Raw genomic sequence first — 115343 nt, forward strand, 5'->3', positions numbered from 1 at the left:
ATGCTGATGGGCTTTCTTGCCGCCATTCTGTCATCCATTATGAATAATATGCCGACAGTGATGATTGATGCCCTTGCGATTGCGGATACACAAACGACTGGCACAATGAAAGACGCGTTGATATATGCGAACGTGATCGGTAGTGACCTTGGTCCGAAAATCACTCCGATTGGATCGCTGGCGACACTATTATGGTTGCATGTTTTGAAAACAAAAGGCGTGTATATCTCTTGGGGATATTATTTCAAAGTCGGCATCATCCTGACGATACCGACCTTGTTTATAACACTTGCCGGTTTGTATATCACAATGCTGATGTTTTAAGGAGGGGGTTCTATGACGCATAAACCGATTATATATTTTTTGTGCACTGGAAATTCTTGTCGAAGCCAGATGGCAGAAGGATTTGGCAAAAAATATCTTGGGGAAGAGTGGGACGTGAGAAGTGCCGGGATTGAGGCACACGGTTTAAATCCGAAAGCCGTTAAGGTCATGGCTGAGAAGGATGTGGATATATCTCGTCAAGCATCGTCTGTTATCCATCCGGATATTTTACAGCAGGTAGAGCTTGTCGTAACCTTATGCGGCGACGCAAAAGACAACTGTCCAATGACACCGCCACATGTCAACAAAGCGCACTGGGGGTTTCCGGACCCTGCCAAAGCCACAGGCACAGAGGCTGAAAAATGGTGTGCTTTCCAAGACGTCCGAGATCAAATTGAAGCACGCATCAAAGCATTTGCAATGTCATAATCCCAGTTTTAATAAAGAAATCAAAGAAAAAGGAACCGAGTGTGTTTGCACTGGTTCCTTTTGTGTGTGCCAGGCATGCGCACACTCTATAGGGTTAAAGTCCCGAATCGTGAAGGCAGTAGTAGCGATTAGCCAAGGACAAGGGTGTCCAGAGAAATCTGGAATCTGAAGGAAGTCTGCGGCAAATCTCCGCCCGAGGAACACGAACTTCATAAGGCTAGATGTACTTGGACGAGGCTGCACAACAAGCCAAAACCCATACTGCCAAAGGGTGCATAAAGTAGATGAAGCGGGGACATGGGGAGGAAGGGTGTGTGCTTACCCTGGGAGGTCTGGCAGAAATGCACAACCCATTGTGTAACTGAGTACGTAAGTACTCACTGAACTGTCAGAAGTCAGCAGACGCCATAGTAATGGGGATATCTAGAGTTCCCATGAAGGGCTGAATCATTTAAGGAGAATTGTCGCTTCGCGTACGCAACACTTGATGAAGCAGAAACATATATCCTTCCTAATGGAGGAAACGGTGAATTCCGTGGGGGACATTAGAAGGGCTGAAAGTGATTGCCACACAAGAGGAGAGAACAATTCACGCAGGAGTTGGATATCATGTTGGATCGAATTCTATCACGGGAAAACTTAATAAACGCACTAAAACGCGTTGAACGTAATAAAGGCAGTCATGGTGTAGATGGAATGCCCGTACAAAACCTACGAGCGCATGTCATGAAACATTGGACAAGCCTGCGAAAAGAAATCCAAGAGGGGTCTTATCGTCCTCAACCTGTCCGTCGTGTCGAAATCCCGAAACCAAACGGCGGGAAGAGGAAGTTAGGCATCCCAACCGTGTTGGATAGATTCATCCAACAAGCAATTGCACAAGTTCTCACTGAAGAATACGACTCAACGTTCTCGAAACACAGTTATGGATTTAGACCAAACAAGCGAGGACATGATGCCGTAAGAGAAGCAAGGCAATACATGAAAGAAGGCTACCGTTGGGTCGTTGACATGGACCTAGAGAAATTCTTCGATAAAGTCAACCACGATCGTTTGATGCGCACATTGAACAAACGTATTGAGGACCCACATCTATTGAAGCTGATTCGAAGATACCTGCAGGCAGGTATTATGGAAGAGGGTTTAGTGCGTCCTAATACAGAAGGAGCTCCGCAAGGTGGTCCGCTCAGTCCACTACTTTCCAATATCGTCTTAGATGAGTTGGACAAGGAATTGGAGAAAAGAGGACTCCGTTTCGTCCGCTATGCGGACGACTGTAATATATACGTCAAATCAAGACGTGCAGGGTTGCGTGTAATGGAAAATATTACACAATTTATTGAAAGTAAACTCAAGCTGAAGGTCAACGTAGAGAAAAGTGCGGTGGATCGCCCATGGAGACGTAAATTTCTGGGGTTTTCCTTCACGTTTCACAAAGATCACCCGAAAATCCGGATACCCAAAGAGAGTATCAAACGCTTCAAACAACGTGTCCGGGCTCTTACATCCAGAAGAAAATCCATGAATATGACAGATAGAATCGAGAAACTCAATCGATATTTGGTGGGCTGGCTTGGTTATTATCAACTGGCAGAAACGCCAACCACATTCAACAAACTGGATGCCTGGATTCGAAGAAGACTGCGAATGATTAGGTGGAAAGAATGGAAGCTAGTCAAAACGAAGTACAAGAATCTTGTGAAATACGGCGTGAAGAAAGAGAAAGCGTGGGAATGGGCCAACACAAGAAAGGCTTATTGGCGGATTGCCAAAAGCCCCATCTTGCATAAAGCCCTTGGTGACCAATACTGGTCAATCCAAGGGCTTAAGAGTCTGCTTAAACGATATCAAACGTTGCGTTGGACTTATATGAAACCGCCGTATACGGAACCGTACGTACGGTGGTGTGAGAGGTCGGGGGTTAGTCACCCCCTCCTACTCGATCATACCAATTAACTTACTGTCCTGCTACGTCGCGTTTCGTGAAAAACGTCCAAGACAATGCCAGGAAGATGACGTAATAGACGAGGAGCACCGTGATTGAAAAGCCAAGCGACATGCCTTCAAAGGGAATGTGGCCGCCTTTTTCATAGATTTCCAGGTTTGTATTGGCAAACAGGATATATTTTGCCCAGTTGTAATCAGACAGGAACATAACCAGTGTGTTCCCGGAAAACATGAGAAAGACTGCTGTTCCAATCGCAAGCGCACTGTTTCTGAATACAGAGGAGATCATAAAAGCGAACGTGCCCATCATCACGAGATTAATCAGCTTGAAGCCGTAACCTGATAAAATACTGGTAAACACATTAATCTCTTTAAACTCTGAATCCATTGCCATGATATCAACAGGGACTACAATTTCGGGGCTCAGCCCGTTTAGGCCAAATAAGACAGCACCGACCAGGAATGAAAATACGAGCACAAATATCAGAGTGAAAAATGCGAATAACAGAACCGAGGCGTATTTTGATAATAAAACCTGGCTGCGTGAGATCGGCCTGATCAGTAAGAGTTTAATCGTTCCCCACCTGAATTCATTCGCCACAATTCCTGCTGCTACGATAATCGTTAACAAGCTTACAAGAGAGGACAGCGCTTTGTTCTCAAGCACGAACTGCATCGCCCCGTACCCTTCCGGCTGAACATCGTTCTCAAGGTGATAGTTATTCTTGGCGACCCGGCTCATATCCGGACCGATAATAAAGGCATCTTCATTTTCTTCTAATTTTTTCTGGTATTCTTCGTTTTCCTTATGAAGTTGTTCATTTTCTTCCTGCATCACTTGCCGCCAGTCGTCACCAGTGTATTCTGTATCCAGATCAGCAAAAACTTTCGTTATGACCCCAGATGCGAGGATGATGAGTGCAAGTAAGATATACATCACCCAAGTGGATTTACGTATGTATATTTTGAATTCTTCATTGAACATCATTTTAAAAAATCTACTCAATCGTATTCTCCCCAATCAAATCAAAGAATTTATCTTCCAGTGACCCGTTTGACATGTTCACCTGGTAGATATCGATGTCGTTTGCTACAAGCTTTTTTATGATTACGGGCATCCGGTCTTTCTCGCAATTGAAGGAGAGTAAGCCATCTTTTACGTTTGTCTCCAGTTCCAAATCCGTTCTCAACAGTTCCAACGCTTGTTCAGTGGGAAGAACCTCAAGAGAAAACGTCTTCTGTGCGTTTTCTTCCTCACCCTGAACATATTGTGTTGTAATCATTTCACCATTTTTAATGATGCCGATGCGATCACACATGAGTTCAATTTCCGATAGCAGGTGACTGGAAATAATAACAGCAACCTCTTCTTCCTCTGCCAGCCTTCTGATGTATTTACGAATCTCGCGTATACCAGCCGGGTCAAGTCCATTTGTTGGTTCATCGAGAATCAAGATGGATGGTTTATGCAATAGTGCCTGGGCTATCCCGAGTCGTTGTCGCATCCCCAGTGAGTAGCGTCCGACCTTTTCTTTAATCGGCTTTTCCATGCCCAGCAGCCGCACAACGTCCATAATTCTTTCATCTGTAATGCCTGGGATCATACGGGCGAAATGTTTTAGATTTTGCCAGCCGCTCATAAACGGGTAAAGTTCAGGATTTTCGACAATCGCACCAACTTCACGGATGGCTTCCTTAAAATTTGTTTTAATGCTTTTTCCAAGGATTCGCACGTCACCTTCAGAAATTTTCATTAACCCGACCATCATACGGATTGTCGTTGTTTTGCCAGCACCGTTTGGGCCGATAAAACCAAATACTTCCCCTTTGTTGATTGTAAAAGACAGATCTTTAATAATGTGTTTGCTGCCGATGGTTTTGTTGACCTTCATTAATTCCATCGCTGTTTGTGTCATCTTTGCTCCCCCATTTCTGTATCGCTTACCTTCTACGGATTACATTCAAATTAGTTTCAATAATGTAGAACTATGACCAGATCATAACACAAAAAACACCACTCCATCACCTGGAGTGGTGTACTTAAGTGGGTCATATGTGCTTATCTGTTTTCACTTTTGGCATCTTTAACACGTTCGCGCCGGTAGCCTGCTGCGATGTCCGCATGCTTAAACTCTCGTGCGTAGTGGACTTCCTGTGCGTCTGAAAGTTGTTTGTTTTTTGTAGGTTGATATTGTGCTTTAGCCATAATCTCACCCGCTTTTAAATAGAATAGGTTATATATAGGTGTTCCACTTAAAGAGATACGCTAAACATGTTATTTAAAATTCATTTCACTCCATGTATACTAATAGGTAATAAAGAGAGGGGTGGATCGTGATGCGGGAAGTTGTAATTATAGATGGATGCCGGACACCTGTTGCGAAACGGAAAGGTGCCCTTGCGGATTGGCGGCCGGATGACTTGGCTGCATTGATTTTAAAAGAACTTATAAAACGGACAGGTGTGGGCAAACAAGATGTAGAAGATGTCATTATGGGTTGTGTGACACAAATAGGAGAACAAGGCGGCAATATTGCCAGAGCAGCGTCTTTAATCGCTGGCTTCCCCGTACATGTGCCTGGCGTAACAATTGACAGGCAGTGCGGTTCCAGTCAGCAAGCTGTCCACTTTGCCGCACAGGCAATTGCTTCAGGTGATATGGACATCGTGATCGCAGGTGGTGTAGAAAGTATGACACGCAGTTCAATGGGGTCAAACCTGGCAAAGTCGAGTCCCTTGCTAACAGATCAATATGAGATCGTCAATCAGGGTATTTCGGCAGAGAAAATTGCTGACAAGTGGAACCTTTCCAGGACAGAACTTGATGCCTATGCCTATTCAAGTCATGAACGGGCGCTCAACGCCATGAAAGCAGGATATTTCAATGGTGAAATGGTCGGTGTGAATGACTTCAGTGCGGATGAAGGTCCAAGAAATGACACATCTTTAGCTGCGCTTGGAAATTTACGGCCTGTTTTTAAAGAAGACGGTAAAATCACAGCTGGCAATGCCAGTCAAATGAGTGATGGGGCCAGTGCAGTTCTTGTCATGTCCCGTGAAAAAGCGGATGAATTGGGCTTAACGCCTAAAGCGCGCATTGTCGCTCGAACAGTTGTCGGTTCTGACCCAACGCTTATGCTGACAGGTCCAATAGCTGCGACAGAGCAGGTGCTCAAACGTACGGGACTCGACATTGAAGATATCGACCTGTATGAGGTGAATGAAGCTTTTGCTTCTGTTCCGCTTGCATGGCTGGCTGACACAGGAGCAGATCCGGCCAAATTAAATGTCAATGGCGGTGCGATTGCGCTCGGCCATCCGCTGGGTGCTACTGGTACAAAATTGCTTGTCTCGTTATTGTATGAATTAGAGCGAAGAGGTGGGCGTTACGGGCTTCTCGCCATCTGTGAAGGCATGGGAACTGCCAATGCGACCATTATAGAACGCTTATAACAAAGATGACGAGACCTGGGTTAAAAGAAACGTTTTTTCAAACGACACGTCTAATGGGCATAAAGAACATCAAAGAGAGGTCTCGTGATTATGTATAAAAAGTATGGCTACAATTGGCTGGCATTTTAATTGTTGTTTTGCTTCTGGCTGCTTGCTCTGAGACGGAAGAAGCAGACCCGCCCAAGGAGAATGCACAAGGTGAACAAGGCTCTTCTGGGAAGAAAGATCCTAGCAACATACCGTCGGAATCTCAGCCGGAGCCTGATGAGCCGGATAAAATTGAAACAGAAATAACACTTTCAGCAGTAGGTGATATGCTCATTCATAAAAGGGTCTACGATGATGCACGGGCAACCAAAGGGTTTGATTTTATGCCGATGCTGGAAAACGTAAAACCCTTCTTAGGTGATGCAACGATCACTTTTGCCAATCAGGAAACAATGATTGGTGGCGAAAAATTGGGCTTGTCAACATATCCCCGGTTCAATACCCCACAAGCATTCGGTGATACATTAAAAGAAGTGGGTGTGGACGTTGTATCAATTGCAAATAATCATACCTTGGATCGAGGGGAAGAAGCCATTCAAAGCGCCATCCAGCACTGGGAAACCATCGATATGATGTACACAGGCGCTTATAAAGATGAATCTGACAGCGAGCAATTGCGTATTATGGAAACCGATGCCGGCATTTCGATTGCATTTTTAGCCTACACCTATGGCACAAATGGCATTCCGACTCCAGGTGGAAAGGATTATCTGGTAAACGTGATCGACCAAGAGGCTATTGCAAAAGACACCGCGAGAGCCAAAGAGCAGGCGGATGTTGTCGTATTAAGTCTGCATTTCGGCAATGAATATGAACGTATGCCGAGTGACAGCCAGAAACAACTGGTTCAGTTTGCAGCGGATCAAGGGGTGGATATCGTTCTGGGCCATCACCCACATGTTCTGCAGCCAATGGAGTGGGTGACAGGGGAAAATGGAGAGAAAACACTAGCTGTCTATTCCCTTGGTAACTTCTTATCCGGCCAGTATGACCTTTACCAGCGCATTGGCGGAATCGCCCAAATGACGATTAAAAAAACAGTTGAAGGTGAGCAAGAAACGATCGAAGTGACCAATCCTGCTTTTATGCCTACGTTTGTAAAGTTTAAAAATGATAATGACTATGAAGTGACCCCGATGTATCAGCTTACAGAAGCTGATCTTGCTGGTGCAGAAGATCATTATAAAGCCATCAAACAGCACATGTCACAATGGCTTCCTGAGCTTGAATTTATTGAGGGATCGTGACTAGTTTAAAAGTCAGTATAAAAGAATGGTTTTTTTTGATATGATATTCTTATGTTTTTGATCTAACGATGTTGAAGGAGTTTATTGTCTATGGAATGGAAGAATATATACCGGGGCATTTTGATGGGAGCAAGTGACCTTGTGCCAGGGGTCAGTGGCGGAACAATAGCATTACTCTTGGGATTTATGACCGGCTGATCGCTGCAATCAATGGTTTTTTAAGTAAGGACTGGAAGAAACAGCTAGGTTTCCTGATTCCTCTGGGGATCGGGGTTGCAGGTGCGGTTTTACTGTTAAGTAAAGTGATCCATTGGCTTTTGGAGCATTATCCGGGACCGCTGCATTTCTTTTTTCTGGGACTTATTTTGGGCGTTATCCCCTTCTTGCTGCAGCAATCGGATGCCCGCCATACATTCAAAAGCCGTCATGTTTTGCTTTTGATTATTGGAGCAGTTGCGATCGGCTCAATTGAATTTTTGGACACGACAGAAGGTGCACCTTTGGACGTGGGGACAACGGGCTCGTATATTTACTTGTTTATGGCAGGTTTCATAGCCAGTGCTGCGATGATTCTTCCGGGGATCAGCGGTTCAATGATCCTTCTTGTTATAGGTGCCTATTCGACTGTGATTACCGGACTCAAAGACTTTCAATTAGATGTTTTATTTGCAACAGGGATTGGAGTGGCTATCGGCATTGTCGTTATGAGCCGGCTGATTCGTTTCTTTTTAGAGCGTTACCGGACAGGGACATTCGCACTGGTGATCGGTTTTGTCATCGGCTCCCTAGTGATTGTCTTTCCTGGGTGGGCAGATGATGTGTCATTAATGGTGGCAAGTATTGCGGCTTTTGCGATTGGTCTTTTGGGAGCCTTCTTGTTAGGTAGGCTGGAATATAAAGCTGAAGGATAAATGGCAGAGGATAAGCATCTATAACGACATCCAGGTAAAACTTCGATACAATGAGGGTATCATAACTAAAGAGGTGTTTTACATGGAACATATTCAAACACGGGAACAATTTGATGAGATCATCCAATCGGATAAACCGGTTATTATAAAATTCTTCGCTGACTGGTGCCCTGATTGCAAGCGCATGGACATGTTCATCGATGATGTCATGAGTGAATTTAAGCAGTATGACTGGTATGAAGTGAATACAGATGAGGTTAAAGGTCTGGCGGAAGAATATGAAGTGATGGGGATTCCGAGTATGCTCATATTCCAAAATGGAGAAAAGAAAGCCCACCAGCATAGCGCGCACACAAAAACGCCCGAATCCGTAACCGAATTCCTGCATCAGCAGCTTGGATGAAAAATTGAGATAGGTTGATAACAATCTCGAGCATACACAAACCGATGGTGACCACGCGCTTGTGAGGCCGCTCCGGGAAAGCACTGCGCTTTAACTTTATCACAGCTCAAGTGCGACATCTGTTCAAGAAGTTCACTTTCACAGTGTCTTCTTTGCCGCGGGCCTGCTGAGACTCGGGCCCGCAGGATGTGGGTCATGAAGGCGTTGCGACAGGACGTCGCGGTTTTAGCCTTCCTTCCCCTATACCGCGCTCCGGGGTCTGACCGAGGCTTGTCCTCCCGCTGGAGTCTCCGTGTTTTCCCTCCGCTAAATCATAAAACCCGAACAAATATCCATAGAAAATGGATTTGTTCGGGTTTTATGTTTAATTAATTTGTTTTGTCCCAGCCTCTCTATGACTTCTAAAGTTCTAGACAAGGTCAAATGTCAACTGGCCGTCTTGGGGGAAATACAGCTTTGTGTTGGCCAGTGGCAAATGGTTGTATAATTTACGTGGCTTGAGGTTGTAAATGCGTGCGAATGTGTCTTTGTCAAACCACCCCATATTGATTTTCGTAATGGCTTGTGGATTTAACAGGCTTGTGGATGCCTGATAATCAGCAGGTGACCCCCATTCAATGAGAAAAGGCAGCATTTCCTTTGTGTAATCATATTCAGGGAAGAGCATGCGCCATTTGAGCATACTGCCATCCGGTTTCTCACGTTCCCCTGAGAAAGGCCCTTGATAAGGAATGTTTTGCTTCTCAAAGTGATCGATTAATTTATCCATTTGTTTGGTTCTGAGGGCGACTTGAAATGGACCGGGACGATCATGATCCAGCATATGAACAAGGTGCTGTATCAATGGATTGTCTGATGCTCTTGCTGTTTCTTTATCTTGAATACCCAGCCACTCCATATAACTCGTATTGGCAAAAAATGAAAGGTAATTGTATGTGCCCCAATTTGTATGCTCGCCGCCTTTTATGGCTTTAATGGAAAATTGATTGCCATAGCGCGAGCTTGCGTCTTCCGCATTCTTTCCTGCGATGACGATATGATCCAATGCTAACATCAACATCACTCCCCGATTTTAAGTGAAAGATCTGCTCGTTTTTTTTTCGTGATGTACTGACAAACTCTTATTATGAACAAAGACTGGCAATGATTGCAACTTCTTTGATTGACAGGTACCACTTTTGGGCTGTCTTTTGGTATAGTAACATTAAACGATATTGAAAGTAAGCAGGTGTTGTTATGGGGAAGGCCCAGATATTAATAGTGGAAGACGAACGAAAGCTCAGCCGTTTGCTGCAGCTTGAATTGGACTATGAAAACTATGAAACGACAGTGGTGGATAATGGGAAGGACGCATTGAGGCAGGTGGAGGAAGGTCAATGGGATCTCGTTCTTCTGGACATTATGCTGCCAGAGCTGAGCGGCCTTGAAGTGCTGCGCCGGGTGCGCCGCACAGATGAAGCGACACCTATTATCCTCCTGACAGCCCGTGACCAGGTTCATGATAAAGTGAGCGGACTTGATCACGGAGCCAATGATTATATCACTAAGCCATTTCAAATTGAAGAACTGCTGGCACGAATTCGTGTTCACTTGCGTCAGCCTGTGAAAGAAGCTATTACCCAGGGGAATGTGATTAAGGTTTGTGACATGGAAATTAATTTGGATGCGCATGAAGTTCAGCGGGCAGGCCAGGCTATTCAGCTGACGCCGCGTGAATTTGATCTGCTGGCATGTCTGGCCCAAAATAAAAACATTGTCTTGACACGTGAACAGTTGATTGAACATGTGTGGGGGTATGATTATTTCGGCGATACAAATGTCGTTGATGTCTATATCCGATATTTACGCCAAAAGATTGACAATGGTTTTGACTATCCATGCATTCAAACTGTCCGTGGCGTCGGCTATTCCATAAAGGATCATGCTTAATGAAGCTGCGAACGAAGATCCAACTGTTCTCAAGTCTTTTCATGCTCATATTGCTTTTATTGATTAATACATCGGTTTATTATTTATTTTACAAAATCACTGCTGAAAGTGAACTGGATGAGCTTGTGGAACAAACCAATACGATTGTCAGACGGCTGAATGACGACCCGAATATTTCTGAAAAAAAGTTGCTCCGTGCCTATTTGCCTCAGGACGGTATGATTCGGGTTGTGCAAGAAGATGAATCCCTCCTATTGGGGTCGCTTACACGTGAAAGCGAGTACACCGATATCCCTCCTGAATTTAGCCGGGGAGAGAAGCATTATGTGACTTCAAGAGGGAACGGTCTTTATACGGCTACCGTTGCCAAACCAATTATTTGGACAAACGGTGATATTGTAACTCTAGAGGTGACACGGCACTTAAACGCGCTAAAAGAAAATATGAACACATTGCTATACGTGCTGATTGCTGCCTCACTGCTCATGCTAATCCCGACGTATGTGGCCGGGCTCATGCTCGCACGTTTTCTGCTTAGCCCAATCAGAGCTCTGACAAGAACAATGCAGACGAACAGTAAGGAATCCGAGTGGCAAAAGATTGAAGTGAACAACCGTTCCAAAGATGAACTTTTCGAAATGGAAGCTACATTCAATCAAATGATTGAACACCTGAAAGCGAACTTTGAAAAGCAGGAAATGTTTGTTTCGGATGCGTCCCATGAGTTAAAAACACCAATTTCCATTATCAAGAGCTATGCTCAGATGGTGCGACGCCGCGGGTATGATGACAGGGATGTGCTAATCGAGTCGATCGAGACAATTGAATCTGAAGCAGATCGCATGCAAAAGCTGGTTGAACAGATGTTGGAACTAGCCAAAAATAAAGGCACCCACGAACTTGAGAATGTCAATTTGTCCAGTCTCGTCACTGAGACAGCCGAAACGTTCGAAAGAGCATACAATCGTGACGTTATCTTAAACGAACAAGATGACCATGTATTGGTAAAAGGCTCACACGATCAGCTGCAGCAAATCTTCTACATTTTGATTGACAACGCCTTTAAATACAGTGATGGTGATATCCATGTTACAGTAAGAACAGAGCACAACTTGGCTTGTGTGGATATTGCCGATGAAGGTCCAGGCATTCCAGAAAAGGCACAACCCGATGTTTTCAACCGCTTTTATCGGATTGATAAGGCGAGAAGCAGGGAAACTGGCGGGACTGGTCTTGGTCTGGCTATAGCCAAGACGATTGCCCAGACGCATGATGGCGATCTCACGTTAACAAGCATAGTTGGTAAAGGGACAACATTTACGTTGGAACTTCCAGCCCTTATTGAAAAGTGACCTTCTTTCTCAGCAAATTCTAATGTGATACTCAGCGTTTTATCATAATTGATGGGTATGATGGGTATACAAGGCCAAATAAGGAGGTTTTAACGATGAAAAAGAAAATGGTTATGGCAGGCAGTGCCGTCGCCGCAGCAGCCATTCTGGGATTGGGACTTTATCATTCTGATGCTTCACAAGCAGATACGCTGTCTACAACCGATATTAAGCAAATGGTACAGGATCAATATCCTGGCACCATTACCGAAATAGAACTGGATAAGTCCACTAATAAATCCGTATATGAAGTGGAAATAGAAGGTGAAAATAAATCATATGACCTGACACTGAATGCTGAAACAGGCGAGGTATTAAGTCTTGAAGAAAAAACTGTCTTCACAAATAAAAAGGCAGATAAAGAAGAGGATAATAAACTTGTAGTAAAAGAAAAAGAAGATGCTGATCAGGCAGCTGAAAACAAGCAAGACACAAAGAAGAATGTTAAAAAACAAGAAGCTCAATCCTCCTCCAAGGAACAGTCTGCTAAAAAAGAACAGCCAAAACAAAGCAATCAGGACAAGGGCATGATTGGCGGCAAAGAAGCTTCGCGAATCGCCTTGAATGAAATAGATTTTCCCGGGACTGTCGTGTCCGTTGAATTGGATGAAGACGATGGACGCATGATTTATGAAGTGGAAATAGAAGGTGAAAACGGGGAAGCAGATGTTGAAATCGATGCCTACACAGGGAAGATTATCGTCCTCGAAGTTGACCTTGATGATTATGACGATGACAACGACGACAGCAACGACAACAATGACAGTGATTAATCTCACGGGACCTGCGCAAACGTGTCCGATTTATTCGGGCACGTTGTTTGTATTTGAAACCAAACCCCAGTATTGAACGTATGTTATAAAGGAAGCGGATTGAGAAAGGGGGCGTGGCTGTGAAAGCTCTTGAGGCCGTTAATGTCAGTATGCATGTTAAGGAAGCGCGTTTAATTGAAAATGTGTCGTTTACGCTCAAAAAAGGTACGGTGCTTGGCCTGGTTGGTCACAATGGCGCTGGCAAGTCCACATTAATCAAAACAATTATGGGGGTCCTCGAGAAAACCACCGGATCAATCGTTGTTAATGAAACGTTTGATCAAGACGCTCACCTGCTGGAATATAAACAATGTCTGTCATACATACCTGAAGAACCATTGCTTTTAACTGAGTTGACTGTCATGCAGCACTTTCAACTCTACGGACAAAGTTACGGTTTGGCTGAAAAGGAGCTTAACGCGCGTGTGGATCCTTATATAAGCGGATTCGAGCTCAAGGATAAACTAAATGAATATCCGGATGCATTATCTAAGGGCATGCGTCAGAAAGTCCAGACCATTTGTGCCCTCTTGCCTGACACCTCCATTCTGATTATAGATGAGCCTTTTATGGGACTTGACGTCTATGCAATGGAATATTTGGTTGATCTGATTCGTGAGAAAGTATCAAACGGTACAAGCGTTATTCTGTCCACCCACCAGCTTGAACGGGTTAAGGACATCGCTGATTCCTATTTGATGCTCCAGGAAGGACAAGTTCAAGAAGAAGGGCCGATCAGCGCGTTTGATATTATTCAAAGGCGGACTGAAATATGAATCATGCATCTCTCCTGCGTACCTACTTTTTTATCCGTCGGAAACGCAGGGCCAAAAAACGTCGTATTCGTAAAATGGCTTTTGGTGTTATGGTTGATAAAACAACCGCTGTCTATTTGCTGATTTTGGCAGCATATGCATTTGCGAGCATTTTCATTCTAAGTGATGTACTGGACTCTGTAGCTGAATGGTTTACGGTTGTTGAGGAAATAGGGAGGGAGCGATTCTGGTTCATCCTCACGATTTTGCCTATTCGTTATGTGAACCAGGCATTCACCAAACCGGGGGTCACGTTTTCAAGTTCAGAATTCCAGCTGTCTTTACTGCCTTATAAACGCAAAAGCATTTGGCTAATGAGCGCACTGTTACAATGGGGCAGGCAACTCGTCATACTGGGTGTCACTGCTGTCGCCATTATTTATCTGACCGGATTATCTTTTCAGCTGGTTTTTAGTTATGCAGGCTTGCTGATGTTTTATAACGTCATCATGACGATTCCGCAATGGAAGCTGTTCCAAATGCATATTGTCTGGAAAATCGGGACAGTTGTTTTACTTATTATAGTGAACGGGGTCGGCGTCTTAACCCATCCGGCTGTAACAGGGGTTCTTCTTTTAGGAGTCATCTTAGGTCTTAATATTCTCTGGACAGAACGCCTTTTTAAGAACATCGATTGGAAGAGGGTAACTGAATCAAGTGACTTCGCAATCTGGAGTATGATGATTGTTGACCGGGCAAGTGGTGTGAAAATGAAACAGAATAGGTTGTACAATATATTCGATAAAGTAAAGTTGTTGAAACGGCCTTTGGATTATAAGGGGCTCAGTATCTGCAGGCGCATTTGGCTGTTATACCTCGGAAAAAATTATCAGCTTCTTCTGCAATTAATCGGTGCGTTGCTTGTTTTAATGTTTTTTACATTATATTTGGGAAAAGTCTATTTTCATATCGGAGCAGCGTTGGCGATATATATGTATACGCAATCTGCAAGAGCACTTTTCATAGACCGGTTTCACCATGATATTGTACAAATATTACCTTGGCCTGTTAAGTATTATAAAAAGGCATTTTTGGAATGGATGCTATATCTGAGTATTCCGTTTGTCTTGCCAATCAGTCTGTATGCCATGCTTTATGGGTCGTTATGGTTACCGGTGACACTGCTCCTGTATGGCACTGTATTTGTACTGTCTTTTGAAATCACACTTAAGAAAGCCATCTCGATTGTGGCAAAGCACCGGACCGACCACAGGGGTGAGGAATTTGTGATGGCACTTGGCCTGATATGCGTTGGCGCAACAGGCTACTTGCCGATTTTATCATTGAGTTTTATGCTGTTTGGCTGGCTGCTGCACAGTAGATATACCAAGGTTGTAGCAACATAATCTTATGGATCAACCTCTCCGTCATGCTCCGGAGAGGTTTTTTCTTTAAAATGTAATCTAATTTACATATTTGTGTTTAACCTGTAACAAAACGGGAATAGAATGGTGAAATAATTTAACTGTGCGTTAGGCATATAAGGGGGTAACACCATGAATCATAAAGACATCGTTGTATATGTAAGCAACAATTGCAGCTCAAGTGAAACAGTCATTAACCAGCTGGAGAGATGGAATGTTGATTATAAAGCAAAAAACGTTTCAAAGGATCAGGAAATTATGAGTGAACTGCAGGAACAGGGCATATTTGGGACTCCTGCAACGTTTGTTGGAAATGAACCGATATTAGGTCCGCAGCTTAGCAAGCTTAAACGAAAAATAGGCGTCTAGATCAAATATACGCACATGAATGAACTTCAAGCGTATACTATCTTATCAACGAATTTGTTACACATCCGCGAAGCAATATATTCCACAATATAACACCACTATGTGTGACCGCTTTGAGTCATACTAAGAATAAGCATTTGGGATTCTCCCAAATGCTCTACGAATAAGAATGGAGCGACAATAATGGCTGGTTGTTTGATTATCCACGGATATACAGGCGGCCCTTTTGAAGTGGAACCATTGGCGACGTATTTGCGCCAGTCTTTGAATTGGGATATTAGAATGCCAACTCTGCCGGGGCATGGGGAAACGATTGCGATAGAAGACATGTCTCATAAAAAATGGATTCAAGCTTCTGAGGATACACTGAAACAATTGCTAAAACAGCATGACGACGTGTATGTGATTGGCTTTTCAATGGGGGGATGATTGCAGGTTATCTGGCAGCAAAGTATCCTGTCAAAAAACTTGTCCTCCTTGCACCATCCAGGAGATTTCTGTCCTTTAAACAGATCACCCGGGACATTGGGAATGTTGTTTATGACGGTATTCGAGGAAGATTGCGTGAGAATCAGATTTATGCGCACTACAGCAAGAAATTAAGATCTGTTCCGGTTAAAGCGAATATTGAGTTTTTAAAGCTTATCCGGCATACCCGCTCATACGTTCATCAGATCAAAGCTCCGGTATTGATCGCACAGGGACAGCAAGACAATATGGTCCCCTACAAGACTGCCCTGCATCTCGACAAGGAGATTGCTTCAGAACAAAAAGAAATCGTTCTCTTCGAAAAATCCCGCCATCTGTTATGCCTCGGGAGCGACGGTGAATCGCTAAATAAAATCGTATTGGACTTTTTGAACACATAAAAACGATATGAGACACGCTCATATCGTTTTTTTATCTGTTTATCGTTTGTCCCCAAAGAAAGAGATAACGAGGGCACCTTCTCCTGCGTAAGTGGAGATCAGAGGGCCGGTCTCTGTCAGCAGGCCTTCTTTGAATGGGTACGTTGCCATGATATCGGCAAGTACCTGTTTGCCTTTTGCTTCGTCGTTTGTGTGAGTCATAGAGATGATTTTGTTTTCAAATTGCTTTGTGTGGTCCCCGATCTGGTCAACAAAGCGACGAATGGAGCGTTTATCTCCGCGGACCTTTTCGGTCACTTCGATCGTGCCGTCATCCTCTGTTGCTTTCATGAGCAATTTGATATTGAGCGTTTTGGCGATCTTGCCTTTCACTTTATCGAGGCGACCGCCCCGGACCAGGTTTTCCAGTGTCTTCAGGACAAATAAGGTTTTGGTTTGTTCGATCCGTTCATATAAGTGAGTGACAAGGTCATCAAATAATATCCCTTCTTCCATCTTGCGGTTTGCTTCGTGTAATAGAAGTGCAAGCCCGCATGAAGCTGTTTTGGAATTGATCACAGCGATTTGCCGGTCGGGTTCCTCTTCAAGGAGCATGTCCTTTCCACTTACGGCATTATCATAAGTGCTGGAAAGCCCTTTAGTGAGACTGAGCATCAGAATGGCTTTGTTTGGATCAATTTGTTTATAGGCTTCGTAAAAATCGTTTGGACTGGGGCAGAGGATAGTGGCAATTCATCTGCTGTTCTCATTTTATTGTGAAACTCCGCTGTTGTCATATCAATGCCTGTCCGGTATTGTTCATTTGAGAAATGCAGATAAAGCGGTACGACAGTGACGTTTAACTTTTTTTCAAGCTGCTGAGGCAGATCTGCCCCACCATCTGTCATCAGTTGAATGGTCATATACTCACCCGTTTCTAACGTTTGTTTAAGTATAACAGGAAATAAGCCTATGGGACATTGCTTTTTTACAACTGTTCTTTTTTCGACAAAGTTACTTTGCGCTTCCGGGTTGTCGCCAGAATAAACAAGAACAGCCCAAATATGACGATGGAACCACCAAGAAGCTGTGCCCCTGTTATAACCTCTCCCAATATGAGGTATGCCAGAATGCTCGCTCCCACAGGCTCAAATACGATTGCCATTGAGATGGTGGAAGTGCTAAGCCATTTTAAGGCCCAATTAAACAGTGTGTGACCAAAAAACGTTGGTACAATTGCCAATGCCAGAAAAATGGCCCAGTGGTCAAGCGGATAACCTGTAAAAGCTTCACCAAGGACGATGTTGTAAATAATGAGTGTGATAGAGCTTATGCCGTAGACCACGAATGTATACGTCATTAAAGACAGACGTTTCCTGACTTGCTGCCCCATCAGGAAGTATCCGGTGATGAGCACTGCTCCGCCAAGTGCCAGCATATCGCCAAACAGTGCCATGCCGCTGATCTGAAAGTCGCCCCAGCTGATAATAAAGCTGCCCAGAATCGCAATCAGCATACTGAAAACAGCCCCTGCGGAAAAACGTTCTTTAAAAAATAAAAACGTACCAAGAAAGGCAAAGATCGGCTGCAATGTGACGAGCACAACAGAACTTGCAACGGACGTATAATTCAATGATTCAAACCAAACAATAAAATGAAACGCCAAGAAAACACCGGCAAGAATAGAAAGCAGCCAATCTTTTTTATGGATTAGCCTGAACTCATGAGTGCGTTTCAAAAGAATATATGGCAGCATAATGATGACTGCCAATAACAATCGGTAATTCGCTATGATAGATGCCGGTGCTTGGTCAGCCAGTTTTACAAGAACAGCGGATAGCGACACCGATATGACACCTATTACAATTGCTGCATATGGGTTAAACGGAGGAAGCCGCATCGTAAAACCCCCTTCAATTAGTCGGTAAATAAGTCATGAATGTATTTTACCATGTGCGCTCAAAAAATCATATAAATTAACAAGTGGATAAATCACCTTGGTTTGTGTTATGATGAAGTGACGGTTTCAGGGTGTATCATAGATATGACCAGCGACAATTCTAGTTAAAAAAAGGAGTAGACAAGTACGGTGACAACTTTTAATGAATTAAATATATCCACGCCTATTATGAAGGCATTGGAGAAGATGGGGTTTGAAGAAGCAACACCGATTCAATCCGAGACCATTCCACATGCCATGCAAGGCAAGGATGTAATAGGACAAGCACAGACAGGAACCGGTAAAACAGCCGCGTTCGGTATTCCGATGATTGAACACATCAATCCAAAAGACCGCAATATTCAAGGTCTGGTCGTCGCACCGACACGTGAACTGGCCATACAGGTCGCCGAAGAACTGAACAGACTGGGACGCATCAAAGGTGTGCGTTCGCTGCCAATTTATGGCGGATCACACATGGGCAGACAAATCCGAGCGCTTAAGGACGGACAACATATTGTTGTGGCTACACCTGGCCGCTTACTCGACCATATGCGCCGAAAAACCATTCGTACAAGCGATGTGCAATATATTGTACTGGATGAAGCAGATGAAATGCTAAACATGGGCTTTATTGATGACATTCGTGATATTTTGAAGAATGTGCCTGAACAACGTCAGACATTGCTTTTCTCGGCAACCATGCCAAAAGAAATTCGCGATATTGCCACCAATATGATGAACAGCCCGGAAGAAATCAAGGTAAAATCCAAAGAAATGACGGTTGAGAATATCGATCAATATTTCGTGGAGATTCCGGAACGATTCAAATTTGATACACTTTCCAATCACTTGGATGTTAATGATCCCGATCTGGCTATTGTGTTTAGCCGCACGAAAAAACGGGTTGATGAGATTGCGGAAGGCTTGCAAGCAAGAGGCTTTCGAGCTGAAGGCATCCACGGTGATTTGACGCAGCGCAGCCGGACAAGTGTGTTGAACAAGTTTAAAAACAACCGGGTAGACGTGCTCGTTGCGACAGACGTTGCAGCACGCGGCTTGGATATTTCCGGTGTGACTCATGTGTATAACTTTGATATTCCGCAGGACCCGGAGAGTTATGTACACCGCATTGGACGTACAGGACGGGCAGGACGTACAGGGGAAGCCATTTCGTTTGTAACCCCGCGTGAAATTCCGCATCTGCGTCTGATCGAAAAAGTCACAAAGAGTAAGATGAAACGCATGAATGCCCCTACCAATCAGGAAGCAAAGCGTGGTCAGCAGCAAATCACGGCTGACAAAGTGCTGGACATGATTGAAAAAGGTGAGTTAGAGGGCTATCATGAAACAGCGAATGAACTGCTGCGGGATCATGATTCCATCACTGTCATTGCAGCGGCTCTTAAAATGCTGACGAAAGAACGCCGGGATGTGCCGGTCAAGCTGACTTCCATTGCACCAGTCAGTGTAAAAAAAGCACACCACGGCAGCGGGAAAAATAACCAACGTCGCAATAACAACAATAAGCGTTTTTATGGCAAACGTGATAACAAACGCAATTATGGCGGTAGTCGCAACCGCAAAGGGAATTTCCAAAAACGCCGAAACCGTGACTGATTAGTTTCTGGTATCACATGAAAAGCTCCTTATATATTGAGGAGCTTTTGTTATGTTCTAAGATGGAAGCGCTTAATCGAAACTTTCATTTAGTTCAAACGTAGACAAAGATATGTATAAATCTCGGAACAAGGAGGCACGGCTTCATGAGATTACCACCAAAACAAACCATTTCCACTGATGCCATTAAAGCCTGGAGGATAACTGCATCTTTATATATATTGATTGTGTGGGCACTGATTATCGCTAACGGCATCTTTGTATTTATGTTTGATTATTCCAAGTGGGCACTTTGGGGCGGACTAGCCTTTGGGGTCTTGCTTACATATTTGTTTGTCCTTAAAATACCTTCTCTCAGATGGCGCAGATGGCGTTATGAGGTGTTTGACCAGGAGATTTATATCCAACACGGTATTTTGATTGTCACCCGCACCCTGATCCCAATGATTCGGGTGCAACATGTCGATACAAAACAAGGCCCAATATTAAAAAGGTATCAACTCGCCAGCATAACAATTTCTACAGCAGCCACAACTCATGAAATTCCAGCATTGGATGATGAGGACGCATCTAATTTACGTGACCGAATCTCGGCACTGGCGAGGGTGGATGAAGACGATGTCTGAACCAAAACGACTGCATCCAGTGGCGGTTATCTTTAATATGATCAAAACATTGAAGGAATGGATTTTTGGGGCAGTAGGTATCGTAGCTTTAGCCCTTAAAGAGGGAGAACTTTTAATACTTGGTATTGCGTCTGGTGTCATGCTGATGCTTATTTTGCTTGTCAGTTTTTTGAAATGGCTGAGGTATACTTATGCAGTGGAAGGCGATGAACTTCGGATCGAACAAGGGATTTTCATCCGGAAGAAGCGGTATATTTCCAAAAACCGTATTCAAGCCATAGATTTAACGCAAAGTGTAATTCATCGCTTGACAGGGCTTGTGCGAGTCGAGATAGAAACTGCAGGAAGTGGCAGTGATACGGAAGCCTCTCTGAAAGCTGTTGCATATGAGGAAGGTGTTTGGCTTCGTGAACAGCTTAAATATGCAGTGGGACATGATGAAAATGCTGAGGACGAGATGCTGAATACACCAAACGAAATTGTCAAAAAGCAGATTACATTTGAACGCCTGTTTATTGCCGGGAGTACTTCCGGGAGTTTAGGTGTGCTGGCAGCGCTTGCCGGGGTGTTGTTTACGCAGCTGGAGCAAGTGATTCCAGCGCATGTATATGACGATGCATGGGCATGGGTTGTTGATCAAAGCTTGATCATCCTGGGGATCTTTGGCGTGATCGGAGCCCTGTTACTCTGGATGCTAGGTATTGCCGGTACGATGATTAAATACGGGCATTTTACCATTACAAGACAGGGGGATGAACTCTTCATACAAAGAGGTTTGCTTGAGAAGAAACAAATTACGGTCCCGCTTAAACGCATTCAAGCAATTGGTTTCAGGCAGAGCGTGCTTCGTCAACCATTCGGATTTGGGACACTGTATGCAGAAATTGCAGGGGCTCTTTGGAAGAAAACAGTGACTTTTCCACTGTGCTGTTTCCGATTATGAGAAAAGGTGAAGTGAATGGGTTTCTGGAAACACTTCTTCCGGAAACAGTCGTGCCTTCTGAGCATCTTAATCCAGCTCCAGCTCGTGCGCGTAAGTTTTACATGCTCACTGCACTTTGGCCTTTCTTTATCACACTTATTCTGACATTGATTTTTGCCCCTTCATTTGTTTGGCTCCCGGGCTTGCTTGCGGTTGCGGCGGCGACTTTGGGCTGGATGCAGCACCGTGACGCTGGGGTGTTAGCAGGGGAGGAGTGGATCCATCTTCGCTGGCGCCGATTCGGGTTAACACAAGTTGTGATCCATCACAGGCGGCTTCAGGCCTTTGAAAAGAAACAAGATTTCATCCAAAAGTTTCAAAAGTTATCCACGATGGAAGTATCCATCATCGGTATGGCTGGTACAGGAACGCACTATACCATCAGAAGCCTGGATACCAATTCTGTTGACCATTTGGCAGAATGGTTTTCCTATCGCAGAGGCATCAATAAAACCACTGAAAAAGCATGACTTTCAGTGGTTTTATCTTTGCTTAGCATATTATAAAATATCCGAGCTGCTAATAAACATTGCTAAGCGCCGCGTCAGCTCCAACGCCTACCCCTCGAGTCATAAGCAAGAACGTGTAGTGGCAAAGACCGCCACTACACGTTCTTGCTTATGATATTCGTGGGTGACCAAGGCGTTTCCGCTTTTGTTCTAAGGAAATTCCATTATAATATATTAATCCGACTCAGGAGTCCGATTAAAACAAGCGCGCCTAAAGCAATCCATAAAAAAGTTGTGATTCTTTTCTTGCGCTTGGCCTTCTTCTTCCAGCGGTTTGGATCAAACTGGATTCCTTCTTTATCAGAACGGCGCGTGCGCTGCGTGCGCCATGGTGACCACGCTTGAACACCAATTAGAATCAGAGGCGCAAGCGCGAGACCGCCGACAAATCCGAAGACGTGAGCGGAAATGTTAATGTTAGGTCTCAGAAACGTCATGACCATTCCGATAATAAAGATGACCATGATGATCTGGGTGCTTCCCTGATCGATGAGATCCTTCCGCATGGCAATCATATAGATATAGATCCCGAATATGCCATAGATAGCGCCAGATGCGCCAAGGTGTGCTGTTGGAGAGTCGGGATTCATGATATAGGTGCCAACGTTGCCGGCGATGCCCATCAGGAGATAGGCAAGACTGAATTTGAATCTACCCAGCATCTGTTCCAATGCCGGACCGAATAAGACAAGTGAAAACGAGTTGAACAGCATATGCATAAGCCCTGCGTGAAAGAAGATTGGGGTGATCAGACGCCAGTACTCACCTGCGCTCACAGCGGGGTTAAAACCGATGCCCCAGTTCAACAGGTCATATGCAAAGGGCAACTGTAAAATATCGATCATTACATAAAGAACAATGTGAATGGCAACAAGGATCGACACAATCGGGTAAAGCTGAACGAACTCCTTGATGCTTCTTTCATTTCGAATAAACATAATTCCGCCTCCCATCGTCATGCGGTGTTTTACACACCCGGTATCGGCGGGTATGATAGGAATAGAGATTCATGACCAGTGTATTCCAATAGTAAAATAATCATACTAAAAAGATCAGATGACATGCAATACAGAGCCCTCGACCACCACATTATCGAAAGGGATGCGAAATTTTATGATTAAAGGCATAGGCACGGATTTGATTGAATTAAATCGGATTATAAAACAGATGGATAAGGGCGAACGCCTTGCAGAACGAGTATTGACGGAACAGGAACGTGATATCTATCATGCCCTGCCAAATCAAACCCGCAAAGCTGAATATCTTGGCGGGCGTTTTGCTGCTAAAGAAGCGTTTGCTAAGGCAGCAGGAAAAGGCATTGGAGAACATTATAGTTTTAAAGATATTGAGATCCTAAACAATGAAATAGGTGCGCCTGTCATGACAGTTAAGAAAATGGGCACTGTGAACATTTTCGTCTCGATCAGCCATGCAAAGGCTTATGCTCAGGCATTTGTGGTGATCGAACAGCCAGTTTAACTTAAGGACATGTCAGGGTTGTCTGCATATTGCTCAAGGTTGTCTCATATATTTTAGTGCGGGTAGGAGGGACCCCATTGTTTATTGTGACCGCGAAAGAAATGTACGATATGGATCATTACACAATGCATGACATCGGACTCGGATCAATGTTGATGGAGAATGCCGGCAGAGCCATCAGTGACAAACTTACAGCAAAAATCACACTGGAAAGCAGAATAGTTGTACTTGCTGGCGGCGGCCATAATGGTGGAGACGGTTTTGTTGTTGCCCGGACACTTCATAATCTTGATTATGATGTAACGGTTTTACAAGTGGTTCCGGATGAGAAACTGTCCTATACAACCGCCGGACAAAAGGAAATATTCCAGAGGTGCGATGGGGAAGTGGCATGCATTGAAGGGGACAGCATAAAGAAGGAACTGTCCAGAGCCACAGTGATTGTTGATGGCATGACAGGTTTAGGCATTAAAGGCCGTCTGCGATCACCGCTTGCGGAGGTTGTCGAGGAAGTTAATCACAGCAAAGCCTTCGTTTGTGCAATTGACATTCCTTCAGGCTTACCGGCGGATGAGGGAGCTGGCGACTTTACTGCGGTGAGAGCAGATATGACAGTCATCGTCGGTGCCGTTAAAGAAAGCGCCTTTCTTCAAAGGACAGCGCCCTATTACGGGGCGTGGGTGCTCGTTCATATTGGACATCCTGCCAAAGCTTTTCCACAAAAGGAGCAGCGGTTTGTTATGGATGAAGGCGTTTTTAAACGGACCATGCCACACCGCATAAGTGACGCTCATAAAGGCAGCCATGGCAAAGGCCTGCTCATTGGGGGGAGCGACCTGATGCCAGGCTCTGCAGTGCTCGCAGGAAAAGCAGCTCTTAAAACGGGTGCCGGCCTTTTGACAGTAGCTTCGACGGAACGCGTCATCCATCATGTGGCCAGCCACTGTCCAGAAGCGACTTACATGGCCTTGCCTCACGATCATGGTGAGATCGTTCCGAATCATGATTTGAAGTTGGCGGGCTTTGACGCGGTAGCCATAGGGGTTGGGCTTGGAAGACGTGAGCAGACAGGCGCCTTTCTTCAGATGGTGTTAGAAAAAGCGCGATGCCCTTTGATTATTGATGCGGATGGCATTTATCACTTAAAAACCTGTCTTAAAGCTGCTAAACAGCGTACCGAGCCAACCATTATCACACCACATCCGGGAGAAATGGCGAGACTGATGGATATTGACGTAAAAACCCTTTTGGCTCAACCATTTTATTATGCACGGCAGCTTGCTGAAATCTATGACATATATGTCGTTTTAAAAGGGAAAGTCACGATCATTACCACTCCTTATGGCGAGCAAGCTGTAGATCTGACAGGCAATCCTGGTCTGGCAAAAGGCGGCACCGGAGATGTGTTAACAGGTATCACGCTGGCAATGGTGATGCAGGATCAAAGCATTTTCCAGGCATTGTGCAATGCATGCTTCGTGCACGGCATGTCTGCGGATATTCAAGTGGAACAACGTCATTCAATGTATGATTTAATGGCTTCAGATGTCATCACTGGAATTCCCGCAGTCTATCGCACATTTCGTTCTTAGCTGTCAACCCGCAATAAACAATGATCCCTTTGTCCGAATATGACTCATAATGAGAGACAAGGGAGATATGTCCATGAGTAAAAACAAAGGTCTTTTTGTAGCGGTACTTGCCGTTATGATGATCGTTCTTGCAGCTTGTGGCGGCAAATCCCAGGAGGATGTCGTCGGTAAACTTGAAAAAAAGCTTGAATCCATGAACGGTTATAAGGTGAAAGCAGACATGCTTATGAATACCGGGCAGGAAGAACAGAACTTTGATATCGATGTTCTGCACAAGAAAGATGCCTATTACCGTGTTCAGCTTAACAATGATCAGGACGAACACGGCAGTCAGATCATCCTGAAAAATGACGATGGCGTATTTGTCCTTACACCCGAGCTTGAGAAAAGCTTCAAATTCCAAAGCGACTGGCCGGAAAACAGCAGCCAGCCTTACCTGTATCAATCACTTGTCAATGATATATTGAAAGATGAAGAAGCTGAGTTTCATGAAACAGAACAGCACTTCACTTTTAAAACTAAAACAAACTATCAAAGCAACAACAACCTGCCATACCAGGAGATCTATTTTGACAAGAAAACATACACACCTGTTCTGGTAAAAGTGCTGGATAAAGATCAAAAAGCTTTGGTAGAAGTTAAGTTTTCCAAGTTTGAAATGGATCCGGAGTTCTCAGACAAAGACTTTGTTCTGGAAGAAAATATGGAAACAGAGGATAAAGACAAAGATGTCGCAACATCAGCTGACCAAGAACTGGATACATTCACAGTTATGTTTCCGCTGTTTATGGCAGGTTCTGAGCTGATGGAGAAGAAAGAGATCAACCTTGATGACGGCAAGCGTGTCATTATGACGTTTGGCGGGGAGAAGCACTTCACATTGATTGAAGAGAAAAGAAAAAGCATGGAAGCTTCAGCTGCTCCAAAAGAAGTCAAGGGCGACATTGTAAATATTGGTCATTCAATTGGAGCGCTTGCTGATGGAGTTATTGAATGGACCAAAGACGGCGTTGATTTCTACCTGACCAGTGAGGAACTGACTAAAGAAGAACTTATTGAAGTTGCCAAATCGGTCCAGGGCAAAGAAGTGAAATAAATGATTCATATGAAAGCAGACACTCCTATAGAGAGGGGGTCTGCTTTTTCGTCGCTTATGCTTTTCGGGGGTGACCAAGGCGTTTCCGCTTTTGTTCGTCCAGCTCCAACGCCTACCCCCTCGAGTCATAAGCAATAACGTTTCGTGGCAAAACCCGCCACTACACGTTCTTGCTTATGCTTTTCGGGGGTGACCAAGGCGTTTCCGCTTTTGTTCTGTTTGTTATTCAGTTGACAGGAGGTTCTCGACGGGAAATAATAAGAAGACAATCAGATATACTGGGGGGAGTTGAGATGAAAGCTTTGTACCGTCCGACATGGGCAAACATAAATTTGGAAGCGATTGGTTATAATATTAACCAGATCAGGAAAAGAATCCCCGCTAAGACCGGTATCATGGCGGTTGTCAAAGCAGATGGTTACGGCCATGGTGCTGTTGAAGTCGGCCGGAAAGCTTTAGCATCAGGCGCTGAATGGCTTGCCGTTGCCCTTTTGGAAGAGGCGCTTTCTCTGCGTAAGGCAGGCATTAACGCACCGATTCTCGTGTTTGGCTGGGTTTCACCGGAAGATGTTCACATAGCTGCACAGGAACAAGTAACACTGACCTTTTTCCAAAAAGAGTGGCTTGAAGCGGTCAATAAACAGGAATTGGATAAGCCGCTGCAGGTTCATATGAAATGGGATACAGGGATGGGGCGAGTCGGTATTCGTTCAGCAGATGAGCTTGACGCAATCGTTGAAGTGTTGCGCCAAAGTCCAAAAGTCTCTTTGACGGGAATTTATACGCATTTTGCAACAGCAGACGAGGCTGATCTGACTCTGTTCAATGAACAGCAGGAACGTTTTCAAACACTTAAATCCATGTTTGAATTCATGTGGCCGGACCGCGTAAATTACCACACCGGAAACAGCGCGGCCGCAAGTAGATTTCCTGACCATATGTACGACTATATCCGGTTCGGCATCGCCATGTATGGCCTTTATCCGTCCGCTGTAACAAAAAAAGAGCACCCGATCGATCTTAAGCCTGCTCTATCCCTGCACAGCCGGCTGACTCATGTGAAAGAAGTCTATAAAGGCGCGACCATCAGCTATGGGGCCACTTATCATGCGAACAGCACCGAATGGGTTGGGACCATCCCTATCGGTTATGCGGATGGCTGGATCAGGAAATTACAAGGTGTAGAAGTGCTTGTTGAAGGAAAACGTATGCCCGTGGTCGGGCGTATCTGTATGGATCGGACAATGATTAAACTCGATCAATCCTATCCAATTGGCACCCGGGTCACGTTAATTGGCTGCCAGGGAGAAGATGAGGTTACAGCAGATGACATTGCAGAAAAACTCGACACGATTAATTATGAAGTCGCATGTATGATTTCAGAGCGCGTGCCGCGGCTGTATGGAGTGGATTTTTAAGTTATTCATATAAGGCATAAAACACGGCACAGACTAATATATATACCACGTAGGCCTCTGATTAAAACAGAAAAACCGCGTTTTATGTAAAAAAATGCCCAAAACCCCTTTGCAAAGCACTGAAATCGATGGTATGATAAAAGTTGAATTCATACAGATTGTTCAACAGTTGGCGGAGGTGTATGGTTTTGTCGGAGAGCTTGCAAGAAATTATGGTAAGACTTCCTAAAAATCTGGTACATGAGGTGAATGGATTGGTACAATATGAAAACAATGATTTGAGCGACTTCATTTGCCAGGCAACACGCAATTATCTCGAACACAAGAAACATGAACATGTACAGCAATTCCAAGCGTCCATGCAGAAGGGTTACCAGGAAATGGCACGCATTAATTTAAGCATTGCTTCTGAAGCTTTCCAGGCAGAGGAAGAAGCAGAAGATACTTTAGAGCGTTCCGTGATCGGGGTGTAGCCTCTTGATCGTTCAACGAGGCGAAGTGTATTTCGCCGATTTATCCCCTGTTGTTGGATCAGAACAGGGTGGCATTCGGCCAGTATTGATCCTGCAAAATAATATCGGTAACAGATTCAGCCCGACCGTCATTGTCGCAGCCATAACGGCACAAATCCAAAAGGCCAAGCTGCCCACACATGTGGAAATAGATGCAAAGCGTTATGGGTTTGACCGGGACTCAGTCATACTGCTCGAACAAATCCGCACACTGGACAAGACGCGGCTGACAGACCGTATAACCAGGCTTGACAAAGAAATGATGGATAAGATCGACTACGCATTGGAAATCAGTCTTGGACTAAAAGATATGTATCATAATAAGGATCAATAGAAAACTCTTGTTTTGAGAAACAAGGGTTTTTTTATGTCGATAGCACTAGATGCGCATATTGCCTTGTAAATCCAGAATATGCCATGGCATGTTCGTTGCAAAAATTTACATTACGTGACACAATAGAAAAAAACTCTGTCAAATTTGGAGGGGCGAAATGGACACTAAATTCAAAAAAATAGTACTTGAAAATAGTGACACAATTGTTGACAATTGGTTAGAGGAGATTGCATCACTAAAAGACGGAAATTACACATCAAGTATTTCAGAAGAATTGTTTGATAGTACCAACCGTGAATTTGTTAATGTGATTTTCACAAGCATCCAGCATAAAGGCTCAATTGATATTGTGGATGACTTTTCGGAAAAACTGATCAACCTGGGTTGGCCGCTTAGTTATATTACTGATGGACTGCAGGTATTCCGGCGTGTGACGATCGACTTTATTCTATCTCGGGCAGAACAAGTTGATTCTCAGTATATCTCTGAGTTAATCAGAAGTGTTGATATGTGGACGGAACCATTAATCAGAAAGCTTGTTAATGAATATTCAGGTAGCTGGGAACATGTTGTATCTTTGCAGCGGGTTGCACTTCAGGAATTGTCAGCACCGCTCATCCCTGTAATGGATAACATTACAATTATGCCACTCGTTGGCACAATTGATACTGAAAGAGCGAAACTCATCATGGAAAATCTGTTGGACGGTGTGATTCGACATAACTCTGAAGTTGTCCTAATGGATATAACCGGTGTCCCTGTTGTTGATACAATGGTTGCCCACCACATTATCCAAGCAGCAGAAGCTGTTCGGCTTGTTGGTTCCACCTGTATATTGGTTGGCATTCGTCCGGAAATCGCCCAGACGATCGTTAACCTTGGTATTAATCTTGATAAGTTTCCAACGAAAAGCTCACTTAAGAAGGGCTTCAGTGCAGCACTTAGTCTAACTGGAAGAGAAGTTATTGATGGCGAATCGAATCATACACAAATCAATTCTATAATCGATTCATTATACAAGGAGTGATCTTATGAAGAAAATTCCTATTCTGAAGTTACATCAATATCTGCTTGTGTCAATTCAAGTGGAAATAGATGACCAAACCGCTATGCAATTTCAAGAGGATCTGCTTCAGAAAATTCATAGTACAGGAGCATCAGGGATTGTAATCGACTTAACATCAGTGGAAATGATTGATTCATTTATTGCTAAAGTATTAGGCGACGTTGTAACGATGTCAGATTTAATGGGGGCGAAAGTTGTCCTGACAGGTATTCAGCCTGCTGTAGCTATGACCTTGATCGATCTTGGCATTCATATGCAAGATGTTCCGACCTCTTTGGACATTGAACAAGGGCTGGTCAAGCTTCACCAGGAATTGGGGGGTAACCTATGAATAAATCCTGTGTGAACATTAGGCAAGAAATAGATATTGTTGCAGCACGCCAGCTTGGCCGTGATCTTGCAAAAGAGGTAGGATTCAGCGCAGTTGACCAGGCAAGGTTTACAACTGCTGTATCTGAAATTGCCAGAAACATATACTTATATGCAAACGAAGGTAAAATTTGTTTCGATATCACTCAAAACATGAACCATACAGGGCTTCGGTTGACGGCGACAGATTCAGGTCCCGGGATTAAAGACATAAGCAAAGCTATGGAAGATGGTTATACAACATCCGGCGGTCTTGGAGCAGGTTTGCCCGGTGTAAAAAGGCTGATGGATGAATTTGACATTTCTTCAGAGGAGAATGTCGGTACAAAAATAATGGTTATAAAGTGGAAACGCTGAATTAACACCATACCAAAAGGGGAATGCATCCCCTTTTTGTATAGAGATTAGGCTGGGGAGGGGGATTGCGAAGGTGGATGTCGCGAAACTTGATTTAGACAGTTATAAAGACCTATTAAAGAAATACATCAAACAACAAGACGAAACATCCCTTTATGGAGCGGAGCAGATGAGTAAGTCATTCATCAAAAATAATATTCCGCCTGAGGAAATCGTGAATCTCCACATTCAAGCTTTAGCTAAGTTGTATCCCAATATATCAGAAGATATCCAGAGCTCCATGAATTTTCTGCTGGAAACAATGATATACTACGGATTAGCCCATCAGGAATTTCAGTCCTTAAGAGAGAAGCAACTGGCATTGCAATCTGAAATCGCTGTTGCGGCCAATGTTCAGGATACACTTTTAGCCACGGCAAAGCCGGATATTGAAGGACTTGATATTGGTGTGATCAGTGTACCGGCACACCAAATGAATGGGGATTATCATCACTTTATTAAAGGAAAAGACGGTTCGTTAGGCATAGCAATGGCAGATGTCGTCGGTAAAGGGGTGCCAGCTGCTTTATGCATGTCCATGATTAAATACTCCATGGATATTTTGGAAGAGGAAAAAATGATCCCTGCCAAGATCCTGAAATACTTAAATCGGGTTGTAGAAAGAAATGTGGATACAGGAATGTTCATTACCATGTTTTATGCACAGTATTTGCCAACAACGCAAATGCTGCATTATGCATCAGCAGGCCACGAGCCAGGTTTTATATACAATGCGGAAACAGATGACTTTTCAGAAATAGAAACAGCAGGACTTGTACTTGGTGTGATGGCAGACAGCGAATACCCCAGCTATAAGCAGCCTGTGAACATAGGGGATATGATTATATTATTGACCGATGGTGTGACAGAATGCCGTCGCGGGGAAGAGTTTATCAGCCGTGAAGAAATTTTGGATGTCATTCGGGAGTATATGCATCTTCCTGCACAGGAAATTGTTGATCGTGTCTATAAATACTTTGAACGGTTGCAGGATTTCCAGTTGCGAGATGATTTTACTTTGTTAATCATGAAGCGAGAGGTTTAACTTTTCATTTAGTCGGGTATATAGAATTAATGTGCCGTCTAACCTTACATACAATTAATGGTGAAAGATGACACAAACGACTTGAACATAGTGGGGAGGAATCATCTTGAATCTGACAATAGATATTTTAAATGAACCGGATAAAACCGTCGCAGTTCTTTCGGGGGAAGTAGACGTATATACAGCGCCTCAATTAAAAGAAGCACTGCTCGACCTTGTTAAACACGACAATGCTATGGTTGTGGTCGATATGGCAGATGTTGGCTACATGGACAGCACAGGTCTGTCTGTGTTTATCAGTGCGTTGAAGGCCGGAAAAGAGCATGACAGCCATTTGAAGCTGATTAACCTGCAAGACAGTGTCACCAGACTATTTGATATCACAGGACTGGATAAGGTCATTGACATCAATGCATCTATTCGAGGAGGAAGTTGACTATGGCTGAAACATTTGACTTTATTGAGATGAAAATACCGGCTAAAGCTGAATACGTCGGTGTCATACGTCTAAGTATGTCAGGGATCGCCAACCGGATGGGCTTCAATTATGAAGATATTGAGGATTTGAAAGTGGCGGTTTCAGAAGCGATTACTAACGCTGTTACACATGCCTATAATGAGGAGAATGAGGGCGAGGTGACAATCGGATTTGGTGTTTATGAGGATCGTCTGGAAGTGATGGTGGCTGACCATGGCGGCAGTTTTAACCTGAGCGAAGTAAAAGGCAAAATCGGACCTTATGAACAAAACGAATCTATTGAATCATTGCGCGAAGGTGGCTTTGGTCTATTCATTATTGATGCCCTTGTGGACAAAGTGGAAATTAATAATGAGTACGGGGTGATTGTCCTAATGACCAAATACCTTCAAGAAACCGGGGTGGAGCTTGATGGTAACGAACTCTCAACAAGATAATGCAAATCGGGATAACGTCTATGATTGGATTGAAAAACTGCGGGAAAATCCCGAGGACCAGGAAACACAAGAAAAAATAGTGATGGCCTACTCAGATCTTGTGGAATCCATTGCCAGAAAGTATTCTCGGAACAGCAGCATCCATGAAGATCTGACTCAAGTTGGGATGATCGGTCTCCTGGGAGCGATCAGACGGTATGATCCTGAGGTTGGACGTTCATTTGAATCTTTTGCCGTTCCAACAATCATTGGGGAAATCAAGCGTTTTATCCGTGATAAAACCTGGAGTGTGCATGTGCCCCGGCGTATAAAAGAACTTGGTCCGAAAATCAAAAAGGCTGTGGACGAGCTGACGATAGCAGACCAGCAGTCTCCTAGTATTAAGGATATTGCGCATTATCTCGATGTGTCTGAAGAAGACGTGCTGGAAACAATGGAGATGGGTAAAAGCTACAAGGCCCTATCTGTAGATCGCAAAATTGAAGCAGACTCTGATGGCAGTACAGTTTCACTCTTGGATCTTGTCGGCAACGATGACAAAAGCTTTGAAACGGTTGATCAGCGTATGCTTCTCGAACGTATTTTTCCCGCATTGTCAGAGCGGGAGCAGCAAATCCTGAAATGCACGTATTTTGAGAACATGAGCCAGAAAGAAACGGGCGAATTGCTTGGAATTTCTCAGATGCATGTTTCAAGGTTGCAGCGACGTTCATTGCGAAAACTGCGCGAAATCATTGAGTCAGAGAGTGCGGAGGTTTTAGAGTAGTATGACACGAACTGATGTGAGTGTGTTTCAAAAGCCTAAAAATGGCAACTATTACTGTGGTGACAGTTATTTTTACGAAGAAACAGACACAGGTTTTATTTGTGTACTTGCAGATGGATTGGGAAGTGGTGAGCATGCAAAAGACTCATCACAGGTCGTTATTGATGTTGTTGAAAATAACAGAAAAGCCACTGTTAAAGAACTTATTAAGCTGAGTAATAAAGCGCTTACGGGTAAACGCGGTGTGGTACTTGGTTTATTGAAAATTAATTTTGATGACAAGACCTACAGTTTTTCTTCGATAGGCAATATAGGTGTTGTAACGATCACAAGCAGGAGCAAGAAAAAGAGAAACATTCCTAATTCCGGGTATTTGGGCGGCTATGAACGCCCTTTTAAAGTGGAAACAGGGAAGCTTGAACCAGACTTGATATTCGTTGTGTTTTCCGACGGTGTGGAAGATACTGACCTCTCCAAACCCTTCATGCTGAACAAAAATGTTCATGCACTCACTGAAAGCTTTGCTAACTACAAAACAGACCCTCCCAGAGACGATGTTACATTAATCGCTATCAAATATAATGGTTAAAGCTATAGAAATCATACAACCAGGACTGGCAGCAGCGCCGGTCTTTTTTTATTGCTTAGGAAATTATAAAATATCCGCGATTTAATAAACATTGCCAAAGGCCACGTCCAGCTCCAACGCCTCTTACGGAGATTGGTTCTATCCTTATGTTGAGCATATGGCATGAAGTTTGGTAGAATGAACAGGTAAACAAAGGAGGAACAGACTTGGTAGATAAGACATTTGACGAAACAACGATTATGAAATGGGTTGCCAAAGAAACACAAATTAAGCAATCTACTGTAGAAATCGTTTTATCCTTAATCAAAGAAGGCAACACGGTGCCGTTCATTGCCCGTTACCGTAAAGAAGCAACAGGAGCATTGGACGAGGTCCAGATCAAAGATATTCATGACAAATGGCAATACAGAACGAATCTGGAAGAACGGAAGGAAGAGGTCCTCCGTCTAATAGATGAGCAAGGCAAATTAACTGAAACACTTAAAGCCGATATTGTACAAGCAACTCAATTGCAACGAGTAGAGGATTTGTACCGGCCTTATAAACAAAAACGACGCACCCGCGCGACGGTGGCAAAGGAAAAAGGACTGGAGCCTCTTGCTGAAAAAATCTGGGCTCAGGATATCGCCAACATTCAGTACGAGGCTGAAAAGTTTATCTCTGAGGAAGACGAATTACATACGATTGACGATGTTCTCACAGGTGTAAACGATATTCTGGCAGAGTGGATTTCAGACGAACCAGCATACAGGGAATCGATTAGAGACATGACCTTTAAACACGGTCAGATCCGTTCGGAAGCTAAAAAACCTGAACTCGATGAGAAGAAAGTTTTCCAGATGTATTATGATTATCATGAAGCCGTGCGCTCGCTTGTCTCTCATCGGATTTTAGCTTTGAACAGAGGCGAGAAGGAAGAAGTGCTGAAAGTAGCGATTGAGCCGCCTGCTGAGAGAATTATTGCTTATTTAACCAAGAAAGTAATCCAAAAAGACTCAGATGGAGAGGCGTGGGAATTGCTGGAAGAGGCGATTGCAGACAGTTACAAACGTTTGATTCAGCCGTCCATTGAGAGAGAGATCCGTAACACGCTTTCCGAAGGCGCGGAAGAACAGGCCATTGAGGTCTTTTCAGAAAATCTCAAGAACCTGCTTCTGCAGCCACCGTTGAAAGGCAGGACCATGCTTGGTGTGGACCCAGCCTTTAGAACGGGCTGTAAGCTTGTGGTCATTGATGAAACCGGCAAAGTCCAAGAAGTCGATGTGATGTATCCGACCGCACCGCGAAAAGATGTTGCAGGCTCTGAGAAAAAGGTGCTGAAGCTTATTCAAAAATACGGGGCTGAGCTTATAGCGATTGGTAACGGCACAGCCTCGCGGGAAACAGAGCAGTTTATTTCAGATGTAATCACCAACAATCAGCTTGATGTCCCCTATATTATTGTCAATGAAGCTGGGGCAAGTGTTTATTCAGCCTCTGCGCTCGCTCGTGAAGAATTCCCTGATCTGCAGGTTGAGGAACGCAGCGCTGTGTCGATTGCACGGAGGGTTCAGGACCCGCTCGCTGAACTTGTTAAAATTGATCCCAAATCAATCGGGGTAGGACAATACCAACATGACGTCAGTCAGAAGAAACTGAACGCCTCTCTCGGATTTGTAGTCGAGACAGCAGTTAACCAAGTGGGGGTGAACGTCAATACAGCATCCCCGTCATTGCTGCAGTATGTATCAGGACTGAGCAAAACGGTCGCCAATAACGTGATAAAAAAGCGTGAGGAACTGGGTAAGTTCACAAACCGTGCTGAGCTAAAGGATATTCCGCGCCTTGGTGCCAAGACTTATGAACAAAGTATCGGATTTTTGCGGATTATTGATGGGGATCACCCGCTTGACCGCACACCGATTCACCCTGAAACCTACAAACAAACGGAAGCTTTACTGGAAATGCTTGGGTTCAAGGCTGAGGACATCGGGTCGGATAAGCTTCAGGAACAATTAAAGACTTTAAATCAGACTGAAACCGCGGCCCAACTTGATATCGGTATTCCGACGCTCGCAGATATTATTGATGCCCTAAGCCGGCCAGAAAGAGATCCGCGGGATGAATTTCCACAGCCGCTTTTGAAACAAAACGTGCTTTCAATGGAAGATCTCGAGCAAGGGATGGAAATGCAGGGAACCGTCCGTAATGTCGTTGACTTTGGTGTTTTTGTTGACATCGGGGTGAAACAGGATGGACTCGTTCATATTTCCAAGATGGCAAATAAATTTGTCAAGCACCCTATGGATGTAGCGTCTGTTGGCGATGTCGTCACAGTATGGATAGAAGATGTGGATCAGGAAAGAGGTCGTATAGCCTTATCAATGGTCCAGGGAAAGCAGTGAATATTAAAAAGCCCGGACGACTTTTAATCGTCCGGGCTTTTTACATCCAACTCCAACGCCAACCTCCTAGAATCATAAGCAAAAAATTTTCACGGCAAAGACCGCCATTATACGTTTTTGTTTATGATATTCGGGGGTGAGCAAGGTGTTTCCGCTATTGTGCCTTTAATTACTTCAAATCACTCGCTGCTTCAACATCGCTCATGGCAATACCTAATGCACTGGCAACTCCCTCGCCATAGGCTGGATCTGCTCTATAGCAATTGCTGATGTGACGAATTTTAATGTGTTTTTCAACACCTTCCATGTCTCGAGCTGTGTTCTCAAACAAAGCTTGCTTTTGGTCATCATCCATTAAATTGAACAGTTTACCGGGCTGTTCGTAATATTGATCATCATCTTCACGGAAGTCCCAGCGATCGCCGTTACCTTGAATCGGCAGACCTGGTTCTTTATATTCGGGCTGATCGTGCCACTCACCATAACTGTTTGGGCCATATCCAATACGGCTGCCTTGATTTCCGTCTACTCGCATTTGACCATCGCGATGGTAACTGTGGAACGGACATTTTGGCGTGTTAACCGGAATTTGGTGATGATTCACACCCAGGCGGTAACGCTGTGCATCACCATAAGAGAATAGGCGTCCCTGAAGCATTTTATCAGGAGAGAAACTGATGCCAGGCACAACATTAGCAGGAGTAAATGCAGCTTGTTCTACGTCCTGGAAATAGTTCTCGGGATTTCGGTTTAATTCAAATTCTCCTACCTCAATAAGTGGGAAGTCTTCTTTATACCATACTTTCGTAAGGTCAAATGGATTGTATGGCATATTGTATGCTTCCTCTTCAGTCATAACTTGAATATACATTTTCCATTTGGGGAAGTTCTTAATTTCGATAGAATTATACAAATCACGCTGGTGACTCTCTCTATCTTTACCGACTGTTTGTTCAGCTTCATGGTCAGAGAGATTCTCAATGCCCTGTTGTGAACGAAGATGGAACTTCACCCATACGCGCTCATTATCGGCATTGATCATGGAAAATGTGTGACTGCCAAAACCATGCATGGTACGATACGATTTTGGAATACCCCTGTCACTCATGACAATGGTCACTTGATGAAGTGCTTCAGGTAATGAAGACCAAAAATCCCACTTGTTGTTTGGCTCCGGCATGTTTGTCCGTGGATCCCGTTTGACCGCATGATTCAAGTCAGGAAAAAGCAGGGGATCTCTTAAGAAGAAAACCGGCGTGTTATTGCCGACAAGGTCCCAATTTCCTTCTTCTGTGTAGAATCTAAGTGCAAATCCACGGATATCTCGCTCGGCGTCTGCTGCTCCTCGCTCTCCAGCCACGGTTGAAAAACGGGCGAACATTTCCGTTTGTTTGCCAACTTCAGAGAAAATTTTAGCACTTGTATATTTCGAAATGTCATTGGTAACCGTGAATGTTCCAAAGGCACCTGACCCTTTAGCATGCATCCGCCGTTCTGGGATAACTTCTCTGTCAAAGTGGGCTAATTTCTCCAAGAACCAAACGTCCTGTAGAAGCATAGGTCCTCTTGGCCCGGCTGTCATTGAGTTTTGGTAATCAGTAACCGGGGCACCGGCTGCAGTTGTAAGTCTTTTTTTATCTTGTTGCTCATTGTTACGCATATTGATATGCACCTCCGCTTATTTATAATAATTATAATATCATACTTTATATCAAATGACTACATTTTTAACTTGAGAAGGGTGAGATTATATTTTTATAGGGTTGGTACCCGTAATATATATATGATAGTTTTCAATTTGTATGCTAAAATAATAGTTTGAGCAAGATGATTGGAGGGCTTGTGTGCGGATGGAATTGTTAAAAGAGAAAGAACTGCATAAACTGGTTGATGACTTGTCTCGAACTTTCTTCGACAAACCGTTTAAACATGAGGTGCGGTATAATACGCGATTACGCACAACAGGTGGACGATATATCCCTTCTTTGAGAATAATCGAACTTAATCCGAAGTATGTAAAGGAAATGGCAGAGGAGGTAGAAGGAATTATCAAGCACGAGCTCTGTCATTATCACCTTCATATAGAGGGAAAAGGATACAAGCATGGAGACCCGGAATTTAAAGCTCTACTGAAAGCAACAGGCTCCCCGAGACATTGTCAGCCATTGCCTTCCAGTGCATATCAATTCAAATACAGTTACACTTGTATGCGGTGTGGCCATATTTATAAAAGGAAACGCCGTGTTGATGTAAAGAAATTCAGATGCGGAAAGTGTCGAGGACAACTATCACTTAGCCATGAATAATGGAACTGAAAGGTTTTTTTGAATGAGTATTGACGAATCCTTGAGAGCATGTTAAATTATATAAGCCCATTAACGGGAGTCATGAAGGCAAATAATTTTTATATGAGTTATTGACAAACGGTTCCTGCTGTTGTATGATATTCTTCGTTGCCGACAAAAAGTGATTTCAACTTCACTTTTCGTCAAAAACTGTTGGCGCATGAGTACGAAATGTGATATAATGTACTCTGCTTCACGAAAACATGACATAATGAGTGCAGGAATTAATCACTCTATATGATCAACCTCATGAATAAGCATTACAGATCACTTAACTTTATTCCACAGTAGCTCAGTGGTAGAGCAATCGGCTGTTAACCGATCGGTCGCAGGTTCGAATCCTGCCTGTGGAGCCAAGTGGAGAAGTACTCAAGTGGCTGAAGAGGTGCCCCTGCTAAGGGCATAGGTCGCGTTAGCGGCGCGAGGGTTCAAATCCCTCCTTCTCCGCCATTTCATATGGCCCGTTGGTCAAGCGGTTAAGACACCGCCCTTTCACGGCGGTAACACGGGTTCGAATCCCGTACGGGTCATCTTTTTATTGCAATTAAATAGGTTGGGTCTGGTAGTTCAGCTGGTTAGAATGCCTGCCTGTCACGCAGGAGGTCGCGGGTTCGAGTCCCGTCCAGACCGCCACTTCTTGGGCTATAGCCAAGCGGTAAGGCAACGGGTTTTGGTCCCGTCATTCCCAGGTTCGAATCCTGGTAGCCCAGCTATTTTTATTGTGATTGAAAGTCTGTTAAAATAGACAATATAAAGAGAGTTCCAGTTAAAATAACAGAGAACGTCTTATAAATATAAGAGCCATTAGCTCAGTCGGTAGAGCATCTGACTTTTAATCAGAGGGTCGGAGGTTCGAATCCTCCATGGCTCACCACTTGCGGATGTGGCGGAACTGGCAGACGCGCTAGACCCAGGATCTAGTGTCTTCGGACGTGGGGGTTCGACTCCCTCCATCCGCACCATTTTAATTAAATATTTCATTATATGCGGTCGTGGCGGAATCGGCAGACGCGCTAGGTTGAGGGCCTAGTGGGAGTTAATCCCGTGGAGGTTCAAGTCCTCTCGGCCGCACTTTCATTTCTAATAATGCTGTACTGAGCGATACTCAGCACATGCGCCCGTAGCTCAATTGGATAGAGCGTTTGACTACGGATCAAGAGGTTAGGGGTTCGACTCCTCTCGGGCGCGCCATTTATACGGGAAGTAGCTCAGCTTGGTAGAGCACTTGGTTTGGGACCAAGGGGTCGCAGGTTCGAATCCTGTCTTCCCGACCATTCGATTTTGAAACTGTTTATATGCGGGTGTAGTTTAGTGGTAAAACCTCAGCCTTCCAAGCTGATGTCGAGGGTTCAATTCCCTTCACCCGCTCCATTTTAAAATGGGCCTGTAGCTCAGTTGGTCAGAGCGCACGCCTGATAAGCGTGAGGTCGGTGGTTCAAGTCCTCCCAGGCCCACTCTTCTTAAAAAAAGAAGAAAAAAAGCATTGACTTTAAATGCTGAAGGTATTATATTTATAAAGTCGCTTTTGAAGAGCGCACAGCAATTTTGTTCCTTGAAAACTGAACAAACAACGAAGCAGATGTCTGTAAAACAGATGTCAGAGGTAAGAAGTTTTAAACTTCAAACCCTGAATCAATTTTTTAAGAAGCTAAGACCGTTCATCGATTGGTGTCGATGAACATCCAAACTTTTATGGAGAGTTTGATCTTGGCTCAGGACGAACGCTGGCGGCGTGCCTAATACATGCAAGTCGAGCGCGTGAAGCAGGCAATTGCCCTTCGGGGCATGCGCCTGTGGATCGAGCGGCGGACGGGTGAGTAACACGTGGGCAACCTGCCTGTAAGACTGGGATAACTCCGGGAAACCGGAGCTAATACCGGATAACACCTTTCATCGCATGGTGAGAGGATAAAAGATGGCCTTTGGCTATCACTTACAGATGGGCCCGCGGCGCATTAGCTAGTTGGTGGGGTAAGAGCCTACCAAGGCGACGATGCGTAGCCGACCTGAGAGGGTGATCGGCCACACTGGGACTGAGACACGGCCCAGACTCCTACGGGAGGCAGCAGTAGGGAATCTTCCGCAATGGACGAAAGTCTGACGGAGCAACGCCGCGTGAGTGATGAAGGTTTTCGGATCGTAAAGCTCTGTTGTCAGGGAAGAACAAGTGTCGTTCGAATAGGGCGGCGCCTTGACGGTACCTGACCAGAAAGCCCCGGCTAACTACGTGCCAGCAGCCGCGGTAATACGTAGGGGGCAAGCGTTGTCCGGAATTATTGGGCGTAAAGCGCGCGCAGGCGGTCCTTTAAGTCTGATGTGAAATCTTGCGGCTTAACCGTGAGCGGTCATTGGAAACTGGAGGGCTTGAGTGCAGAAGAGGAGAGTGGAATTCCACGTGTAGCGGTGAAATGCGTAGAGATGTGGAGGAACACCAGTGGCGAAGGCGACTCTCTGGTCTGTAACTGACGCTGAGGTGCGAAAGCGTGGGTAGCAAACAGGATTAGATACCCTGGTAGTCCACGCCGTAAACGATGAGTGCTAGGTGTCAGGGGGTTTCCGCCCTTGGTGCTGAAGTTAACGCATTAAGCACTCCGCCTGGGGAGTACGGCCGCAAGGCTGAAACTCAAAAGAATTGACGGGGGCCCGCACAAGCGGTGGAGCATGTGGTTTAATTCGACGCAACGCGAAGAACCTTACCAGGTCTTGACATCCTCTGCCAGCGCTGGAGACAGCGTGTTCCCTTCGGGGACAGAGTGACAGGTGGTGCATGGTTGTCGTCAGCTCGTGTCGTGAGATGTTGGGTTAAGTCCCGCAACGAGCGCAACCCTTAACCTTAGTTGCCAGCATTCAGTTGGGCACTCTAAGGTGACTGCCGGTGACAAACCGGAGGAAGGTGGGGATGACGTCAAATCATCATGCCCCTTATGACCTGGGCTACACACGTGCTACAATGGATGGAACAAAGGGCAGCGAAGCCGCGAGGTGTAGCAAATCCCATAAAACCATTCCCAGTTCGGATTGCAGGCTGCAACTCGCCTGCATGAAGCAGGAATCGCTAGTAATCGTGGATCAGCATGCCACGGTGAATACGTTCCCGGGCCTTGTACACACCGCCCGTCACACCACGAGAGTTGGCAACACCCGAAGTCGGTGGGGTAACCTTTATGGAGCCAGCCGCCGAAGGTGGGGCCAATGATTGGGGTGAAGTCGTAACAAGGTAGCCGTATCGGAAGGTGCGGCTGGATCACCTCCTTTCTAAGGATATCTAGCATAGATGCCCGTCAAACGGCATCACAGCTAAATTAACGGAAAGACATCACTTCGTTTGTTTGTTCAGTTTTGAGGGAGCAAATCTCTCAAAACTTTGCACCTTGAAAATCAAATAAGAGCAATCAAGACATCAAATAAATCGTATGTTTATTCATTGAAATAAAACACGCCAGTTAAGTGAATAAGGGCGCACGGTGGATGCCTTGGTACCAGGAGCCGAAGAAGGACGGGACTAACACCGATATGCCTCGGGGAGCTGTAAGTAAGCTTTGAACCGGGGATTTCCGAATGGGGGAACCCACTGTTCGTAATGGAGCAGTACGCACATCTGAATACATAGGATGTGTGAGGCAGACCCGGGGAACTGAAACATCTCAGTACCCGGAGGAAGAGAAAGCAAAAGCGATTTCCCAAGTAGCGGCGAGCGAAACGGAATCAGCCCAAACCGGCAGGCTTGCCTGTCGGGGTTGTAGGACACACCATATGGAGTTACAAAGCTGTTTGTTAGACGAATCGATCTGGAAAGATCAGCCAAAGACGGTAACAGCCCGGTAGTCGAAAAGAAGCAGCCTCCGGTGTGGATCCTGAGTACGGCGGAACACGAGGAATTCCGTCGGAATCCGGGAGGACCATCTCCCAAGGCTAAATACTCCCTGGTAACCGATAGTGAACCAGTACCGTGAGGGAAAGGTGAAAAGCACCCCGGAAGGGGAGTGAAAGAGAACCTGAAACCGTGTGCCTACAAGTAGTCGGAGCCCGTTAATGGGTGACGGCGTACCTTTTGTAGAATGGACCGGCGAGTTACGATTGCATGCAAGGTTAAGTGGTAGACACGGAGCCGCAGCGAAAGCGAGTCTGAATAGGGCGTATGAGTATGTAGTCGTAGACCCGAAACCGTGTGATCTACCCATGTCCAGGGTGAAGGTCAGGTAACACTGACAGGAGGCCCGAACCCACGTATGTTGAAAAATGCGGGGATGAGGTGTGGGTAGGGGTGAAATGCCAATCGAACACGGAGATAGCTGGTTCTCTCCGAAATAGCTTTAGGGCTAGCCTCAAGATCAGAGTACCGGAGGTAGAGCACTGATTGGACTAGGGGCCCTCATCGGGTTACCGAATTCAGTCAAACTCCGAATGCCGGATACTTATGCTTGGGAGTCAGACTATGGGTGATAAGGTTCATAGTCGAAAGGGAAACAGCCCAGACCGCCAGCTAAGGTCCCAAAGTATACGTTAAGTGGAAAAGGATGTGGCGTTGCACAGACAACCAGGATGTTGGCTTAGAAGCAGCCACCATTTAAAGAGTGCGTAATAGCTCACTGGTCGAGTGACACTGCGCCGAAAATGTACCGGGGCTAAACGTATCACCGAAGCTGCGGATTGTTCTTCGAACAATGGTAGGAGAGCGTTCTAAGTGCTGTGAAGTCAGACCGTGAGGACTGGTGGAGCGCTTAGAAGTGAGAATGCCGGTATGAGTAGCGAAAAAAGAGTGAGAATCTCTTTCACCGAAAGCCCAAGGTTTCCTGAGGAAGGCTCGTCCTCTCAGGGTTAGTCGGGACCTAAGCCGAGGCCGAAAGGCGTAGGCGATGGCCAACAGGTTGATATTCCTGTACCACCTCGTGACCGTTTGAGCGATGGGGGACGCAGGAGGATAGGACAAGCGCACCGATGGACGTGTGCGCCCAAGCAGCGAGGGAGTTGGATAGGTAAATCCGTCCAACAATCCCAATCTGTGATGGGGAGGGAAATTGAGTACCGAAGTGTCTGAATCCACACTGCCAAGAAAAGCCTCTAGCAAGGTCACAGGTGCCCGTACCGCAAACCGACACAGGTAGGCGCGGAGAGAATCCGAAGGTGAGCGGGAGAACTCTCGTTAAGGAACTCGGCAAAATGACCCCGTAACTTCGGGAGAAGGGGTGCTCCTTTAAGGAGGAGCCGCAGTGAATAGGCCCAAGCGACTGTTTAGCAAAAACACAGGTCTCTGCGAAGCCGAAAGGCGAAGTATAGGGGCTGACACCTGCCCGGTGCTGGAAGGTTAAGGGGACGCGTTAGAGCCTACGGGCTCGAAGCGTAGAACTGAAGCCCCAGTAAACGGCGGCCGTAACTATAACGGTCCTAAGGTAGCGAAATTCCTTGTCGGGTAAGTTCCGACCCGCACGAAAGGTGCAACGACTTGGGCACTGTCTCAACGAGAGACCCGGTGAAATTATACTATGCGTGAAGATGCGCATTACCCGCGACAGGACGGAAAGACCCCGTGGAGCTTTACTGTAGCCTGATATTGAATGTTTGTACAGCTTGTACAGGATAGGTGGGAGCCTTGGAAGCGTGAGCGCCAGCTTACGTGGAGGCACCGGTGGGATACCACCCTGGCTGTACGACCATTCTAACCCAGGGCCGTGATCCGGTCCGGAGACAGTGTCAGGCAGGCAGTTTGACTGGGGCGGTCGCCTCCCAAAAGGTAACGGAGGCGCCCAAAGGTTCCCTCAGAATGGTTGGAAATCATTCGCAGAGTGCAAAGGCAGAAGGGAGCTTGACTGCGAGACCTACAAGTCGAGCAGGGACGAAAGTCGGGCTTAGTGATCCGGTGGTTCCGCATGGAAGGGCCATCGCTCAACGGATAAAAGCTACCCCGGGGATAACAGGCTTATCTCCCCCAAGAGTTCACATCGACGGGGAGGTTTGGCACCTCGATGTCGGCTCATCGCATCCTGGGGCTGTAGTCGGTCCCAAGGGTTGGGCTGTTCGCCCATTAAAGCGGTACGCGAGCTGGGTTCAGAACGTCGTGAGACAGTTCGGTCCCTATCCGTCGTGGGCGCAGGAAGTTTGAGAGGAGCTGTCCTTAGTACGAGAGGACCGGGATGGACACACCGCTGGTGTACCAGTTGTTCCGCCAGGAGCATAGCTGGGTAGCTACGTGTGGTAAGGATAAGTGCTGAAAGCATCTAAGCATGAAGCCCCCTCAAGATGAGACTTCCCATCACTTCGAGTGAGTAAGATCCCTCAGAGACGATGAGGTTGATAGGTCTGGTGTGGAAGCGTGGTGACACGTGGAGCTGACAGATACTAATCGATCGAGGACTTAACTAGCGTAAAGTACGATGATGACTTGACCTCTTATTTGATTTTGAAGGTATAAATCATGTGGTTAGTATTTGGCCGCATAGTTTAGGACTTTCCTGTTCATACTATATAAAGTAAAGTCTATAGTATAATATTTATCTATATCGCGGGGTGGAGCAGTCTGGTAGCTCGTCGGGCTCATAACCCGAAGGTCGCAAGTTCAAATCTTGCCCCCGCAACCAAATTATTTTAACTGGTGAGATCAGTTAAAAACTAGTAGTACTTTAATGCAACCTAATTGGTCCGGTAGTTCAGTTGGTTAGAATGCCTGCCTGTCACGCAGGAGGTCGCGGGTTCGAGTCCCGTCCGGACCGCCACTAACTTAATTGTTATAAGATTGATATATAAAAACACACGATTCCCTTCGTGTGTTTTTTTAATATAGTGGAATAATGGAATATTCTATCTGAAAGTGGGTCTAAGGTACATATGACTTAAAACCAAACCAATAAGATATTATTCGTTTGGGAAAAATATTGCGTTGGTACTAACAGTGTTCTTTTGCATATATCGGCGCTCGCACGCATATATCAGCGCTCACACGCATATATCGGCGTTCCTGCGTATATATCAGCGCTCACACGCATATATCGGCGTTCGTGCGCATATATCAGCGCTCGCGTGAATATATCGGCGTTCGTGCGCATATATCAGCGCTCGCGAGGAAATATCGGCGTTCGTGCGCATATATCGGCGCTCGCGAGGAAATATCGGCGTTCGTGCGCATATATCGGCGCTCACGAGAATATATCGGCGTTCATGCGCATATATCAGTGCTCACACGCATATATCGGCGGTTGCGCGCAAATATCAGGGCTCGCGTGCAAATATCAGCGCCCCCGCGCATATATCGGCGCTCACAGGCACATATCGGCGCCCCCGATACAGCACCATCAAACAAATACGGCGACTCAACACAGAAATTCCTTTCCCATAAAAGCCAGACCACCTTAGCTTTTCCAATTTGTTTTTGCTTCTGCTATCATGAATGTAGACTTAATCTTAAGGTGATGGAGTATGGAAGAATTTACGTTTATTGAATCCATTAAGCAATCTTTTTATAGGCAGTCTTCTCTGGTCAGAGGGGTGGGCGATGATGCAGCTGTGTTTCGGCAAACCAGTCAGGATATTGTAACAGCGATGGATACTTTTGTTGAAGGGGTTCACTTTACTAAAGACACCATGTCACCCTCGGAAATTGGCTGGCGTGTACTGGCAGCTAATTTAAGCGATTTGGCTGCTATGGGAGCAGCACCTGCGTTTTATCTGGTGTCTGTTGTAATACCTGAAACCTGGTCGGAAGAAGAGCTTCGTGGCATTTTTGAAGGCATGAAGCATTTGGCCAGCCGCTATAATGCTGATTTGATTGGCGGAGATACAGTATCAGGTGCAGAGTTTTCCGTAACGGTTACGGTTATAGGATATGCTGATCGCGACAAAGTACGTTACAGAAGTGCAGCAAAAGCGGGTGATGTTGTTTTTGTAACAGGCAACTTGGGTGACTCGGCAGCTGGGCTTCATATGCTTCAAAACCCTGATGAATATGAGTATGCTGATTACTTTAAAGAACGGCATGTGAGACCTGAAGCTCGTATCGATTTTGCTCAGGAGCTAAAGGGAATTAAGCGGGTGGCTTTAAATGACGTCAGTGATGGCATCGCCAACGAAGCTTCGGAAATTGCCTATGCCTCACAGGTGAGTATCCATTTACTGCATGATGCGGTCCCCCGTCATCCAGGATTAGCACAATTCATAAGGTCACAGATAGATCAATGGGTCTATTTTGGTGGTGAGGATTTTGAGCTGCTTGGAACGGTATCACGAACAGAATGGCCAGATGTTCAAAAGGCTGGGAAGGCAACAGGTCTTGCCGTGACTGAAATTGGTTATGTGCGCGAGGAACAGCCTGGTTCTGTATTCCTCAGGGAACAAGGGCATGTTAGAGTATTAAAAAAAGACGGCTACCAACATATGAAGTAGGTGTTAATATGAGAAAACGTGTTATCAAAACTGAAGCGGAAACAGCAACAAAACAACTAGCAGAAAAGCTGGCCATGTATTTGCGACCTTCTGATGTCATTACACTTACAGGTGAGCTTGGAACGGGGAAGACCACTTTTACTAAAGGTATAGCAAATGGACTAGGTGTCAAGCGCACTGTCAATAGTCCAACTTATACAATCGTTAAAGAGTATGCGGGGGAGTTGCCGCTTTACCATATGGATGTTTACCGGCTTGAGGATTCTGAGGAGGATATTGGCTTTGAAGAATACTTTAGCGGTGACGGTATTTGTGTCGTAGAATGGCCCCAGTTTATTGAGCCTTACTTGCCTGCTGAACGATTGGATGTTCAGATGAAACATATTGATGCGTACACGAGAGAATTAACTTTTATACCGAGAGGCCAGCATTTTGAATCAGTCATTCTGAGTTTAATGGGTTAAAGTGGCTATAGTGATATGTTTTATAAAATGAAGGAGTCAACATGATGAAAATTCTTGCGATGGATACATCGAACAAAGCACTCAGTGTGGCGATCACTGCGGAGGATCAGATTATAGCAGAAGTAACAACCAATGTTACCAAAAATCATTCAGTCCGCCTGATGCCAGCTGTTCAGTATGTGATGAAAGAAGCCGGCATGAAGCCTGAAGAACTTGATCGAATAGCAGTCGCCAAAGGGCCTGGCTCTTACACAGGCGTGAGAATCGGCTTGGCAACTGCCAAATCGCTCGCCTGGGCGCTTAATATTCCTGTGGTAGGTGTATCAAGTCTAGAAGTGGCAGCGTATCAAGGTCACCTTTCCAAGGGCATTATTGTACCGTTCTTTGACGCCCGCCGCGGTCTTGTATTTACCGGTGCATATCAATGGGATCAGAACCAACTGTCTTTAGTTGCTGAAGAAAGAAATCAAGATATGCAAGCATGGCTGACTGAATTGAACCAGTGGGATAGCCAAATTGTATTTTTAAGCCCTGATATGGGTGCATTTCAATCCCTTATTACAGAACAGCTGGGAAAAAAAGCTGTGATCCCTAAGGGGCCGAGTCATATTGCACGTGCCGCACACTTAGCTGTGATTGCAAAACAGCGAACACCAGACCATACACACGGGCTCACCCCGAACTATTTGCGTCTGGCAGAAGCAGAGGCGAAATGGCTGGAAGCACAAAAGGATCGTCCTTCACATGGATAATGATCATTTTAACATCAGACAGATGATCAGGAGTGACCTGTCCAGCATCATGGCAATTGATCAAAAGGTCTACACAAGCCCTTGGACTGAAAAGGTTTATGAACAAGAAATCAATCACAATCCACATGCTTATTATGCTGTTGTAGAAATAGATAATGTGGTGGCAGGATACGCTGGGGCTTGGATCGTAATGGAAGATGCTCAGATCACTAATATTGTCGTTGACCCCGATTACAGAGGGCGTAAACTGGGAAAATCATTGTTCAAACATATGCTTCAAGTGGCCATGCTTCATGGGGCAGAGAGATTGTCACTCGAAGTGCGTGCATCAAATCAAGTTGCCCAGAATATGTACCGGCAATTTGGGCTGGTCCCTGGTGGAATACGAAAAAACTATTATCAAGACAACCACGAAGATGCGGTTGTAATGTGGGTGAATTTAAGATGACAAAAGACACGTATATATTAGGTATAGAAACAAGTTGTGATGAGACGGCGGTTGCCATCGTAAAAAACGGACACACCATTATTGTTAATGTTGTGGCATCCCAAATCGAGAGTCACAAGAGATTTGGCGGGGTAGTCCCTGAGATTGCTTCACGTCATCATGTGGAGCAAATGACAGTTGTGCTTGAAGAAGCCTTTCGAAAATCAGAACTTAGCTGGAGCGATATCACAGCCATTGCTGTAACAGAGGGGCCAGGGCTTGTCGGAGCACTTCTTGTAGGTGTCAATACGGCCAAAGCACTTGCCTTTGCAAAGCAGAAACCGCTAGTGCCTGTTCATCACATTGCTGGACATATTTATGCCAACCAGCTTGTTGAATCACTTAAGTTTCCTTTACTTGCATTAATTGTTTCGGGAGGACATACAGAGCTCGTCATCATGAAAGCACATGGTCAATATGAAGTTATCGGTGAAACACGTGATGATGCTGCAGGCGAGGCCTATGACAAAGTGGCCAGGATGCTTGGTCTGGCTTATCCAGGTGGTCCGAAAGTGGATCAGTTGGCGCATGAGGGCAGTGAAACGATTGATTTTCCGAGAGCCTGGCTTGAACCGGGGAGTTACGATTTTAGTTTCAGTGGCTTGAAGTCAGCAGTTATCAATACGGTCCACAATGCGAAACAACGTGGTGAAGACCTTAAACCCGCGGATATTGCTGCAAGCTTTCAAGCAAGTGTGGTTGATGTTCTGACACAAAAGACTCGTCAGGCAGCTCTGCAATACAATGTCTCTCAGGTAATTGTAGCTGGTGGCGTCGCAGCCAATAAAGGACTGAGAACAAGCTTAAAAGCAGCTTTTGCTGATACAAGCATCCCGCTGCTTATCCCGCCCATCGAACTGTGCACAGACAATGCTGCGATGATTGCTGCTGCCGGAACGATTGCATATGAACAGGGGAGACGTGCAGACCTTGATCTGAATGCCAATCCGTCATTGATACTAGGCATATAAAAAGTTGTCCACCAACAGTGTGGACAACTTTTTTGTTTTCCCAGTTTAACAGTATTCCTTTTGTGGGCAAATACTGTGGATAACTACAGGTTAAGCTGTGTATAATGTGCATAACCTGAATTAAAAGGCGTACGAATACACTTTAACTGTGCATAAGCCTGTGGATGGTCTGGATAAGTGCGTGTGTTCGTCGTTCTATACACAAGATGTTAACTTTCCTGTAAATTTGTCCATTCCTCCAGCAACGCTTCAATTTTAGTTTCAGTTTCACTCGTTTTGGCCGCGACTTCTTGTGCTTTTTCGTGATCTTGATACACTTCTGGTTTTGCGGCTTCATTTTGATAATGTTCAAGGTCTGTTTCAAACTGCTCGATCTGACTTTCCAGCTCAGCAATGCGACGTTCTTTCTTTCGTTCTTCACGTTGACGTTTTTTCTCTTCTTCAAAATTCAGCCTGTTTACGCTGGCTGGGGTTTTTGATTTTTCTTCGGAGGCTTCCAGTGCTTCTATTTCCGCCTCTTCTTGTTTCTTTTCAAGATAATAATCATAATCGCCCAGATATACAGTGGCTTCCTCCTTCGTCATCTCCACGATTCGATCTGTAATCTTGTTGATAAAATACCGATCATGAGACACAAATATAATTGTGCCAGGGAAGTCAGTCAGCGCAGCTTCAAGCACTTCTTTACTGTCAATGTCAAGATGGTTGGTCGGCTCGTCCAGGATTAACAGATTGGCCTTCTGCATCATTAACTTAGCGAGTGCTAGGCGGGCTTTCTCACCACCACTTAAATCGTACACAAGTTTAAGCACATCGTCTCCGGAAAATAAAAAGTTTCCGAGCACGGTACGGATATCTTTCTCATTCACAAGCGGATGTTCATCCCATAATTCCTGCAGTACGCTTTTATTAGAATTGAGGGTGGCCTGTTCCTGATCGTAGTAACCGATTTGTACATTTGTGCCCAGCTGAATGGAACCGCTGGAAGGAGATAGTGACCCAAGGATAACCTTCAGCAGCGTGGACTTGCCCACGCCATTTGGACCGATCAATGCGATGCGTTCGCCGCGTGAAACGTCCAAATGAAACCCGGTGAATAAAGCTTGTGCTTCATCTTCATACTTAAAACTGAGCGCGTTGATTTTCAGAACGTCATTTCCACTTTGCCGATTGACAGTAAATGAAAATGATGCCGAATTCTCCTCTCCCAACGGACGGTCAAGCTTGTCCATTTTGGCGAGTTCCTTACGCCTGCTTTGCGCCCGCTTAGTTGTAGAAGCCCGGGCGATGTTCCGCTGTATAAAGTCTTCCATTTGTTTCATTTCTGATTGCTGCTTTTCAAATGCTTTCAGGTCACGCTCATAATCCAATGCTTTTTGTTCAAGAAATTTACTGTACGTACCGACGTATCGTTTAGAATGATGGCGGCTGATTTCGTATACAATGTTCACTGTTTTGTCGAGAAAATAACGGTCGTGTGACACGATGACGACAGCACCTTCATATTTGTTTAAGTAGTCCTCAAGCCAGCCGAGTGTGTCGATATCCAAATGGTTGGTCGGCTCATCGAGAATAAGAAGATTGGGCTGTTCCAGGAGCAGTTTCCCCAGGGCAAGGCGAGTCTTTTGACCGCCGCTCAATTCCTGAATAGGCGTTGAATAATCAAACCCCTCAAAGTTCAGTCCGGATAGAACTGCCTTAATGTCTGCTTCGTAACTGTACCCCCCGCTTTTTCAAAGGCGTGCTGGAGTGTGTCATAATCATGCAGCAGCTTTTGATAGTCTCCATCATTCAATTCATCAGGTCTTCCCATCTGCTGTTCCATTCGTCGAAGCTGTTGTTCCTGTGTTCTAAAATGGCTAAAAACGGACAGCATCTCTTCCCAAATGGATTGGTCGGACTCTAAGCCTGTATGCTGGGATAAATAACCGGTTGAAACATCTTTCGGTTTAATAACTTCACCCTCATCAGTATCTAACATGCCGTTCATAATCTTAAGAACCGTTGATTTACCAGCCCCGTTACGGCCAACGATGGCAATCCGGTCTTTATCTTTTACTTCAAGTTTAATATTTTCAACAATCGTCTCGGCGCCAAACGATTTGCTGACCCCGTTCAGTTGCATCATAATCATATTGTTCACCTCATCTCCATAAGTGTATCGTATTCAGGGAGAAAGAGGCAATGATATTGTGAACTAACTCACGACTTATTGCTGATTTTCTGCTAAAATAGAGGAGAGCACACATATGGAGATGATATTATGTCCGAGTTTACACATTTTAACGAACAAGGGAGGGCACGGATGGTTGATATCGGGGATAAGTCGGCAACAGAACGCACTGCTGCAGCCCGGACGAGCATCCTTGTCGACCAAACTATATATGAAAAAATTACCGCTGGTGAAGTTGATAAAGGGGACGTGCTAAGCGTTGCCCAGGTTGCGGGTATTATGGCAGCCAAGCAAACATCCAGCTGGATTCCGATGTGTCATCCATTATCATTAAAAGCTGTGGATATTTCGTTTGAGTGGAATCTTGATGGTGACGAGTATGAATTGGAGATAGAAGCTTTTGTCAAAACAAAAGGGGCAACAGGTGTGGAAATGGAAGCACTCACGGCTGCCAGCGCCACAGCCTTGACAGTTTACGACATGGCAAAGGCCCTTGATAAAGGTATGATCATCGGGCCAACTTACCTGTTTACGAAAACCGGGGGCAAATCAGGTGACTTCAAGAGAGGAGGGGATTCGAATGGCGCAAAGTAAAATACCTCAGGCAACAGCGAAACGCTTGCCGCTTTATTATCGCTATCTGAATAACCTGCAGTCACAAGGCAAGAATCGTGTATCTTCCAAAGAACTGAGTGAAGCGGTGAAAGTTGATTCCGCAACGATTCGCAGGGACTTTTCCTATTTCGGAGCCCTTGGCAAAAAAGGCTATGGGTACAATGTAGAATACTTGCTCGGCTTTTTCCGAAAAACACTTGATCAAGATGAATTAAGTGAAGTAGCCCTTGTGGGGGTAGGGAACCTCGGTGCAGCTTTTCTGCATTATAACTTTGTAAAAAACAACAACACAAAAATCATTATGGCTTTCGATTCTGATCCGGATAAAATCGGAACGACCATTGCAGATGTGCCGGTTTATGATATTGCTGAACTGGAGGACAGATTGGGAGATATCAAAGTGGCGATCCTGACAGTTCCAGCAGATGCGGCAGACGCGACCACAGAGCGGCTCGCAAACTTGGGTATAGAAGGTATTCTAAATTTCACACCTGCCCGGCTCAATGCACCATCACACATTCGGGTACATCACATTGACTTATCGGTCGAACTGCAGGCACTTGTTTATTTCCTAAAACATTACCCCTTAGTTTAACTTTGATGAATACCGGTTAAATAAAACTGATACAAAAGAGCTGTATAAAACAACGTCAGCTCTTTTTAGTGTAATTTGCAGGAGGTTATACATATGGCACGCCTTCCGTCGAAATGGCTTGTCGTCATTTCGATCTTGTTTGGGACATTCACCGTTATTTTAAACAACAGCATGCTCAATCCGATTCTGCCTCATTTTATGGAGATATTTGATCGTGACGCTGTGGCTGTAGGCTGGGTACTGACCATATTCATGGTGTCGATGGGCATGACGATGCCGCTCACCGGCTATCTTGGAGATCGCTTTGGCAAAAAACGAGTCTATATATCTGGTCTTGTTTTGTTTATGGTCGGTTCCATTTCAGGAGCATTATCGTCGACATTGTCCATGATCATCATTTCAAGAGCCATTCAGGGCGCAGCTGGCGGTTTAATGATGCCGATTGCAATGGCGCTCATTTTCAATGCGTTCCCGCGGAATGAACGCGGTCTTGCAGTGGGGATTTACGGAATTGCTGCCATGGTAGCCCCAGCAATCGGTCCAACTGTGGGCGGATTGGTGATTGAGTATTTTACTTGGCCGTTCTTATTCGTATTTAACCTGCCATTTGCACTGACAGGCGTCTTTTTTTGCATCAAATATTTAAAGCCGACAGAAAAAGACCCCGCTTTAAAGTTTGACTTGATCGGATTCATTCTTGTGACTACTGGTGTGGGTGGAATATTGTTAGCGCTTGGCAGGGGATCGACATTGGAGCTGTTGCTCTCACCTCTAAACATTGCAATTATCGCAGGCGGAATCATTTTGCTTGTGATATTCGTAAAATATGAATTCAGACAAGAACAGCCCCTGCTGAATCTATCAATCTTTAAAATTCCGACGTACTCTGTATCGATTGTTGTTACCGCAACTGCTTCTATTGGGTTATTTTCCGGTATATTTCTGCTTCCGCTGCTGATTCAAGATGTTTACGGATTATCAGAAATACAGACCGGTCTGCTGTTTCTGCCGGCCGCATTGATGAGTGGCGTGTTCATGTCACTCGGAGGCAAAATTCTCGATGTCAAAGGGCCGAGGTATGTTGTGCCTGTAGGCCTTGTCATTTTGGGCAGTTTTACCCTAATGCTTGGATTTAATACGTTGCAGACGTCTTACTGGTTTATTTTGATCATTAATATACTGCGCAGTGCCGGGCTTGGGATGTGCAACATGCCGGCTACCACCGCAGGCATGAATGCTATTCCTGATGCAGAAGTGGCCCAGGGATCGGCCATGAATAACGTTTTCCGGCAGATTTTTTCTTCATTTGGGATCGTCTTCTTTTCGATTTACTTTGAAGTCAGACGAGGAATACTGCACACGGCAGACGGTGGCCTTGAAATGCAACAAGCAACCTTGCAGGCCTTGAATGAAGCATTTATGGTTGCAGGTGTGTTTATACTGTTGATTGTTCCGGTTTCTTTTGTTCTGAAAGGTCATCAGAATGAACGAAATCAAGCAAAATAAAAAGTGAGCCCGTATGTAACGGGCTCACTTTTTATTTTTGTTTTTATTGTGAAAATGGGCGCGAAGAAATCGTATTCCAAGACCAATATCAATTGCTGCCACGACGACAAGCGCAATTGACATAAGATTAAATCGATCGCCTGGAACACCAAGCGCCAGCCAAAAGAAAACGCCTCCGAGAATAAAATAAATTATCGCATTTGTTAAAGCAGACATTCGCATCGTGTGTCATCAGCCTCCAAAGATCATTTGCAAAGTTTCCATTTGCTCCATTTGTTTCTCCAGTTTTTCCAGTACACCGGAAGTTTGCAAAATAACGGAAATCGAGTTCAGGGACATGTGAACGATAATAGGGACAATAAGTCGTTTGGTTCTGACATATACAAACGCAAACACAAGCCCCATGCCACTGTATATCAAAATATGTTCAGGCTCTCCGTGAATAATGCCAAATATCCCCGCAGAAATGATTGCTGCAATAAAGAAATTGAATCGCTTATATAGCGAGCCGAAGATAATTTTACGGAATATAATTTCCTCGAGAATTGGAGCAGTTATTGTCGGTACTATGAAGAAAATCGGAAGAACCTTAATCATATCCATGATCATCATTGTGTTTTCAGATCCTGATTCAATTCCCAGCAGATACATTTCAATTGAAGCTGCAATGGCATTGGCGAAATAGGCCATAAATACCCCAAGAATCGACCATAAAACGATTTCCCCTTTTGTGGCCGCGTTTCTGACAGGCGGTTCCTTCATATAAGGTTTCATAATAAATAAAATCACAACAAGTCCAATAACAAAACTGATAAAGCTCCAATAAACAATAGCTTGATTTTCTGTCATTGGTAAGGTGAAAAAAAGCAGGGGAACAAATAACAACCCCGAAACTTGCATGATGACATAAGTGACAATGACACCCCAATAACGTCCGGTCAACATCAACGACTCCTTTAATTCAAGATCTATTACAGTTTATGCATGTACAACAGTTTCAAGTATTTTATGTCCATAGAAAATATTTTAGCACAATCCGTGTATTTATTATAATAGTAAGGGGCGTCCAGTAATGAAATAAAAATATAAAAGTTTATTGCTTGCATTTTTTTGGGAGATTAATTAATATATTAATTGGAATTAGCACTCAGTGACTTCGAGTGCTAACACATCAAAAATCAGAAGAGGAACTAAGGAGGTTTCGACATGATTAAACCACTAGGAGATCGTGTTGTCATCGAGCTTGTTGAACAAGAAGAAAAGACTGCAAGTGGCATCGTGCTTCCAGATTCAGCACAAGAAAAGCCACAGGAAGGCAATGTTGTTGCAGTAGGTTCCGGCCGTGTAACAGACAGCGGAAAAACAGTTACACCAGAAGTAAAAGAAGGCGAACGCATCATTTTCTCGAAATTCGCTGGCACGGAAGTTAAATACGAAGGAAAAGAATACTTGATTCTGCGCGAAAACGATATTTTAGCCGTCATCGGTTAATATGTATGTGATGAAAAAACAGGATACTTAATTCATTCAAGGAGGGCATTTTAACTATGGCTAAAGACATTAAATTTAGTGAAGAAGGCCGCCGCGCGATGATGCGCGGAGTAGATACATTGGCAGACGCTGTTAAAGTAACATTGGGACCAAAAGGCCGCAATGTTGTGCTTGATAAAAAATTCGGTTCCCCACTCATTACAAATGACGGTGTAACCATTGCTAAAGAAATTGAACTGGAAGATGCATTTGAAAACATGGGTGCGCAGCTCGTTTCTGAAGTAGCTTCCAAAACAAACGACGTTGCCGGTGACGGTACAACAACTGCAACTGTACTGGCTCAAGCTATGATCAGTGAAGGTCTGAAAAACGTTGCATCAGGTGCAAATCCTGTTGGCGTACGCCGCGGGATTGAAAAAGCAGTTGAGACTGCTATTAAAGAATTACAAGCGATCTCAAGCCCGATCGAAAGCAAAGAATCCATTGCCCAAGTTGCATCAATTTCCTCAGATAATGATGAAGTTGGTCAGTTGATTGCTGAAGCGATGGAACGCGTCGGTAATGATGGTGTCATCACAATCGAAGAATCAAAAGGCTTCAATACAGAGCTTGAAGTTGTTGAAGGTATGCAATTCGACCGTGGTTATGCATCACCATACATGGTATCTGACCAGGATAAAATGGTTGCAGAACTGGAAGATCCATATATCCTGATCACAGATAAGAAAATCGGAAACATTCAAGAAGTACTGCCACTGCTCGAGCAGGTCGTACAGCAAAACAGACCAATCCTGATTATTGCTGAAGATGTTGAAGGTGAAGCACTCGCTACACTTGTAGTCAACAAAATCCGTGGCACGTTCAACGCTGTTGCTGTTAAAGCACCAGGATTTGGCGACCGTCGGAAAGCTATGCTTGAAGACATTGCTGCACTAACAGGCGGCGAAGTTATTACGGAAGATCTTGGACTCGACCTTAAGAGTGCCAGCATCGATCAGCTCGGTCGTGCTTCCAAAGTTGTGGTTACAAAAGAAAACACAACAATCGTTGAAGGTGCCGGCAATCCGGAAAACATTTCTTCCCGCGTCGCACAACTGCGTGCACAAGCAGAAGAAACAACATCAGACTTTGATAAAGAAAAACTACAAGAACGCCTTGCCAAACTTGCCGGCGGTGTAGCGGTTATCAAAGTTGGTGCTGCAACTGAAACTGAATTGAAAGAGCGTAAACTGCGCATTGAGGATGCACTTAACTCAACACGTGCAGCAGTCGAAGAGGGTATTGTATCCGGTGGTGGTACAGCCTTGATCAACATCTATAACAAAGTGGCAGAACTCACTCTTGAAGATGATGAAGCAACTGGTGCCAGCATCGTACTCCGTGCGCTTGAAGAGCCAGTACGCCAGATTGCCCACAACGCCGGTCTCGAAGGTTCTGTCGTTGTCGAACGCTTGAAAGGTGAAAAAATCGGTGTTGGCTTTGACGCCGCAACAGGCAACTGGGTTGATATGGTTGAAGCAGGTATTGTAGACCCTACCAAAGTAACACGCTCAGCCCTGCAAAATGCAGCCTCTGTTGCCGCTATGTTCTTGACAACAGAAGCCGTCGTAGCAGACAGACCAGAAGAAGATGCCGGTGGCGGCATGCCTGACATGAGTGGCATGGGCGGAATGGGCGGCATGATGTAAATCATCGCCCGTAAACCTTGATTTGAGAGTGTTTATAAGAGGTTTTAAGCCTTTGTAACATTAAAAATGTCACAAGAAAGTAACATTTAATTGAATTTTATTTTGGAAAGGGCGTTTTCGTATAAGTTGCTAACTTTTACGGAAGCGTCCTTTTTCATCTTTTTGGTTACATGTGTGTAGATTTTCAAAGTCGTTTGTGGGTCATCGTGTCCAACCCTTTCCATAACCGTCGCAAGGTCAACACCAGCTTCAGCCATCATGCTTATGTGGGTGTGTCTGAAGATATGGGGCGTCGCCTTTTTTTCAATGTTGGTATATTCCATCAGCCTAGCCATCCTCATCACAATATTTTTTTGTATATAAGGATAACCATTCGCTCGGCAAAAAACGAAATTACCGTCATGTTCCACTTCATAACGATATTTCATTTTGATCTTTTTCTGACGTTTGTAATGTGATTTAATAAGCTGCATAATTTCAGAATCCACTTCAATCGACCGTATTGACCCATTCGTTTTTGGCGGCGTTAATTCAAATTTGCGCATGTTGTTATCTTCGTTATAGAGTGTTTTTGTAATTCGAACAGTGTTAGTGCTAAAGTTAATGTCAGACCATTTTAATGCACATAACTCTCCGGAGCGCATGCCTGAAAAGGCTAACAGATAGAAACGCTCGATATCTAATTCCTGGCCATTGTCTAAAGTGGCATTTAAAAACTCGTTCAATTCTTCGTTCGTTAAATATTTTTGTTCAATAGGTGCTATCTCAATTTCTTCAACTGTTTTTCGTTTTTTAGGTATAATAACATCGCGATTTGGACTTTCTTTAATAAGCCTATCCTTTATTGCATGCTGAAAAATCATGCCAGCTGATGTGTTCACTCCTTGGACTGTAGTCCGGGCATAGTTTGGCGAAATGTCATTAATGAATTTTTGAAACATGGAATACGTAATCTTTCCAATTGGGCTTTTTGCCATGTAACGGTTTAGTATAGCGACTTCTTTTTCCCGGATCCGTACTGTGCTCCTTTTAACGCCTGTTTGTTTGTATACTTCCAACCAAGCAGCCGCAACTTGATCAAATGTGACGCGTTTTCCTGAATTCTCGTCAATTTTATCTTCTTGAGTTGACCGGACAGCTTTTTTTACACGCTCTTTGGCTTCTCGTTGTGTCTTTGCACGTCGTTTTATTTGTTTGCGCTTTCCTGTTGCAGGATCAGGATCTCCATCGGCAATACACTCCCATTTAACTTGTCCAGATTTAGTTTTGAATTTTTGACAGTACATGATTCATGCCCTCCCTCTCACTAGCGTCGCATTAATATAAACGAAATATTCAGATTAACACCTTCGGTGTAAAACGAAAAAAGTTAAAACACCGAATTAAAGGTAGTAAACATCCATTTTTTTACTATGGCTAACGGCAGAAACAACAAGGACAAAGACGTTTTACGGGATACCTTTCCCTTCGATTTTTTTCAACCATATATAAGCTGGCTTCCACAGGGATGCTTTTAAATAGCGACTTATCTGCAAGTAGCTTCGATGGCTGCCTGTGTACAATTGAACCAATACGTTCAAGCAATACACAATCATTGCGATATAGACCTGGTTGTGGACAGCTTGTTCACTGTATCCGTAAAACTTTTTGATGCTCAAATGCTGCTTCATCCATTTGAAGAATAGTTCAATGGCCCATCTTGATCGATAGATGTCGGCGATTTCATCGGCATCCAAATCAAAGCGGTTCGTCAGTAGTGTAAGCTCATTGCCTTTTGTGTCAAACAATTTTAGTCTGCGAAACACGTTTTCCGAACGGTTTTGGGGTGATCCAATGACAACCATTTCATCCGATAACACATTCGATTCCTCTGGTAGTGAAAACGTCTCAAGTACACGTACGACGGCATTCTTACGCAAGCGAGAAACAAAGAAAAAGCCTTCGTCAGTCATACGATCGAAACGTTCATAATCCAGGTAACCGCGGTCAAATACGTACATGCAGGCCTTGTCGTCGACAAGAACTTCCAGTTGCCCACGATCATGGTGGACCGCATTGGTGATTACAGCTTGATCTGGATAAGAATGCCCTTCTTCCATAAACACCAGCCGTAAGTGAAGTTTGACACCTGACTTTGTTTGCCGGAATTCAGCCCAGTTATGGTTCGTCAGATTAAGCGGCAATGTGCTAGAATCAATGATTTTTAACGGCGTTGTAACTTGTCTTCGCTGTTGAAACTGTGTTTTCGCATGGATTTGGGAAATCAAATCCAGAAAAATGGTTTGAAAGAAAGCCGTAGGCACTTGGTTAAGCCGGCGACCCAGTTGTGAAAAACTGATTGTGTCCAAACCTGCCGATCGTTGAAGTTCTTCTGAGAAAACAGCGTCGCTCAGAGCCCGTAAACTCTCTATTTCATGGAGTTGGGCGTACAACAGTAATGACATAAACGAATCCATGTAGAGCTTTTTCGTATAATGGTCCAGTCGATGCAGACTTACTTGTTCTTCAAATAAAGCTTGATTAATTGGTGCTAACCATTGTTTGAATGATGTTTTTCGTGTAGACTTATCCATGTGTATGTCCTTTGTAATGGATTTGGATAGGTTACTACCACACCAACCATTATAAAGGATTTTTTTATGTCCGTACACGGATTCAAGAAGATTCCGTTTTTTGAATGACATTGTTGCATTTTAATGCGACGCTAGTGCCTCCCTCTATATAATTAAAATATCTCTAAAATGCTCTTACTTTCTTAGAATTACTCAAACACTTCATTGACATATTGAATGCGGGTTGAGTATCAGGTGTTGATTTCGGAAATTTCGGACGTAGTCTATGCCATCCTAACGCCCAAATTGTGAACATTTGGTGACAAGAGACGTGATAACCGTGCTGAAAATCTCCACACAACTTATGGTCGCTCACCCTCCCATGTATCACGGGATTATTATCCATACATTCCTTCGTCCTGCGTATCCACAAGGTGGAGGTCGGAAATGCTCCTTAGCTGGGTCTATTGCCCGAATGGGTTAAATAAGCTCCGACTCTGCACTATTGGTGTTTGTTCAATCCTAAGGCCATCAGATGCATTTGTTGAAACATCCCAAATGAATTAAAAAGGTTTATTAATCGCTCATTCAGAACCACTTATCTACGTGGAGTAGTTAACATCAATATTCATGCCACCTGACTTGTTTGTAATTCAGGTAGTCCTTGTAGTAGTTTACTTCCATCAAATTCACACTGCTTCGTGCCAATGGCGAATAAGACACGTATCAACTTACCGCACAAAGCGATCAGAGATTGTTGCTTTTTCAAAGGACGATCGGGACGCGTGGTGTAATAATGATGCAATGTCTTGAACGTCGAATTATGTGCTACCAGTGGGCGCACAGCTAAATAGATCGCTCTTCTCAATCGCTTGCGTCCACGCTTGTCTATTCGTGTTTGCCCTTTGAATTTACCCGAGCTGTGTTCTTTTAAGGATAGACCAGCCATACTTACAATTTGCTGGGGATGACTGTAGTTGGAGAGGTCTCCGACCTCGGCGAAAAACGTGGCCACTGTCGTGGGACCAATGCCTTTAATAGCCATCATTTCTTTAGCTCCAGGTAGATCTGTTATAAGTGTTTCGATCTCTTTATCCAATGACACAAGTTGTTGGTTGTACAATTCATATTGATCAAGCAGAGTCTGTAATTCCTGCCTGGCAAAGCGCAAACCTATCTGAACACCAATGCTTTTCTGGGCAGCTTGGACAAGCTGATTGGCACGTTTGATGCCCACACCACTTTTAACGACTGTTTTCCACGTTGAAAGCACGTCTTCAGGGGTCATATCCTGAATATCAGATGGGAATGGGAATTCACGCAGTGTACAAATAGCTGTCTTACCATTCCAGTCATTAAACACATCATCAAACTCCGGAAAATACCGTTGTATGGCGTTTTGGATGCGTCCTTCGACAATCATCAGCTGTTTGGTGAGTTGATCTCGTAATTTAATCCCTTCCCTTAACTCGGCATAAACACCGTCAAGAAGGTTCGGTACAGAGTATCGACCATCCTTAACCATCTGTGCAATAACACGTGCGTCTTTCGTATCATTTTTTGTGGGCGAATTGTCGTCCAGCTCTTTGCTTTTTTTAACATGCATCGGGTTAACTAACACAAAGTCATAACCTTTGGCGTTCAGGTAGTAGGCTAGACTCTTCCAAAAGTGGCCAGTCGGTTCAACGCCAAACATGACATGTGTCTTTTGGTTTTCCTCTTGAAGCCTAGCTACCCAATCAAGCAGCTTTTGATAACCGTGTATTCGATTTTCAAAGATCAATCGTTTGCCAAATTCAATACCTCGATAATCTTGTGCGCGAGCTACGTGTTTGTCTTTTGCGATGTCAATCCCCACGATCAATGTGGATTCTGTGATTTGCGCGATTTTGTGATTTTGGTTATAATTCATTGCGAGTCCTCCTTGGTATTTATTTAATTCGGGGTCATGATCATGACACCCTGTACTATACCAAGAGGGCTCTTTTCTGTTCAAACCTCAAATTTCTTCATTACAGGAATGCTCCTTATATAGTTTGTTTTGATACATTTCTAATCGTCTAACAGCGAAATCATATTCAACGTTAAATAAATTCATAATGGTGTCTATCGAGATATAGTCTGTTTTATGTAACATAAAAGTTGGTACGCAGAAATGGTAAGCAAAATGATTGGCTTGCCATTCCTGCATGTCTAAAAACAAACGATGCAAAGTTAGATGATTTCCACAATGCCTCAAATAATGACCAACTTCGTGACCAAATAACTGCCATTCTCGCTGCTTTGTCGATTTTTGTATTACTAAATCATTTCCGAAACGGAGACTGAATTTGCCGTAATAAATATTTAAATTAAGCCTCTTAGCAATATTATCAATTATTAATTGTTCTGGTCTATTGATGCGGAGAAACTTGTACAAATTCTGTATATAGTCTTCAAGATGAGTATTAATATAACAACCCTCCACAAGAACATATGTTCTAATTAAATATAAAAATAAAGGTATACAATTATATGTACACCATGTGATTTCCGATTTTCCTAAATTCGCTTATCTTCAGTTACTATAGTCTCCGTATTTGGCTGTAGAATTACTTTTTTCCTTTTTTCCTTTTAAAATGGAGATATTCAATTGTATCAAGCACTTCTCTTCTTTCTTCATCAGACATGTTTTTCCAATTGTTGAACATTAAGTCAGTTTGTGGATCATTTAATAATTCTTTTAGTTCCTCATCAACCCCCTTGATAGGATCGTCTGTTCTTCCATGAAGATAGTCCGTATCAATATCGAATAAATCAGCAATTTGATTAATGATGTCCAGAGGTGGTGTTTTAGTACCACGTTCATAAGCTGTATAGGTGACTCTAGCCACCCCTATTTTCTCAGCAACATATTGTTGGGTCCATTTTTTGTCAGTTTTCTTTAGTTCTTCTCTATAATTTTTTAGACGTTCAGAAAGGACACTCATATATTATCACTACTTTCCACCTACTACCTACATTATAAAGGTTTCTTTCAGTAACTTCATCCTTTGTTCCTAAAAGTATAACAAAAATTATAATTATTGTTGGCAAGTTCCTTTTAGTAACATAATATTATAAGTATAATGTTTCCTTAGGGAACATAAAGGAGGTGCGAAATGAGATTTTGGCTTAAAGAAATTCGGGGTAAAAGGGGATACACCCAAAATGAAGTTTCTTGTTTATCTGAGATTTCAAGAAGTCATTACACTCGTATAGAACGAGGAACAAAAAAGCCCTCTGTTGATACAGCGAAAAATATTGCTAATTCATTGAGGTTTAACTGGGTAAAATTTTTTATTAATGATTGTCCCAGATAGGAACAAAACGAGTGATGTTATTTGAATTAAAAACTTACATTTTAAGGATGGTGACGAGAATGCCAAGCACAACATTCAGCTCGGAAGAAATACAAACGTTCGTAAACGAAATCAAAAAACAATTGGTGCCGATCCTCGTTGAAGAATTAAAGGAATCAGAATTGCCACCATTGCTAACAAGAAAACAATTCATGGATATTACAGGGGTTGGTCCTACTAAGTGTAATGAGTTATTCAACCGTGGAGATTTCCCAGTCACGAGGGAGTTAGGTCATCCTAAAGTGCCTACAAAGATGTTTTTCGATTGGTTATACGCATCAGCACAGAATGTACAAGAAGTGCGTATGAAGTATCCATACAGCGCCATTTAAAATATATTAAGTAAAGAAACATGTCCCAAACAGGTAAGGAGAGATAGTAATGCAAGATCTGAAATGGATTAAATTAGATATATCTATGTTTGAGGATGAAAAAATTAAATTGATAGAACAAATGCCAGAAGCAGATACCATTCTGATTATTTGGGTGAAATTATTGGCACAAGCAGGGAAAACCAATGCAAATGGATATATTTATTTAAATGAAAATATTCCATACACAGAAGAAATGCTCGCTACGATATTCGGTAGACCAGTTAATACTGTAAGGCTTGCATTAAATGCTCTACGTGAATTTGGAATGATTCACATTGATGAAGATTCTTTTATACACATTACAAATTGGAAAAAACACCAGAATGTTGAAGGGATGGAAAGGGTAAGGCAACAGAATAAATTGAGAAAACAAAAGCAAAGGGAACGCCCCCTCTGTTAGGATAGTTGTCGTACGAGGCAAGCGTGGTATGATTAACTAAATAACACGGAGGTCATCGTAATGACAAATAATGGGATACGTTATTCAGAAGAACGAAAGGCTGCGATAGTGAAGCGGATGATGCCACCACAAAATGAATCCGTAAAGGCATTAAGTGAGGAAGTAGGTATTTCCGACGCAACGTTGTATAAATGGCGGAAAGAGGCCAGGGAGTCAGGTGCGGCAACACCTGGAAACGGACAAAACAGCGACCGTTGGTGCAGTGAAGATAAGTTTTTGATTGTTATGGAAACATATGCCATGAATGAGGAGGAGATAGCGGAGTATTGCCGCAAGAAAGGCTTGTACCGTGAACAGATTAATGCTTGGCAACAAGTTTGCCTTCAGGCAAACGGCAATGCTTTTAACCAAGCCAAAGCGTTAACTGGACAACTAAAAGAGGAAAAACAGCGATCCAAAACATTGGAAAAGGATCTTCAAAAAAAGGAGAAGGCGCTGGCAGAAGCTGCCGCATTGTTACTCCTAAGAAAAAAGGCCCGAGCGATTTGGGGGGACCAAGAGGACGAATGATAGGCCCACCAGATCGCGCACGTGCCGTGGAATTGATTCAAGAAGCTAATCGAAATGGCGCACGTCTTTCAAAGGCATGTGAAGAATTGCATATTCATGTGCGGACCTATCAGCGGTGGGTGTCTGAAGGCGATGTCAAAGTCGATCAACGCCCGCATGCCAAACGGCCCACGCCTAAAAATAAACTATCGGAAGAAGAAAGGGCAGAAATTTTAGAAGTTGTGAACCGAGAAGAATATGCCGATTTACCTCCTACTCAGATTGTGCCGCAACTGGCCGATCAGGAGAAGTATATCGCATCTGAATCGACCTTCTATCGCGTACTGCGTGAAGAAGAAATGCAGAATCATCGTGGCCGCAGTCAGAAGCCCAAAAGACGGGTTCCTGAAAGCCATCTAGCAACTGCGCCGAACCAAGTTTGGACATGGGATATCACATGGCTTGGGGGGCCTGTGAAAGGACTGTTCTACCGACTGTATTTGATTCTTGACCTGTTCAGTCGCAAAGCTGTGGGTTGGGAAGTATGGGAATCAGAGGAGGCCCAATACGCTGAGAAACTCGTAAAGAAAGCTGTGCTTAAAGAGGGGATAAAAGGCAGCCCTTTGGTACTACACTCTGATAATGGCAGCCCTATGAAGGCCGCGACATCCCTTGGGTTACTTGAGACCTTGGGCATTCAAAGCTCGTTCTCTAGGCCGCGCGTAAGCAATGACAATCCATTTTCGGAGGCAATGTTCCGCACACTTAAGTACCGTCCTGAGTTCCCTCATAAAGGGTTTGCTTCCTTGGAGGATGCGAGAAAGTGGGCAGGACAGTTTATTAAGTGGTACAACGAGGTTCATTTACACAGCGGTTTAAATTTCGTGACCCCTGCACAATGCCATAGTGGAGAATTTAAAGATATATTGGCAAAAAGGCATGACGTATATGAACAAGCAAAGCAACATCATCCAGAACGCTGGGGCGCAAGAAACACAAGGGATTGGTCACCTCATGAAGAGGTTGCATTGAATCCTATGCGTGAAGAGACTTTATTGGCTATAGGAGATTAATAGAATGGGTTTTTTATCACCTGATGATTTGAAATGAAAGAATGGTTTTCCCTTTCATTTCAAATCATCAGGGCAGCAAGCAAAGCGCGGTAGCTATGGTCATATGGCGTGAAATTTAAAGAAGCTAAACTGCTTCATGCGACAACTATGTTGACAAACACCGACATCAAGTGTCATAGACCCAAGCCGGCTTATCGAACTTATCTCAAAAAGAAAAACGGGAAGCTTAGACCTCTAGGAATACCGACCATGAAAGATAGAATTTATCAAAACATTGCTAAGTTAGCCCTTGAACCACAGTGGGAAGCAAAATTTGAACCAACTTCTTACGGTTTTAGACCTAAAAGAAATTGTCATGATGCAATCCAAAGAATTCACACCACTGTTGGTAATAAGAAGGTGTGGATATTTGAAGGCGACTTTAAAGGTTGTTTCGATAACTTAAACCATGACTATATCCTTGAACAAATTAAAGGGTTTCCAGCCTTTAATGTAATAGCGAAGTGGCTAAAAGCAGGTTTTGTAGATAACAATGTATTCCATGAATCAGAAGATGGAACTCCTCAAGGTGGCATTATTTCACCACTTCTAGCCAATATCGCACTACATGGTCTAGAAAATTTATTTAACATAAAATACCGAAAGGTAAAGAGGAAAACTAAAACATCTTACGAAAATCTGGCTAAGTTTGCCGTTACTAAATATGCTGATGACTTCGTCATCATGTGCGAATCCGAGGAAGATGCTTATGGTTTATACAATAAATTGAAGCCGTACCTGGAAACCAGGGGCTTGAGTTAGCAATGGACAAAACGAAAATAACGCATATTGAAGAAGGGTTTGATTTCTTAGGTTTCAATATAAGAAAATACAAAACTCATAATGGTAGTAAAGTTCTTACCAAACCTTCCAAAGATAGCTGGTCTTATGTCAAGAATTCGGACAAGTTAAATGTAGAAATTTCTTAGCTTAACGATTTAACGAAGTCCACCACCCTTGACCTTGTTTGTGTCCATGGTAGTGTTCTTGTGGCGGATAGGAGAAATTCAGCCTTTAGGGCTCCATCCGCACAGCCAGCGTACCATGGACAATCACTTCTAAGTTCCGCTGTTGGGGCCCCGACCCCTAACAGCGATCACTAAGAAGTGGCACAGCGGTCAAGGGCAAGCAGCTCCGCTGTGGTTATACCGCCAAACCTGAGTAGTGGCTCATTTCCCTGACAACAATTCTTTAACTTGCGAAATTAGCCTCGAAGTCAAATGGTGATACCATTCCACAATATCCATGAATTCTAACGGTGTTGTAAAATGCTTCTATATACTCAAACATCAGTTCATGGCCGTGTTTCAGATTTTTAATAGTTGCGTTTGTTATACCGGAAGTTTTTACGCAAAATATGGGTAGCGGTGACACAATGATTCTCAGTGTAGGTATTTCCATCATATTAATTGTGGCGTATCTGGCGGCGTTATTATTTAAGTTCGTGACACACCGAGGAATTTATCAAAAACAAGAGAATGAAACTGAGGAAAAAGAAGAGCCCCACTGGGGAAAAGGAAAAGCATTCACAGTTCTTGGGGTGTCAACGATCGCTGTTGCCTATATATCAGAAAACCTGGTTGGTACCTTTGAAGTCATTGGTACTGTGTTTGGGTTTTCTGAGTTATTTATCGGGGTCATCATCGTTGCTGTAGTCGGAAACGCTGCTGAACATGGGTCAGCAGTCATTATGGCATTTAAAAATAAGATGAACGTAGCCATTGAAATTGCGGTCGGTTCCACGCTGCAAATCGCTATGTTTGTGCTGCCGGTCCTTGTATTAATGTCTTTAATGTTTTCGACCTCAATGCCGCTTGTGTTCACATGGCCAGAGTTGACCAGTATGGTTGCGGGTGTACTGTTAGTGGTAATGCTTATGAATGACGGTGAATCGAACTGGTTTGATGGCATGATTTTACTGGCGGCTTATCTCATTATGGGGATCGGATTCTATTTAATATAAGTCGAAGTGTCAATGAGACATTCAATTAAATTACAAAAAAAGAGGCAGAGGAACGGGGCGATCCCGACCTCTGCCTCTTTTTTAAGGCTGTCTATATGACCGGCTGAACCATTGACCGGATTGGACCATTTGCTGTACTTTGTTTAAACGCATTGATTCATATTTTTTGAGAGCTTCAGAGGCAGCGTTACCTTGGATGCCTTTTGCCACACATTTGCCCAAATCGGCGGCATCTTGCAATGATTCGTTGAAGCCGCTTGCTGTAATGGGCGCAGGAACATGGCCTGCGTCACCGATCAATGCCATACGTCCCTTTACAAGCGTGTCTGGGATATATTCTTTAATGGGTATCCCAGTAAGATCACGGGTTTGAATGGCGTGGAGTGCTGCAGCTGACCATGGTTGGGGCCACTTTACCTTGGCTTGTTGGGCCATGTCTTGCAGTGTTCCTTCTGGAATGTCGGCGCCTTTGAGAGAGTGGTGCACCACGTCCCCTTTTACACAGCCGAGGCGGCGTAAGAGATCATTTCGGGTGTTGTCATACCATGTACACCCAACCCGCCGATCCACGGAAGAATCATCTTGCTTGGCCAAAATGGACCCAAAGAAAAAGCCGTTGTTGATGCCGTTTAGCATCGTCACCCCTGGCTTCATATCATAAGGGCGGTGTTCTTCTGGTAGATTATCTTCTTTAACTGATGCAAACCATACGAGATAGCCGGAAAAGGTGGCGTTTGGTTTGTGTGGTGCGATATGTCCTCTAACCATGCTGCGGTGGCCATCTGCTCCGATTAAAATATCTCCGTAAATGAGTTCACCACTATCAGTTTCAGCCCAAGCAGCGTCCTCATTTTGCCCGACTGACTTAATACGAGTGCTATAGCGCAGATCGATTTGGGCGTAGGACTGAGCTTCATTGCGAAGGCGGGATTCTATAAATGACCAATGCTGGATGGACCTCTTCCCGCCGGAAGCGAGTTTTCTCAGCAATTTAGCGGTCTTGGAACGATCAAATAGACCTCCGTCCACTTGTAGCCCAGCACCGCCTTTTCTGTCTTCGCGGGCTTTTTCAAATATCGTGACGTTTAAACCTTCTCTGGCTAGTGCAATACCCGTCATCAATCCGGAAAGTGACCCACCGACGATGATAGCAGACCTTCCATCTGGACGTTTTTCGGGAGCTTGATGTGATGTTCCGTTTTGCACGATTTTTTCCTCCTAGAGTGTAAAACTCGATACATACGCTGATACAACATGAAATTATAAGTGATTGTAGAGTAGCATATACCATTGATTGCTGGAATTCAATCAGACAAGCTTATTGCAATTTCAAGACACCAATGACGTCCAAAAATACGATAATAATGGCCACTGGAACGACATATTTAATCATCATAAACCAGAGTGCGAATATCTTTTTACCAAGTGTAGACCCAGTCTTGAACTCCGTCTCCAAAACCTTTCTGGGCACTGCAAACCCGGTAAAAATAGAAATGGCAAGGGCGCCGAGCGGCATCAGGATATTTGATACGAGATAATCAGATAGATCAAACATGGTTTTATCAAACAGGGTGACATCACTTAGAACACCAAACGACAGAGCTGCGGGAATGCCAGCAAGAAAAATGCAGATCCCGATGATCCACGTTGTTTTCCTTCGCTGTTCGTGCTTGTCTTTTGTGAAGGCTGCAACGATGATTTCCACCATTGAAAAAGCAGAAGTGAAGGTCGCGAATAGAAACAGCAAGAGAAATATGAACAGAAACAAACTTCCTAATGGCATTTGGTTAAATACCGCCGGGAGGACCACAAACAATAAACCAGGTCCTGCTTCTGGTTCCAGTCCAAAAGAAAATACCGCCGGAAAAATGGCTAGCCCCGCTAGCAACGATATAAATATATTCATTAGAACAACAGTAAAAGCTGATTTTGGCAGATCCTCTTTTTTAGAAAGATAAGAGCTATAAGTAACCATCACAGAAACGCCCACACTAATTGAAAAGAACGACTGCCCAAGAGCGAACAGAATCGACTTTGAGTTCAAGCTGGAGAAGTCCGGATATAGGAAGAACGAAATGCCTTCTCCAATATTGTCCAGGGTCAAAGATCGGATGATGAGAATGACAAAAGCAATGAACAATGCAGGCATCATAATTTTGCTGGCGCGCTCAATGCCTTTTTGGACACCTTTAGCTACAACCATGATTGTGATGACCATAAATATCAATTGGGCAAAGACCGTAACGAACGGATTCGCAATGATCTCATTAAATTGCGTTCCGTACTCGTTTCCGGCAAGTCCTGATAAATGCCCGGCTGCTGTTTCAAATAAATAGAGTAATATCCACCCGCCAACAACACTATAAAAAGACAGCAAGATGAAGCATGTGATCATGCCAAGTATTCCGATATAATGCCACTTTTTATCGGGAGCGAAAGTCTGATAGGCTCCGATGGCATCTTTCTGCGAGCCGCGTCCGATCGTGAATTCCGCCAGTAAAATTGGCATGCCGATAAATAAGGTGAACACAATAAAAACGAGAAAAAATGCTCCTCCGCCGGACACGCCCGTCATGTACGGGAACTTCCAAATTGCACCGAGGCCGATCGCAGAGCCTGCTGTTGCAAGAATAAATCCGAGTTTCGAGGTCCATTGTTCTGGTTGATGTTTCATGGCTGCCTCCTTATGAGTGACATAGATTAAAGTATCCATTATATTGAAAGAATAGGGAAATGAAAAGTGGAAGCGGACATTTTACAGAAGAGAAAATATAGAGGAGGTTGTGCATGGCTATTTCTTCACTTATCTTGGGTAATTTATTTATTGTTAATATTATATTTGCCTTTGTCATCATTTTTTTCGAACGTCAGAATGCCAGTACCACTTGGGCATGGTTGATGGTATTGGTCTTTTTACCTATTGTTGGTTTTATACTCTATCTCATATTCAATCAGAATTTCAGACGAAAGCGCATGTTTGAGTGGCCAGACCAGGAGAAGGTTGGGATCAAAGACAGAATCAACGAACAACTTGAAGCAATTGAACAAAACGATTTTGCATTTAAAAGTGGAATAACAGAAGCCTATAAAGATCAAATTTATATGCACCTTAAGAATGACGGAGCGATTCTAACTGAAGACAATAAAGTTGATATTTTCACAGACGGACGGGAGAAATTTGATGCCTTGCTGGAGGACATCAGGCAAGCAACAGACCATATCCATGTCCAGTATTACATTATTCATGATGATGGCTTGGGTACGGAACTGATTGAAGCCGTTACGGAAAAAGCGAAAGAGGGAGTGGATGTTCGGGTACTCTATGATTATATGGGCTCCAGAGGTGTATCTTCTCACTTTTATAAAGCGCTGAAGGAAGCAGGTGGCCTTGTGGAAGTCTTTTTCCCGCATTTTCATCTGAACTATCGGAACCACCGAAAGCTGGTTATTATTGATGGCAAAGTTGGATATGTAGGCGGTTTTAACGTTGGGGATGAGTATTTGGGATTGGATGAAAAATTTGGCTATTGGCGTGATACGCATCTTCGGACAGAGGGGAATATGGTCCATGCTTTGCAGACGCGCTTCATTCTGGATTGGAATCAAGCGTCTAAAAAACATGATTTCGCATATGAGCAGCGGTTTTTTCCGGAAATGGCTGGAACTGGACATGTAGGAGCGCAAATTGTCTCCAGTGGTCCGAATAATGAGTGGCAGCAGATCCGCAATGGCTATTTGAAGATGATACAATCGGCGCGTAAGTATATCTACCTGCAGACGCCGTACTTTATACCGGGGGATACGGTGCAGGATGCGTTGGAAATTGCTGCGCTCTCAGGCGTTGACGTGCGGATTATGATCCCGGATAAGCCGGACCACATGTTTGTGTACTGGGCGACGCTTTCAAACATTGGGGGGCTGCTTAAAGCGGGGGCCAAAGTATACGTATATGAAAATGGGTTCGTTCATGCGAAAACGCTGGTGACAGACGATGCGGTGGCGTCCGTGGGCACGGCGAATTTTGATATCAGGAGTTTCAGTTTGAACTTTGAGGTCAATGCTTTCCTCTATGATGATCAAACAGCCCGTGCTTTACGACAAGCTTTCGAAAAAGACATCCACCGATCTAAACAATTGACACTCGAAGCATACCAACAACGCTCCCTAACCATCAAAATTAAAGAATCCATCTCCCGCCTCCTCTCACCAGTACTATAGATAAAAAACCAAGAGGTACCTGTCACTTCCCGAAATATGTCGAATGTATTGTGAAGGGCTAGTTCATAGAGTTTTCTAATTGAAGAGGGAGCGTTCCTTGTTGAGGGGGGAGGCTCTACTGTTCGTGTGATAGAAAAGGAGTTTGGTTGGATAGATTGTGCTCTTGCTTTGATAGAAAGCGCTCTTCCTTTGACAGAGCGCACTCTTGCTTGGATAGGAGATGAGTTTCCTCTGATAGAAGGCACTTTTGCTCGGATAGAGGGTGTTCTTGCTCTGATAGAATTGCTTCCTCATATAAATGCCATCATATTCGACAAAAACCGGGAAGTGACAGGCACCATGAGGCACCACAAAGGCGCTACGGAGTCATGAAAAAAGCAGCGGGCGCATTGCGCCCGCTGCTTTTTTGAGATTTTATTTAAGTGATTCTTTAACTTTTTCAGCGACGTCGTCTGAGACCCAGCTGGTCCATACGTCTTCATGTTCTTTCATCCACCAGATGGCTGCTTCTTCTTCGGAAGCGTCGTTGTCATTCATGTAGTTCAACGCCTCTTCAGTCAGGTCAGTGCTGGTTTCATAGTTTTTAAGAAAATCTACAACTTCAGGTGCTTGATCAGGGAGATCTTTGTGAACAGCTACCACCACATCGTTTGGCGGGAAGGCCGTACCTTTATCCTCATCCCACTGCTCTCGGTCAAATTCAGGCTCCTCAAGCAATGTCAGATCGTATTTCGCTGTGCCCCATGTCGGTGACCAGTAGTAGCCCACCCATGCATCACCGGATTCATAGGCAGAAACGAGGTCGGCAACTGCAGCTGAATCGGATCCTGGAATAAAGTCATTCATCGTTTCATCCAGTCCGTATGTGTCAAACTTCTCCGAGATAGCTTCCTGCACAGCCCAGCCGCTTGGCCCATTAATAATACGGCCACGTCCGGGATCTTCAGGATCTTCAAATACTTCTGGATACTTTTTCAAGTCTTCCACTGTCTGGAGATCCGGAGCCATTGGTTCAATACCGCGCTCTTCGTCTCCTTCAATCACATATGTCGGCACATACAAGCCCTGGTTATTGTCGTCAAAGTTGGTGGAGACTCTTTCAATATCTCCTGCATCAATCGCCTCTTCGTATACTTCTTTAATGTTATCGGTCCAGACCTCCATGTAGGCGTTGATGTCACCTTCCCTGAGACCTTGAACCGTAGCAGCGGTTGATCCTGAGGTCACATCGGTATCATAGCCGAATCCTTCCTCAATGATCTTCTGAGCAATATGATTATGGACACGAATGCTGTCCCATCCTGCATCAGCGAAAGTGATGGTTTCAATTTCTTTGTCACTGTCTCCTCCGCATGCTGCCAGTACTGCTGACATTAACATAGCGATTACTAGTAAAAATATTTTTTTCTTCATCTCTTAACCCCTTTTACTTAATGTAATATATCCACTCTTAAGAATATCGATAGTTTGAAATTTTATCAAATGGGTTATAGGGCCAGATTAGACGGTAAATACGGGGATAAAGATATATTGAATAGATCAACAGCCCTTTTCTGCCAAATATTACTATTTACTCACTAGAACGAGTGTCTATGGTACTCTTACTTAGTATCTCATTCTTTGTAGGCTAAATCAGTACTCATACATTTAAAGGAGGAATTTTCATGGATCTCATCATAAATCAAGCCAAACTTGAAGAAGGCACAACACTTAAGGACATCGCCATTAAAGATGGCAAGATTGTTGTGATTGAAGAAAACCTTGAGCAATCAGCTGATCGCGTGATCGATGCCAACGGAAAAGTGGTTATTCCCGGTCTTGTCGAAAGTCACATCCACTTAGATAAAGCATTAATTGCCGACCGTCTGCCGAATAAATCTGGCACATTACAGGAAGCACTCAATGTCACAGCAGAACTGAAACCGACTTTTACCAAAGAGGATATCCAGGACCGTGCTGAACGGACCCTGGAAATGCTTATTAAGCATGGTACAACCCATGTTCGTACACATGCTGAATTTGATCCAGCCCAAGGCTTTACCGGATTTGACGTGATCATGGATCTGAAAGAAAAATACAAAGACCTTGTCGATATTCAAGTGGTTGCTTTTCCACAGGAAGGTGTTTTGAAAGCGCCGGGCACTGAAGAAATGATGTATGAGGCCATGGACAAAGGTGCAGATGTTGTTGGAGGTATCCCATACAACGACACACCTCCACACGATCATATTGACTTGATCTTTGAGATCGCAAAAAATACGACAAGCCCATTGATTTCCACCAGGATTTCAAAGACGATGCTGAAGGTATGACAATTGAATATATTTGTGACAAAACCATTGCTGAAGGCTTTGTAGGCCGCGTGTCTGTTGGGCATCTGACCAGTTTGGGTGCATTGCCTAAAGAACAGCTTGATCCCATCATCGAAAAGATGGCCAAAGCCCAGATTAGCGTGATGAGTCTGCCTGCCACTGACCTTCACCTCGGCGGACGCAAAGATGAATACAACGTGCGTCGTGCTTTGACCCCGATCCGTCAATTAAGAGACGGCGGCGTCAACATGTGCATCGCCACCAACAACATCCGCAACGCGTTCACGCCGTATGGCACAGGTGACGTCATGCTAACGGCCATGCTCGCAATTCCTGCTGCACATTTGGGCGGAGCAGCAGACCTGCCGATCGTATTGCCAATGATTACAACTAACCCGGCAAAAGCACTTGGCATCACAGACTATGGCGTTAAAATTGGCAACACAGCCAACCTTGTCTTGCTCGATACCGAATACGTTACAAATGCTGTGATTGATTTACCAACCCGATTGGCCGTTGTAAAAGGAGGAAAAGTGACTGTAGAGACGGAGAAAACTGTTACGATTAATCCTGATTTGTAGGGCATATAGACCACGTAGAAATAGCTCCCGAGTATGGGAGTTGTTTTTTTGAAGCTAAGATGACAGTTTTTAAGAATAATTGAGTCTCGCTGGCAGTCTTTTCCCTTATTAAAGTGGTTGTTTTATGCGGTATAATGTACTATTATTAATCTTATTGAGTACTTACACGCTTATTTGTGAATGAAATCACAATATGGTATCGCATAATGTATTAGACACTTTAAACACCATCGAAAGGGGATATCATCATGACGATAGGTATCGATAAAATCGGCTTTTATACACCACATTTGTATGTGGATATGAATGATTTAGCAGAAGCCCGTGACGTTGATCCGGGAAAATTCACGATTGGAATTGGACAGGAGAAAATGGCCGTGGCTCCGCTTACACAGGACCCGGTGACCTTGGCTGCGAATGCAGCCTGGGAGATCATTGACGATCAGGACCGCGACGCGATTGATTTTGTCATTTTTGCGACAGAGTCCGGTATCGATCATTCGAAATCAGCAGCGATTTATGTGCATCAGCTGCTCGGCCTTAAGTCCGGGGCACGTTGTATTGAGGTGAAACAAGCTTGTTATGGTGCGACAGCTGCCATTCAAATGGCAAAAGGACATGTGGCACTGCATCCGGAGAGTAAAGTGTTAGTACTTGGTTCGGACATTGCCAGATATGGGTTGAATACAGGGGGAGAAGTGACCCAGGGTGCCGGTGCTGTGGCATTATTAATTGGACAGGACCCTAGAATCATGACGCTTGAAGAACCAAGTGTGTATGCCACAGAGGATATCATGGACTTTTGGCGTCCGGTCTATTCTGAGATGGCCTTTGTTGATGGCAAATTTTCCAATGAACAGTATTTGGCGTTCTTCAACCGGGTATGGGAACAATATAAGTCGGAATCGGGTTTGGCTTTAAAAGACTTTGCAGCAATCTGTTTTCACTTACCCTATACAAAGATGGGCTTGAAAGCATTGCGAACGATTCTTGATGAGGGGGACGAAGCCGTTCAAGAGCGGCTGAAAGCAAATTTCCAAATGAGCCAACACTATAATAGAAACGTGGGTAACATATATACTGGTTCACTCTATTTAAGCTTGCTGTCTTTGCTTGAGTTGCAAGATGAATTGAAAGCCGGTGACAGAATTGGACTCTACAGTTATGGGTCAGGAGCTGTAGGTGAATTCTTCAGCGGCATTCTCCAGCCTGATTACAAGCAACATTTGCATGTTCAGGACCATAAAGCAATGCTCAATTCGAGAGAAGCATTAACCGTCGCAGAATACGAAGACATCTTCAAAAGCACGCTCCCAACAGATGGAACTACAGTGGAGCTGGATGTGGAACAAGACCCCGCCCCGATCGTCCTAGCAAGCCTAGCCGATCACAAACGCCAGTACCTCAGTCGATAGGGGTGCCTGTCACTTCCCGAAATATGTCGAATATTATTTTCAACGGGTTTGAGTAATGATCATTTGCATACATGAAAACAAAAAAAGCTCCTTTGCTGTAATCAAGCAAAAGAGCTTTTTTGTGTTGTGCCTGTATAATGTTCGACAAAAACCGGGAAGTGACAGGCACTTTTTTTTCCTCTCTTTCTCCTCTCTTTCTCCTTTCTTTCTCCTTTTTTCCTTCCATTTTTCTTTTCATTTTTTCTTTTTTGATTTCCCTATATGCATAGTGGAAATGGGGTGAAGTTGGGGGGATGAGGGTTGGGGGTGCTGGTGAGTGAGAGGCTTGCTGTGACAGTGATTTGGCTCACTTGTCATGGGGCGGGGGAGTTGTATAATGACGTCAGCTAATGGACGATATTTTCCATTAACTTCATATAAATGGGGGTTATGTAATGGTTCAAATGATGGCGTGGATTGTAAGTCTCGTATTTATGATTGCGGTTGCTGTTGTGTTTGGTGTGGTTGCTTTGAAGTCACGAGAAAGAGCGTATGAACCTATTAAAAAGAAATGGTATAAGGCAAGGTCTTTCTATGCAATGACATTGGTGGTTTTCATGCTTGTAATCACCATCTATACATTAAGAGAACTACCTTATAATCAACCAGTATATGGACAAGGAAATGAACCGGTTATCGTCGATGTTGAAGCTTTGCAATTCGGATGGGACATGAGTGAAACAACGTTCAAAGTTGGAGAACCGGTAGAATTCCATGTAACGAGCAGAGACGTGAACCATGGTTTTGGCATTTATGACGAAGAAATGAATTTGCTCGCTCAAACCCAGGCTATGCCTGACTATATGAACAAAGTATATATGACATTCGACGAGCCTGGAACTTACGACATACTGTGTCTGGAGTATTGTGGGCTCGCTCACCATATGATGGTTTCACAAATTGAGGTGACGGAATAATGAAGGAGGGATTGGGAATGAAACAACAACAGATCAATAAAGGAGCAGGGTCTGGGCATCGGATGATGGCAACGTATTTAACAGTCGGAGGCATTGTAATCGGTATCATGATGATGTTTGGCATTTTGATGTTAATGGCCCAAAGCGGGATGCTCGACTTATCTCCAGCTGCTTTTTATCAGTTCTTGACGATACACGGAACAGGGATGGTAGGTGCAGCGGCGCTGGCTGCGGCTGCGATCATGTGGTATTTTCTAAAAGATTATGTCCAATTATCCAAACATATCTTTACACTTAATCTTGTGCTTTTTCTCTTGGGTGTACTCATGGTTTCGGTTGGTGTTTTTTCATTTGAATATGCCAGCAGCTGGACGTTTTTATATCCGCTTCCAGCACTGTCAGGAAATGCCTGGGGAACAGCCGGAGCGTTACTTTATCTGTTTGGCATGTTGATTTTAGGCATTGGATTCCTGTTGTTTTATATTGATAGCGGCAGAGCCATTATTAAAAAGTACGGCAGTCTTGGCAAAGGCCTCGGCTGGGACGTGATCACTGGTAAAAAAGCAGAAAAAGATGCACCATCAGGCACAGTTGTAGCGAGCACCATGGTCACAATAGTCAATGTCACAGCTCTGACGGCAGGTGCTACGGTTTTAATTATGAACATCATTAATGTGGTCAATCCAGCTTTTACATTCGATCCATTACTTGCAAAAAACCTCACCTATGCATTTGGCCATATTTTTGCAAACTCTATTATTTATATGGGCGTTATAGCGGTCTATGAGATCTTGCCTCGGTATACGGGTCGGCCTTGGAAAGCGAATAAAGCCTTTCTCATCGCTTGGACCATGTCAACCTCTTTTACTCTGGTTATTTACACGCACCATATGCTTATGGATTCAGTCATGCCTAAATGGATGCTTGTCATGGGGCAAATCCTTTCATATGCCAATGGGTTGCCGGTGCTTGTCATAACGGCATACGGAGCATTAATGATCGTGTATAAATCAGGCATCAAATGGGATATGGCTTCAGGTTTGATATTCTTGTCCATGTTCGGGTGGACTGTGGGTGTTGTCCCGGCAATTGTGGATGCCACGATTGTTGTCAACCATGTCATGCATAATACGAAATGGGTGCCTGGACACTTCCATATGTACATGGGGCTGGGAGCTGTTGTCATGATCTTTGGTTTCATGTATTACCTTTCAAAAGTTGACAAAGGCATGAAGACCAACAAATTGGACCACATCGGTTTTGTGAGCTACATCCTGGCGCTTTTAGGTGTGAGCGGCAGCTTCCTGGTATCAGGCGCATTAAGCACCCCGCGCCGCTGGGCTACTCATTTTCCGGAATGGATGGCACCGGCTGCGTTTGGAGCTGTTGCGGGTGTACTGGGCGTTATAGCGGTAACCATATTTGTGGTGCATTTTATTCGCTATTTGCGTATGAAAGAGCGCAATACAGAGGAAATGAACATAGACATACCAGCTTAAAAGTTTGGGGGTGTTTGACATGAAGCAGTTATGGATGGGGTTTCTCATGTATATGATTTTGATACTGCCATTTGTCTCTGACTGGATGGAGGCGCGCATGATCGTCCATATGCTGCTTCAAATGCCTTTGCTCATTGTTGCAGGGTACTGGATGGGGAAAGGGATCATTCCGCACACACGCCGTTTTTGGGTAAAGTGGAATGCAGCGGGAGGCCCTGGTATATTGGTTTTTGTGTTCATTACAATGTATTGGATGCTGCCAAGAGCCATGGATGAAGCGCTCGTCTTATCGCATGTTGAGTGGTTTAAATTTATCAGTCTTCCAATCGCAGGCATATGTCTTTTTGACAGCTGGAAAAAATCATCCGGTATTATAAAAAGTTTTGTGTTCTTGAATTACTTATCCATGTTTGCTTTGATGGGATGGCTGTATATTGATTCCCCAATCCAGCTCTGCAACAACTATCTGGAAACACAGCAACGGCTTTTAGGCTGGGGCTTTGTCTTAATAACAGCTTTAATGGTCGTGTACTTGCTGCAAATCGTCTTTGTTGATCAAGGAGAAGCAGAAGCAAGTGAATAACGCACCGTGTTCGTGAAATTCGAAGTAAGTAAATATATGACGACAGCTACATTTAAAACTTAGCGTGGTTGAAAATGGAAATGAATGTGCAAATCTGCGTCTGAATGTGCATATATGGAAATGAGTGTGCAAATCTGCGGCCGAACGTGCATATACGGAAATGAATGTGCAAATCCGCAGTCGAATGTGCATATCACAGAATGAATGTGCGTATCCGTACCCTACATGCACAACTAAATCAGGTCAATCGAACATCGAGTACTTTCCTTCAATTGCCAGGACTAGTCGCTCAAATTTTCCCTACGTCGCGGTTTTTGCTTACCATTCATTCACAGAACAACCATCCTTTAAAAAAGAAACCAAAAAAGAGCAGCGCCTGCCTCAGACTGACTGCTCTTTTTCGTTCGATTGATCTTGCTTACTGCACCAAGGCCAATTTCAACGTATGGTCACCAAGTGTGTAAACTTTCATTTCTTCTGATGTGCTGTCTCCAGAAATTGTCAGCTCTTTTACGAGAACGTTGTCGCGAACAAGGGATTCATTTTCCTTGATCGCTGCGACGATATCGTCATCACCACCGAGGATAATGTTGATGCGCAGGTCAATCGGCAGATCCTGCTGCTTGCGTTCGTCCTGGATAGCTCGGATGACTTCGCGTGCAAGACCTTCGAGACGCAATGATTCTGTGATTGTCGTATCGAGGACCACGTTGAAGTCCTGGTTGGAGCCCATTGACAATCCAGCATCTGCCACGCGTTCAACATTCAACAGATCCATTGTCACTTCAAGCTCCCCATCGTCTGTTGGGACAACGGCTTTTTCACTTTGGACGACCTGAGCGGCTTCATCTTCAGAGAGTGCTTCAAGAAAATCTTTAACAACACGCACATTTTTACCGAGTACAGGTCCTGCTGCTCGGAAGTTTAATTTGACATCATAACGGACCAATTCATCTGACGAATGTTTAACAACGACATCCTTCACGTTGATTTCATCCTCAATAATGTCGCGGTATTTCTCCAATGCCGCACCTTTGTCCGGATTGACTGGGATTACCGTCAATTCAGAAAGAGGCTGCTTCGTTTTAATGGCTTCTGTATTGCGCACACCTCGGGCCAATTCCACAACCTGCAGAACGGTGTCCATGTCAGCTTCGAGTTCCTCATCAATCAACGCCTCATCCACTTTCGGGAAAAAGTCAAGATGAACACTTTTACCTGTCAGGTTTTGATGGATGTCCTCTGAAAGGAACGGTGTATATGGTGCCATCAGCTTGCTGAGCTGTGTCAACACAGTATGCAAGGTGTGATAGGCGGCTGTCTTGGAAGGTGTCATGCCTTCTTCCCAGAAGCGATCACGGGACCGACGGATATACCAGTTACTTAGCTCATCGACAAAGCGTTCAATCGCCTTGGCTGCCTTTGTGAAGTCATAGGCATCGAGCGCTTCCTCCACCACGACGGTCACAGAATTCAGGCGTGACATAATCCAGCGGTCGAGCAATGTTTTCTCGCCTTCATTACCAGCGTCAAATGTGTAGCCGTCAATGTTGGCATATAATGTGTAAAAGCCGTGTGTGTTGACGAGCGTATCAATCACCTTGGATTTAGCCTCAATGACAACCCGTTCAGAAAAACGTTTGTTATTCCATGGGGCACTGTCGGCAAGAAGCGCCCAGCGGAAGGCATCGGCTCCGAATTTGGTAACCAGGTCTGTCGGACTCAAGGCATTCCCTTTACTCTTGGACATCTTGCGCCCATGTTCATCAAGAATATGCCCGGTTGACAAAACGCGCTTATACGGTGCTTTGCCCGTGAAAAGTGTGGACACGGCAAGCAAGCTGTAAAACCAGCCGCGTGTCTGATCAATTCCCTCACAGATCACGTCAGCAGGGTATTGTTTCTCAAATTGCTCTTTGTTTTCAAACGGATAATGCTGCTGTGCAAATGGCATAGAGCCGCTGTCGAACCAGACGTCGATTACTTCCGGCACGCGATGCATGGTCCCGTCACATTTCTCACATTTTAGTTCCACACGGTCAACGTACGGTTTATGCAGTTCGATGTCACCTATGTCACCAATCGCTTTTTCCAGTAGATCAGCCTGGCTGTGCGGTGCATACTGGTGGTCACAATCATCACAAATCCAGATCGGCAGTGGGGTCCCCCAAAAACGGTTCCGGCCAATGTTCCAGTCAACCATATTTTCCAAGAAATTGCCGAAACGTCCGTGTTTAATGTGGTGTGGATGCCACTCGACCGTTTCGTTGTTGGCAATGAATTGATCTTTCAGGTCGGTTGTTTTGATAAACCAGCTTTCGATTGCATAGTACAGAAGCGGTGTATCACAGCGCCAGCAATGCGGGTAACTGTGTTCGTATTTTTCCTTATGATAAAGCAGCCCTTTTTCAGAGAGATACTTGACGATGTCAACGTCACAGTCTTTAACAAAACGTCCAGCAAATAACGGGATGTCGTCAGTGTAACGTCCGGCTGCATCAACAACATTATAAAAAGAGAGCCCTTTTTCCAAAACAAGCTTGTAGTCATCTTCACCATAAGCAGGCGCCGCATGAACAACACCGGTACCACTGTCAGCGGTGACGAAATCAGCTACCACAACATAATGGCCGTTTTCTGGCTGCATGAACGGGAATACTGGTTCATAATCAATTCCAGCGAGGTCGCTGCCTTTATGACGCGAAACGATTTCATATGATTCACCGAGTACCTTATCAGCAAGGGCTTCAGCCACAATGTAGACTTCACCATTCTGGCGCGCTTTGACATAGTCAAGGTCAGGATTCACGGCGAGTGTCACGTTGGCCGGCAATGTCCAAGGCGTTGTTGTCCATCCGAGGAAAAATTCATTTTCAGAGCCTTTCACCTTGAATTTCGCTGTGGCCGAGAGGTCTTTAACGTCCTCATAACCCTGGGCAACTTCATGGGAGCTGAGCGTGGTCTGGCAACTTGGGCAATAAGGACTGACACGGTGCCCCTTGGAGAGCAAATCGCGCTTATGCAAATCGCTTAAGATATACCAGACACTTTCGATATAGCGGTTTTGCAGCGTGACATACGGATCGTCCATATCGAGCCAGTACCCGATCGACTCAGTAAACTCACGCCACTCTTTTTCATAATTAAAGACGCTCTTCTTACATTCTTCAATGAACTTCTCCACGCCATATTCTTGAATTTCCTGCTTTCCGGAGATGCCGAGCTGCTTTTCAACCTCAAGCTCAACAGGGAGACCATGTGTATCCCAGCCCCCTTTGCGGAGAACCTGATAACCTTGCATCGTTTTATAACGACCGACAAAATCTTTGATTACCCGACCAAGCACGTGTCCGGCATGGGGCAGACCGTTTGCTGTCGGCGGTCCTTCGTAAAAGACAAACGTTTCCGCGCCCTCACGCTCATCCATCGAACGTTTGAACACATTGTTTTCATTCCAATAATCTTTGACCCGATTTTCGCGGTCCAATGCCGCTTCTTTCGTATTAACACTGCGCATCGTTTTCCACCTCTTATATATGAATTATTTTAATAGCCATTTTGAACATTAAAAAACCGCCCACTGCTCGAAAGCAGGGACGGATTATTCCGCGGTACCACCCAAATTCCGTATCACAATAGTGAACGGCACTCGTAAGACGGATAACGGCCGTCAGCCGGTTTCGCCTACTGGAAAAGTTCAGCCAAACGTCTCAGGGATGATCTTCAGTCTGCACGTGCCATCGCTTTTCACCAGCCAGCGACTCTCTAAAAGCTCCATGACAGTTTACTCTTCCCGTCAATGACAAAAACGTATTTATACTAAATCGTACACCGTAACTCGCGGGTTGTAAAGCATTATTGTTTAAAGTTTTGCCCATTTTGACCAAAAGCAAACAGCGAATGTGATATACTTTCCATAATTAGGTATGAAAGCGGTGAACAAAATGGAACGATTGCGTCAAACGGTCTCCAATCATTCATAAATTATTGAAGGAGGCTAACTGAAAAATGAAAGCATCAGACATTATACCGTTTTACGGTGGAACATATCCTGATTTATTTGAAATTGAACGGCGTTGTATGGACCGGAAAGGAAACGTGATAGACTTCCTTGATCAAAACTTGCCAAACGGGCTCGCACTCGACATCGGCGCCGGCAATGGCCACACGGCCGAACGTCTGCTAAACGATAACAGGCAAATTGTGGCTATGGAACCTGATGAGACGATGATTGATCCTGAAAAGCCCCTTATCTGGTCAAGAGGAACAGCTCAATCGATCCCGTTTCATACCAATACTTTTAAGAGCGCTTATGCGACCTGGGCTTTCTTTTTCGATGGTATGCCAGATGTTGATCAAGGACTCGCTGAAGTTGCACGCGTCGTTGAACCAGGCGGTCAGATCATCATTGTGGACAATTACGGTTACGATGAATTTTGTGCCTTGTCATCCCGGCCGATAGCCAGTGATGTAAATTATTGGTCGGCAAGAGGATTTAACCACACTGTAATTGATACTGTATTTGCTTTTGACTCAGTGGAGGAAGCACGAAAATTGTTATCGTTCTATTTCGGAGCAGCGGGTGAGAAAGTCGAGCAAATGATCTTTGAATACAAAGTCGTTGCTTATACGAAAACGAATCAAAAGTGAATCAAATAAATCCCTTCTTGAGTGCCAGTTTGATCAAAGGGTTAAAAAGTCAAGGCTACATTTGTGTAGGTTGTTGCAATTACTTAAAGCACAGTATAAGTAAACTGCGAAGTAACTAGGCAGAATTTATGACTGCTTCATGCGGCCGCTCGGGGGAAACACTGCGCTTTCCGCGGGCGCTGCTGAGCCTCGGGCCCACAGGATGTGGGTCATGACGGCGTTGCGACAGGACGTCGCGGTTTTAGCCTTCCTTCCCCTATATCGCGCTTGCGGGGTTTCACCGAGGCTTGTCCTCCTGCTGGAGTCTCCGTGTTTCCCCGAGCGGTTGCCAGGGGCAGTCATTTCAGGCTTTCTTTGGTTCGTAGTTTGTGTCTACTATTCATTAATAGTTAATTTGTAGAAGCAATTACTTTTTAGAAAGGGGATAGAATGGATAAGGACTATGAAAGAGCTAAAGAGCGCGAAAAAAGACGATGGGATGAGTATGATCAAAGGGAGAGTTCCTCAGATCACACACCGATGAACGATGCAATGGATCATTTCAGTAAAATTGAAGGTTATCCGACTAAAAAACCGGCAAAAATGAAAAGTTTGCCTTTACCTATTCGGATTGTCGGCTATTTATTGCTTGGCATCATGGCTTTGAGTTTGCTGGTTGGTCTCGTATTGAATTTTATTTAGAACCTCCACGACTTTTGTAGTATACTACACGTTAGACTCTTTTAATTTTGCTGTTGTGAATGGAGGTAATGACATGGCAGTGGACCATGGAAAAATAGAACAGGCGGCGCGCATGATTCTGGAAGCGATCGGGGATGATCCGGATCGTGAAGGGCTGAAAGACACGCCGGCACGAATTGCACGCATGTATGAAGAAGTGTTCCAAGGCATGCATCAAGATCCGAAAGAATACTTTGCAACAATATTCAGTGAAGATCATGAGGAACTTGTGCTCGTTAAAGATATTCCGTTTTATTCGATGTGTGAACATCACCTTGTTCCATTCTACGGCGTGGCGCACATCGGCTATATTCCTAAAGGCGGCCGAGTGACTGGCCTAAGCAAACTGGCACGTGCAGTTGAAACTGTAACGAGGCGACCACAGCTGCAGGAGCGGATTACCTCAACCATCGCCGATTCGATGATGGAGACACTTGATCCACACGGCGTCATCATTGTGATCGAGGCAGAACATATGTGTATGACGATGCGCGGCGTTAAGAAACCTGGAGCCAAAACCGTCACATCGGGTGTGAGAGGTATTTTTCAAAAAGAGCCAGCTGCAAGAGCAGAAGTCTTCAGCTTGATCAAAGGCCAGGGCTGAATAATAAGCGTAAAGAGTCGTTACCTGAAAAGGGGCGGCTCTTTTTTGTTCATAGAGAAAGCGTCCAGTGCCATACTAGGTTTTATAGGCTGTTGGTCGGGTATATAGGGGTAATGAACAAGCTATTTAAAGGAGGCTTCATGGTGTGACATCAAAGATTGTTGGACTGATTCCCTCTCCCGATTTACCTGCAGATCTTGCCTTCAAAATTAAAGACAAATTGAAGCTCGATTTAAACAAACATGTTGACCAAGACGTTGAGTGGGAAGTGGAGATTGATGTTGACCCACTGACTGGTTCAGCTGAGTATGTAAATGAAGTGATCGACAAAGCTGTCGACATAAAAGATAAAAAAGGCTGGGACTATGCAGTTTGTTTAACTGACCTTCCAAGTCTATCTAACAACAAAGTGGTGACATCAGATGTGAGCGTCAGGCGACAGACCGGCCTGATTTCTTTGCCTTCATTTGGAGCTTTCCCCTTGAAAAAAAGGATTAGAAAAGCGATAACCTATGTTGTTGATTTGATGTACACAAACGATGGACTGGATGACGGGGAAGAACAAACTGCATCACACCTTAAGTGGCGGTTCTTGTTTTCGCGTGTGAAGCGTGTGAAGCCTGAAGATGATAATAAAACGGACAACCGGTTTATCCTGCAGTCCAGAATTATCGGCTGGCTCCGGCTCCTATCAGGCATGACATTTGCCAACAAGCCCTGGACAGCACTCGGATCGTTTACCAAAGTACTGACACTGGCATTCGCAACCGGCACGTATATTTCCATTTTTTCTACCCCATGGCAGTTAAGTGTTGCGTATTCGATCCCGCGTTTTCTCCTCCTCATGCTTCTGTCGATCGCAGGCATGGTCATCTGGATCATTTTCGCTCATAAACTATGGGAGAAACCAACAGATAAGGGGCAGAGTCAATTCAGAAAGCTGTATAACTTGACCACCGTGGCAACGCTTACGGTGATTGTCTTGATCAATTATGCCGTGCTTTATATCCTGTTCATGATCAGTATTGCGATCTTTGTGCCGGAGAACTTGTTCGAAGGCTGGACACAAGTGGATGCGGAGGCCTCGATCCAGTATTTCGTACGATTGGCCTGGCTGGCGACGTCACTTGGGACATTGGCAGGAGCTGTGGGTGCGACAGGAGAGAAAGAAGAGCGTATCAAGCACATCACCTACTCCTATCGTCAACTGACACGTAGCTATGAACTTAAAAAGAAGCAAGAAAAAAGTAAGAGTTCAGATGCTGCTGAACGCGATGAATCACAAGTGAAGAAACAAGCACACGAGGAGGGCGAGCTTTCATGACACAAGAAATCTCAATTGGTTTAATTGCCGCTCCTGAGCTTGCGAATGAACTTGCGAATGATTTAATTGACCTCTTGCCAGATTCATTAGACGAACACTTGCCGAACGAAACAGTGTGGACCGTCGACAGCGTCATCGATCCGCTGACAGGGGCAGCTGAAAATGCGGGGGATATCTTTAAAGAAGCGGTTGATTACAGAGATGTGAGAGGCTGGAATTATATTATCTGTCTGACAGATCTTCCTGTTTTTCATAAGAAAGATATCGTAGCTGTTGATATTAATGAGACATCGGACGTATGTATTGTATCGATTCCAGCTTTCGGCTGGCGGCCTGTTTTGCATCGTATAAAAAAGACAATCATTCAGGTTGTAGGTGAAATGCATGGCATGTCAGGCCAAAAAGAGAATGAATTAAGTGACGATCCTCAAAAACAACAAGAAATACTGTCGTCTGACTTGTTACGTCGGCAGTTCCCAATTTCTCCTGTAAGAAAGGTGCGATCATTGCTCACAGAAACAGGAGAAGTGCACACCCGCTATCTTGTAGTGCCCAAACTCAATGGTGGACTGCGTTTGTTGTCTGGCATGACCTTTGCCAATAATCCGCTGAAAATGATGTCAACCCTCACAAATGTGATTGCCATTGCGTTTACAACTGGAGCCTTCGGTATGATCTTCACGACGATGTGGCGACTTAGTCATTTGTTCACGGTTTGGCGTTTGACAGGTATTACATTAACAGCAATTTTTGGTATGGTGCTGTGGGTGATTGTGGCTCATGGGTTATGGGAGAAACAGAGCTCGAATTTCAATCAAAAAAGTAAACGGCTACGCAGGCTGTACAATATGACAACCGTAACGACACTCTTAATTTCTGTCACAGGTTATTACGCTGTGGTTTATCTGTTATTCTTTGGGACTGCGCTCGTATTCATTCCACCTGATATTTTAGGCGAAACGCTGATGCTCGGTGAATCTGCGGGTGTCCAGTCCTACTTGAGAATCGCCTGGTTTGCTGCATCGATTTCAACTGTCGCAGGTGCGATTGGTGCCGGTTTGGAGAACGAACAGCTCGTTCGCGATTCAACATACGGATATCGGCAATATCGGCGGTATTACGAAGCCAATAAAAGTTATAAAGAAGAAAAATAAAAAGCTGCGGGTTCCGCAGCTTTTTTGTGCTTTCTCAGTAATAGTAAGGCGTGTGAAACTTTATATCTGTTTGGTTCGTATAATATAGTAGACAAGAGGGGGACATGGTTTTATGAAGAAGCTTTCTTTAATCATTCTAGTTTTAATGGGATTCTTGGTATTTCCGCTCCAAGTTTATGCTGTTGACTTTGACATTGAACAAACGGATATACATGCTTATTTACTGGAAAATAGGAATGTGGATGTTGAAGAAACACACACATATGCATTTGATGGAGAATTTAACGGTATTACGCGTACACTTATTGCAAAAGAAGGTACTCAGATCACGGATGTGCAAGCGACTGAAAACGGAAAGCCGCTAAAAGTGGAGCAGGATGATAATTTATATAAAATCCACCGTAAAGGTGAAGATGAAACGATTACAGCGGTCCTCAGTTATACCATTGAAAATGGCCTAGAAGTATATTCCGATCTGGGACAATTCTATTGGGCGTTTTTTGACGATGGCAATGAATCGGATTATGAGAATCTCAATATATTTATCCATCCGCCCAAACCTGCTGAAGACCCTGTCTTTTTAGGGTATGATGCTGCCTTTGGTACAGGAAAAACGGCGAAAGATGGGGCTGTTCATTTTGATTTGGGTCATGTGGGCAGCGGACAAAAGGGCGATATAAGAGTGGCATATGACGCTTCTCTTTTCCCAAATGTACCCTCAGCTGGAGATAAGACCATTGCCAACGACATACAGGCTGATCGGGCAGAAATTGAAGCTGATATTGCTGCATTTGAGAAGCGGAAAGATATACTAAGTAAAATTGCGCCAGTCATTCTGGGTGCATTTGGCGTTTATTTAGTCATCTTGCTTATACGTCGCAGCCAATACAAGCAGCAAGTGAAACAAGAAGCAGAACGCCGGTTTGTCGATGACTTTTTCGTGCCTAAAGCGGAATTGAGCATGCCAGCGACCATTCACTTTATGAACAGTGGGGTGCTTGATGCCAATGCACTTTCAGCAGCTCTGCTCGATTTGATAAGAAAAGGTTATGTTAAAGAGGAAGATGAAGAAACGTTTACTGTCATCAATAGACAAACAGATTTCAAGCATGAGCAGATGCTGATCGCCTGGCTCTTTGATATGATCGGGTCTGATGGGACGTTTCGTATGTCAGATCTTGAATCTTACACAGAAAATGAAGATAACCATGAAGCCTATCATCAAAGCTTCCAGAGTTGGCGTGACAGTGTCAAAGAGGAGGTATCGAATGCCCAATTGTATGAAGATCGCTCGAAGGCAAGATGGATGATCGGGGGTTCTAGTCTTCTATTGGTGCCTGCAATTGTCATTTTCGGTATCCACGAGTTGTTTGGCTGGATGCTTGGCGGTATTTTGCTTGTCATCGCCCTTGCAGCGTTTGCACTGGGAGCGATTCGTAAAACGGCCAAAGGTGTTCATATCGAACAACAATGGAAAGACTTCAGTGAGAAGTTTGCTGATGTCGCTCCCACAGAATGGAATGAGTGGCTGGACGACGATCAGAAGCGGGCCTTTATTTACGGTCTTGGGTGTAACAATAAGACCATTCAGGAAAAAAGCCAAGTGTTTATGGAACAGGGGCCTCGTTATGCTGATATTGCGCATGCCCCCGGTACCAATATGTTTTTATTCATGGCCATAGCTGGAACGTTCCAGCACCAGTTTGATAAAGCAGATACAGCCGCTGCGGCCAGTCTTTCTGCTGGCGGAGGCACACCTGGTGTTGGGGGTGGTGTCGGTGGCGGCGGTGGAGGTTCCGGCGCGTTTTAAAGACCAAAGCCGGCCCTGGCTAAACAAATGAAAAACGAGCAGTCTTGTGGAATATCACAGACTGCTCGTTTTTTAGTATTTTAGAAAAACCGAGTGGTCGTATAGGAGTTTCGGTGTTCAAGATCCTCTCTGATGCGTGCTTCTTTTAAATCGTGCACTGTGTCTTTATCCGGCTCAGTGTTATCGTCAGCAATCACATAAAAGTGTCCATCAACGATTTTCTCAATAAACTGGGCAATTTCATCATCTGAAAATTCCAGTGCAGCCAGTTCATCTGTAATGTCGCGGTGATGGTCGGCTTTATTGGTGAATAACTGTTTCATTTTGCTTTTCCATGATGATGATTCAGAAAGGGAATTGGCCACATTTGCTTCTGTTTTTTCTTCAAAGTCTATTGGATTGTCAATGTTTGACAGAATGGTTATGTGAGCAGGCTCATAGCCGCTGTCTGCAAGTTTTTCAGTCATTTTAATCGTTTCAGGAACCGATTGATACGGGCCGAAAATTTCCTTCATCTTCTAACACCTCCAGCATAATGGGGTATTGCTTATTAAAGAATTACCCCGAAATGTAAGCGGCTAAACCATGACAGCTTGTCCTTTTTATACGTCGGATTTTAATAAGATCCATCGCACGAAAGCCCCCACTCCTAAACCAATCGGCATAAATAGGATTGAGAGCCACACCGGTCCGAATTTGACACCACCGATGGAAAGAACGGGTGAAAATATAAGTCCAACAGTCACGATATAGGCAGAGGCGACAAATGGCAGATATGCAAATTTGCTCTTTCCACCCCTGCCGTCGTGATACGCATCCCACATCGCAAAAAAATACAAGCACGGGTAGAACATAAGCCAGTTGTAATTTGTCAGTTCGATTGCTTCCTGAATTTCTCCGTGGAAACTGAGAATGATGACTTGATTAAGATTTCCCATCACATTGACAGCTATTTCGAAAGCAATGAGGATAATGCCTTTAATGTATTTTTGGTTTAAAAGTTGACCAAATCCAGGGAGAGCGATGCTCCACAGCAGCATACCCAATGCGCGACGGTGGTTTGGATGATTGGTTTTCGACATTGCTTTACCGTCCCTCATGGTCCAGAATGGATCTTTTCATTTGTTGGACGGTCATTGCATATGTCCTGATGATGTCATTTGTTTCCATCAAGCAACACTCCTTTAGTGGGTGAGCTTAGTTTTCGCTATCTGTGAGGAGCTTATACAGAGGTTGAGCATCTGTATAAAAACACGAGTTTATGGGAAACAGAAGCTTATACTGTTTTCTAAGTGAGGGATGTTCGTGGATTTCAAATCATTGTTTGGACGGATGAAACAAACAAAGCAAACGTCATCATCTAATCCGGAGAAACTGGCATCCGGGTTAGATGAAAATATCAAACATATAAAAAACCTGCTCGGATCCCCGTCCGACCTGGTGACACGGACATTTGACATCTATCATTCATCAGTAAAATGTGGCGTGGTGTATTTTTCAGGACTGACAAATAGTGAACTCTTACATAAAGATGTGATTAAGCCAGTACAGAACGCAGGTGAAAAAAAGGGTTTCCCTGAAGAGGCAATGGCTGTTTACGATGTGCTCAAGAAAGATGTGATCGCTGCCGGCAATATAAAAACAGGCCAAACTATGGACGATGTGATGGATGCTCTGTTGAGTGGGACGACCGTGTTCTTTGTTGATGGCGTGGATCAAGCGCTTTTAATAGAAATGAAAAAATGGGAAATGAGGTCTGTTGAAGAACCGGTTTCTGAAACGGTGATCAGAGGACCTCGGGATGGATTTGTCGAAACGCTTCAGACCAATCTTGCGACTTTGCGCCGGTATATTCGTGATCCCAATTTACGTTTTGATAGTTATCAGGTAGGGAGGAGATCGAAAAAAGATCTGGTTGTGGCATATGTGGCAGGTGTTATTCATCCTGATATTTTGAAAGAGGTTAAACGGCGATTGGAAGCAATTGACATGGACGATGCCCCTGAATCTGGATTCATTGAACAGTGGATTGAGGAAAGTTTTCTATCGCCTTTTCCGCAATTTATTAATACAGAAAGGCCGGACACGGCTTCGGCAGCAATGTTACAGGGGAAGGTTGTTATTCTGCTTGACGGGTCCCCTTTTGTATTAATTGCGCCGTCAACGCTTGGTAACGCCATGCAATCGCCTGAGGACTATTACGAACGGTGGACAATTGGATCGCTTGTGCGCGGTTTACGGTATATGGCGGGGTTTATTGCGGTGTTTCTGCCTGGTTTGTATATTGCGTTATCCGAATATCATCAAGGGCTGCTTCCCACAAAACTCGCTATGTCGATTGCTGCGACTAGAGAAGGCGTCCCATTTCCGGCTTTTGTAGAAGCACTTTTAATGGTTACCACAATGGAGCTGCTCCGTGAGGCGGGAGCACGATTGCCACAGACGATTGGACAAACGATTGGTATTGTCGGAGGGCTTGTTATTGGTGATGCGGCTGTGCAGGCTGGCATTGTAAGCCCGATCATGGTCATCGTTGTTGCCCTGAATGCTATTGCTTCATTTGCAATTCCAACCTATAGTTTGTCAATTACGTTCAGGATTCTCGCCTATTTCATGATGTTTGCGGCGGGTGTTTTTGGACTGTACGGCATTATCTTAGGTTACATCATGATCAATATTCATATTGTTAATCTGAAAAGCATTGGTGTGCCTTATTCCAGTCCTTTTGCTCCGGCATTTTTGAAGGACTTTAATGATCTGGTTTTTCGCACACCTGTCCCGCTGTTGGATCGTCGCCCAGTGTATTTGCAGCCGCAAGATGATCAATCTGCTGACAAGGGAGGCAAACAATCGTGAAGTCATTTGAATATGCTGGTGGCAAAATCACAGAAAGAGAATTGATGATTGCTGTGACTGGAGCGGTTATTGGTCTTGGTATCCTAGTGATTCCAAGAACATTGGCCGCACATACGAATGCAGCAGACGGACTTGTATCAATTATCATTGGCGGCGTTTTTCTTATAATCATGACCTGGCTGATTGCGAAATTTTCCGCTGTATTCCCTGGCCAAACCATCTCCGATTATGGAGCCACACTTGTCGGCAAGAAGGTAGCTGGTTGCGTTGTTTTTATCTACGGGATTATTATGATGGTTTCTCTGGCACTCAGGATTCGTTTGTCGGCAGATATTACGAAACAATATTTGTTTGATAAAACACCACTCGAGGTGCTGGCCCTGCTCTTTTTATTTGTCCTGGTCTATGCTGTTGGCGGATCGAGAATCGGATTGTTTCGCTTAAATATGCTTTTCTTTCCATTTGTCTTCGTCATTGTGTTGGTGGTAATAGGGTTTAACCTGCAAACTATGGAAATCGGGAACTTGCAGCCGGTGTTTACAACAGACATGAAAGAATACTTTATAGGTTTTGGAACCAGCGCACTCACTTTCTCCGGTTTTGGGATCTTATGGTTTTACATGTCTTTGGTTGAAAATCCCAAAAAAGGTCCAAAAGCTGCGGTGATTGGCTCTGTCATACCAGTTGTGTTATACATCATGCTGTTTGTAGTTATCATTGGTGTTTTCGGAAATACTGTTACAGCAAATTTGGTGTATCCAACTGTAGAACTGGCTAAAAACGCTGCAATTCCGGGTGAGTTTCTGGAACGCTTTGAATCGGTGTTTTTTGTCATTTGGACAATGGCGATATTTAATTCTGCAGCTTTAACGCTGGATATTGCCGTATTTGCTATGACGTCTGTTTTTAAAAAGGCTAAAAAGATGCATGTCATACTGATCTTAACGCCGATCGTTTATTTTATTGGGATGGTACCAGGGAAAATGTACACAGTGGAAATATACGGACAAATAATAGGATACATTACGGTCGGTTACTCAGTCATTCTGATTGCGGGTCTGGGGATCGTGGCTAAAATAAAAGGAGTGGTTTAGCCGATGAAAAAACGGGTTTCTCTCATCGTAGTCATATGCAGTACGCTTATGTTGTCGGGCTGTTGGGATAATATCGATATTGAACGAAAAGGGTTTATTATAGGGACAGCCGTGGATCTGAAAGAAGAGAAGGAAAATGGACAATACGTTCTGACAATGACCAATCAGGTTGCCGTGCCAGCAGTTCTCTCGACACAAATACAAACTGGTGGCGAGGCCAAACCGTTTTTAAACATGAGTGTAGATGGAGAGAGTATGATATCCATTCTAAGAGAAACCGCAACAAGATCGAGTCGGATTCCTTTTTTTGAACATATGAAAGTACTGGTCATCTCCTCAGCCATTGCCGAGAAAACCGACTTGTTTGAGAGTGTGCTTGACTTTTTCCTCCGCGATATGGAGTTGCGGCGTGACATTAAAGTTATGGTCAAAGATGGGGAAAGCGGACAAGCAAAAGACATCCTGGAGGTTAATCCAGCTGTTGAATTACTCCCTACACTCTATGTTAACGAAATTACCGAAAACGTTGGCAAAACCATTCGTATGATGCCTCCTGTGACCGTTGGTGACGTTCATGGTGATATATTGGAAGAGTTTAGTTATGTTTTACCCAAGATCAATGTGGTGTCAGAAAAAAAACTTGAATATGAAGGGGCTGCAGTTTTCAACGGTATGGCAAATCAAATGGTTGGGACGCTTGATGCAGAGGAAATAAAGGGATTAAATTTAGTGACCCGAAAAAACAGGAGCAGTGTGATTGAATTCATGGTCCGCGATCATCTGATGGTTTATGAGTTAGAAATAAGCATACCAAGTATAAAAATTGTTTCGGCAAACCCTGGCGATGTGAGAGTAGATATCAACATTACGACACAAGGGGACATCGCTGAAATGTTTGGAAGTGAATCACTCCTCCATGAAGACTATATAGAAGAAATACAGAAGAAAATAGAAGAGAAGATCGTAAAAATTGTAGAAGGAACGATTAAAACGTCGCAAGAGGATTTAAACACGGATGTGCTCGGTATTGGAAAACAACTGAGCCAGAAACATCCGAAAAAATGGGATCAGTTGAAGGGATACTGGGAAGAAGGAGAGAATTATTTTTCCCAGGTAAGGTTTCAGGTGAAAGCGACTGCGGAAGTTCAGGGGATTGGGGCGGTGGATAAAGCAAAGAAGAAGCGAAAGGATGAGTGATATGTCACTGTGGTATGAACTCGTACTTGCTGTAAAGGAACCCATGATAGTGATTTGCACCGTAATCTCTTTCGTTGTGCCGTTTGGGGTTTATAAAATTAATCAAATGCTGCATCAGTACGGTGATCCGCCTTGGAAACAGGAAGATAAGGAGAACAGTTGAGGCTAGAGGGACAGTATGTGCGAACGAGATGAGTTTTGTTGAGTAATATTCCCTTGATGATACAATGAAGAGGATCATAATCACAGGGGTGGAGAAATGGATTTAGCAACATACACAACAATGGATGCAGTAGAACTTTCAGAACTGGTTACAAGGGGAGAAGTTTCCCCGGAAGAATTGCTTGAGTGTGCGTTTCAGCAATTGGATAAGGTAAATCCGGAATTGAATGCAGTTGTACATGAAAGGCGTGAACGTGTACTTGAAGAAGCGCGTGATGCTGGTGGTAGCAAGGGTGCTTTTGCGGGTGTCCCTATGCTTTTGAAGAATATTTCTCAGGCGCTTGAGGGGGAACCACTCACCAGTGGATCAAGATTGATGGCTGAATATAAAGCTGAGGGACATTCCAATCTGGTGCAGCGGTTGCACGATGCAGGTGTGCTCGTGATGGGACATACAAACGTTCCTGAATTTGCTTTGAAAAATATTACTGAACCGAAATTGAACGGGGCCGCGCGCAACCCGTGGAACCCTGATTATTCACCTGGAGGTTCGAGCGGAGGAGCAGCAGCGGCTGTGGCTGCAGGTGTTGTGCCTGTAGCCGGTGCAAGTGATGGTGGTGGATCGATTCGAATTCCGGCTTCATTTTGTGGCTTGTTTGGATTGAAACCGACACGCGGTCGTACGCCGGTCGGGCCGGGGGCAGGACGTCAATGGCAAGGTGCATCGATCGATTTTGTCCTGAGCCGGAGTGTACGTGATAGCGCGGCAATGCTTGATGAATTGCAGGTTGTTGAACCAGCCGCCGCTTTTCAGGTTCCGCTTTATGAAGGAACGTTTGCTAAGGATATGAAGAGGTCGTTCGATCGTCCTTTAAAAATTGCATATACAACTGCCTCACCAGTTAGGACGCCTGTTTCCGACGATGCGGTGCAGGCTGTTGAGAAAACGGTCGCATGGCTGGAGGCGCAGGGCCATATCCTTGAAGAACATGATAACGGCGTTGATGGCGTGCAGTTGATGCGCAATTATTTTTTAATGAACAGTGGAGAAGTGGCCACGGTTGTAGCTGGGATGGAAGCTATGATGGGCCGTGAACTCACTGCAGATGATATGGAGATCGAGACTTGGATTCTGAATGAAGCTGGGAAGTCCGTCTCGGCAGCCGAGTTTTCTGCGAGCTTAGCATCGTGGGATGTGGCCGCTGCACAAATGGCCGAGCTACATGAGACATATGATTTTTACCTGACACCGACCACGGCTTATACAGCACCGAAAGTTGGAGAGCTGACTTTTTCTGAAGAGGATGAGCAGAGGTTGCGTGAACAGGTGATCAAGCTTGATGGGCGGGACAACAGCAGCTCGTATATGATATGTTCCTGCCCAGCTTGACATATACACCTTTCACACAGCTTGCCAATTTGACCGGGCAGCCTGGCGTGTCGCTCCCGGTGTATGTGTCTGACGCTGGCCTGCCGTTGGGCGTGCAGTTCATGGCTGGAAAAGGTGCGGAACTGAGTCTGTTGCAGCTCGCTTATCAGGTTGAGCAGTCGGAGCTGTGGCAAGGTGTTAAGCAATTGAGTCGGGTTTAGTTTGTGTGAGTTTTAGGATGAGAGTCGCTCCTGGAGGGGAGGGGCTCTTTTTTGGGTGGGAGGAGGTTAGACACGAGAAACTACCGCTCGCACGGAAAAACCGCCGCTCGTGGGAAAAAACCGCCGTTCAGGCCGAGAAACCGCCGCTCGTGGGGGAAAACCGCCGTTCAGGCTGAGAAACCGCCGCACATGCGGGATAACCGCCCCCGTACTAACGTAGAATATACCTCCTGCCTTTATACTTTCCAATAGTATCGTAGTTTTCTTTTGTTAAGAGATGCTTCATCATACTCGGGCTTTCGATTTGCAAAAACTCACGGGCTTCTTGATTTGATATGGTCGGACCGAAGAGCAGTTTGTATTCATGCAGTGCTCTAATATGAGCGCGAGGATCGGTTGCGCCGCACCTTCTGCAGTGGCAGCTTCTTTTTTCACGAACCATCATGGCCTGCTTGCAGTTTGTGCACCAGATGCCTTTCCTGATTTGTGAAAGCGAAATGTTATATTTATCAACGATGCGCTCGTTTTTAGGCTGATGGGATTTGACAAGTAAGCGGGCAATGTCTTCCAGTTCGGTGATGGTAAAGTAATTTTGCTGGTAATGTTTCTTCAAAAGTGGCATTCGCTTCAGCAGGTTCTGTGCAAGAATCAAATCGGGTGTTGAATTGGGATCGGTACTATTCAAGATTACATTGGGATTGGAAAAGACACTTAACGGATGGATTGGGATTGGAGGGATGTTCGCCTTTCGCAAGAAATTCGCGAGATGGTGTCGCTGGATGCTTGCTTGCAGGACTGGATCGTTAAATCGCTGCGGTTTTCCGTTATCATTTTCACGATGTAGGATGCCTGTTTCAGATTGGTAATGAACGACACCGGTGTGATTTTTCACTTCGATAATGGGGAAGAAATTTGGAAGCAAAATGAGGGTGTCAATTTGAAAGCGGTGTGTGCCAGAATGGAGCTCCAATCCATGTAAAACGGGGAATGCTTCTAGTTCGAGCAGATTGTAATAATAGTCGAGACTTCTTTCGCCGAAGAATCCGGATCGTTCTCTTTGAAGTTTGTCGTTCAGGGTAGCATGGAGCGGATCGCTTGGGGTTAGCCGGGGAACTAAAACTTCCAATTGCTGGAGTGATGCGGGCTTGACGCGGGGTAAGAAGGTCACCATAAAAAAACTCCCTTATTTAGTTATTTGCAAATATTATATAAGATTTTTCAAAACAAAGCAATTTGTTCTACAGTGTTTAAAGCCGCCAGAATCGCCACGCATTGTATACACTATTAATCTGTCGGAGATAATAATGGTAATCCGCCTTTTACTTCAAGCCGTCTTTTTAGTATATTAGTAGTAGGTATAAGAAACGTAATTAAACTGCAATCATAATTCAGTCTTTTTAAATAAACGAGGGAAAATGAGGGGCCAATTATATGACACAAGAAATGCTTACGTATCATACTGAAATAGAAAAAGTCATTGCTAACATGAACAGGGTAATGGTTGGGAAGGAAGAAATTGCAACGCTCAGTCTTACAGCACTGCTCGCCCAAGGGCATGTGCTGCTTGAGGATGTGCCAGGCGTGGGGAAGACAATGCTTGTGAGAGCACTTGCCAAATCGCTCGACTGTGACTTCAGAAGGATCCAGTTTACCCCGGACTTGCTTCCATCAGACGTGACGGGGGTATCGATCTACAACCCCAAAGAAATGGAATTTGAATTTCGTGAAGGGCCGATCTTCGGAAATGTCGTCCTGGCCGACGAAATTAACCGCACATCGCCGAAAACGCAATCTGCTCTTCTTGAAGGTATGGAAGAAAAAAGCGTCACGGTCGATGGAAGCACGCGTCCCCTGAAGAAGCCTTTCTTCGTTATGGCTACTCAAAACCCGATTGAATATGAGGGGACATACCCATTGCCAGAAGCACAGCTTGACCGTTTTATCATCAAAATGAAAATGGGCTACCCGACTCAAGAGGAAGAACTCGAAATGCTCGCCCGAACCGCTTCCGGCCACCCGATAGATTCCCTTAGCGCTGTGATTACCAGAGATGAACTTGCGACGCTTCAATCTAAAGTACAGTCGATCTATATTGAGAAAAACATTCAAAGCTACATTATCAATCTCGCATCTGCTACCCGGACACATCCATCAAGCTATCTTGGTGTTTCGCCGCGGGGTTCTATGGCTTTAATGAAGACGGCTCAAGCTTATGCGTTTATCTGCGGGCGTGATTACGTCCTGCCTGACGATGTGAAATATCTCGCACCATTTGTTATGACACACCGTGTGATTCCAACGACAGAAGCGACTTTTAATGGCGTCGGATCTGAAGTGATTGTGGATGAAGTGATTAAACAGACACACATTCCAATTCGAAAGGATCTTTAGTATGGGCAGCATCGCTAAATTCATTGGCCAGTTGATTTTTATCGTCTTCTTATTCGCTGTCTTATTTTCTTATGCGATGTTTCAAGGCGGATTTGTGAGCTGGTTTTTGTTTTATGCTTTCTTGCCGATTATGTTGTATCATCTTGGGCTCCTTCTCTACCCGGTTAAAGGCTGGCGTGTCAAACGGGTTTTGACGCGGAAAACCCTTAAAACAGGAGGTCATATTCAAGTCACTATTGAATTGAAAAGAGGGTTGCCATATCCATTCTATTATTTAATCGTTGAGGATATACTTCCTGAAACGTTAACTAGACGTGATTCCCCGAAGCTTCGGTACCAAAGTTTCAACGACGCGAATGTTATTCATTACCGGGATTCCGTAAAACAGATTGTGTACCCTTGGTTTAAAAAGACGATATCCTGTACATATAATCTGAACGAATTGCCCAGAGGCGGACATGACCTCAGTGCGATTCGCATTCGCACAGGCGATGTTTTCGGATTTATAAAAAAGGAACATACCTTCAATGTCGAGGATGAATTGATCGTCCAGCCTGCATCTGTAAATGTGCGCATGATTGAACAGCGGAAAAGCCTTTCCCAGGGAGATGTCGCTGCGTCTGGGAGCAGTCTGAAGCAGACCAATGTGGTGACAGGCGTGCGTGAATATATGCCAGGGGATAAATTTTCCTGGATTGACTGGAAACAGACCGCCCGCAAAAACGACATTATGACAAAAGAGTTTGAACAGGAACAGAGTACGGAAACACTTATTATTTTAGATGGGACTCGGTACGACGAACAAAAAGCACCTGTTTTTGAGGCGGCGGTTGAGCTGACGTTGTCCCTCATGTTAGCCATGCGACAGCAAGCCTTACAGGTCGGCTTTTTATCATTGGGGAAAAAGGTACGCTTTTTTCCAGTCTTTCATGATCCGGCAAAGACAGATGCCATCGGAGAACACTTAACTCATATTCAGCCAAGCGATGCCAACGCGTTTGCGGTCAAACTGCGCGAACAGTTAGAACGACAGAAAACTGGGCTTGTCTCGATTATTGTCACTACTCACATCGATCTTGAAACGGTACAGCTTCTTAAACAAATGAAACAACAAGGCAGGCGCATGATCCTTATGTATATACAAGCATCAAATCTGATCTCTACTGAGGCCGGTGCAATGCTTCATCAACTCCGCACGTCTGGTGTGATTGTGAACGAACTGACTGAAAAGGAATTGAGTAAAAATAGGATTGAGGTGCGCACATGAGACGTGTACAGCAGCCTGACACACCAAACACATCAACTTTATATAGCATTGTCTTATATGCGTCAGCACTCCTTTTGTTTCTGGAGTGGATTTATCCTGTTAAGGAAGTCGCCGACCCGTTTAATCTTGACGTTTTTATCATCTATGCTGTCTTTTGCTTTTTTATATCCTGGGTTCGGCTGCATTGGCTGATTGCTTTTGGCCTTAAATTAGCAGGACTTGTGCTGGTCATTCACAGTTTATTCCTTGAGGCCATGCTGTTCACGCGTGATTGGTTTACCCAAGTGGGACTTGAGCTGAGTTTTAACATGGATCGGATGTTTGCGGCAGAATGGTTTGAACTGACCGCATTATTCCGCACGCTTTTATTCCTGTTGCTGATCTGGCTCATGAGCTATCTTTTGTATTATTGGTTTGTTACGGCCAAACGTCTGATGCTGTTTGTTGTCCTGACATTTGTTTATCTTGGGGTTTTGGATACCTTTACCGTTTATGACGGCGGTTATGCCATCATCCGCACATTTGTTGTTGCCTTCCTCGCACTTGGCGTATCCAATTTCATGAAAGAAGCCAAACATGAGTCGCTGTCACCTTCAAAAAAATCCTTTGCCTGGCAGCTGCCGATCGTTGCTGTCGTATTGCTGTCAGCCATGGTCGGGTATGCAGCGCCGAAGTTCGATCCACAATGGCCTGATCCTGTCCCATTCATCGAAAGCTACGCGAATAATCCAGGTGCTGGCGGATCAGGAACAACAGTCAAAAAAGTTGGGTATGGTGAAGATGATACCCGTCTCGGAGGCTCATTCGTGCAGGATGACACAGCTATATTCAGGGCCGCTGCCGAGGAAAAAGGCTATTGGCGTGTGGAAACCAAAAGCATTTACACGGGTAAAGGCTGGGAAAGCTTTCGTGAGACTGATTATTCCTTAACAGATAATGGAAAAGTCGACTTTGACATATTCAGTGACAGAGTAAAAACAGAGCGTTCGGCAATTGACGTTGACTTTTACTCTGACCAAGGTATTGGAAAACTGCCTTATCAATATGGCGCCACGCAGTTCCAGTACCCTATTTCAGCATCAAATCAAGCAGTAGATTACACATTTCTGCATGACGATATGACAGGCGCCGTTCAGCTTGAAAGAAATTCTGATCCGGTCAATAGACCTGAGTATGAAATGGTGATTGAGCGACCGATTTTCAACAGGGAGGCTTTAAGATCAGCTCCTGATGACGATCCGGAAGATATTATCAGACAGTATACCCAACTCCCGCCGTCACTTCCTGAGCGGGTCCACGAGCTTGCCGAAGAACTGACAACAGGTATTGACAATCGGTATGATAAAGCGAAAACGATCGAACAGTATTTTGGCAGATCGGGGTATGTTTACCAGATTCAAGGGGTTCCAGTTCCAGACACAAACGAGGATTATGTGGATCAGTTTCTATTTGAATCCCAGATTGGTTATTGCGACAATTATTCAACAACCATGGCTGTCATGCTCAGAACCCTCGACATCCCCACACGTTGGGTTAAAGGGTTTACACCTGGAGAAAAGATCGATGAAGGTGATTATCCTACTCAATGGCTAACTGGTGAGTATACAGATGAAAAATTTGCGCGTGGTGAGGGCGTCACAACTTTAGACATTTATGAGGTTAAAAGCTCAAACGCACATTCCTGGGTTGAAGTTTATTTTCCAAAATATGGGTGGGTTCCATTTGAACCGACTCAAGGCTTTTATAACCCAACAGATTTCGAGTTGACAACAAGCACGGAAGATGGAGAAATGGATGATCTGGATATCCCCGAACCTGATGAAGGCGAAGAACCTGAATTAGAGCCTACCGAAGAAGAATCCCAGGCTGCTGAAGACGAGGATGACAACTCTGAAACAGCAGGCGCAGAAAAGGGCGGATCATTTAATGGGTGGATTATAGCAGGAGGAATAGGCGCGGTAGTACTTGTCGCGGTCGTATTATTTTTAACAAGGTGGCGCTGGCGCACGGTTTATTACCAGATGAAAATGAAAAGGAAACCGTCACAAAATACGTTCCAACTAGCTTATCACCATTTACTGAAGGTGCTTGATCATAAAGGGCTTGCCAAACGGCCGGACCAGACATTGCGCGAATATGCGCTGCGGATCGATGACCGGTTTAATACACATTTAATGGGTGAATTGACAATACAGTATGAGCAAATGATCTACAGTCCGGACAAGAAAGAAAATGTATCTGAACTCACCGAAAGATGGCAATTATTGATGAAACAGATCGAGTCTTGACTAATCTGGCGTCATACGGGTAAAATAGGTTTATTCTAATTACGATTGAATATTTAACGCCGTTCGTATATCCTCGGTAATATGGACCGAAAGTTTCTACCGGGACACCTTAAACGTCCTGACTATGAAGGCGGATCGCCAGTTGGACAAAACCTATGTCGACCTGGAGATCTGCCTTTCTGCTGTCCACACAACACGTATGCACAGCAAAAAGCAGACTCCAGGTTTTTGTTTTGAGGATGAGGTATAGACGATTTATTAAAGGTTTGAACTTCAATATAAAGGAGCGAGATGATGGAGCAGCATGATATGATTTTGGTACTTGATTTTGGGAGTCAGTATAATCAGTTGATTACGCGACGGATTCGGGAGTTTGGGGTTTATAGTGAACTCCATTCTCACAAATTGACGGTTGAGGAGATCCACGCGATGCAGCCGAAAGGGATTATCCTCTCAGGTGGACCGCACAGTGTTTACGATGAGAACAGCTTCAGATGTGACCCGGCGATTTTCGACATGGATATTCCTGTCTTGGGCATTTGTTACGGCATGCAGCTGATGGCCGTTCATTTTAACGGGAAAGCTGAAAAATCGCAGCAACGGGAATATGGCAAGGCGCAGATTAATGTAGGCGGAGAGCCGACACTTTTCCAAAACCAGCCTGAGACGCAAACGGTTTGGATGAGCCATGGAGATAAGGTCGTGGAGGCGCCGGCATCGTTCCAAGTTGATGCAACAAGTCCTTCTACACCAATTGCTGCCATGAGTCATGAAAGCAAGCCATTATATGGTGTGCAGTTCCACCCAGAGGTGCGCCATACGGAATATGGCAATGATCTTCTGAAGAATTTTGTATTTAACGCATGTCAGTGCACGGATAACTGGACCATTGAGAATTTTATTGACCAAGAAGTGGATAAAATTCAGAAGCAAGTCGGTGACCGCAAAGTGCTTTGTGCTTTGAGTGGCGGTGTCGACTCTTCAGTCGTTGCGGCCCTTATTCACAAAGCGATTGGCGACCAGCTGACCTGCATTTTCGTTGATCACGGTCTTCTGAGAAAAAATGAAGCCGATGAAGTGATGCATACCTTTAAAGATGATTTTCATATGAATCTCATTAAAGTTGATGCACAAGCGCGCTTCCTTGATAAACTCAAAGGTGTCGACGATCCTGAAAAGAAACGTAAAATCATCGGTAATGAATTCATCTATGTATTTGACGACGAGGCAGCCAAACTCACAGAGATTGACTTTCTCGCCCAGGGTACGCTATACACAGATGTGATTGAAAGCGGGACAGATACCGCTCAGACGATCAAGTCGCATCATAATGTCGGCGGTCTCCCAGAAGATATGCAATTTGATTTGATCGAGCCATTGAATACGTTATTCAAGGATGAAGTTCGTGAACTTGGCACTCAACTGGGCCTCCCAGATACGATCGTTTGGCGCCAGCCGTTCCCAGGTCCAGGTCTTGCCATTCGGGTTCTTGGAGAGGTGACAGAGGAAAAACTTGAAATCGTCCGCGAATCCGATGCGATTTTGCGTGAAGAAATTGCCAATGCCGGTCTTGAGCGTGATATTTGGCAATATTTCACTGTGCTCCCGAACATTCGCAGTGTCGGGGTCATGGGCGATACCCGGACATACGATTACACCATTGGAATCCGTGCGGTCACATCGATCGACGGCATGACCTCGGACTGGGCGCGTATTCCATGGGATGTTCTTGAAAAAATCTCCACACGGATCGTCAACGATGTCGATCATATTAACCGCGTTGTGTACGATGTGACGAGCAAGCCACCAGCAACAATTGAGTGGGAGTAAGATAGTAACACACGAACAATAGTAACTTTTTTATATTTATTGTTCGGAAATAGGTTGTTTTTCTCCTTGGATCGTAGTAAAATACGACTATGCTTCAGAAAAAAACATTTTGTTGATCGTTTGACAATGTTATAGAGTGCGTATAATTCTGGGAATATGGCCCAAAGTCTCTACCGGACACCGTAAATGATCCGACTACGCAGGCAAGCAGGAACGCGTGATGATGAAGGTTATGTCTTCATCGTTTTCGCCGACTGCCTAGCCTTGCGCTGATTGTAGAGCATCCCGGGCCGGGGTGCTCTTTTTATATGCATTTCGTTCTTGTCTCAGATAGCGGTTGGCGATATTGCTCACATATTCTGAAGTTCATATACCAGCGATCTTATATTTTAAACATCATACTAGGGAGGAAACATCATGAAGAAATATTTTCGCTTCGAAGAACTAGGCACCAATTACCGTACAGAGTTTATGGCCGGGATGACAACATTTCTAGCCATGGCATATATTTTATTTGTGAACCCGTCTGTTCTGGGACTCATGGATGTTGAGACTTTGCCTGAGGGTGTGACCCGGATGGATCCGGATGCCATATTTGTCGCAACCGCAGTCGCAGCAGCAGTCGGATCGCTGTTTATGGGACTAATCGCCAAATATCCAATCGTTCTTGCGCCTGGTATGGGATTGAATGCTTTCTTTGCTTATACAGTTGTGCTTGGCTATGGCATCCCATGGGAAACAGCACTTGCAGGCGTCCTTGCTTCAGGTCTTATTTTTATCGTACTTACGCTGACAGGACTACGGGAAAAGGTGATCAATGCCATTCCGCCGAATTTGAAAATGGCAGTTGGCGCCGGAATTGGGTTATATATTGCATTTATCGGTTTTCAAAACGCTGGCATCATTGTGGAAGACCCAAACACACTTGTTGGTCTCGGCAACTTGGGCACACCGACCGTGCTCTTGGCAATTTTCGGTATCGTCATTTCAGTCATAATGCTGACGCTTGGCATCAAGGGCGGTATATTTTACGGGATGATTTTAACCGCACTGGCTGGCATTGTCGTTGGGTTGATTGATCCCCCGACAGGCTTGAACGGCATTGTGAGTTCCGTACCAAGTGTCGCACCGACTTTCGGACAGGCCTTTCTTCATTTCGGTGACATTTTTACGTTGGAAATGCTTGTCGTAATCCTAACGTTTTTGTTTGTGGACTTTTTTGACACAGCCGGAACCCTTGTAGCAGTAGCGACTCAAGCTGGTCTAATGAAAGAAAACAAATTGCCACGCGCTGGCAAGGCGCTGTTTGCAGACTCTGCAGCCACTGTTGCCGGTTCCATTGTCGGCACGTCCACAACGACAGCTTACATTGAATCTACTGCAGGCGTTGGCGCAGGGGGCCGGACAGGCTTTACCTCTGTGGTCGCAGCGGGATTCTTCCTGCTTGCATTATTTTTCTCACCGCTTCTCAGTGTTGTAACATCCGAAGTGACAGCTCCTGCTCTGATCATCGTCGGTGTTCTCATGTCGAGTGCCTTGAAAAATATTGCCTGGGATGAATTCGAAACAGCAGTTCCGGCGTTTTTGACCATCGTCATGATGCCGCTCAGCTATAGCATTGCCACCGGGATCGCGATCGGTTTCATTTTTTATCCGATCACAATGCTGCTCAAAGGCCGTGTAAAAGAGATTCATCCGGTTATGTACGTGTTGTTTGTGATATTTGTACTTTACTTTATATTCCTGAGCTAGACTAAAAAGCGGTGCTCCCTAACTGTTCAGTCAGGGAGCACCGCTTTTTATTCAATTATTTGGAGCTTCTTTTCCCCAAGGTAGAAGGTGGTAGATGGTCAGGGCGATTGTGCCGATCAATGCCAGCCAGCCCATACCTTTATACAGAGTCGCAGCTTCAAAAGCATCAATCACCGCACCACCGACAAGAGATCCGATGATACCACTGATTCCAAAGAACACGGAATAGTAAACGAGATGGCCGGTAGATTGCAGGAGTCTTGGGACTAAGCGGCTGATGTAATCAAAGGCAGCGAGATAAAAGACAGCAAATGTTAACCCGTGCAAGAATTGTAAGCCAATGATCGACATCGGGCTATCTGCCGCAGCAAATAAAAACCAGCGCAGACTGTAAAACACCCCTGAAATGATAACAAACACGAGCGGATGGTATTTGCGGAACCACCATCCTGCAGTTGCGAAAATAGCAGCTTCACTGATCACGCTCACAAACCAGGATAAGCCGACAAGTTCCTCACCCCCGCCGAGCTGATCAATGTATAATCCGATGAAACTGTCATTGGCCCGGTGGGTAATCGTCAGCATCATCATAAACAGCAAAAATAAAATAAACGGTGTATTTGTGAGCAGCTGCTTTACATCTTTGAGGTGCACCGGCTCTGACTCAACCTTTACATCAGTCAAGCGGAAGGTGATGATCAAGGCAATGACACCAAAAAATAAATATGGCCAAAGCATGTAAGTGATATCTGTTCGTCTGAGGAATTCCCCAACGATCAAAGAAGATGTGGCAAATCCGATCGATCCCCACGTGCGAATGGTTCCAAATGACACACCGAGATCATGTGCCCGGCGCTGGGCCAGGCTATCACCCAGCCCCCAATCGGAGAGGTGAAAAAATAAAAGACAGCGCCCATGATCAGAATCGCCAAGAGGCCATTCATCTGGAAAAATACAATACTGCTGAAAATCAGACCCACAACACAGATCAGCAGCATGCGTTTAACCGTCTTATATTTATCACTCATATAGCCCCAGAACGGCTGAGAAAAAATTGAAGCAAGCGGTCCAACCGCAAGCACCCAGCCAATTTCAGTAGGATTCAGTCCCTTAGCTTTCAAATATAATGGCAAAAAGCTGATAATGATGGTGTTCGTCGCATGAAAACTGAACAACAGCATCTTCAGCGGTGTTAATGAATCTTGTTTTGACAACGTATTCTCTCCCTGTAAACTGCTAATTTATTATATGTAAGAAATGCGTCCGAGCGCCGATATTTCGGTTTGAGCGCTGATATATTGACGTGAGCGCCGATATTTCGGTTTGAGCGCTGATATATTGACATGAGCGCCGATATTTCGGTTTGAGCGCTGATATATTGACATGAGCGCCGATATATTGGTTTGAGCGCTGATATATTCACGTAAGCGCCGATATTTTGATCTGAGCGCTGATATATTCACGTGAGCGCCGATATATTGGTTTGAGCGCTGATATATTGACATGAGCGCCGATATATTGGTTTGAGCGCTGATATATTGACATGAGCGCCGATATTTCGGTTTGAGCGCTGATATATTCACGTGAGCGCCGATATATAGATCTAAACACTGATAAAACAACTCGAGCGCCGCTGTTTTGCTAAACAGAAGTTGCTTTTTAATTGTAAATCTCACTCCAGATTCGAGCATCCTTCTTTCACTCGCCCCAGGCGCTCTGAATAAATTCATCTCGGCCAGACTTTTTACGATCCTTTTTATATGCTTCAGGATTTGTCTTATAAAAATTTTGATGCTCTGATTCAGCCGGGTAAAAAGTTTCCGCGGGCAGAACTTGTGTAACAATCGGCTTCGTAAACCGTCCACTTTGCTCAAGTGCCGCTTTTGAGGCCAATGCCTGTGCCTTCTGTTCGTTATCATGATAAAAGATCGCTGTCCGGTAAGAATCGCCACGGTCCTGAAATTGTCCACCGTCATCGGTTGGGTCAATTTGTTTCCAGTAGAGGTCCAAGATGGTTTCGTAATTGATCAAATCTGGATCAAAAGTGATTTCCACCGCTTCAAAATGTCCACTTGTACCAGACTTCACATCTTTATAAGTTGGATTGTCCAAGTGTCCTCCAGTATATCCTGAAACAACTTTATGAACCCCGTCCCATTGGTCAAACGGTTTAACCATGCACCAAAAGCAACCCCCAGCAAATGTAGCTTTTTTCAAATCAGCCATTAAAATCCCCTCCCAAAAGGATGAATTCATTACTTATTTCGTTTAAAATTAGTGTAGAATAGTATCCAAGTCTGTTCATACAAATGAAACATACACACAATATCCGTAAACTGCGAACCAAAAAACATAGTAGGTCAAAACCCATCTATGTATATAAGAGCACCGTGATTTCCGCTGCGGGAAGTCTCTTTAACTTTATGACAGCTCAAGTGCGACATCTGTTCAAGAAGTGCACTTTTACAGTGTCTTCTAGCCGCGGGCACGGCCTCAGCCTCCTCGCGGAAAGCGAAGTGTTTTCCCCTAGCGGTTGCTAGAAGCAGTCATTCCAAGTCTTCTCGAGTTCGCAGTTTATATCAAGAGTTTCTTAAAAACGACATGTAACAGACACAACGTTTCATGTGCTTCAACAAGCCGTGCCATGCAAGCAAGGCACGTGCCAGCTGCTTTTAACTATAACATAATTATATTGTAGGTGACATGATGGAGAAACCATTAATCAATAAACTGTTTATCGGAAAAGTAAAAGAGTTAGGCAAGCCGGATGCAACTGATAAAATGGACCGTCCTTGGAAAACAGGCATGTTCAAGCATGCCGTCAGCGCCCCTGTGTACCTAGGTGATACGGGCTTTAATGGTGATGAAGTAGCTGATACAAAAAACCACGGCGGACCCGAGAAGGCTGTATTTGCCTATCCCGCATTTCATTACTCCTATTGGCGGGAAGAATTGGGGTTGAGTAAGGAAGAAATCGGTCCGGGCTCTATGGGAGAGAACTTTTCCATGGAAAACATGGATGAAACGTCAGTCTGTATTGGAGATACCTACCGGTGTGGTGATGCTCTTATCCAGGTGTCACAGCCGCGTCGCCCTTGCTGGAAACCCGCGAGACGACATCGCGTTATTGATTTCGCCCTTCGTATTCAGAACTCGGGAAGGACCGGGTGGTACTACCGGGTGATTCAAACTGGAACTGTTGAGCCCGGGACAACGCTTACGCTTGAAGAACGTCCTTATCCTGAGTGGACCATTGAAGCTTGCAACACGATTATGTACAAGGGAAAAAGAGATCTGGAACAAACCCGGGCTCTCGCTGACTGTGAGTTGCTGGCTCCAAACTGGAAACGCACACTCAGCAAGCGTCTGAAAGGAATGGAATCTTCCAGTGAAAAAAGGGTGTACGGACCTAACCGTTAGGGGAAAATTATAAGGAGACACTGCATACACATATATAAACGGACACACGAAAGGATTGATCTTTTTGCTGGAGAACGCTTATGTCATGGTCGCGATTATCCTCGTGATCAATATCGTCTATGTATCTTTTTCGACGATCCGCATGATCTTAACACTGAAGGGGCGCCGCTATCTCGCTGCTTTGATCAGTATGGTCGAGATGGTTGTGTATGTGGTTGGGCTCGGTCTTGTCTTGGACAACCTCGACCAAATCCAGAACGTCATCGCTTATGCGGTTGGTTTTGGGATCGGTGTGATTGTGGGAACAAAAATTGAAGAGAAATTGGCCCTGGGTTATATAACGGTCAATGTCATTTCATCAGACCCGAACATTGAATTCACCCGTAAACTCCGGGACAAAGGCTACGGGGTGACAAGCTGGTTTGCTTACGGCATGGACGGAGATCGTCTTGCGATGCAAATTCTTACCCCGCGAAAGTATGAGCTTAAATTGTATGAAACGATTAAAAACATTGATCCAAAAGCTTTCATTATTTCATATGAACCGAAACAGATTCATGGTGGCTTCTGGGTGAAACAGGTACGTAAAGGGCGTTTGTTTAACCCTAAGAAAGCCAAACCATCTCAATCTGACATACCGCCATATAGTGCTGCACCAGGGGTGGCGTCTCCGGAAACTCATCCAACTCAACCTGTGCAGACGCCTGCGGGAGATGACACACCTTATAATCAAACCACTGGGCATGGTGAAAACATACAAAACTCAAATGATCAGCCTGATAACAAGCGTGATTAACAGCAAAACACGAACAATAAAATATTTTATTCATTTTAAGTTCGTTTTTTGTTGAAAATCCTGTTTTTTTCTGTTAGGCTAAACTTAGAAAAAAGCACGACGTCCAATTACTGCAAATTAATTAGTTGCCTCATATATTTTCGGGGATATGGCCTGAAAGTTTCTACCCGGCACCGTAAATGCCGGACTATGAGGGAAGATGTTCAAAAATGGAGATGCTTGGTCCATAACGGACAGGTCTTCAGATTGAGTCTATTCATCTTCTCTCATATAAGAGGGAGACGAATAGACTTTTTTAATGCTCAAACTACACATAGAAAGAGGGATTTATGTGAAACAGATTGGTGTCATTATGGGAAGCATTTCAGATTGGGAAACGATGGCACATACGTGCAACACCCTGGACGAGCTTGGCATATCCTATGAAAAAGAAGTCATTTCCGCACATAGAACGCCCGACGATATGTTTGAGTACGCAAAAACTGCTAAGGAGCGCGGTTTAAAGCTCATCATTGCCGGGGCGGGGGGCGCGGCGCATCTGCCCGGAATGGTCGCCTCACAAACATCACTCCCTGTTATAGGTGTACCGATTCAATCCAAAGCTTTGAACGGCATGGACTCCCTTTTGTCTATTGTCCAAATGCCTGGGGGTGTTCCCACTGCAACGATGGCTATTGGCAAAGCAGGAGCGATCAATGCGGCGCTGTTTGCTGGAAGAATGCTTGGTGCATTTGATGAAGAAATCTCTGGAAATCTCAATAAATATCAAGCAAAACTAACAAAAAAAGTATCAGAAATGAGGGACGAACTTGCAGACCAATAAAATCATTCAACCACCACAAACGATTGGCATCATTGGCGGCGGCCAGCTCGGACGCATGATGGCCCTCGCTGTTAAATATATGGGATACAGAGTCATGGTTCTTGACCCTATGCCTGACTGCCCGACCGCCCAAGTAGCTGATGAACATATTACCGCAGCTTACGATGACATGAACGGGATTAAGACATTGGTAGCCAACAGCAATGTCGTGACCTATGAATTTGAAAATGTTGATCTTGAAGCAGCAAGTTATATAGAAGAAACCGGCAAATTGCCCCAAGGGTCAGAGGCTCTCGCGATCACACAAAACAGGGAAAAAGAGAAGCAACTGATGACCTCTCTCAACCTGCCAGTGCCGGAGTTTGCGATTGTTCATAACGCTGAAGAATGCCGTGGAGCACTTAAGACATTCACTTTTCCAGCCGTGATCAAAACGTGCAGCGGCGGTTATGACGGCAAAGGTCAGTTGAAATTGACCGGTCCAGATGATACTGAAGCAGCTGCTGAGTTTGCCGAGAAAAATGGCCACTGCATTATCGAACGCTGGCTCTCTTTTGACAAAGAAATCTCGACGGTGTTTACACGAAGCAAGAATGGGGATATACAATTTTTCCCGATTGCAGAAAATGAACACCGGGACCATATTTTATACAAAACAACAGCACCGGCAGCTGTGAGTGACCATGTTGCTGAAAAAGCAAAGGCCGCAGCCAAGCAGATTGCCGAACGTATGAACATTGTCGGTACATTTGCGATTGAAATGTTTGTCTCAGGTGAAGATATTCACATTAACGAAATGGCGCCACGGCCGCATAATTCCGGGCATTACACGATTGAAGCATGCAACATTTCTCAGTTTGGCCAACATATCCGCGCGATTTGCGGATTGCCGCTCATGAATGTTCAGCTCCTGCAGCCCTCTGTCATGATCAATGTGCTGGGTGATACATTGAAAGCTGCTGAAACAAGCATGACCACGATGCCATATGGCTTTTTCCATCTGTACGGTAAAGTGTCTGTCAGGCCAAAGCGGAAAATGGGGCATATTACATTTATAGCGGAGACACAAGAAATGCTCCAAGAACAAATCAGTATGCTTGAGGAGGCCATTCAATGATTGATCGGTATACCCGCCCTGAGATGGGGGCGATTTGGGAAGAGGACAACAAATACAAAGCTTGGCTGGAAGTGGAAGTCCTTGCCTGTGAAGCATGGGCCGAACTGGGCGAAATACCTGCCGAAGACGTGAAAGCCATTCGGAAAAATGCTCAGTTTAATGTGGAGCGCATACAGGAAATTGAGGCAGAAACCCGCCATGATGTCGTTGCCTTTACCCGGGCTGTTTCTGAGTCGCTCGGAGAAGAACGCAAATGGGTGCATTACGGCTTGACCTCGACAGATGTGGTTGACACAGCACTGTCTTACCAGTTGAAACAGGCGAACACCATTTTACGCAAAGATTTAGAACGGCTCTTGGATGTTTTGGCCCGTAAAGCTGTTGAACATAAACATACGGTCATGATGGGGCGGACCCACGGCGTACACGGAGAGCCAACCACATTTGGCATGAAACTTGCTCTTTGGTACGAAGAAGTGAAACGTCAGCTGGAAAGGTTTGAACTGGCGGCAGATCACATTGAATTCGGCAAGCTTTCAGGAGCTGTCGGCACATATGCTAATATCGACCCGTTTGTCGAGCAGTATGTGTGTGAACATCTCGGTTTAAAACCTGCCCCTGTCTCGACACAGACATTGCAGCGGGATCGCCATGCTTTTTACATCTCAACACTTGCCTTGATCGCCGGCACAATTGAAAAAATGGCAGTGGAAGTTCGCCACCTGCAGCGGACAGAGGTACGGGAAGCTGAGGAGTTTTTTGCAAAAGGACAGAAAGGTTCTTCAGCGATGCCTCATAAACGGAACCCGATTGGGTCGGAAAACATGGCTGGCATGGCCCGTGTTCTCCGCGGCCATATGATCACAGCACATGAAAACATCGCACTCTGGCATGAGCGGGATATCTCCCATTCATCTGCAGAGCGGATTATTTTGCCGGATACAACAATTGGACTCAATTACATGCTCAACCGGTTTACGCGCATCATTGATCAGCTCACTGTTTTTCCGGAACGCATGCTGGAAAATGTCAATATGACGCATGGGGTCATCTTTTCTCAGCGTGTCTTGCTCACCTTGATTGACAAAGGCATGGCCCGTGAAACGGCTTATGACATTGTTCAGCCGAAAGCCATGGAAGCCTGGGAAAAGGGTGTTTCGTTTAAAACACTGATTGAACAAGACCCAGCTGTACAAGCTCAGCTGTCACAGGAAGCGATTGATGACTGCTTTGATGTGACATACCATTTGAAAAATGTGGATGCCATTTTTGAACGTATTGGCCTCGCCGACAAATAACACATTGGGGGAAATCTGATATGACTGAACACCTTTTTCCGACACCTGAAACAATCGAACAGGACAAGCTTTACCTTGAAATGGGGCTTTCTGATGACGAATACCAAATGGTCAAAGACATTCTGAAGCGCCGTCCCAACTACACAGAGACTGGTTTATTTTCCGTTATGTGGTCCGAACATTGCAGCTACAAGACATCCAAACCGCTCTTGAAAAAGTTCCCTACTGAGGGCTCACACGTCCTACAGGGACCTGGAGAAGGTGCCGGAGTTGTTGATATTGGCGATAACCAGGCGATTGTCTTTAAAATCGAAAGCCATAATCACCCGTCAGCCGTTGAACCGTTTGAAGCAGCTGCGACGGGTGTGGGCGGTATTGCACGAGATGTCTTTTCCATGGGAGCCCGCCCAATTGCTGCCTTAAATTCGCTGCGGTTCGGAGAGCTGGAATCTGAACGCACGAAAGAATTGTTTACGGAAGTGGTGCGCGGCATCGCTCATTACGGCAACACGCTTGAAGTTCCGACGGTTGGCGGAGAAATTCAATTCGACGCCTGTTATGAAGAGAATCCTCTTGTCAATGCGATGGTGGTTGGTCTGCTTGAGCATAACGAGATGCAAAAGGGTGTCGCTGACGGCGTCGGCAACACGGTCATTTATGCCGGTGGTGCCACAGGACGTGACGGAATTCATGGGGCGACATTTGCGTCCGATGATTTAGCCGAGGATTCAGAAGAAAGCAGCTCAGCCGTTGCGATTGGCGATCCAGAACTGGAAAAACATCTGATTGAAGCGTGTCTCGAAGCCATCCATTCTGATGCGCTCATCGGCATGCAGGATATGGGAGCGGCCGGACTCACGTCTTCTGCCAGTGAAATGGCCAGTAAATCCGGAACAGGCATTGAAATGCAGCTTGATCACGTACCACAGAAAGATACGGATATGAATGCTTATGAGCTGATGCTTTCTGAGTCTCAGGAGCGGATGCTGCTTGTTGTGAAAGAAGGCCGTGAAAAAGAAATCATTGATCTGTTTAATAAGCATGGAATCGAAGCCGTTACAGTCGGAAAAGTGATTGAAGAGCAGTCATTCCGTCTTGTGCATCACGGTGAAGTGGTGGCAGACGTGCCGGTCGATGCCCTTGCAGAGGATGCACCTGTCTATCATTTGCCTGCAAAACAAGCTGCTTATTACGAGGAATTTCAAAAGATGGATGTCGCAGTTCCAGAAGTGAACGACGCCAGCGACATGCTGAAAAAGTTGCTCCAGCAGCCAACAATTGCATCTAAAGAGTGGGCATACAGCCAGTACGATGCGTTTGCCCGAGGCAATACAGAAGTGGGTCCTGGATCTGATGCCGGTGTTGTTAAGATTCCGGGTTATGACAAGGCAATTGCGATGACTACAGATTGCAACGGCCGCTATATTTACCTTGATCCGGAAGCAGGCGGCAAAATTGCTGTCTCAGAAGCGGCTCGAAATCTCGTGGCTTCAGGTGCCAGACCTCTTGCATTGACAGATGGCCTTAATTACGGAAATCCTACCAATCCGGAAGTCTTTTGGCAGATGGAACAAAGCATTGACGGGATCAGTGCGGCTTGTCTTGCTCTGGAAACTCCTGTCATCAGCGGGAATGTATCACTTTATAATCAGTCAAACGGCGCTGCAATTCACCCGACGCCCATAATCGGCATGGTTGGTCTTTATGAATCATTAGATCATATCACCCCGAGTCATTTTCAGGCTGCCGGAGATCTGATTTATGTAATAGGCGAAACAAAAGCGGAATTCGGTGGAAGTGAACTGCAGAAGATTGTAGACGGGGCGTATACCGGGCAGGCACCAAGCATTGATTTGGCAGTAGAAAAAACAAGGCAAACACTCCTTTTGCAAGCCATTCAAAATGGCCTCGTTGCTTCT

At 44.7% G+C, this 115343-nt stretch carries 102 protein-coding genes, 14 tRNA genes, 2 rRNA genes, 7 pseudogenes, 3 riboswitches and 1 other annotated feature (2 of these 129 cut by a window edge); of the genes and pseudogenes, 98 read left to right on the forward strand and 27 right to left on the reverse strand.

What is annotated here, in order from left to right; genetic code table 11:
• The 3 genes from JNUCC1_RS10650 to ltrA form a co-directional block, all read left to right on the forward strand.
• Nucleotides 1-324, forward strand: partial view of an arsenic transporter gene (locus JNUCC1_RS10650; RefSeq protein ID WP_156647080.1) — the 3' end only. 966 nt of this gene lie to the left of the window's left edge; 324 of the gene's 1290 nt are visible here — the last part of the coding sequence; the start codon falls outside the window, past its left edge; its stop codon occupies nucleotides 322-324.
• Between the two features lie 12 nt (nucleotides 325-336).
• Nucleotides 337-753 (forward strand): arsenate reductase (thioredoxin), encoded by a 417-nt coding sequence (gene arsC, locus JNUCC1_RS10655; RefSeq protein WP_156645525.1) that lies wholly within the window; start codon nucleotides 337-339, stop codon nucleotides 751-753.
• A gap of 609 nt (nucleotides 754-1362) precedes the next feature.
• Nucleotides 1363-2709: a group II intron reverse transcriptase/maturase gene (gene ltrA, locus JNUCC1_RS10660; protein ID WP_156645526.1), complete on the forward strand. Its 1347-nt coding sequence runs from the start codon at nucleotides 1363-1365 to the stop codon at nucleotides 2707-2709.
• 1 nt (nucleotide 2710) lies between these two features.
• Here ltrA and JNUCC1_RS10665 read toward each other — a convergent pair whose 3' ends face one another.
• From JNUCC1_RS10665 to JNUCC1_RS10675, 3 genes are all read right to left on the reverse strand, one after another.
• Nucleotides 2711-3706 carry an ABC transporter permease gene (locus JNUCC1_RS10665; protein ID WP_156645527.1) on the reverse strand — a complete coding sequence of 332 codons (996 nt, stop codon included), beginning with the start codon at nucleotides 3704-3706 and terminating at the stop codon, nucleotides 2711-2713.
• On the reverse strand, nucleotides 3699-4616 hold the full coding sequence (locus JNUCC1_RS10670; RefSeq protein WP_156645528.1) for an ABC transporter ATP-binding protein: 918 nt from the start codon (nucleotides 4614-4616) through the stop codon (nucleotides 3699-3701). The genes JNUCC1_RS10665 and JNUCC1_RS10670 overlap by 8 nt, the downstream gene beginning before the upstream one ends.
• A gap of 143 nt (nucleotides 4617-4759) precedes the next feature.
• The gene (locus JNUCC1_RS10675; RefSeq protein WP_156645529.1) at nucleotides 4760-4906 is read right to left on the reverse strand and encodes a YfhE family protein; all 147 of its coding nucleotides are present in this window, start codon (nucleotides 4904-4906) and stop codon (nucleotides 4760-4762) included.
• A 131-nt stretch (nucleotides 4907-5037) separates the two neighbouring features.
• Here JNUCC1_RS10675 and JNUCC1_RS10680 point away from each other — a divergent pair, with 131 nt between their 5' ends.
• From JNUCC1_RS10680 to JNUCC1_RS10695, 5 genes are all read left to right on the forward strand, one after another.
• Entirely contained in the window at nucleotides 5038-6153 is a 1116-nt protein-coding gene (locus JNUCC1_RS10680) for a thiolase family protein (RefSeq protein WP_156645530.1), read from the forward strand.
• A gap of 113 nt (nucleotides 6154-6266) precedes the next feature.
• Nucleotides 6267-7448 (forward strand): CapA family protein, encoded by a 1182-nt coding sequence (locus JNUCC1_RS10685; protein ID WP_156645531.1) that lies wholly within the window; start codon nucleotides 6267-6269, stop codon nucleotides 7446-7448.
• A gap of 90 nt (nucleotides 7449-7538) precedes the next feature.
• Nucleotides 7539-7646: an undecaprenyl phosphate translocase family protein gene (locus JNUCC1_RS19245; protein ID WP_331713746.1), complete on the forward strand. Its 108-nt coding sequence runs from the start codon at nucleotides 7539-7541 to the stop codon at nucleotides 7644-7646.
• Entirely contained in the window at nucleotides 7631-8359 is a 729-nt protein-coding gene (locus JNUCC1_RS10690) for a DUF368 domain-containing protein (RefSeq protein WP_331713880.1), read from the forward strand. The genes JNUCC1_RS19245 and JNUCC1_RS10690 overlap by 16 nt, the downstream gene beginning before the upstream one ends.
• A gap of 82 nt (nucleotides 8360-8441) precedes the next feature.
• A complete protein-coding gene (locus tag JNUCC1_RS10695; protein WP_156645532.1) occupies nucleotides 8442-8762 on the forward strand; it encodes a thioredoxin family protein in 321 nt (106 codons plus the stop codon).
• Nucleotides 8763-9171: 409 nt separating this feature from the next.
• On the opposite strand, the gene JNUCC1_RS10700 is transcribed toward JNUCC1_RS10695, so the two are convergent.
• On the reverse strand, nucleotides 9172-9816 hold the full coding sequence (locus tag JNUCC1_RS10700; protein WP_197431712.1) for a VOC family protein: 645 nt from the start codon (nucleotides 9814-9816) through the stop codon (nucleotides 9172-9174).
• 182 nt (nucleotides 9817-9998) lie between these two features.
• Between JNUCC1_RS10700 and JNUCC1_RS10705 the strand changes: the two genes are divergently transcribed.
• From JNUCC1_RS10705 to JNUCC1_RS19255, 8 genes are all read left to right on the forward strand, one after another.
• The gene (locus JNUCC1_RS10705) at nucleotides 9999-10691 is read left to right on the forward strand and encodes a response regulator transcription factor (RefSeq protein ID WP_156645534.1); all 693 of its coding nucleotides are present in this window, start codon (nucleotides 9999-10001) and stop codon (nucleotides 10689-10691) included.
• A complete protein-coding gene (locus JNUCC1_RS10710) occupies nucleotides 10691-12043 on the forward strand; it encodes a HAMP domain-containing sensor histidine kinase (RefSeq protein WP_156645535.1) in 1353 nt (450 codons plus the stop codon). Before JNUCC1_RS10705 ends, JNUCC1_RS10710 begins: the two co-directional genes overlap by 1 nt.
• Before the next feature lie 95 nt (nucleotides 12044-12138).
• Nucleotides 12139-12855, forward strand: a complete 717-nt coding sequence (locus tag JNUCC1_RS10715) for a PepSY domain-containing protein (protein ID WP_156645536.1) — start codon at nucleotides 12139-12141, stop codon at nucleotides 12853-12855.
• Nucleotides 12856-12974: 119 nt separating this feature from the next.
• Nucleotides 12975-13670, forward strand: a complete 696-nt coding sequence (locus JNUCC1_RS10720; RefSeq protein WP_331713747.1) for an ABC transporter ATP-binding protein — start codon at nucleotides 12975-12977, stop codon at nucleotides 13668-13670.
• Nucleotides 13667-15055, forward strand: coding sequence for a hypothetical protein (locus tag JNUCC1_RS10725; protein WP_156645537.1), 1389 nt, complete (start codon nucleotides 13667-13669; stop codon nucleotides 15053-15055). The genes JNUCC1_RS10720 and JNUCC1_RS10725 overlap by 4 nt, the downstream gene beginning before the upstream one ends.
• A gap of 150 nt (nucleotides 15056-15205) precedes the next feature.
• Nucleotides 15206-15442, forward strand: coding sequence for a glutaredoxin family protein (locus JNUCC1_RS10730; protein ID WP_156645538.1), 237 nt, complete (start codon nucleotides 15206-15208; stop codon nucleotides 15440-15442).
• A 183-nt stretch (nucleotides 15443-15625) separates the two neighbouring features.
• Nucleotides 15626-15871, forward strand: a complete 246-nt coding sequence (locus tag JNUCC1_RS19250; RefSeq protein WP_331713748.1) for an alpha/beta hydrolase — start codon at nucleotides 15626-15628, stop codon at nucleotides 15869-15871.
• Nucleotides 15868-16311: an alpha/beta hydrolase gene (locus JNUCC1_RS19255; protein WP_331713749.1), complete on the forward strand. Its 444-nt coding sequence runs from the start codon at nucleotides 15868-15870 to the stop codon at nucleotides 16309-16311. Before JNUCC1_RS19250 ends, JNUCC1_RS19255 begins: the two co-directional genes overlap by 4 nt.
• 39 nt (nucleotides 16312-16350) lie before the next feature.
• Here JNUCC1_RS19255 and JNUCC1_RS10740 read toward each other — a convergent pair.
• Both JNUCC1_RS10740 and JNUCC1_RS10745 read right to left on the reverse strand, forming a co-directional pair.
• Nucleotides 16351-17213: pseudogene (locus JNUCC1_RS10740) on the reverse strand (DegV family protein).
• Between the two features lie 65 nt (nucleotides 17214-17278).
• Nucleotides 17279-18190: a DMT family transporter gene (locus tag JNUCC1_RS10745; RefSeq protein WP_156645539.1), complete on the reverse strand. Its 912-nt coding sequence runs from the start codon at nucleotides 18188-18190 to the stop codon at nucleotides 17279-17281.
• Between the two features lie 189 nt (nucleotides 18191-18379).
• On the opposite strand from JNUCC1_RS10745, the gene JNUCC1_RS10750 reads away from it, so the two are divergent.
• The 4 genes from JNUCC1_RS10750 (at nucleotide 18380) to JNUCC1_RS10765 (ending at nucleotide 21927) form a co-directional block, all read left to right on the forward strand.
• Nucleotides 18380-19849, forward strand: coding sequence for a DEAD/DEAH box helicase (locus tag JNUCC1_RS10750; RefSeq protein WP_331713751.1), 1470 nt, complete (start codon nucleotides 18380-18382; stop codon nucleotides 19847-19849).
• 146 nt (nucleotides 19850-19995) lie between these two features.
• Nucleotides 19996-20475 (forward strand): PH domain-containing protein, encoded by a 480-nt coding sequence (locus tag JNUCC1_RS10755; protein ID WP_156645540.1) that lies wholly within the window; start codon nucleotides 19996-19998, stop codon nucleotides 20473-20475.
• Nucleotides 20468-21418 carry a PH domain-containing protein gene (locus JNUCC1_RS10760; RefSeq protein ID WP_197431713.1) on the forward strand — a complete coding sequence of 317 codons (951 nt, stop codon included), beginning with the start codon at nucleotides 20468-20470 and terminating at the stop codon, nucleotides 21416-21418. Before JNUCC1_RS10755 ends, JNUCC1_RS10760 begins: the two co-directional genes overlap by 8 nt.
• Complete coding sequence (locus tag JNUCC1_RS10765; protein WP_197431714.1) at nucleotides 21415-21927, forward strand: hypothetical protein; 513 nt, start codon at nucleotides 21415-21417, stop codon at nucleotides 21925-21927. Before JNUCC1_RS10760 ends, JNUCC1_RS10765 begins: the two co-directional genes overlap by 4 nt.
• 203 nt (nucleotides 21928-22130) lie before the next feature.
• On the opposite strand, the gene JNUCC1_RS10770 is transcribed toward JNUCC1_RS10765, so the two are convergent.
• Nucleotides 22131-22904, reverse strand: a complete 774-nt coding sequence (locus JNUCC1_RS10770) for a rhomboid family intramembrane serine protease (protein WP_156645543.1) — start codon at nucleotides 22902-22904, stop codon at nucleotides 22131-22133.
• 175 nt (nucleotides 22905-23079) lie between these two features.
• On the opposite strand from JNUCC1_RS10770, the gene acpS reads away from it, so the two are divergent.
• The 15 genes from acpS (at nucleotide 23080) to JNUCC1_RS10845 (ending at nucleotide 35927) form a co-directional block, all read left to right on the forward strand.
• On the forward strand, nucleotides 23080-23445 hold the full coding sequence (gene acpS, locus JNUCC1_RS10775; RefSeq protein ID WP_156645544.1) for a holo-ACP synthase: 366 nt from the start codon (nucleotides 23080-23082) through the stop codon (nucleotides 23443-23445).
• Nucleotides 23446-23531: 86 nt separating this feature from the next.
• Nucleotides 23532-25037: an NAD(P)H-hydrate dehydratase gene (locus JNUCC1_RS10780; protein WP_331713882.1), complete on the forward strand. Its 1506-nt coding sequence runs from the start codon at nucleotides 23532-23534 to the stop codon at nucleotides 25035-25037.
• 73 nt (nucleotides 25038-25110) lie between these two features.
• Complete coding sequence (locus JNUCC1_RS10785; RefSeq protein WP_156645546.1) at nucleotides 25111-26133, forward strand: LolA family protein; 1023 nt, start codon at nucleotides 25111-25113, stop codon at nucleotides 26131-26133.
• 293 nt (nucleotides 26134-26426) lie between these two features.
• Entirely contained in the window at nucleotides 26427-27551 is a 1125-nt protein-coding gene (gene alr / locus JNUCC1_RS10790) for an alanine racemase (RefSeq protein WP_156645547.1), read from the forward strand.
• Between the two features lie 188 nt (nucleotides 27552-27739).
• Entirely contained in the window at nucleotides 27740-28024 is a 285-nt protein-coding gene (locus JNUCC1_RS10795) for a CopG family ribbon-helix-helix protein (protein WP_156645548.1), read from the forward strand.
• A 4-nt stretch (nucleotides 28025-28028) separates the two neighbouring features.
• Nucleotides 28029-28397, forward strand: coding sequence for a type II toxin-antitoxin system PemK/MazF family toxin (locus JNUCC1_RS10800; protein ID WP_156645549.1), 369 nt, complete (start codon nucleotides 28029-28031; stop codon nucleotides 28395-28397).
• A gap of 157 nt (nucleotides 28398-28554) precedes the next feature.
• Nucleotides 28555-29424 carry an RsbT co-antagonist protein RsbRA gene (locus JNUCC1_RS10805; protein ID WP_156645550.1) on the forward strand — a complete coding sequence of 290 codons (870 nt, stop codon included), beginning with the start codon at nucleotides 28555-28557 and terminating at the stop codon, nucleotides 29422-29424.
• 4 nt (nucleotides 29425-29428) lie between these two features.
• Nucleotides 29429-29794 carry an STAS domain-containing protein gene (locus JNUCC1_RS10810; RefSeq protein ID WP_156645551.1) on the forward strand — a complete coding sequence of 122 codons (366 nt, stop codon included), beginning with the start codon at nucleotides 29429-29431 and terminating at the stop codon, nucleotides 29792-29794.
• Complete coding sequence (locus tag JNUCC1_RS10815) at nucleotides 29791-30189, forward strand: anti-sigma regulatory factor (RefSeq protein ID WP_156645552.1); 399 nt, start codon at nucleotides 29791-29793, stop codon at nucleotides 30187-30189. Before JNUCC1_RS10810 ends, JNUCC1_RS10815 begins: the two co-directional genes overlap by 4 nt.
• A gap of 73 nt (nucleotides 30190-30262) precedes the next feature.
• Complete coding sequence (locus JNUCC1_RS10820) at nucleotides 30263-31273, forward strand: PP2C family protein-serine/threonine phosphatase (protein WP_331713752.1); 1011 nt, start codon at nucleotides 30263-30265, stop codon at nucleotides 31271-31273.
• Between the two features lie 106 nt (nucleotides 31274-31379).
• Nucleotides 31380-31709 carry an STAS domain-containing protein gene (locus JNUCC1_RS10825; RefSeq protein ID WP_156645554.1) on the forward strand — a complete coding sequence of 110 codons (330 nt, stop codon included), beginning with the start codon at nucleotides 31380-31382 and terminating at the stop codon, nucleotides 31707-31709.
• A 2-nt stretch (nucleotides 31710-31711) separates the two neighbouring features.
• Nucleotides 31712-32188 (forward strand): anti-sigma B factor RsbW, encoded by a 477-nt coding sequence (gene rsbW, locus JNUCC1_RS10830; protein ID WP_156645555.1) that lies wholly within the window; start codon nucleotides 31712-31714, stop codon nucleotides 32186-32188.
• A complete protein-coding gene (sigB, locus tag JNUCC1_RS10835) occupies nucleotides 32163-32954 on the forward strand; it encodes an RNA polymerase sigma factor SigB (protein ID WP_156645556.1) in 792 nt (263 codons plus the stop codon). Before rsbW ends, sigB begins: the two co-directional genes overlap by 26 nt.
• Before the next feature lies 1 nt (nucleotide 32955).
• Nucleotides 32956-33543 (forward strand): SpoIIE family protein phosphatase, encoded by a 588-nt coding sequence (locus JNUCC1_RS10840; protein WP_156645557.1) that lies wholly within the window; start codon nucleotides 32956-32958, stop codon nucleotides 33541-33543.
• A gap of 239 nt (nucleotides 33544-33782) precedes the next feature.
• Nucleotides 33783-35927, forward strand: coding sequence for a Tex family protein (locus JNUCC1_RS10845; RefSeq protein ID WP_156647083.1), 2145 nt, complete (start codon nucleotides 33783-33785; stop codon nucleotides 35925-35927).
• A gap of 169 nt (nucleotides 35928-36096) precedes the next feature.
• On the opposite strand, the gene JNUCC1_RS10850 is transcribed toward JNUCC1_RS10845, so the two are convergent.
• Nucleotides 36097-37587: a catalase gene (locus tag JNUCC1_RS10850; protein WP_156645558.1), complete on the reverse strand. Its 1491-nt coding sequence runs from the start codon at nucleotides 37585-37587 to the stop codon at nucleotides 36097-36099.
• Between the two features lie 190 nt (nucleotides 37588-37777).
• Here JNUCC1_RS10850 and JNUCC1_RS10855 point away from each other — a divergent pair, with 190 nt between their 5' ends.
• From JNUCC1_RS10855 to tsaD, 22 genes are all read left to right on the forward strand, one after another.
• Nucleotides 37778-38233: a SprT family protein gene (locus JNUCC1_RS10855; protein WP_156647084.1), complete on the forward strand. Its 456-nt coding sequence runs from the start codon at nucleotides 37778-37780 to the stop codon at nucleotides 38231-38233.
• Nucleotides 38234-38553: 320 nt separating this feature from the next.
• Nucleotides 38554-38628: transfer RNA gene (locus JNUCC1_RS10860), tRNA-Asn, on the forward strand.
• A gap of 3 nt (nucleotides 38629-38631) precedes the next feature.
• Nucleotides 38632-38722: transfer RNA gene (locus JNUCC1_RS10865), tRNA-Ser, on the forward strand.
• Between the two features lie 8 nt (nucleotides 38723-38730).
• Nucleotides 38731-38802 (forward strand) — tRNA-Glu (locus JNUCC1_RS10870).
• A gap of 26 nt (nucleotides 38803-38828) precedes the next feature.
• Nucleotides 38829-38905, forward strand: a tRNA-Asp gene (locus JNUCC1_RS10875).
• Between the two features lie 5 nt (nucleotides 38906-38910).
• Nucleotides 38911-38982 (forward strand) — tRNA-Gln (locus JNUCC1_RS10880).
• Between the two features lie 88 nt (nucleotides 38983-39070).
• Nucleotides 39071-39146: transfer RNA gene (locus JNUCC1_RS10885), tRNA-Lys, on the forward strand.
• A 3-nt stretch (nucleotides 39147-39149) separates the two neighbouring features.
• A tRNA-Leu gene (locus tag JNUCC1_RS10890) sits at nucleotides 39150-39234 on the forward strand.
• 24 nt (nucleotides 39235-39258) lie between these two features.
• Nucleotides 39259-39343 (forward strand) — tRNA-Leu (locus tag JNUCC1_RS10895).
• 43 nt (nucleotides 39344-39386) lie between these two features.
• Nucleotides 39387-39463: transfer RNA gene (locus JNUCC1_RS10900), tRNA-Arg, on the forward strand.
• A 6-nt stretch (nucleotides 39464-39469) separates the two neighbouring features.
• Nucleotides 39470-39546: transfer RNA gene (locus JNUCC1_RS10905), tRNA-Pro, on the forward strand.
• A gap of 23 nt (nucleotides 39547-39569) precedes the next feature.
• A tRNA-Gly gene (locus JNUCC1_RS10910) sits at nucleotides 39570-39643 on the forward strand.
• 9 nt (nucleotides 39644-39652) lie between these two features.
• Nucleotides 39653-39726 (forward strand) — tRNA-Ile (locus JNUCC1_RS10915).
• A 235-nt stretch (nucleotides 39727-39961) separates the two neighbouring features.
• Nucleotides 39962-41527, forward strand: a 16S ribosomal RNA gene (locus JNUCC1_RS10920).
• A 186-nt stretch (nucleotides 41528-41713) separates the two neighbouring features.
• A 23S ribosomal RNA gene (locus tag JNUCC1_RS10925) occupies nucleotides 41714-44632 on the forward strand.
• The 16S and 23S rRNA genes sit together here with 14 tRNA genes alongside, the layout of an rRNA operon.
• Before the next feature lie 138 nt (nucleotides 44633-44770).
• Nucleotides 44771-44847 (forward strand) — tRNA-Met (locus JNUCC1_RS10930).
• A gap of 58 nt (nucleotides 44848-44905) precedes the next feature.
• Nucleotides 44906-44982: transfer RNA gene (locus JNUCC1_RS10935), tRNA-Asp, on the forward strand.
• Nucleotides 44983-45682: 700 nt separating this feature from the next.
• The gene (gene thiL / locus JNUCC1_RS10940) at nucleotides 45683-46645 is read left to right on the forward strand and encodes a thiamine-phosphate kinase (protein ID WP_156645559.1); all 963 of its coding nucleotides are present in this window, start codon (nucleotides 45683-45685) and stop codon (nucleotides 46643-46645) included.
• An 8-nt stretch (nucleotides 46646-46653) separates the two neighbouring features.
• Nucleotides 46654-47109, forward strand: a complete 456-nt coding sequence (gene tsaE / locus JNUCC1_RS10945; RefSeq protein ID WP_156645560.1) for a tRNA (adenosine(37)-N6)-threonylcarbamoyltransferase complex ATPase subunit type 1 TsaE — start codon at nucleotides 46654-46656, stop codon at nucleotides 47107-47109.
• Between the two features lie 41 nt (nucleotides 47110-47150).
• Nucleotides 47151-47861, forward strand: coding sequence for a tRNA (adenosine(37)-N6)-threonylcarbamoyltransferase complex dimerization subunit type 1 TsaB (gene tsaB / locus JNUCC1_RS10950; protein WP_331713753.1), 711 nt, complete (start codon nucleotides 47151-47153; stop codon nucleotides 47859-47861).
• The gene (gene rimI, locus JNUCC1_RS10955) at nucleotides 47854-48309 is read left to right on the forward strand and encodes a ribosomal protein S18-alanine N-acetyltransferase (protein WP_231784190.1); all 456 of its coding nucleotides are present in this window, start codon (nucleotides 47854-47856) and stop codon (nucleotides 48307-48309) included. The genes tsaB and rimI overlap by 8 nt, the downstream gene beginning before the upstream one ends.
• A complete protein-coding gene (gene tsaD, locus JNUCC1_RS10960) occupies nucleotides 48306-49319 on the forward strand; it encodes a tRNA (adenosine(37)-N6)-threonylcarbamoyltransferase complex transferase subunit TsaD (protein WP_156645561.1) in 1014 nt (337 codons plus the stop codon). The genes rimI and tsaD overlap by 4 nt, the downstream gene beginning before the upstream one ends.
• Nucleotides 49320-49528: 209 nt before the next feature.
• Here tsaD and JNUCC1_RS10965 read toward each other — a convergent pair.
• Nucleotides 49529-51453 (reverse strand): annotated as a pseudogene (locus JNUCC1_RS10965) (ABC-F family ATP-binding cassette domain-containing protein).
• Nucleotides 51454-51582: 129 nt separating this feature from the next.
• On the opposite strand from JNUCC1_RS10965, the gene moaC reads away from it, so the two are divergent.
• From moaC to JNUCC1_RS10980, 3 genes are all read left to right on the forward strand, one after another.
• Complete coding sequence (gene moaC / locus JNUCC1_RS10970; protein ID WP_156645562.1) at nucleotides 51583-52086, forward strand: cyclic pyranopterin monophosphate synthase MoaC; 504 nt, start codon at nucleotides 51583-51585, stop codon at nucleotides 52084-52086.
• On the forward strand, nucleotides 52067-52702 hold the full coding sequence (locus JNUCC1_RS10975; RefSeq protein ID WP_331713883.1) for a redox-sensing transcriptional repressor Rex: 636 nt from the start codon (nucleotides 52067-52069) through the stop codon (nucleotides 52700-52702). Before moaC ends, JNUCC1_RS10975 begins: the two co-directional genes overlap by 20 nt.
• Before the next feature lie 93 nt (nucleotides 52703-52795).
• On the forward strand, nucleotides 52796-54208 hold the full coding sequence (locus JNUCC1_RS10980) for an MDR family MFS transporter (RefSeq protein ID WP_156645564.1): 1413 nt from the start codon (nucleotides 52796-52798) through the stop codon (nucleotides 54206-54208).
• A 24-nt stretch (nucleotides 54209-54232) separates the two neighbouring features.
• Here JNUCC1_RS10980 and JNUCC1_RS10985 read toward each other — a convergent pair whose 3' ends face one another.
• On the reverse strand, nucleotides 54233-54424 hold the full coding sequence (locus tag JNUCC1_RS10985; protein ID WP_197431715.1) for a DUF4305 domain-containing protein: 192 nt from the start codon (nucleotides 54422-54424) through the stop codon (nucleotides 54233-54235).
• Between the two features lie 15 nt (nucleotides 54425-54439).
• The gene (locus tag JNUCC1_RS10990; RefSeq protein ID WP_231784191.1) at nucleotides 54440-55057 is read right to left on the reverse strand and encodes a CPBP family intramembrane glutamic endopeptidase; all 618 of its coding nucleotides are present in this window, start codon (nucleotides 55055-55057) and stop codon (nucleotides 54440-54442) included.
• A 357-nt stretch (nucleotides 55058-55414) separates the two neighbouring features.
• Here JNUCC1_RS10990 and groES point away from each other — a divergent pair, with 357 nt between their 5' ends.
• A complete protein-coding gene (groES, locus tag JNUCC1_RS10995; RefSeq protein WP_156645566.1) occupies nucleotides 55415-55699 on the forward strand; it encodes a co-chaperone GroES in 285 nt (94 codons plus the stop codon).
• A gap of 56 nt (nucleotides 55700-55755) precedes the next feature.
• On the forward strand, nucleotides 55756-57387 hold the full coding sequence (gene groL / locus JNUCC1_RS11000) for a chaperonin GroEL (RefSeq protein ID WP_156645567.1): 1632 nt from the start codon (nucleotides 55756-55758) through the stop codon (nucleotides 57385-57387).
• Between the two features lie 86 nt (nucleotides 57388-57473).
• Here the strand turns inward: groL and JNUCC1_RS11005 are convergent, their stop codons facing one another.
• The 5 genes from JNUCC1_RS11005 to JNUCC1_RS11025 all read right to left on the reverse strand — a co-directional run bounded on the left by JNUCC1_RS11005 (nucleotide 57474) and on the right by JNUCC1_RS11025 (nucleotide 62908).
• A complete protein-coding gene (locus JNUCC1_RS11005; protein ID WP_156645568.1) occupies nucleotides 57474-58673 on the reverse strand; it encodes a site-specific integrase in 1200 nt (399 codons plus the stop codon).
• 162 nt (nucleotides 58674-58835) lie between these two features.
• Nucleotides 58836-59960, reverse strand: coding sequence for an IS4 family transposase (locus JNUCC1_RS11010; RefSeq protein WP_156643541.1), 1125 nt, complete (start codon nucleotides 59958-59960; stop codon nucleotides 58836-58838).
• 607 nt (nucleotides 59961-60567) lie between these two features.
• Entirely contained in the window at nucleotides 60568-61851 is a 1284-nt protein-coding gene (locus JNUCC1_RS11015) for an IS110 family transposase (RefSeq protein ID WP_156645274.1), read from the reverse strand.
• A gap of 87 nt (nucleotides 61852-61938) precedes the next feature.
• Entirely contained in the window at nucleotides 61939-62406 is a 468-nt protein-coding gene (locus JNUCC1_RS19265; protein ID WP_331713754.1) for an ImmA/IrrE family metallo-endopeptidase, read from the reverse strand.
• A 124-nt stretch (nucleotides 62407-62530) separates the two neighbouring features.
• The gene (locus JNUCC1_RS11025) at nucleotides 62531-62908 is read right to left on the reverse strand and encodes a helix-turn-helix domain-containing protein (RefSeq protein ID WP_138603503.1); all 378 of its coding nucleotides are present in this window, start codon (nucleotides 62906-62908) and stop codon (nucleotides 62531-62533) included.
• A 171-nt stretch (nucleotides 62909-63079) separates the two neighbouring features.
• Here JNUCC1_RS11025 and JNUCC1_RS11030 point away from each other — a divergent pair, with 171 nt between their 5' ends.
• The 7 genes and pseudogenes from JNUCC1_RS11030 to cax form a co-directional block, all read left to right on the forward strand.
• On the forward strand, nucleotides 63080-63280 hold the full coding sequence (locus JNUCC1_RS11030) for a helix-turn-helix domain-containing protein (RefSeq protein ID WP_156645570.1): 201 nt from the start codon (nucleotides 63080-63082) through the stop codon (nucleotides 63278-63280).
• A 59-nt stretch (nucleotides 63281-63339) separates the two neighbouring features.
• Entirely contained in the window at nucleotides 63340-63651 is a 312-nt protein-coding gene (locus tag JNUCC1_RS11035) for a hypothetical protein (RefSeq protein WP_138603505.1), read from the forward strand.
• A 49-nt stretch (nucleotides 63652-63700) separates the two neighbouring features.
• Nucleotides 63701-64081, forward strand: a pseudogene (locus JNUCC1_RS11040) (phage replisome organizer N-terminal domain-containing protein); the annotation flags it as partial.
• 72 nt (nucleotides 64082-64153) lie between these two features.
• Nucleotides 64154-65715 (forward strand): annotated as a pseudogene (locus JNUCC1_RS11045) (IS3 family transposase).
• A 108-nt stretch (nucleotides 65716-65823) separates the two neighbouring features.
• On the forward strand, nucleotides 65824-66516 hold the full coding sequence (locus JNUCC1_RS11050) for a reverse transcriptase domain-containing protein (RefSeq protein WP_331713755.1): 693 nt from the start codon (nucleotides 65824-65826) through the stop codon (nucleotides 66514-66516).
• 2 nt (nucleotides 66517-66518) lie between these two features.
• A complete protein-coding gene (locus tag JNUCC1_RS18720) occupies nucleotides 66519-66683 on the forward strand; it encodes a hypothetical protein (protein ID WP_231784192.1) in 165 nt (54 codons plus the stop codon).
• 386 nt (nucleotides 66684-67069) lie between these two features.
• Nucleotides 67070-67717: pseudogene (gene cax / locus JNUCC1_RS11055) on the forward strand (calcium/proton exchanger); the annotation flags it as partial.
• 81 nt (nucleotides 67718-67798) lie between these two features.
• Here the strand turns inward: cax and JNUCC1_RS11060 are convergent.
• Both JNUCC1_RS11060 and JNUCC1_RS11065 read right to left on the reverse strand, forming a co-directional pair.
• Nucleotides 67799-68923 (reverse strand): FAD-dependent oxidoreductase, encoded by a 1125-nt coding sequence (locus JNUCC1_RS11060; protein WP_156645571.1) that lies wholly within the window; start codon nucleotides 68921-68923, stop codon nucleotides 67799-67801.
• A 112-nt stretch (nucleotides 68924-69035) separates the two neighbouring features.
• Entirely contained in the window at nucleotides 69036-70391 is a 1356-nt protein-coding gene (locus tag JNUCC1_RS11065) for a sodium-dependent transporter (protein WP_156645572.1), read from the reverse strand.
• A 113-nt stretch (nucleotides 70392-70504) separates the two neighbouring features.
• On the opposite strand from JNUCC1_RS11065, the gene cls reads away from it, so the two are divergent.
• Nucleotides 70505-71935, forward strand: a complete 1431-nt coding sequence (gene cls / locus JNUCC1_RS11070) for a cardiolipin synthase (RefSeq protein ID WP_156645573.1) — start codon at nucleotides 70505-70507, stop codon at nucleotides 71933-71935.
• Nucleotides 71936-72349: 414 nt separating this feature from the next.
• Here cls and JNUCC1_RS11075 read toward each other — a convergent pair whose 3' ends face one another.
• Entirely contained in the window at nucleotides 72350-73348 is a 999-nt protein-coding gene (locus JNUCC1_RS11075; RefSeq protein ID WP_156645574.1) for an ABC transporter substrate-binding protein, read from the reverse strand.
• Nucleotides 73349-73599: 251 nt separating this feature from the next.
• Here JNUCC1_RS11075 and JNUCC1_RS18255 point away from each other — a divergent pair, with 251 nt between their 5' ends.
• The 6 genes from JNUCC1_RS18255 to JNUCC1_RS11100 all read left to right on the forward strand — a co-directional run bounded on the left by JNUCC1_RS18255 (nucleotide 73600) and on the right by JNUCC1_RS11100 (nucleotide 79281).
• Complete coding sequence (locus tag JNUCC1_RS18255) at nucleotides 73600-74247, forward strand: amidohydrolase family protein (RefSeq protein ID WP_197431716.1); 648 nt, start codon at nucleotides 73600-73602, stop codon at nucleotides 74245-74247.
• A complete protein-coding gene (locus JNUCC1_RS18260) occupies nucleotides 74244-74828 on the forward strand; it encodes an amidohydrolase family protein (RefSeq protein ID WP_197431792.1) in 585 nt (194 codons plus the stop codon). The genes JNUCC1_RS18255 and JNUCC1_RS18260 overlap by 4 nt, the downstream gene beginning before the upstream one ends.
• A 248-nt stretch (nucleotides 74829-75076) precedes the next feature.
• A complete protein-coding gene (locus tag JNUCC1_RS11085; RefSeq protein WP_156645575.1) occupies nucleotides 75077-76243 on the forward strand; it encodes a hydroxymethylglutaryl-CoA synthase in 1167 nt (388 codons plus the stop codon).
• 434 nt (nucleotides 76244-76677) lie between these two features.
• Nucleotides 76678-77199 carry a cytochrome C oxidase subunit II gene (locus JNUCC1_RS11090; protein WP_156645576.1) on the forward strand — a complete coding sequence of 174 codons (522 nt, stop codon included), beginning with the start codon at nucleotides 76678-76680 and terminating at the stop codon, nucleotides 77197-77199.
• Nucleotides 77200-77216: 17 nt separating this feature from the next.
• On the forward strand, nucleotides 77217-78698 hold the full coding sequence (locus tag JNUCC1_RS11095; protein ID WP_156645577.1) for a cbb3-type cytochrome c oxidase subunit I: 1482 nt from the start codon (nucleotides 77217-77219) through the stop codon (nucleotides 78696-78698).
• Nucleotides 78699-78717: 19 nt separating this feature from the next.
• Nucleotides 78718-79281: a hypothetical protein gene (locus JNUCC1_RS11100; protein WP_156645578.1), complete on the forward strand. Its 564-nt coding sequence runs from the start codon at nucleotides 78718-78720 to the stop codon at nucleotides 79279-79281.
• Between the two features lie 418 nt (nucleotides 79282-79699).
• Here JNUCC1_RS11100 and ileS read toward each other — a convergent pair whose 3' ends face one another.
• A complete protein-coding gene (ileS, locus tag JNUCC1_RS11105; protein WP_156645579.1) occupies nucleotides 79700-82798 on the reverse strand; it encodes an isoleucine--tRNA ligase in 3099 nt (1032 codons plus the stop codon).
• A gap of 72 nt (nucleotides 82799-82870) precedes the next feature.
• Nucleotides 82871-83090: a binding site (T-box leader), on the reverse strand.
• A gap of 199 nt (nucleotides 83091-83289) precedes the next feature.
• Between ileS and JNUCC1_RS11110 the strand changes: the two genes are divergently transcribed.
• The 6 genes from JNUCC1_RS11110 to JNUCC1_RS11135 all read left to right on the forward strand — a co-directional run bounded on the left by JNUCC1_RS11110 (nucleotide 83290) and on the right by JNUCC1_RS11135 (nucleotide 89543).
• On the forward strand, nucleotides 83290-83931 hold the full coding sequence (locus tag JNUCC1_RS11110; RefSeq protein ID WP_156645580.1) for a class I SAM-dependent methyltransferase: 642 nt from the start codon (nucleotides 83290-83292) through the stop codon (nucleotides 83929-83931).
• Between the two features lie 429 nt (nucleotides 83932-84360).
• On the forward strand, nucleotides 84361-84612 hold the full coding sequence (locus tag JNUCC1_RS11115; RefSeq protein WP_156645581.1) for a hypothetical protein: 252 nt from the start codon (nucleotides 84361-84363) through the stop codon (nucleotides 84610-84612).
• A gap of 73 nt (nucleotides 84613-84685) precedes the next feature.
• Nucleotides 84686-85255 carry a GTP cyclohydrolase I FolE gene (folE, locus tag JNUCC1_RS11120; protein ID WP_156645582.1) on the forward strand — a complete coding sequence of 190 codons (570 nt, stop codon included), beginning with the start codon at nucleotides 84686-84688 and terminating at the stop codon, nucleotides 85253-85255.
• Nucleotides 85256-85400: 145 nt separating this feature from the next.
• Nucleotides 85401-86579: a 5,10-methylene-tetrahydrofolate dehydrogenase gene (locus JNUCC1_RS11125; RefSeq protein WP_156645583.1), complete on the forward strand. Its 1179-nt coding sequence runs from the start codon at nucleotides 85401-85403 to the stop codon at nucleotides 86577-86579.
• A complete protein-coding gene (locus JNUCC1_RS11130; protein ID WP_156645584.1) occupies nucleotides 86576-87733 on the forward strand; it encodes a 5,10-methylene-tetrahydrofolate dehydrogenase in 1158 nt (385 codons plus the stop codon). The genes JNUCC1_RS11125 and JNUCC1_RS11130 overlap by 4 nt, the downstream gene beginning before the upstream one ends.
• A 112-nt stretch (nucleotides 87734-87845) precedes the next feature.
• On the forward strand, nucleotides 87846-89543 hold the full coding sequence (locus tag JNUCC1_RS11135; protein WP_156645585.1) for a DUF2207 domain-containing protein: 1698 nt from the start codon (nucleotides 87846-87848) through the stop codon (nucleotides 89541-89543).
• Between the two features lie 80 nt (nucleotides 89544-89623).
• Here JNUCC1_RS11135 and JNUCC1_RS11140 read toward each other — a convergent pair whose 3' ends face one another.
• Nucleotides 89624-90058 (reverse strand): general stress protein, encoded by a 435-nt coding sequence (locus JNUCC1_RS11140; protein WP_156645586.1) that lies wholly within the window; start codon nucleotides 90056-90058, stop codon nucleotides 89624-89626.
• Between the two features lie 87 nt (nucleotides 90059-90145).
• On the reverse strand, nucleotides 90146-90625 hold the full coding sequence (locus tag JNUCC1_RS11145) for a hypothetical protein (protein ID WP_156645587.1): 480 nt from the start codon (nucleotides 90623-90625) through the stop codon (nucleotides 90146-90148).
• Between the two features lie 217 nt (nucleotides 90626-90842).
• Between JNUCC1_RS11145 and JNUCC1_RS11150 the strand changes: the two genes are divergently transcribed.
• From JNUCC1_RS11150 to JNUCC1_RS11165, 5 genes and pseudogenes are all read left to right on the forward strand, one after another.
• Nucleotides 90843-92399 (forward strand): spore germination protein, encoded by a 1557-nt coding sequence (locus tag JNUCC1_RS11150; RefSeq protein WP_442915467.1) that lies wholly within the window; start codon nucleotides 90843-90845, stop codon nucleotides 92397-92399.
• Nucleotides 92396-93493 (forward strand): GerAB/ArcD/ProY family transporter, encoded by a 1098-nt coding sequence (locus tag JNUCC1_RS11155; RefSeq protein ID WP_156645588.1) that lies wholly within the window; start codon nucleotides 92396-92398, stop codon nucleotides 93491-93493. Before JNUCC1_RS11150 ends, JNUCC1_RS11155 begins: the two co-directional genes overlap by 4 nt.
• A gap of 3 nt (nucleotides 93494-93496) precedes the next feature.
• Nucleotides 93497-94690: a Ger(x)C family spore germination protein gene (locus JNUCC1_RS11160; RefSeq protein ID WP_156645589.1), complete on the forward strand. Its 1194-nt coding sequence runs from the start codon at nucleotides 93497-93499 to the stop codon at nucleotides 94688-94690.
• Nucleotide 94691: 1 nt separating this feature from the next.
• A complete protein-coding gene (locus JNUCC1_RS18265) occupies nucleotides 94692-94853 on the forward strand; it encodes a hypothetical protein (RefSeq protein WP_197431717.1) in 162 nt (53 codons plus the stop codon).
• Between the two features lie 96 nt (nucleotides 94854-94949).
• Nucleotides 94950-96442: pseudogene (locus JNUCC1_RS11165) on the forward strand (amidase).
• A gap of 211 nt (nucleotides 96443-96653) precedes the next feature.
• Here the strand turns inward: JNUCC1_RS11165 and JNUCC1_RS11170 are convergent.
• Nucleotides 96654-97613 (reverse strand): nuclease-related domain-containing protein, encoded by a 960-nt coding sequence (locus JNUCC1_RS11170; protein ID WP_156645590.1) that lies wholly within the window; start codon nucleotides 97611-97613, stop codon nucleotides 96654-96656.
• 260 nt (nucleotides 97614-97873) lie between these two features.
• Between JNUCC1_RS11170 and JNUCC1_RS11175 the strand changes: the two genes are divergently transcribed.
• From JNUCC1_RS11175 to JNUCC1_RS11195, 5 genes are all read left to right on the forward strand, one after another.
• A complete protein-coding gene (locus tag JNUCC1_RS11175; protein WP_156645591.1) occupies nucleotides 97874-98833 on the forward strand; it encodes an AAA family ATPase in 960 nt (319 codons plus the stop codon).
• 1 nt (nucleotide 98834) lies between these two features.
• Nucleotides 98835-100100 (forward strand): DUF58 domain-containing protein, encoded by a 1266-nt coding sequence (locus JNUCC1_RS11180; RefSeq protein WP_156645592.1) that lies wholly within the window; start codon nucleotides 98835-98837, stop codon nucleotides 100098-100100.
• On the forward strand, nucleotides 100097-102388 hold the full coding sequence (locus JNUCC1_RS11185; protein ID WP_156645593.1) for a transglutaminase domain-containing protein: 2292 nt from the start codon (nucleotides 100097-100099) through the stop codon (nucleotides 102386-102388). Before JNUCC1_RS11180 ends, JNUCC1_RS11185 begins: the two co-directional genes overlap by 4 nt.
• A gap of 43 nt (nucleotides 102389-102431) precedes the next feature.
• A riboswitch (purine riboswitch) is annotated at nucleotides 102432-102533 on the forward strand.
• A gap of 149 nt (nucleotides 102534-102682) precedes the next feature.
• Nucleotides 102683-104218 carry a glutamine-hydrolyzing GMP synthase gene (gene guaA, locus JNUCC1_RS11190; protein WP_156647089.1) on the forward strand — a complete coding sequence of 512 codons (1536 nt, stop codon included), beginning with the start codon at nucleotides 102683-102685 and terminating at the stop codon, nucleotides 104216-104218.
• A 118-nt stretch (nucleotides 104219-104336) separates the two neighbouring features.
• Nucleotides 104337-104436: riboswitch (purine riboswitch) on the forward strand.
• A gap of 199 nt (nucleotides 104437-104635) precedes the next feature.
• A complete protein-coding gene (locus tag JNUCC1_RS11195) occupies nucleotides 104636-105970 on the forward strand; it encodes an NCS2 family permease (protein ID WP_156645594.1) in 1335 nt (444 codons plus the stop codon).
• Nucleotides 105971-106021: 51 nt separating this feature from the next.
• Here JNUCC1_RS11195 and JNUCC1_RS11200 read toward each other — a convergent pair whose 3' ends face one another.
• The 4 genes from JNUCC1_RS11200 to msrA are packed head-to-tail and all read right to left on the reverse strand — an operon-like array spanning nucleotide 106022 to nucleotide 108196.
• Entirely contained in the window at nucleotides 106022-106846 is an 825-nt protein-coding gene (locus JNUCC1_RS11200) for an MFS transporter (RefSeq protein WP_331713884.1), read from the reverse strand.
• A complete protein-coding gene (locus JNUCC1_RS19270) occupies nucleotides 106747-107184 on the reverse strand; it encodes an MFS transporter (RefSeq protein ID WP_331713758.1) in 438 nt (145 codons plus the stop codon). The genes JNUCC1_RS11200 and JNUCC1_RS19270 overlap by 100 nt, the downstream gene beginning before the upstream one ends.
• A 30-nt stretch (nucleotides 107185-107214) precedes the next feature.
• Entirely contained in the window at nucleotides 107215-107700 is a 486-nt protein-coding gene (locus tag JNUCC1_RS11205) for a hypothetical protein (protein ID WP_197431800.1), read from the reverse strand.
• Nucleotides 107669-108196, reverse strand: coding sequence for a peptide-methionine (S)-S-oxide reductase MsrA (gene msrA, locus JNUCC1_RS11210; RefSeq protein ID WP_156645596.1), 528 nt, complete (start codon nucleotides 108194-108196; stop codon nucleotides 107669-107671). Before msrA ends, JNUCC1_RS11205 begins: the two co-directional genes overlap by 32 nt.
• Nucleotides 108197-108673: 477 nt before the next feature.
• On the opposite strand from msrA, the gene JNUCC1_RS11215 reads away from it, so the two are divergent.
• From JNUCC1_RS11215 to purL, 6 genes and pseudogenes are all read left to right on the forward strand, one after another.
• The gene (locus JNUCC1_RS11215; RefSeq protein WP_331713759.1) at nucleotides 108674-109390 is read left to right on the forward strand and encodes an MOSC domain-containing protein; all 717 of its coding nucleotides are present in this window, start codon (nucleotides 108674-108676) and stop codon (nucleotides 109388-109390) included.
• A 64-nt stretch (nucleotides 109391-109454) separates the two neighbouring features.
• Nucleotides 109455-109988, forward strand: a pseudogene (locus JNUCC1_RS11220) (DUF2179 domain-containing protein); the annotation flags it as partial.
• A 308-nt stretch (nucleotides 109989-110296) separates the two neighbouring features.
• A riboswitch (purine riboswitch) is annotated at nucleotides 110297-110396 on the forward strand.
• A gap of 121 nt (nucleotides 110397-110517) precedes the next feature.
• Nucleotides 110518-111009 carry a 5-(carboxyamino)imidazole ribonucleotide mutase gene (purE, locus tag JNUCC1_RS11225; protein ID WP_331713760.1) on the forward strand — a complete coding sequence of 164 codons (492 nt, stop codon included), beginning with the start codon at nucleotides 110518-110520 and terminating at the stop codon, nucleotides 111007-111009.
• Entirely contained in the window at nucleotides 110996-112126 is a 1131-nt protein-coding gene (gene purK / locus JNUCC1_RS11230; protein ID WP_156645599.1) for a 5-(carboxyamino)imidazole ribonucleotide synthase, read from the forward strand. The genes purE and purK overlap by 14 nt, the downstream gene beginning before the upstream one ends.
• Nucleotides 112123-113424 carry an adenylosuccinate lyase gene (purB, locus tag JNUCC1_RS11235; protein ID WP_156645600.1) on the forward strand — a complete coding sequence of 434 codons (1302 nt, stop codon included), beginning with the start codon at nucleotides 112123-112125 and terminating at the stop codon, nucleotides 113422-113424. Before purK ends, purB begins: the two co-directional genes overlap by 4 nt.
• A gap of 20 nt (nucleotides 113425-113444) precedes the next feature.
• Nucleotides 113445-115343: the 5' portion of a phosphoribosylformylglycinamidine synthase subunit PurL gene (gene purL, locus JNUCC1_RS11240; RefSeq protein ID WP_156645601.1), read on the forward strand. 321 nt of this gene lie beyond the right edge of the window; the window shows 1899 of its 2220 coding nt (coding positions 1-1899); the start codon lies at nucleotides 113445-113447; its stop codon lies off the right edge, out of view.

Origin of the sequence: Lentibacillus sp. JNUCC-1, from assembly GCF_009741735.1 — a bacterium.
In the GTDB taxonomy this organism is placed as follows: Bacteria; Bacillota; Bacilli; order Bacillales; family Amphibacillaceae; genus Lentibacillus_B.

What these genes read in the sequence shown, in the direction of transcription:
- arsC (WP_156645525.1), top strand. Translation starts at nt 337, where the DNA reads ATGACGCATAAACCGATTATATATTTTTTGTGCACTGGAAATTCTTGT.
- ltrA (WP_156645526.1), top strand. Translation starts at nt 1,363, where the DNA reads ATGTTGGATCGAATTCTATCACGGGAAAACTTAATAAACGCACTAAAA.
- JNUCC1_RS10670 (WP_156645528.1), bottom strand. Translation starts at nt 4,616, where the DNA reads ATGACACAAACAGCGATGGAATTAATGAAGGTCAACAAAACCATCGGC.
- JNUCC1_RS10675 (WP_156645529.1), bottom strand. Translation starts at nt 4,906, where the DNA reads ATGGCTAAAGCACAATATCAACCTACAAAAAACAAACAACTTTCAGAC.
- JNUCC1_RS10680 (WP_156645530.1), top strand. Translation starts at nt 5,038, where the DNA reads ATGCGGGAAGTTGTAATTATAGATGGATGCCGGACACCTGTTGCGAAA.
- JNUCC1_RS19245 (WP_331713746.1), top strand. Translation starts at nt 7,539, where the DNA reads ATGGAATGGAAGAATATATACCGGGGCATTTTGATGGGAGCAAGTGAC.
- JNUCC1_RS10695 (WP_156645532.1), top strand. Translation starts at nt 8,442, where the DNA reads ATGGAACATATTCAAACACGGGAACAATTTGATGAGATCATCCAATCG.
- JNUCC1_RS10700 (WP_197431712.1), bottom strand. Translation starts at nt 9,816, where the DNA reads ATGTTAGCATTGGATCATATCGTCATCGCAGGAAAGAATGCGGAAGAC.
- JNUCC1_RS10705 (WP_156645534.1), top strand. Translation starts at nt 9,999, where the DNA reads ATGGGGAAGGCCCAGATATTAATAGTGGAAGACGAACGAAAGCTCAGC.
- JNUCC1_RS10710 (WP_156645535.1), top strand. Translation starts at nt 10,691, where the DNA reads ATGAAGCTGCGAACGAAGATCCAACTGTTCTCAAGTCTTTTCATGCTC.
- JNUCC1_RS10715 (WP_156645536.1), top strand. Translation starts at nt 12,139, where the DNA reads ATGAAAAAGAAAATGGTTATGGCAGGCAGTGCCGTCGCCGCAGCAGCC.
- JNUCC1_RS10725 (WP_156645537.1), top strand. Translation starts at nt 13,667, where the DNA reads ATGAATCATGCATCTCTCCTGCGTACCTACTTTTTTATCCGTCGGAAA.
- JNUCC1_RS10730 (WP_156645538.1), top strand. Translation starts at nt 15,206, where the DNA reads ATGAATCATAAAGACATCGTTGTATATGTAAGCAACAATTGCAGCTCA.
- JNUCC1_RS19250 (WP_331713748.1), top strand. Translation starts at nt 15,626, where the DNA reads ATGGCTGGTTGTTTGATTATCCACGGATATACAGGCGGCCCTTTTGAA.
- JNUCC1_RS19255 (WP_331713749.1), top strand. Translation starts at nt 15,868, where the DNA reads ATGATTGCAGGTTATCTGGCAGCAAAGTATCCTGTCAAAAAACTTGTC.
- JNUCC1_RS10745 (WP_156645539.1), bottom strand. Translation starts at nt 18,190, where the DNA reads ATGCGGCTTCCTCCGTTTAACCCATATGCAGCAATTGTAATAGGTGTC.
- JNUCC1_RS10755 (WP_156645540.1), top strand. Translation starts at nt 19,996, where the DNA reads ATGAGATTACCACCAAAACAAACCATTTCCACTGATGCCATTAAAGCC.
- JNUCC1_RS10760 (WP_197431713.1), top strand. Translation starts at nt 20,468, where the DNA reads ATGTCTGAACCAAAACGACTGCATCCAGTGGCGGTTATCTTTAATATG.
- JNUCC1_RS10765 (WP_197431714.1), top strand. Translation starts at nt 21,415, where the DNA reads ATGAGAAAAGGTGAAGTGAATGGGTTTCTGGAAACACTTCTTCCGGAA.
- JNUCC1_RS10770 (WP_156645543.1), bottom strand. Translation starts at nt 22,904, where the DNA reads ATGTTTATTCGAAATGAAAGAAGCATCAAGGAGTTCGTTCAGCTTTAC.
- acpS (WP_156645544.1), top strand. Translation starts at nt 23,080, where the DNA reads ATGATTAAAGGCATAGGCACGGATTTGATTGAATTAAATCGGATTATA.
- JNUCC1_RS10785 (WP_156645546.1), top strand. Translation starts at nt 25,111, where the DNA reads ATGAGTAAAAACAAAGGTCTTTTTGTAGCGGTACTTGCCGTTATGATG.
- alr (WP_156645547.1), top strand. Translation starts at nt 26,427, where the DNA reads ATGAAAGCTTTGTACCGTCCGACATGGGCAAACATAAATTTGGAAGCG.
- JNUCC1_RS10805 (WP_156645550.1), top strand. Translation starts at nt 28,555, where the DNA reads ATGGACACTAAATTCAAAAAAATAGTACTTGAAAATAGTGACACAATT.
- JNUCC1_RS10810 (WP_156645551.1), top strand. Translation starts at nt 29,429, where the DNA reads ATGAAGAAAATTCCTATTCTGAAGTTACATCAATATCTGCTTGTGTCA.
- JNUCC1_RS10815 (WP_156645552.1), top strand. Translation starts at nt 29,791, where the DNA reads ATGAATAAATCCTGTGTGAACATTAGGCAAGAAATAGATATTGTTGCA.
- rsbW (WP_156645555.1), top strand. Translation starts at nt 31,712, where the DNA reads ATGGCTGAAACATTTGACTTTATTGAGATGAAAATACCGGCTAAAGCT.
- sigB (WP_156645556.1), top strand. Translation starts at nt 32,163, where the DNA reads ATGGTAACGAACTCTCAACAAGATAATGCAAATCGGGATAACGTCTAT.
- JNUCC1_RS10840 (WP_156645557.1), top strand. Translation starts at nt 32,956, where the DNA reads ATGACACGAACTGATGTGAGTGTGTTTCAAAAGCCTAAAAATGGCAAC.
- JNUCC1_RS10845 (WP_156647083.1), top strand. Translation starts at nt 33,783, where the DNA reads ATGAAATGGGTTGCCAAAGAAACACAAATTAAGCAATCTACTGTAGAA.
- JNUCC1_RS10850 (WP_156645558.1), bottom strand. Translation starts at nt 37,587, where the DNA reads ATGCGTAACAATGAGCAACAAGATAAAAAAAGACTTACAACTGCAGCC.
- JNUCC1_RS10855 (WP_156647084.1), top strand. Translation starts at nt 37,778, where the DNA reads ATGGAATTGTTAAAAGAGAAAGAACTGCATAAACTGGTTGATGACTTG.
- thiL (WP_156645559.1), top strand. Translation starts at nt 45,683, where the DNA reads ATGGAAGAATTTACGTTTATTGAATCCATTAAGCAATCTTTTTATAGG.
- tsaE (WP_156645560.1), top strand. Translation starts at nt 46,654, where the DNA reads ATGAGAAAACGTGTTATCAAAACTGAAGCGGAAACAGCAACAAAACAA.
- tsaB (WP_331713753.1), top strand. Translation starts at nt 47,151, where the DNA reads ATGATGAAAATTCTTGCGATGGATACATCGAACAAAGCACTCAGTGTG.
- rimI (WP_231784190.1), top strand. Translation starts at nt 47,854, where the DNA reads ATGGATAATGATCATTTTAACATCAGACAGATGATCAGGAGTGACCTG.
- tsaD (WP_156645561.1), top strand. Translation starts at nt 48,306, where the DNA reads ATGACAAAAGACACGTATATATTAGGTATAGAAACAAGTTGTGATGAG.
- moaC (WP_156645562.1), top strand. Translation starts at nt 51,583, where the DNA reads ATGTCCGAGTTTACACATTTTAACGAACAAGGGAGGGCACGGATGGTT.
- JNUCC1_RS10980 (WP_156645564.1), top strand. Translation starts at nt 52,796, where the DNA reads ATGGCACGCCTTCCGTCGAAATGGCTTGTCGTCATTTCGATCTTGTTT.
- JNUCC1_RS10985 (WP_197431715.1), bottom strand. Translation starts at nt 54,424, where the DNA reads ATGTCTGCTTTAACAAATGCGATAATTTATTTTATTCTCGGAGGCGTT.
- JNUCC1_RS10990 (WP_231784191.1), bottom strand. Translation starts at nt 55,057, where the DNA reads ATGACAGAAAATCAAGCTATTGTTTATTGGAGCTTTATCAGTTTTGTT.
- groES (WP_156645566.1), top strand. Translation starts at nt 55,415, where the DNA reads ATGATTAAACCACTAGGAGATCGTGTTGTCATCGAGCTTGTTGAACAA.
- groL (WP_156645567.1), top strand. Translation starts at nt 55,756, where the DNA reads ATGGCTAAAGACATTAAATTTAGTGAAGAAGGCCGCCGCGCGATGATG.
- JNUCC1_RS11005 (WP_156645568.1), bottom strand. Translation starts at nt 58,673, where the DNA reads ATGTACTGTCAAAAATTCAAAACTAAATCTGGACAAGTTAAATGGGAG.
- JNUCC1_RS11010 (WP_156643541.1), bottom strand. Translation starts at nt 59,960, where the DNA reads ATGGATAAGTCTACACGAAAAACATCATTCAAACAATGGTTAGCACCA.
- JNUCC1_RS11015 (WP_156645274.1), bottom strand. Translation starts at nt 61,851, where the DNA reads ATGAATTATAACCAAAATCACAAAATCGCGCAAATCACAGAATCCACA.
- JNUCC1_RS11025 (WP_138603503.1), bottom strand. Translation starts at nt 62,908, where the DNA reads ATGAGTGTCCTTTCTGAACGTCTAAAAAATTATAGAGAAGAACTAAAG.
- JNUCC1_RS11030 (WP_156645570.1), top strand. Translation starts at nt 63,080, where the DNA reads ATGAGATTTTGGCTTAAAGAAATTCGGGGTAAAAGGGGATACACCCAA.
- JNUCC1_RS11035 (WP_138603505.1), top strand. Translation starts at nt 63,340, where the DNA reads ATGCCAAGCACAACATTCAGCTCGGAAGAAATACAAACGTTCGTAAAC.
- JNUCC1_RS18720 (WP_231784192.1), top strand. Translation starts at nt 66,519, where the DNA reads ATGGACAAAACGAAAATAACGCATATTGAAGAAGGGTTTGATTTCTTA.
- JNUCC1_RS11065 (WP_156645572.1), bottom strand. Translation starts at nt 70,391, where the DNA reads ATGAAACATCAACCAGAACAATGGACCTCGAAACTCGGATTTATTCTT.
- cls (WP_156645573.1), top strand. Translation starts at nt 70,505, where the DNA reads ATGGCTATTTCTTCACTTATCTTGGGTAATTTATTTATTGTTAATATT.
- JNUCC1_RS11075 (WP_156645574.1), bottom strand. Translation starts at nt 73,348, where the DNA reads ATGAAGAAAAAAATATTTTTACTAGTAATCGCTATGTTAATGTCAGCA.
- JNUCC1_RS18255 (WP_197431716.1), top strand. Translation starts at nt 73,600, where the DNA reads ATGGATCTCATCATAAATCAAGCCAAACTTGAAGAAGGCACAACACTT.
- JNUCC1_RS18260 (WP_197431792.1), top strand. Translation starts at nt 74,244, where the DNA reads ATGACAATTGAATATATTTGTGACAAAACCATTGCTGAAGGCTTTGTA.
- JNUCC1_RS11085 (WP_156645575.1), top strand. Translation starts at nt 75,077, where the DNA reads ATGACGATAGGTATCGATAAAATCGGCTTTTATACACCACATTTGTAT.
- JNUCC1_RS11090 (WP_156645576.1), top strand. Translation starts at nt 76,678, where the DNA reads ATGGTTCAAATGATGGCGTGGATTGTAAGTCTCGTATTTATGATTGCG.
- JNUCC1_RS11095 (WP_156645577.1), top strand. Translation starts at nt 77,217, where the DNA reads ATGAAACAACAACAGATCAATAAAGGAGCAGGGTCTGGGCATCGGATG.
- JNUCC1_RS11100 (WP_156645578.1), top strand. Translation starts at nt 78,718, where the DNA reads ATGAAGCAGTTATGGATGGGGTTTCTCATGTATATGATTTTGATACTG.
- ileS (WP_156645579.1), bottom strand. Translation starts at nt 82,798, where the DNA reads ATGCGCAGTGTTAATACGAAAGAAGCGGCATTGGACCGCGAAAATCGG.
- JNUCC1_RS11110 (WP_156645580.1), top strand. Translation starts at nt 83,290, where the DNA reads ATGAAAGCATCAGACATTATACCGTTTTACGGTGGAACATATCCTGAT.
- JNUCC1_RS11115 (WP_156645581.1), top strand. Translation starts at nt 84,361, where the DNA reads ATGGATAAGGACTATGAAAGAGCTAAAGAGCGCGAAAAAAGACGATGG.
- folE (WP_156645582.1), top strand. Translation starts at nt 84,686, where the DNA reads ATGGCAGTGGACCATGGAAAAATAGAACAGGCGGCGCGCATGATTCTG.
- JNUCC1_RS11130 (WP_156645584.1), top strand. Translation starts at nt 86,576, where the DNA reads ATGACACAAGAAATCTCAATTGGTTTAATTGCCGCTCCTGAGCTTGCG.
- JNUCC1_RS11135 (WP_156645585.1), top strand. Translation starts at nt 87,846, where the DNA reads ATGAAGAAGCTTTCTTTAATCATTCTAGTTTTAATGGGATTCTTGGTA.
- JNUCC1_RS11140 (WP_156645586.1), bottom strand. Translation starts at nt 90,058, where the DNA reads ATGAAGGAAATTTTCGGCCCGTATCAATCGGTTCCTGAAACGATTAAA.
- JNUCC1_RS11145 (WP_156645587.1), bottom strand. Translation starts at nt 90,625, where the DNA reads ATGTCGAAAACCAATCATCCAAACCACCGTCGCGCATTGGGTATGCTG.
- JNUCC1_RS11150 (WP_442915467.1), top strand. Translation starts at nt 90,843, where the DNA reads ATGTTCGTGGATTTCAAATCATTGTTTGGACGGATGAAACAAACAAAG.
- JNUCC1_RS11160 (WP_156645589.1), top strand. Translation starts at nt 93,497, where the DNA reads ATGAAAAAACGGGTTTCTCTCATCGTAGTCATATGCAGTACGCTTATG.
- JNUCC1_RS18265 (WP_197431717.1), top strand. Translation starts at nt 94,692, where the DNA reads ATGTCACTGTGGTATGAACTCGTACTTGCTGTAAAGGAACCCATGATA.
- JNUCC1_RS11170 (WP_156645590.1), bottom strand. Translation starts at nt 97,613, where the DNA reads ATGGTGACCTTCTTACCCCGCGTCAAGCCCGCATCACTCCAGCAATTG.
- JNUCC1_RS11175 (WP_156645591.1), top strand. Translation starts at nt 97,874, where the DNA reads ATGACACAAGAAATGCTTACGTATCATACTGAAATAGAAAAAGTCATT.
- JNUCC1_RS11180 (WP_156645592.1), top strand. Translation starts at nt 98,835, where the DNA reads ATGGGCAGCATCGCTAAATTCATTGGCCAGTTGATTTTTATCGTCTTC.
- JNUCC1_RS11185 (WP_156645593.1), top strand. Translation starts at nt 100,097, where the DNA reads ATGAGACGTGTACAGCAGCCTGACACACCAAACACATCAACTTTATAT.
- guaA (WP_156647089.1), top strand. Translation starts at nt 102,683, where the DNA reads ATGGAGCAGCATGATATGATTTTGGTACTTGATTTTGGGAGTCAGTAT.
- JNUCC1_RS11195 (WP_156645594.1), top strand. Translation starts at nt 104,636, where the DNA reads ATGAAGAAATATTTTCGCTTCGAAGAACTAGGCACCAATTACCGTACA.
- JNUCC1_RS11205 (WP_197431800.1), bottom strand. Translation starts at nt 107,700, where the DNA reads ATGAATTTATTCAGAGCGCCTGGGGCGAGTGAAAGAAGGATGCTCGAA.
- msrA (WP_156645596.1), bottom strand. Translation starts at nt 108,196, where the DNA reads ATGGCTGATTTGAAAAAAGCTACATTTGCTGGGGGTTGCTTTTGGTGC.
- JNUCC1_RS11215 (WP_331713759.1), top strand. Translation starts at nt 108,674, where the DNA reads ATGATGGAGAAACCATTAATCAATAAACTGTTTATCGGAAAAGTAAAA.
- purB (WP_156645600.1), top strand. Translation starts at nt 112,123, where the DNA reads ATGATTGATCGGTATACCCGCCCTGAGATGGGGGCGATTTGGGAAGAG.